Raw genomic sequence first — 115,343 nt, forward strand, 5'->3', positions numbered from 1 at the left:
GCATGTATTTGGCAGTTTGAAAACCTTCAAAATTCTTGCTGAGCGATATCGCAATCGAGGCAAAAGACTAGCATTAAGATTCAATCTAATTGCTGGAATTTATAACTTGGAGCTGAGTGAAAAATGAATTATGAAAGAAATCTATTCTTCTTCATTTTAATGGCCTACTCTCTCTAATTTGAGTAACCCTATATTGATCATACTGAACAGCATCACTTTGAAAATATGCATTATCAGGATGATGAGATAATCATTTTTTAGCAATCACATGGCTTTGTTGCATAAATATGTAAGCATCTGATTTAAATAAATTTAATTTTGGATCAAAAAACAATCAAAACTTTTAAAATCATATAGTTATGAAATCTTTGTGCAACACAGCCCAATCACATTATAATTTATTTTGACCTAAAATACTGTAGCTCAATCAAATACTACATCTATATTTAAGTATTTTTTTTATATCAGTTCGCGCCACCATACGGAATATCTTCCAGTATTCACGCATTATTCAGCCATTAAAATTCCGCCCCAAAAACTAAATTCAACCATTCAAAAAAAACCACCAGTAAAACTAGTTTAACTGGTGGAATAAATTCTAATGATTCGCTACTTGCGCATCTAAAGTTCTAAACTTTGAATTGATAAAACTATAGGTTCCATAATATAAAAAAATCGCATTTCCGATTACATCCATTTCATAGCGCTTCATAATAATATTATTGATCCGCCCCTGACTAGCATTCAGCTCATTGCGAAAAACATCTCTATCTCTGCTATTCTTAAATTTAAGCGCAATAAGCCCAACCTCTTTGTTTTTTTCCTCCAGTATATAAATACGAGATTCTAATCCACAGATTAAGTGCACAGAGGGCGCAATTTTTTTCAGAAAATTTTTCTTTAAATCCTGTTCGGCAAATTTAGCTCTAGCAACGCCTCTTGCTGCGCTGTGCATTTGCACAAATGCGTAATTATAAACATTCAATTCATGTTTTTCTTGAGCGCTGAAACTGCAGTTTGCGTAGGAAAGCGTGCTGGCAAAAAAGCATAATATAAAAATTTTTAAATTCAGATATATGTTCATAAAATTCCTCTGTTATAAAGTTCGCCCGTCCGCGTGTCATAAATGTTGTAATCTTTGATTTTTGGTCTGACCGCTTTGTGATAGGTAATTTTCGCTTTGACCTTCTTAAGCTCACTTTCACCCGACAATTCCAGCATTTTTTGGTTAAACACACTAAATCCTTTATGTCCAAAAACTTCTAAACAGCCTGCTGTACCATACATATCATCCATTGAGCAGGTATCCGGCCCATCGTGAATGAGGAAATTTCCTGTCACAATCCAAGCGCCGTTCTCGGCTTTATCTGTACTATGTAGAATATATTCTTTGTACCAGGTCAATTTATGAACCTGCTGATCCGCCAGTCCGGCGACTGACAAAATGGTATTGCCTTTTTTGTCGATTACGCAGCGTGGGCCGAATCTGCAAACTTTAAAGTAATATCCTTTTTTATCCTTGGTATACATATGCAGACGGTATAAAGGCACTTTAACCGCTGTATACGGGCTGCCGTGAGGATAGCCCCACATATACATATAGCTGTTTGGAATCGGTTTACTCGCTAGTTCCAGCAAAACCTCATTCTTTTTGCAATTGGTGATGGCATTCTGTTTATTCGCCATTTCTTTTCTTATTTGTTCAAATGGATCAGACATCAGCGGCCACCATATAACTTTCTAATTGTAATATTTTCATTAAATCGGGTTCATCAGGGTCTTTCAAAAACGGACATTCCCGGTTGAATTTATTCACATCAAATTTTATTTTCTGCGCAGCAATGACAAATCGCTCAATATAAGGGATTTCCAGTATCTCGCATTGCAGTGCATAATCAACGATTGCTGAAATTTGATAAAAATCTGCATTATTTTTTTTGCAAAAATTTATTTTAAAGTATTCTATTCTTTTTTCGAAAATCGATTCGAACTGCGCATCCTCAAGCATGATCAACGTTTTTAAACAGTCTGTACTCTGATAAAAATGCGAACGGATTTCTCCATTAAAAAGAACCGTAAACGATTCAAAACCTGAAAATACAATGTGTTTCTGCTCAACATTTAAAATGTCAAATAATGAAAATACAGTAAATGGCTCATACAGTTTGCACATTGAATTCTCAAAATTGGAAAAACTGAAGCATTTTTTAAACAGCGCATTTAAGACTTCATCCATTTCCAACCGGCTACTGATAACAATATATTCATTGAACTGGTTTAAAATGTTCTCGTTATACACAGCTAGCACAGGAGAAAATTCTAATATTTTAGGATTATTAAATTTTTCAAAAAGATATTTAAAATCAAAACCGTTTAATGCTTTTTTTGCCTGCTTATACTGCAGCAGATCAATTAAAATATATGTATTCATTGTTTAGCCTTTTATAAAAAAGGTTAAATTTTTCAGAGATGATATCAAACACTCAACACAAATATTAGGCATCACGCCTAAATCAGCGCTCTGCGTTTGCCCAGCTAAAAATTGATGCTGCCCTGCCTTCACCTCAAACTTACCAGCCGTAGTAGGCAATACACCCGCACTACTAATTTCAATCTGGCTACCACCCGCAACTAAAACAATTTTTTTGCTCGCTTTGATTTCAACTTTATCTTCTGTGGAAATAATTTGAATACCCTTTCGTGCAATCAAATCTGCCCCATCTCCTTGGGCTTGGATTTCAACTTTGCCTTTGCCTGCATAAGCACGTAATCCCTCTTGTGCTGCAAATAGACTGATCTTGCTTTGTGCATGGGCAATTAAGGATTTTTGACTGCTGAGGTTGATGCTATCCCCTGCACTTTGGCTGATCTGTCCATCTGCTGAAAGATGAACATCTTCCTGACTACTTACAGCAATTGAGTTTGGTGCAGATAAAATCATTAAGGCTTGTTTAAAGGCATCAGCTTTTTCTTTACTGCCTTTTTCGATTTGCCGAAGGAAGTTTTTTAAATTATCCAAGACTTCAAGTGGGTCAGTTTGTTGATTTTTCGCCACTTCACTTAAGGCTTTACTGCTGTTTAAGTTGGCTTCGATTTGTTCTTTCGCCGCTTGTGCGTCGAGGTGCATTGCTGCTGCTTGTTGTTGTGGGTGTGTACTAACAAGTAGCCCCTGTCCTGCACGCACTGCACCCCATTGGTCGGTTCTCAGTTCAAAGCCTTCGCCTCTTCCCTCACTTTCTGCGGTTTCTTTGGGATGACTGAGGTTCCCTAGGTTGAGCTGAGTGGCGCCATGGGTACTTTGTAATTGTGTTGATATTTGTCCAGTCGTGTCATCAAAGCGTAGTTGTCCAAAGCCTTCACCTTGGACTTCCTTACTTTTTATTCCAGCCAGTTTTTTGGTGTCTGGCAGTTTGCCTTTACTATCAAATTGGGTTGGACTGCGCTGTGCTTCATGTATGCGCCCCACCACAAATGGTCGGTCGATGTTACCGTCAAAGAAATCGATGACCACGATTTCATTAATACGTGGTAAGAAACGTGCACCATAGCCTTCACCGGCCCATGGGGTAAGCACATCGACCCATGCAGAGTCCGTATCATTGTCATTGCTGCCTGCACCGCCATCATGGCTGTGGTCATCTCCACGGGTAAATAAAAAGCGGACTTTGATACGCCCCCATTCATCGACATGTATTTCTTCACCACTTGGCCCAACGACTTTAGCCCGTTGCGGATGGGTGCTTGGACGGTGTTCGAGTGGGTTATATGCAGGAACCGTCGCAATATTGCGGCGTTGTAATGTGAGCTGATTGGCCTGACGCTCGGCCTGTTCATGGATCGGTTTAATGTTCCACTGACTTTGTTCAATCAGTTGATTGACTTGTTCAGTAAGGTCTTTGGGTAAGTTATTTTGGTTATAGAATTTCTTTTCTGTGATTAAAAATTGTTTGTCTGCACCACTGTGTTGATCAATTTCTGGGTGTTCATTCAATTCAAACCAATAACCGACTTGTGTATCACGCACAGTCGATTGTGCATTGAATTTTTTCGATTGTAGCTCGTGATAGCGCGTTAGGTTTTGATTCAGTTTTTCAATCTGACTGTTTGATGAAGCGGTAGCTTGGTCTTCGCCTTTTAAGTCTTGCATCCATGCAGGGCTGATATGCCATGCTTGTTCCAAACTTAAACTGGCATTGTCTTGGCTTTGGCTATGCTGATGTTTGCTTTGAACTGAGCCTGCGCCTTCTTCTTGGCTCAGTCCATCGGCTTGCCAGCGCTGCACATGGACCGCAGTCGGTTGAATGCTACGTTCACCGATCAAGCTGGTGATGCTGTCTTGTTTTTCTGTGGCACTAGAGCGATGAAAGCGGATACTACGACGGCTGAGTGCTTGATATTGGCTATTGTCATCAATCAGGCGGAGTTTTTGTTTTTCGATCGGGCTACTGGAATGCATCACTTTCAATTGCGCTTCATCGATGAGCCAATTGATGCCTTCACTGCGCCAAAGACGCGTTAAAAAGTCATAATCGCTTTCATTCGACTGCATGATGAAAGGTCGTACATCATAGTTCTGACTTAAACCGCTTAGATCTAGCGTTAGACTGGCAGCAAAGAGCGGACTTTTGCTTTGCCATTCTTTAAAGAGAGTTTCACTGACATCGCGCACCGATTTGTTCATAAACACACGGCTGTTCCTGCGTTTATGCCACAGCGATGTTGCATCTTCTAAAGTGAGTTTATACAGCGTGAGTGAACCGTCACTCTGGCCTTGGGTGGCTTCGGTAATAATACCCGTGGTGCGGAAGAGTTCGCCCTGATCGGTCACTTGATCAACGGCGACTTGTACGCCAATAAATTGTTTTAGTGGAATAAGTGCATTCGTAGATAGGCAAATCAAAGTCGCTTGCAGGCCTTGGTTTAAGACATGCTCCCCATCAATACGTTGAATAAAAAGCTCGTCATTCAACGCTGGGTTGGAAAATTGCAAATGAATGGCACGTTTTTTGGGCGGATAAGCCTAATTTTTCAAGTATAAGAGCAATCGAATTTAACATTTTAAAAGTCTGTTTTTTAAACTTTGTATAATTATGCTGCGAATGATATAGGCTAGCCATCAGACTTGACCAGCCTATTTTATTAATAAAAATGTAACATCTTAATAATTATTATTTTTTACAATCTCTTAAATTAACCTTTCTGAACCAAATAATGGAATTCTTTATTTCCATTTTCATCAAGACGTTCTTCTTGAAGCAAAAGCTCATGACCTAAATGCATACAAAATTTCGGAATATCCCAAGAGGTCGAATTATCTGTTGCAAAAACCTCCACAATATCACCCGATTTTGATTTACGAATGGCTTGATGCAACATCATCACAGGCTCAGGGCAACGTAAGCCACGGGTGTTTAATTGAATTGATGGGGGCACAGAAGGCTCAGACATTAGAAAACTCAGCATTAAAATCTAACGCTATTTTAGCATAATCCTGAAGACTGAATGTTAGCTTGAAAAATGCAGGTGATAGTCTCTTAAAATGACTTGATCGCTCATCCATCTAGATCAACATTAACAATAGACAACTGTATTTTCTACGGTATGATAAAATCATCATTTATTAGATATTAAGAGTCTTTAGGAAAGATCATGCAAGAGGAATCCGGCCCGTCGTGGGGCATGCGCGGCTTACGTAAATGGCTGGGCACTGCACCAGAAACCCGTGACGAACTGTTGAAATTGGTACAAGATTCACGTCGCTTCTTAGAACCCGATACAGTTGCCATGCTCGAAGGGGTACTCGACTTACCTGCAACTAAAATCCGCGAGGTCATGACCCCCCGTACTGCGATGATCAGCTTACAAGAAGATGATGAGCTATTAGATATTTTGCATGTACTTGTCGAATCTGCACACTCACGTTTCCCCGTCTTTTCCTCAGACCAACCTGACAATGTCGTCGGTATTTTATTGGCCAAAGATTTGTTGCCATTTTTGACAGAACCGACCACCAAAGTCGATATTCGTGCATTAATGCGTCAACCCTTATTTGTACCTGAGAGCGCACGCTCTGACCAAGTTTTACGTATGTTGAAAAATACTCAAACCCATATCGCTGTAGTGATTGATGAATATGGCACAACTTCAGGTTTAGTCACTTTAGAAGACATTCTTGAAGAAATTGTGGGTGAAATTGAAGATGAACACGACAAAGTTGATGAAGAAGCTCAATTTATCATTCCAGATGAAGACCCGTTAAGTGCAAATACATGGTTGGTTCAAGCACTTACACCAATTGAACACTTTAACAATCTTTTAGATGCTGATTTTTCAGATGATGAAGTAGAAACTGTGGGCGGCTTACTGCTACAAGAAATGGGCTTGGTCAGTGATTTACAAGGTCAAGTGATTGAACTTGAAAACTGGGAATTTACCATTTTGGAGGCAGATGCACGTACTATTCATCTGATCCGAGCTGTCCGTAAATGAGAACCTACTTTGATAAGCTGCTAAACCACTCAGAACAAAAAAAACAGCTACCTTTCATCTATCCTTTGCTGATTGCATTATTTTCAGGTGCCATCTTCAGCTTGTCGCTGGCACCTTATCATTATTGGTGGTTGGCAATTTTATCTCCAGCCCTGCTGTATGCTTGCTTAAGTCAGCGTGCCCCTAAACAATCGTTTTTCATTGGTCTAGCTTATGGCTTTGGCTTATGGTTTGTCGGGGCTTTTTGGCTGTATACCTCGATCCATGTCTATGGTGATACCAATTCAGCACTGAGTGTTTTGATGATTGCCATTATGGCGATTGTGATGGGGCTGTTTACCGCAGTTCAGAGTTGGCTCTACCGCCGCTTCTTTCCAGAAACACCACTGACCTTTGCGCCACTGTGGGTGTTTTTCGAGTGGAGTAAAACTTGGGTCTTTACCGGTTTTCCATGGCTGTTTGCAGGTTATGCCTTTACTGAACGATTCCTCGATGGCTATGCGCCATTATTCGGGATCTTTGGGGTATCTTTCGCGGTCATTGTATTGGCCTGCGCCTTGGTTGAAATCCTGCGTAAACGCATCTTTTGGATTGTTCCATCTGCCCTTGTTTTGCTCGGTGCATGGGGTGCAGCGCAACTGCAATTTGTTCAACCTAAAAATGAAAAACCGCTGAGTGTTTCTTTAATTCAAGGCAATATTCCACAAGATTTAAAATGGTTAACAGAATACCAAGCTCAAACCTTAATGAAATATGCGTCATTAAGTCGGACCGAATGGGGGCGTGATGTCATTGTTTGGCCAGAATCCTCCATTCCAATGTTCCAAACCGATATTGAGCCGTTTTTAGATGCAATGAAAGTCCAAGCCAATAAAACAGGCACGGCTTGGGTGACAGGTATTCCCTATTGGGACTTGACAGAATCACAGCAAAACCAACACCCTATGTATTACAACACCATCATGGCAACTGGTGATGAATCTTCAGGTCTATACAAGAAGCAACGTCTAGTCCCCTTTGGTGAATACATTCCGCTTTCAGGGATGTTAAGTTGGGTACTGCCAGCCTTACAAAATGACCCGTCGATGAGTGGTTTTTCACGTGGTGCAAACAACCAAAAACCTTTGAATGTTAAAGGTCATGATTTAGGTGCGGCGATTTGCTATGAAGTGGCTTATCCCAACTTAACGCGCCGTAATGCCAGTCAAAGTGACTACCTAGTGACTATTTCCAATGACGCTTGGTTTACTGGAACAGCGAGCCCACATCAGCACCTACAAATGGTTCAAATGCGTGCCAAAGAAAATGGCCGTTGGTTTATCCGTGCAACCAATACCGGCATTACCGCCTTTATTGATCATAATGGTCACATTGTGAAACAGGCACCGATGGATAAAGATGCGGTACTTCGTGGTGATTTACCTGCCATGCAAGGCGAAACACTTTACACTCGCTTAAGTGATTGGCCTGTGTTGATTTTCTCATTCTTGCTATTGGTTCTCGGTTGGATTTATCGACCGCGTAAAGTTGATATTTCTTTTAAATCACGCCGTTGATTCCGCTACAAAAGATCAAAAAAAACCGAGCTTTGGCTCGGTTTTTTTATTGTTAAACGTTCAACGTGCCAGCTCATCCTACTTTTTCAAAGTAACTTGGTGCCTAGGGGAATCTCTGCATCAGGCACACAAAGAGCAACATGCCCCTCTGCATTATGAAAACCTGTGACCAAACACTCTGACTGGATCGGACCAATTTGTTTTTTCGGAAAATTCACGACAGCAACGACCAATTTCCCCACTAGATTTTCCGGCTGATACAGCTGTGTAATTTGCGCACTGGATTATTTAATGCCCAATTCCTCTCCAAAATCCACATGGAGAATGTACGCGGGTTTACGTGCTTGCTCAAAGACTTCAGCCTGCACAATTTTCCCCACACGTAATTCAACTTTCAAAAAATCTTGCCAATCAATCTGTTGCATTTTTCCCTCTTTTCTTCTCTTTGTTGTGCTTCATCTGACTATCTATGCATTATAAAAATTTGATTCAGGCTGACGATATGTGAAGCAGACATTCGATGCGTCAAAACGGACAAAGTAACGTCATCTTAGAACAAGTTTCACATTAATGTAGGCTAACTGTTCATTAGCACGAGACATAAAAAAACTGGAGCAAGCCCCAGTTTGGAAGGTTAATTTTGGGGTTATAACTGAGTAACTAAATAGGAAAGCATGGCAGCTAAAGACACCATTGGAATATATCGATAAAGACGAACAACCATTTGTTCGATGGCAGATGCATGTTCTTGTTTTAAATTTGCCACAGTCGCTTTTAATGCAGACCAAAAACTTAAAGCCAGTAATGAACTCATTAAGCTCATGGCAAAGAAGCCCACCATAATTTGGCTACTGCCCTCAGTGCTTTGCCATAAATACACAATGCCTTGACTGATCGGCAGAATACTTAAAATCAAAAGAACAGATTTCAGCATAGACCAATGAAATTGGTTAATTTCATCCGTTAATAATAATGCTTTCATACTATCCTCCATGGCTAAAAAAGTACCATAAAAGATATTATGCTCGGTTTTATTTAAATGAAAAGCCTATATTTATTCATATTTTACGATTATTGTAATCAATAAAATTGGGAATAATTCTTATTATAACCCGAATCGCGGATAAGAAATTGACTTGAAAAATATGAGGACTAGAGCCATCAGTTGAGTTACCACACAAAACTCACAACTCTATCCTCATGTTTAATAGTACCGAATTATTTTGCGTAATTGATGATTTCTTTCTTAAATTTGAAGCAACTTATTGGCAATTCCTTAAGCAAAGCCATCGTTTCTCAAGAATTCGAGCGGCTCACTTGAGTCTTTCAGAAATCACCTTTATTGCTATTTGGTATAAATGCTCTCATTTCACTAATTTCAAAGCATTTTTCACATGGCTAAGGCAGGATAAAAGCTCTTTATTTAAGAGCTTACCCTGTTACCAACGGCTGATTCACCTCATTAATACGCACCAGTTGGCACTACATGCTTTACATGTAGCCTTAATGAAAGGTCAACGGAGCCAATATTTATGGATTGACTCAACCACTTTACCTGTCTGTAAAAATCAACGAATTCAACGCCATAAATCTCTAGCAGAAATTGCATCTCGTGGTAAAAGCTCGATGGGTTGGTTCTACGGCTGTAAATTACATATTATGATGAATCAACTTGGAGAAGTCGTTTGTTCAGCATTATCCAATGGACATGTGGCTGACATAAGAATGGTTGAGCATTTGGTTGAAGGCTTGGAAGCAAAGCTTTACGCGGATCGTGGTTATATCAGTCAGGATTTAAAAAACAGATTAAAAGAACAAGGTATTGATTTAATTACTTATCATCGAAAGAACATGCGGTCTGTCAACTCTGTACATCAGATGCATATCACTTAAAACAACGTAATAAAATAGAAACGTTATTCAGCTTATTGAAAGGTCAATACAATTTGGTGACGAGTAGAGCTAGAAGTATCTCAGGCTTTTTAAGTGGTATTTACGCATCACTATGTGCATACCAATTAACTCAGCAGCATAAGCCCACAATTCAAATTATGCAGTCATTGGCTTAAACAGGATTCGGGTTATTATAAATATCACATATTTTATATTATGTTATTTAAAGTAAATTCAACAACTTAATATTAATTTTATAATTAAGATTTATTATCACTTCACTCAATATTGAAACATCCTATTAAGTGAAGTGATTAATTCCATTAAAACTGAATTTATAATTATTCTCAGTTAGTGTTTATAGTAAATATCAGCATCATTTTCTTCACCGCCAGACTGACCATCCGCACCAAATGAATAAAGATCATAAGGACGGCCTTCAGAACCTGGAATCACATATTGAATGTCATTGTCCCAACTGTCTTTTGGATAGCCACCTTTGATGTAGCCACCCGGCAACCAGTTTTTAGCAGACTCAGGTTTGGTGACCAAAGCATTTAATCCGCCGTCTTGCATTGAAGGGAATTTACCATTGTCCATTTTGTATTGATCTAATGAGCCAGCGACACTTTTTAAAGTAATCGCCGTAGTATCAACTTTGGCTTTTTCACCACGGCCCATCACGTTCGGTACAATCAGCGCTGCCAAAACACCTAAAATGACAATGACCACCATCACTTCAATTAAAGTAAAACCTTGTTGCTTCATATTTTTTGTCTTCACTTGCATGTTACAAATCTCTGTTCACATCATTGTTCGAATGTCTTAAATCATATTATTCATATTCACGATTGGCAGCATCACAGCAATCACGATCACCAGTACAATGCTCGCCATAAATACCAACATCAGCGGTTCAAGCAACGCCAATAAAGTTGAAATTAAAGTCGTCACTTCTCGGTCTTGCATCGTCGACGCACGTTCTAGCATCCGATCTAATTCGCCTGAACTTTCACCACTTTTGATCATTTGTACCATCATCGGTGGGAAATAACCACTTCGCTCAAGCTGTGTTGCTAAATTACCACCTTCTGTTACTTTCTCTGCCGCAAGGTTGACCGAATCTCGAATCACCCAATTATTACTGACCGCTGCGCCAATTTTTAAAGCATCGACCAAAGGCACGCCAGACTTGGTTAAAATCGACAAGGTACTGGCAAAACGAGCGGCATTAATGCCTTTAGACAGTTTGGAAAATAATGGTAATTTCAAGGTCAATCGGTCAAAGGCATAATGTCCCGCCGCTGTTCTGAGGAATCGAACCAAGAGAAAAATCGAAACTACGCTACCGACCAATAAAAATGGCCAGGCCATTCGAATAAAATCACTGGCTTTCATTAAAGCGACCGTTATCCACGGCAAGGCATCTTTGCTTTGGTCAAAGGTTTTGACAATATCTGGGACCACATAGGTCATGAGTCCCATCACAATACCGAAAGACATTAACATCAGGATGATGGGATAAATCATCGCACCCTGCACTTTTTTTTGCATGGCGAAGCGGTTTTCGGTGTAATCAGCAAGTTGGTCGAGAATGAGATCGAGATGACCTGAACGCTCACCTGCTGCAATCGTGGCAATATACAGTTCAGGAAAGCGTCCCGCTTGTTGTAGTGCGTTGGCTAAAGAATGTCCTTCCAAAACTTTAGAACGCACCGACATCAACAGGTTTTGCACATGGGCTTTTTCGTTTTGTTTTCCCACAGCACGAATCGCTTCTTCTAATGGTATTGCAGCGGCAACCAAAACTGAAAGTTGGCGAGTCAATAAAGCCAAGTCATAGGCATTCAGCCCTTTTTGAAACCAGCGCTGCTGCGCGTGTTTGTCTTTTTGCTCTATCGGATCGACAGCAACTGGAATGAGTGACTGATCTCTGAGCTGTTGACGAATTTGACGCGCAGAATCACCCTCAAGTACACCCTTCTGCTGCTTCCCTGAAGCGTCTATGGCAGTAAACTGATATGCAGGCATTGTAATGCTCTAATTTTCCAAAATTTCTATCAGCGCAGTTGCGTCTGACCATCAAAATCATTCATATTCTTAGATATAAAATATGAGCTCACTCTAACACAACTCCTTTACGATCACGACGAAATTTAATCAGGAACTTATCCACGTTTTATGGCAAATTCAGCGAGCATTGCAACACCTATTTACCGCGTTCGAGTCGCCGTTCCGGTATATTTATACGACTGCTTCGATTACAGCTTAAACCAAGAGCAATACCAACAAGCTGAAGTAGGTGCACGCGTTGCTGTATCTTTTGGTCGGCAAAATTTGACCGGTATCATCGTGGAAAAAATTGCTCCCGATGCACCACTCGATTCAAGCTTTAAACTCAAGGCCATTACCGAACTTCTTGATGATCGTGCCATTTTAGATGAGAAAGTTTTAAATTTATTGACATGGTCTGCACAGTATTACCAATTTCCGATTGGTGAAGTGATGCAAAGTGCCCTTCCGACGCTGTTACGCCAAGGAAAGCCCTATAATTTATTGGCACGGACATGGAATCTGATTGACCATAATGCTGAAGCCAAAATTAAACGTTCAGAGCGTCAACAAGAGGCGTATAAAATACTAAAATTACATCCCACAGGCACAGGTGAAAATCTTTTAAATTTGTCAGGTGTGGAAACCGCGACACTCAAAGCATTAGAGAAAAAAGGCATCTGCCAATGTGTCTTGGCGGAACAGGACTTTAGCCCGATGCCCATGAGCATGGCGCAAATGCCACTCACTGCAAATCCTGAGCAAAAGAAAGCCATTGATCGGGTGTTAAAGGCGCGTAATCAATATCAGGCATTTTTACTTGATGGTCTCACCGGCAGTGGTAAAACCGAAGTCTATTTACAAATCATGCAAGAGATTCTAAAGCAAGGCAAACAAGTCTTGGTTTTAGTGCCTGAAATTGGACTTACCCCACAGACCATCAGCCGTTTCCAATCACGCTTTCATTGCAATATTGCTCTACTACATTCGGGTTTAAACGATTCAAAACGTATGCAAGCTTGGCAAGCGGCGCAAACAGGTAAGGCATCTATTATCTTAGGCACGCGTTCTGCGATTTATACGCCACTGCCTAATTTGGGTTTGATTGTGATTGATGAAGAGCATGATCTGTCCTTTAAACAACAAGAAGGCTTTCGCTATCACGCTCGGGATGTCGCACTTTACCGTGGGCATCTGGAACAATGCCCTGTCATTTTAGGTTCTGCCACGCCTAGTATCGAGTGCTATGCACTGGCGAAACAAGGCAAAATGACCGTACTGGAATTGAACCAACGTGCGGGCACTGCGGTCATGCCGAAAATGCACATCCTTGATCTGAAAGTGGCACAGAAACAGCATGGAATCAGCCAATTATTAATTGGTGAAATCCGTAAGCGCCTTGAAAAAAAAGAACAAGTGTTAGTGTTCTTAAACCGTCGTGGATATGCCCCGGTTTTAATTTGTGAAAGCTGTGCATGGCAGGCCAAATGTCCGCACTGTGATGCCAATTTCACGGTACACCGCACACCCTATCAACACCTACATTGTCACCACTGCGGCACCATTCACCGTATGCCAGAGCATTGTCCACAGTGTAATCACCAAGAACTGAAATCCGTGGGTATGGGTACAGCGAAGGTTGAAGAAAGCCTAAATGAGCTATTTCCGCAGCATGACGTTATACGGGTCGATCGTGATTCCACCAGTCGAGTCGGCAGTTGGCAAAAAATCTATGACAAGATTCAAAAAAGCGAACCTGCCATTTTACTCGGTACACAAATGCTGGCCAAAGGACATCATTTCCCTTACGTCACCTTGGTGGCGATTTTAGATATCGATTCAGGTCTACTGAGTGTGGACTTCCGTGCCATCGAGCGTACTGCACAGCTCATTGTACAAGTCACTGGGCGTGCCGGCCGTGGTGAACGTAAAGGCGATGTGTTTTTACAAACCCTAAGACCCGACCATCCGCTTTTGAATATCTTGGTCAATGAGGACTATCGAAAATTTGCCAAAGAAACCATGAAAGAACGGGAAATGGCACAAATGCCACCGTTTCGCTATGCCGCATTGGTGCGCTGTGAGTCCAAAAACCAAGAACTCAATACTGAATTTTTACAGCAACATGCCCAATTGCTGCGTCAGGACTCTGCTGGAATTATTGACATTTGGGGGCCGATTCCTGCCCCGATGGAGCGCAAAGCGGGACGTTATCAATCCCACATGGTTTTACTGTCTACAGATCGTGCGCGCTTACATTATTATCTGCGTTATTGGTGGCAAAACATCTTGCATAACAAGCCATCAAATATGAAATTGAGCCTCGATATAGACCCACAGGAACTCAGTTAAACGCGTACAATTCAGTCTGAAAAATCAGTCATACTGAATTGCAACTTTCGACCAAAAATACCACTCTAGGACGAGTAAATGTCACTACTGTTACAGATCACAATTTTCCTTGGCGCATCCTTATTGCTTGTCCCTTTGCTCAAGCGCTTTGGTATTGCAACGGTATTGGGATATCTGTTCACCGGTATTTTGCTCGGCCCCGATGTCTTTAACATTGCCAGTGATCCCGAAGCGATCCAAGAGCTCGCTGAATTTGGCGTGATCTTACTGATGTTCCTGATCGGACTCGAACTTCGTCCACAGCGGCTATGGAGCATGCGTAGTTCTATTTTCGGCATGGGCAGTTTACAAGTCGGTCTGACCGGTCTGCTTTTAGCGCTAGGCAGTTTTTTTGCCTTACAACAAGGCATTGCAGCCAGTATCGTTATCGGTTTCGCTCTGGCACTCTCCTCTACTGCCTTTGTCTTGCAGATGCTGAGTGAAAAACAGCAATTAAACACCACCTATGGGCAACAATCCTTTTCGATTTTGCTGTTTCAAGATATGGCTGCAATTCCGCTGATTGCAGTCATCCCCCTGCTCGCAGGGACAGAATCATCACATCACGGAATCGCCTATTTCGCTGCCATCATTGCGACTTTTTCAGGCTTATTTTTATTTAGTCGATACTTAATGCGGCCTTTTTTCCGCTTCGTCGCGAAAAGTGGTGCACATGAACTGATCACCGCTGTCGGTTTATTTATAGTGCTGGGTGTCGTGGTGTTGATGGATGTACTTGGCATCAGTACCACACTCGGAGCATTTTTGACTGGCGTGCTATTGGCAGACTCGGAATTCCGCCATGAACTCGAAGCCAGTATTGCTCCGTTTAAAGGGCTTTTACTTGGTCTGTTCTTTATGACCGTGGGCATGACCACGGAACTGTCATTATTCGTTGAAATGCCATGGTTCATTATCGGTAGTGCGTTGGCACTGATGCTCATCAAAATGGCGTCACTTACCGCGATTGCGCGTTATCTTAAAAATTCATGGCGCAACAGTATTTTACTGGCAAGCTGTTTGGCTCAAGGCGGTGAATTTGCCTTTGTGGTCTTTAGTGTGGCGAAAAGTGAAAATGTCGTACAGCAAGCCATTTTGGAGCCATTAACCCTCATCGTCACCTTGTCGATGGTGTTGACCCCTATGTTGTATTGGTTAATACAATCACAAATTTTGCCACGTTTTAATCCAAAAACCATTCCCAAATATGACGACATTCCGGATGAACATAATCCTGTGATTATTGCGGGCTTTGGACGTTTCGGACAAATCATTGCTCGTGTGGCGCATTTACAGCATTTGTCTTTTACCGCCATTGATAGCAACTTAGACAAAGTCGATTTCGTACGTAATTATGGTGGTCATCTATATTATGGCGATGCCACACAACCAGATATTTTACGCGCTGCGGGCATTGAACATGCCAAAGTGTTCGTCCTTGCCATAGATGATATTGAAGACTCGATGAACGTGGCGCGTCATATTCGCCTGAATTACCCTCAGTTAAAATTATTGGTCCGTGCGCGTGACCGTCATCAGGTGCATCTGCTGCGTGATTTGGGGATTGAGCATATTTGGCGTGAAACCTATTTATCGTCTTTAGGAATGGCCTATCACATGCTGTGCGACTTAGGCATCAGCGATGAAGATGCCTATAAAAGTATCGAATTGTTCCGTGATTATGATGAAAAACTGCTGACTCAACAGCAGCAAATCTATACCGATGAACAAAAAATTTATGAAACGCATCGTAACGCTTTAGCTGAACTGGAACATTTGTTTGAAAGCGATGCGCAAGCCCGTGAAAAACCTACAGGTGTTGATTTACAACGCAGCTTACAACGTCATCGTATTGATGTCACAAGAGATGATAATGAATGACTTGTGTTTTACAATATCGTCACCATTAAAGCAGGGTTATGGAGAATTTTATGTCAGATTTACGCCAACGCTTTTTTATTGAAGATAGCCCTGTTCGTGGAGAAGTGGTTCATCTTGAAGAAGCCCTACAAACGATTCTTGCACAGCGTGACTATGCACCTGCTGTACAAATTCTCTTGGGTGAAATGCTCAGCGCGACTGCCTTGTTGGCCAGTACCTTAAAAATTAAAGGTCGTATTAGCTTACAAATTCAGGCTGCAGGCACATTTAAATGGGCAATGGCGGAATGTAATCATCTCGGTGAAGTTCGCGCACTTGCCGATTATGAAGAAGACCCGCACTTTCAAGCCGCTGAAGACAGCAGCACGGTACTGAAAGCCTTGGTAAACCCAGTACTTTTCATTAATATCGAGCCTGAATTTGGTGAGCGTTATCAAGGGATTGTACCTTTAGACAAACCGGATTTAGCGGGTTGCTTGATGCAATATTATGATTTATCTGCACAGATCCCAACACGCATCGTCTTAGCAAGCAGCAACAGTCGTTCAGGTGGTTTACTGATTCAGTTATTACCTCGGAATAGCGAAGAAGAACAACGCCGTGTCGATGAAGATCTATGGCCACGTTTAACCATGCTGACTGAGACTTTAAAAGCAGATGAGTTAACGTCTTTATCTGCAAATGAAATTTTATATCGTTTATATAACGAAGAAGAAGTTCGTTTACCTGAAACTGAAGCCTTAAAATTTGGCTGCACGTGTTCAAAAGAACGCTGTGCGACAGCACTTGAACAAATTGGTGTTGCTGCAGTTCGTGAAACCCTAGAGTTTCAAAACCCAATTGAAATGGATTGCCAATTCTGTAATACAAAATATACCTTTACTGCAGAAGAAGCTTTATCCCTTTTTGGTCAACACCTCAGCTAAATCATTGCATGATTAAAAGCCTAAATCTAAGCATCCTTCGGGGTGCTTTTTTATTATTCCGATTAAATTCAAAACAGCTACTTTCTTCCGCTTAGTCGAATGGTTTCGAACTTTAGAACCTCAACATGATCAGCTGTATTTGCGATCAATTTTTTTTCGAGTAGAATCGCGCCAGAAATAAAGTCAATAAAACCAACAAAGCTTTATTTTTAATTGAAAAATAATGTAAAAAAAACTGGATAAATTATGAAACTCAAAACACTCGCTATTGCTTTAGCCATGTTCTACTTTGGCCCAATAACAGCACATGCAGCAGACCTCGTCGGGACATGGAAAACCATAGATGACAAAACAGGCTATGCCCGTGCTGAAGTCCAAATCACCAAATTAAAAGACGGCAGCTATAGCGGTAAAATCACCAAAGTACATGCCATCCCTAACCGCCCTGTCACCACGATTTGTGAAAAATGCGAAGGTAAACTCAAAAATGCACCCTTAATTGGTTTACCGATCTTCTCTGGCTTTAAACATAATGCAAAAGAGAATGCCTATACCGATGGCAAGGTGATCGACCCACTTTCAGGCAATACCTATCAAGGTAAAGGGCAATTGAATGCGCGCGGCAATGTCCTGACACTTCGAGGGTATGTCGGGACCACGCTTCTCGGCCGGACGGTATCTTGGATCCGCGTCAACTAAAGCGGCCATTCGGCTTTCATTGGCATGATGAACTCAACTCCAGACGAGTTCATCATGCCGATAATAATCTACTTTGAGATGAATTCCGACTATTTTACTAGTGCGTAGACGTTCAGCATAAACCTCATTTAGCGCCAACTCGTTCATGTTTTGGCTCAAAATATAAATACCAATTCTTAAAAAATCACTAGAATATTCATATTATTTCAGGCTACATTAAAACCATAATATTTTTATGCCTTTAATTTTCTGGCATCTGCTTTTTATGTAATGTGGGTAACTGTATGACTGTTAAATTCCTCTTTTCTATCCTGTTCGGTATGTTCTCAATATGCAGTATATCATCTGCTTTGGCAGCGATTGACCCCTTAGTGGGGACATGGAAAACCATTGATGATCGAACAGGTTATTCCCTTGCCGATGTGGTGATTCGTAAAGATAAACATGACCTGTATTCAGCTACTATTATTCAAAGCCGAAGCATCCCCGGAACAGCAAATGTCTCGACGTGCACGCAATGTACCGGTGCTCAGAAAAATAAACCGATGGTCGGTTTAACCACCTTATCCGGCCTAAGCGCTGATCCAGAAAAGCCCAATGAATTTGTGGGTGGAGTGATGCTTGATCCCAAATCAGGCAAGCACTACAATGCACGCGCTCGTTTAATGAATAATGGCAAGCATTTGATCATTAATGGTCGTACTGAAGGCTCTGCAATTGGACGCAATGTCACTTGGGTCAAAAACTAAGCACTAGGCCTTTAAATCATTAAAGGCCTTTTTTAACTTAAAATTTAGAGTAAAAACTCCATATTAAAGCAGCGTTTTAAGAAATTCTGCCAAATACATCACAAACTATCACATTGATTTTGTAGGACTTTATAGATAAATTAGGCAACTTACTCTAAAAACACAATTCTGAATTTTCAGGGGATGAAATGAAAAAAATATATCAACAATTATTTGCCGGAATACTACTTAGCACTTTGTCAGGATTATCAATCGCTGCGGAAACCGATCCGCTAGTGGGGAAGTGGAAAACCGTCGATGACCGTACAGGATATTCGCGTGCAGACGTTGAAATTCGCAAAAAAGCCGATGGAAGCTATGAAGGCATCATTGTCACCACACGCAATGTCCCTGGCACTGAAAAAATGGGCGTCTGCTCGAACTGCCCAGGTGAATTGAAAAATAAACCTTTTATCGGCTTGCCATTTATTTGGGACTTTAAACAAGATCCAAAAAATCCACGTGAATTCCAAAATGGTAAAGTTCTGGACCCGATTGGTGGAAAAATCTATAAAGGCAAAGCAAGACTTAGTGCTTCAGGAAAACATTTAACTATACGTGGGTATGTTGGTGTATCTGTGATTGGTCGTAGTGTCACTTGGATAAAATATTAATTTTAAACGTGTTTTTAAAAGCCTCCTCGTGAGGCTTTTTTATTGTCATGTTTTGAAACAATAAGCTGCAGTTTGCCCCTATGACAGTTTGATGAACCCTTCTATATTGATTAAAACATGATTAATATTTATACAGAGAGTATGCCAGACAATCACTATCAAACTTTAGGGATCGCCCGAGATGCTTCGGCAGATCAAATTAAAAAAGCCTATCGAAAATTGGCGCGTAAATATCACCCTGACGTCAGCAAAGAAGCTGATGCCGAAACGCGTATGCAAGCGATTAATGTTGCATACGACACTTTAAGTGATGCCGAAAAGAAAAAACAATACGATTTTGAACTCGATCATCCTCAAGGATTTGCTGGGTTTAATGCTGGCAACCAAGGTGGTTTTGACCAATCTCAGTTTTATCGCCAATCGACGAGTGATGGTCAGCATGCGGACTTTAGTGGATTTGAAGACTTGTTTGGTCGTTTTGGGCAAGGCTTTGGTGGCGGTGACTATCAGTATCAACGTGCAAACCGCCAAACCAAGAGCTTCCGTGGTGAAGACCAACACGCCAGTTTAGAAGTGGATTTAGAAATCGCATTTCATGGTGCAACGCAGAATATCACCTTGCAGATTCCGAGCTTAAATGCCCATGGTGAGCCTGAAGTTCAACGTAAAACCCTACAAGTCAAAATTCCTGCAGGCATGAAATCAGGTCAACAAATTCGACTCTCGGGCCAAGGGCAAGCTGGCTATAACGGTGGAGCTGCTGGTAATTTATACATTGAAATTTTGTATAAACAAACCGAGCAAACCCGTGTAGAAGGTGCTGATATTTTCCAACAACTGAATATCAGTCCTTGGGAAGCAGCATTGGGTCAAAAAATTGCATTTACCAGTCCTGATGGCAAAACATTAGAGCTACAGATTCCTAAAAATGCGCGTACTGGACAGCAGCTACGATTAAAGGACAAAGGGATACCAAACAAAACACCCGGACAGCTTTACCTGGTTTTAAATATAGTGATACCAGCTGCACAAACAGAACAAGAGCAACAAGCTTATGCGGCTTTTGCTCAAGCTTTTCCGTCATTTAATCCACGACAGTCTTAAGGAGAGCACCATGACAACAATTCATTATCGTGAAATTGTCTGTGACGGATGTAAACAGACTGAAATCGTAGACGAAAAAAGTAGTTTTGATCTACAACACTTTGCCTCTGCCTGTGGGCAAAGTCCAGAATGGGTTCTGCAACTACTCGAATACGATATTCTGCCTAGCCGTTCAGAAGACAGGATTCATCAATTTTTTGGCGATGATATATCTCGCGCACGGCGTGCCTATCGGCTTCAACGAGATTTCGATGCCAGTTTTACTGCGGTCGCCATGATGCTCGACCTGATTGATGAAGTCCAACAACTACGTCGCCAAGTGAAACACCAACAGCTTCATTCGCACTAAATGTATTCGTGAACGCTCTGTCCTGCAGGGCGTTTTTCTTTTTTCTTGTAGAGGAAATGATCGACAACCATGAAAACACGAGATTGCAATAAAAAAGTCAAAAACATGTTTCCTGAGTACCGTGATTTGGTCACTCAGTTACGTGATGAAAATCCGCATTTTGCGCGGATCTTTGAAGAACATGATGAGTTGGATCGCGAAATCATTCAATTGGAATTAGATCCTGTTAATCACTACAACACGGATATTGAGACCATTAAGCGTAAGAAATTAAAGCTAAAAGATGAAATTTATCGCTTACTGAAAAGTAATGAAAATGATGATATATCTTGAGATATCGACTCGTATAGGGGAATTTTCATGATGCATGTCGTTCGCAGTACAACCCACGAGGCTAAGCAATTGAATTGCTAAGACCATAAGGATCGGTCAAATCGCGTTGTACTGCAGATTCTTTAAAAAACAAAATGTAAAACAATTACATCATGACAAAGGATTCATCATGCACATGCATCATGTCCTATTGGGTGGCATTACTCAGTTTCAGTAGTCTATTACATGCCAGTGATAAACGAGTATTTGAAAAACCATGGATGACCAAACAGGATATTCACGCGGTGATGTGACCATCGTCAAAAATGCCGATGGGACGTATAGTGGAACACTTACTGCAATACGCCCAATGCCGTACAAGCCCTTGGTCGAAGTGTGCTTAAAACGCAAAGGCAAACTCAAATATGCACCCTTGGTGAGTCTCGAAGTTATCAAAGGATTTAAAGCAGACCCATCCATCAGAGAAGCTAACGCGAACTATTTGAGTTTCGTCAGCTTCTCAATTTCTTTCATGGTTTTAACCGTACCTTTGACTGTGCCCTTCACCGTTTGTTTAATTGGTTCATAATCCATAAACCAAAACAAATTCATGTGTTGATCGTCATGTTGCTGTGCCAGCATATCAATCACACTTTTTTCACCGCGCCCGACCAAATGCCGTCGATAAAAATAATACAGTAGTAAAATCGTGGTCATCAGCATGATGCCGAGCATGATCCAAAAACCGGTTGGCGATTTGAGTCCCGGAATAAACTCAAAGTTCATACCGTATATACCAGTTAATAAGGTTAATGGTGCAAAAATTGCCGTAATAATCGCCAGAATCCGCATATTTTCATTGGTTTGGTTAGCAACGGCTGAAAAATGCAGATCAATGGCGGCCTGCACGGCACTGCGTAATCGTGTGGTGTGTTTTTGAATGCGTTCGATATGGCTGGTTAAATCATCTACGCGAACCAGCATGATATCCTGCTTTTCACTGCGCTTTTTGCCTTTCAAATGTGGGTAATTATCCACAACTTCATCACGCAGTTCTTGCAAGGCTTCAATTTGCTCTTCACACAAATTTTCCACTTGCTGAAAAGCCATATTTTCCTGCAGCAGCTGATGCCACTTGGTAAAACGCCGATGCCCTTGCAGCAATTCTTGCTGCCAAAACTCGACACGGCGGGTCAAAGGAACACGTAAATCCAAGTATCCATCTACCATATTATTCAGTAAACGCAATGCCAAATCTAAGGGTGTAATGGCTAATTTTCGTGGTTTATTTTGTTCATCAATCGGACGAGAAATTAAAGTTTCAATCCGTTGGATATAACTTTCAATGGCTTTGTTGCCTTTTTCGCGCACCGTGATCAGCACTTGGGGCGTGAGCAAAAAACTGATCGGGGTGGTCGCCAAACCAAAGACCCGCTCATGCTTTTCAAGGGCTTCTGCACCTGCAACAATTTGATCATCGGGTGTGACCATTTTTCTAAAAATTAATAAATCGTAATCATCAAGTGTGTCAAAAGCACAAGGATGCTCTAAATTTAAAATATCCCGCAGATGGTATTCATTTACCCGTAGATCTGATGCCTGAAAAATATCACTCTGCCATTGCTCTGGACGGTTGACGACATCTTCACGGGTACAATCCATCCAAATAAACTCAGGCTCAAGTTCAGGATGATGCTCACATTGCGCTTGGTCTTGCACATAGATATGCGCCGCTGTTGGATGCTGAAAAAAATAATAGGTTTGCATATCTCATTTATTATTGTGTTTACTTTTTGCATGATGCCATAAAAAAAGCCTTGAGCAAGTCAAAGTTCATACTCTGACTACACTCAAGGCTTTTGTGAATCCATTCACAGAGCCGAAACTCTGTGAATCAGCAAACTATTAAGCTTGTTCGATGTCTTTCATGGTTAATTTGATACGACCGCGGTTGTCGACATCAGCAACTTGTACTTTGATCTCTTGACCTTCAGACAATACGTCTGAAACGTTCGCAATGCGTTCGTTAGAAATTTGAGAGATGTGAAGTAAGCCATCAGTACCTGGAAGGATGTTTACAAACGCACCAAATTCAACGATACGAATCACTTTACCAGTGTAGATTGTACCTGGTTCGATTTCAGCAGTAAGCGCTTGGATTTTCGCAACAGCAGCAGAAGCAGCCGCTTTAGTTTCACCAAATACGCGAACTGTACCGTTATCTTCGATATCGATTGCTGCTTTAGTTTCTTCAGTGATCGCACGAATCGTTGCGCCACCTTTACCAATCACATCACGGATCTTATCAGGGTTGATGTTGATCACTTGGAATGTAGGCGCGTGCATAGAGATTTCAGGACGAGCGCGTGAAATCACTTGGTTCATTGCATTTAAGATGTGCATACGACCTGCATACGCTTGGTTCAATGCAACTTCCATGATCTCTTCAGTAATACCTTCGATCTTGATGTCCATTTGAAGTGCAGTAATACCGTTTGCAGAACCTGCTACTTTAAAGTCCATGTCGCCAAGGTGGTCTTCGTCACCCAAGATGTCAGAAAGAACTGCGAAACGCTCGCCTTCTTTGACTAGACCCATTGCGATACCCGCAACTGGCGCTTTAAGTGGAACACCTGCGTCCATAAGTGATAGAGAAGCACCACATACAGAAGCCATTGAAGATGAACCGTTAGATTCAGTGATGTCCGATACGATACGGATCACGTACGGGAAGCGGTCAGCTGCTGGAAGTACAGCTTGTACACCACGACGCGCTAAACGACCGTGACCGATTTCACGACGTTTAGGACCAGATTCACGACCAGTTTCACCTACAGAGTATGCAGGGAAGTTGTAGTGCAACATGAAGTTGTCAGTTTTCGTACCCGCTAATGTATCTACCATTAACGCATCACGTGTATTACCCAAAGTTGTTGTTACCAACGCCTGAGTTTCACCACGTGTGAATAATGCAGAACCGTGAGCACGGTCTAACACGCCAACTTGTACGTCAAGCGCACGAACTGTTTTAGTATCACGGCCATCAATACGTGGTTTACCTGACAAGATGTTGTCACGTACTGTACGGTATTTCAGGTCTTCGAATAATTCAGCCAAGTCGTCAGCGATACCGTCAACGTCTTCTTCTGGAACGAATTGAGCAACAGCTTCAGCTTGAAGCGCATCAAGTGCTGCATAACGATCGTGTTTAACAGCGATTGTGTATGCTTCAGAGATTTTCGCTTCAAACGCTTCTTTTAATTTTGCACGAAGGTCTTCGTTTTTCGCAGGTGCAGTCCAAGTAGACTCTGTTGCACCAGCAGCCGCAGCAAATTCTTTAATCGCTTGGATCGCGATTTGCATTTCGTCATGACCGAACAATACAGCGCCAAGCATTTGGTCTTCAGAAAGTTCTTTCGCTTCTGATTCAACCATCAATACTGCAGATTCTGTACCTGCAACCACAAGGTCAAGGTCAGATTCTTTAAGCTGTTCGTGGTTCGGGTTAAGGATGTATTCACCGTTGATTAAACCAACGCGCGCACCACCGATTGGACCACGGAAAGGCGTACCCGCAATTGCAAGTGCAGCAGATGTACCTAACATTGCAGCAATGTCAGCATCCATCGTTTTGTCAGAAGAAATCACAGTCGCAGTCACTTGGATTTCGTTGTAGTAACCTTCTGGGAACAACGGACGGATTGGACGGTCGATTAAGCGTGAAATAAGAGTTTCAGCTTCAGACGCGCGGCCTTCACGTTTACCGTAACCGCCCGGGATACGACCTGCAGCATATTGTTTTTCTTGGTAGTTAACAGTCAATGGGAAGAAGTCTTGACCTGCTTTAGCTGTTGGTTGAGCAACAACGGCAACAAGAACTTGTACACCACCCATAGTGATGATTACAGTGTTCGCTTGACGCGCAACACGACCTGTTTCTAGGACAACTTGATGCTGACCGTATTGGAATTCTTTACGAATAATATTAAACATCGACATGTTTTATTTTTTCCTGATTTTATTCTAGTGGAGACCCCTAAGGTTTGGCATTCACTCAACGCCCCAAACGCTGCAACATAAATGACAAAGCTTAGAAGCCGACCTCACTAGATATTAAAAACATTAATTAAAAATGCTAATTTGAGACACAAAGAAGGAGCGAATCATCGCCCCTTCCCCATTATCCAACCAAGGTTGGATAGACTTTAGTTTTCAGTAATACAGCACTAAGCATGCAATAGTCCGAAAATAAAAGTTTAAATCGAATTAACGACGTAAACCTAAAGCAGCAATCAATGCGCTGTAACGAGTAGCGTCTTTACCTTTAAGGTAGTCAAGAAGCTTACGACGTTGGTTGACCATACGGATAAGACCGCGACGGCTATGGTGGTCGTGTTTGTGCTCTTTGAAGTGACCTTGTAAATCATTGATTTGAGCAGTTAAAAGAGCTACTTGAACTTCTGGTGAACCAGTGTCGTTTTCAGCGCGAGCGAATTTTGCAACGATCTCTGCGCGATCTGCGTTTGTTAAAGCCATTCGATTTCTCCGAGATGCTTATAAAGTTAACTTTTGATACGAATCAACTGATAAATCAGCTGACTGCCGTGCATCACTACAGCAAGTGCATTATATTAAGGGAAAATCGTCCCAATTGCAAAAAGAGATGGCCGACTTCGTCAGGTTTTCATGACGATAATAGCGCCTTTTTTTTCACATCGATTCCATTATAAATTTTTTATATGTTTCGATACTTTATGCGACACAAAACCGCATATTTCTAACATGTTGAATGCGATGTCATTGAATGAATTTTAAACTGATTTTTTGATATATTTTGCCACTCGATGTTTAGCATGCAAAACTCAAAGTGGAATGATTAAAAAAAAAGCCCGAGCTAGGCTCGGGCTTTTTTGCGCTGTAGTTTCTTCTTTTTTAGTTATTGTTTTATTATTTATTGTTTTATGTGGCGCTTTTCCGCGTCCTTATGTCAAACATTCCATGTTTTAACTTGCACTTCCTTATGTGGTAGATTTTGCCACAACGGCTATTAGATAAAAGTCGTATTTTTCGTATCTATATGTAAGCTTTTTCGTACATCAGTTAAGCTCTATTTCTTTTCTGTTACAGCGTATAGGCATTTCTTATTTTCCAGACATAAAAAAGCCCTGTAGTCTCTCCCAAAACTACAAGGCTTAGCGGCTGTAAGTTTCCTATTTCCTTACTTCACTGTAAGTTCGCTGTCTTTTGACGTTATTCTTATACTTTTGCGATTTTACTCAACCATCCGTGTTGAGTTCTTTTTCTGTGAAGTCATCTTCTCAAAAAGCTCTAAAAAGCTCTATGCGCAAATCTCCTGAATCGATGTAAGCCATTTCTTACAAAATACGGTACATTTTGCCTAGGCTTTACAAAGGTAGGTGATTGTTAATTTTTTCTAACAGACCACTAACTCGCGCTGTTCTTTTTATAAGCGCTTTTGCCAATGCATCTTTTGCAACAAGCAAACTCACCACTTTTTTGGCACGAGTGATGGCGGTATAAATCAGCTCTTTACTTATCATTTCGGTAGCATGATTTTCCAAAACTACCGCCGTATGGGTAAATTCAGAACCTTGAGACTTATGTATGGTCAAGGCATAGGCGGTTTCTATACTTTTAGGTAACCGTGTTGCCACCACCCATTTATCCAAACTTGGAAAATAAACCTCAAACTGCGACTTTTCCGTCATCGGTCGTTTTAAGCAAATCCCGATATCACCATTTGATAGTCCAAGTTGATAATCGTTATAGGTCATCATGACTGGACGACCGACATACCAATCCCCTTGTTTCAACACACCCAAGGCATTTAAGACCCGAAGTTCAATCTGCTGATTGAGCTCATGTAAGCCTAATTTTCCATGTCGAATGGCCGATAGAATTCGATAATCATCAAAATAGCGAATCAATTGGGCTAACCAATCTGCATATTCAGCGGGTTGCTCTGGCCATTGTTTTAACCATGCCACATAGGGCTGAAAACCATACATCAGTTGATCATAATATTTTGCCCAATGTGCCGCACTGTTCGTAGCGTCGGGGAGATATTGCAACTGAATCACATCGCTCATATTCGGTGTCAGTTGAATCGGCTGAAGTTCGGATGCAGATACCACCTGATGTTCGAATTTCGCCAGAACTTCAGTGGTTGTTTGCTGTTGTTCTTGTTGTTGAATAAAACGAGCAAACTCACCAATGGCTGCACCCTGTACAAAACGGCGGCTGGTCTGTAAATGGGTACGGTTGGCTTGTAAGGCATCGACATCCTGAAGGTTGGCCAAAACAGCGCCAACATCGACCGAAGCCAACTGTTCTGCATCCCCTAAGAGAATCAGCTTACTGTTCTGAGGGATTGCCGCGAATAGCATCTGCGCCAAACTTAAATCCAACATGGAGGCTTCATCGACCACAATGACGTCATAGGGTAAGCGTTGGCGCTCATTAAACCGCGGGATAGCGCGCGTCCCTAAACCCAATAGACGATGCAAAGTTACGGGTTTCAAATGTTTGTGAATAATCGAATAATGCTGCAATGCAGGATCTTTAAACGCTGCTTGTAAGGCTTCTTCCATGCGCTGCGCCGCTTTTCCTGTCGGCGCTGCCATCGCAATTCTTAAATTTGGATTTTGCTCATTCAACACGGCAATAATCCGAGCCAAGGTATAGGTTTTACCTGTCCCAGGCCCACCGGTAATGATATTAAAATTGTGCTGACACACCATGTGCAGTGCTTGGATCTGATGGGGATCGGTCAGTAAATCCTTTTCGATATTAAGCATCTGCGTTTGATTGAGATTTTGCTCTGTTTGCTGTTTTAAACGTGCAACTTGCTTGGCTAAAGCATTTTCTAATGCCCAATAGCGATAAAGATAAAGTCGCTGTGAATCAAAAATAAAAGGCGCAACAGGTGTTTTTTCAGCTTGCTCATGCTGAACCATCTGAGCCAAACATTGAATCTGTACATTTTCGGCCAAAATACAACTGTCGCCTTTTTCCACGGCTTGCATCAATTGTTGAATTAACTGATTTGCAGCAGGATGACTGGCCTGATTGGGTAAATAATGTTGGATTAAATAGTCAATCCAATCCGGCAAAACCGCATCTAAATCAGCTTTTTCTTGGGTATTTTGGGGAACTAAAACCTGTTTTTCTACAGTATTTTCTTGTCTCGCGTGCAAAGGCTGTGCTGATAAGGCTTTTTGATCATTTTCCACACAGTTATCCTCAAACTTATCCACAATGCAACTTATTGTTTCAGCGTGAATATTTTTATCTTTTTCGTGCTTTTTCACGTTTTAGCCACAACCTTTTCGCTCAATATTGCATCGAGGTTTTGAATGAATGTATCCGCCGGCTTCCAGTGATATACCCCACGATCGGACTGTCCATCCATACCACGAAGATACAGATAACTCGCCCCACCCAAATGCTGCGTCATATCATAGTCTTTCATCACGGCTTTCAAATAACGATGCAGGGCCACCAAATATAAAGCCGCCTGCAACCAGTAACTGGAATGACTCATACTTTCTCGAATATAGGCATGATCATAATGTGCGGTCTGATCGCCTAAGAAATTACTTTTATAATCGGCAATGTGATAGCGCTGACCATCAAAATACACCAAGTCAATCGACCCCGTCAGATAGCGTGCTGTAAACACATCATTCAAATCTTGTATTTGTAAATCTGGCTCTTTTAGGCTTTCAAATAGCATGCGTATTTTACGTATCGCCAATGCACGATCTGCCATACTCAAATGAAAGTCCATTTCTGAACGATATTCGCCATCGTTTAACTGATGCAGGCTAAAACCATCATGCAACGGTGTATGAATGATTTGACTGTACCATTCCTGCATTTCTTCAATCAGTTCAGCTTCATCTTGTTCAGGGTTCGCCGTTTGACCAAACTGTTTCATCAAGTTTTGCAATATTTGCGGCGAATCAAACTCAACATCACTATGAAAACGTGATGCGATGGCTTTGGCCAACTTCTCTTCTGGGGTGCTAAATCGAACTTTTTCCATCAACTTGTGCAAGAAACTTCCGGGCTTGGTTCCCTTTGGAAAATGCCGTTTAATCCAGCTTATTTTCTCTGCCGTTTCTGCTTCAATGATTTCAACTTGTTCAACTTCATCGGCAGCACTGTCTTCCTGTTCGTTCATTGCAGCTGCCAGTTGGTCACGTTGTATATGTGTCTTATGTGCCGTACGCGTGAGCGCGGTAAAACTGGTGGTTTCCCGTGGATAAAAATGGCTGTTGGGAATTTCTTCCGCGTCTAATACAACAGTTTCAACCTGAGTCTGAGTCAACATCGGTGGTGCTGCACGCAAAACATCAGCATCCACACTTTCTGCATGTTGGAACAGATCTGGTTCGCTTCCACGCCAAAAAGTCAGTCCTGAGCGTGCTTCTGCCATTTGTTTCTTTTCGACCTCATGATGACGTAGCACGGCATAGACACGATAACTGGCACGGGTCAACGCCACGTACCACAAGCGATGATGCTCTGCTTCATTGCGCGCATCATTTTGTTGAATATCATCTTCAGGTAAGTCCGAAGACTTCACGGCAATCACACGTTCTAACCCAAGGCTTTTTTGCTGATTGTCTTTAAGGGAAAAATTCAAATTGCCTTTTTCACTTAAGCCTGCATTTGCTCCCAATAAAAATACACAACCAAATTCTAAGCCTTTGGATGCATGAATCGTCATCAATTGCACCCCCAATTGCCCAGTCAATTTTCGCTCTTGGGTACTTTCATTATTGATGCCTAAATTGATTTGGCGAATAAACCATTGATAGAGCTTATGCGCACCGGTGTAGTGTTCACTTTGCTGACTTAATAATTCTGCGATATGGCGTAAATTCACCACTGTGCGTTCATTATCTCGACTTTGCCCAGCCACCAAACGCGTCCACACCTGAAAGACCGTCATGCAGCTATTCCACGCGCTGCGGAATCCTTGCTCATTCCAAATTTGTCGAATCTGTTCGAGTTTTTCGATGATGTCGCTCAGTCCATCTGCCTGCTGTTCGAGTGCGACCAGTTGTTTCAGATCAAAACCCAATAAACGGCTCAGCAGCGCACGTTTCACCTTGGCTTCTTGATAGGGATTCAAAATCGCGGTCAGCAAAGCGGCAACGTCTTGTGCGACGGAACTTTTATAGACACTGTCCCGAGAGGCTTTATAACAAGGGACGCCCAGCTGCAATAAACATTGTTGTACTTGCTCTAAGTCGAAATGGTTTTGCCCCAAGACCGCAATATCGTTTGCTGTCAGTGCTCGCTGGGTATTGTTGTCTTGAAAATATAAATGTCCTTGCTGAGCTTGGTTGAGCAAGGACTGAATCTGCCAAGCCACTTGCTCTGCTTCATTCAACGTTTCATCCAAAGCCAACCAACGCAGCGGTTGTGGATTGACTTGATCATGATCAATCAGTGGAGGATGCTCACGCTCACCTGCTTGAATCGGGGTGTATTCAACTTGCTCACCAAAGTCCATTTGCCGATGAAACAAGGCATCCACCACTTCAACCAAGTTTTTGACTGAACGATGGTTTTTGTTCAAGGTATAACAACGCCCACCCTTGGCTTGAATATCATGACGCGCTTTACGATAGGTCAGCATGTCACCGCCACGGAACCCATAAATCGCCTGTTTCGGGTCGCCGACCATAATCATACAGCCCTGATGTAAGCGCTCCTTGACCCGCCAAATGCTAGACAGCATGTCATCTTGATCTTGGTTGGTGTCTTGAAATTCATCGACTAAAATCAGCGGATATCGTGCTAAAACATGAGCAGCAAAACTGTCTTTCCCTGCGGCTGAGCTTTGCTGTAAGGCTTCCGATAAGGTCCGAATTTGTTGTGAAAAGGTGGTTTCCCCAGCGTGGGACAACACTTGAGGCAAACGCTTTTTGACTTCCTGCGCCAAATAAAAATTCAGGTATTGTTCTGCTTGATTGATATGTTCATAAGCGCTGAGCACCGCTCGGAGTTGTTGAACAAAAGCATGTTGATAAAACGCTTTTGAGACATTAGGCTGCTCTTCAACGACTTTGTCTTTAAAGACACGTGGCTTAAATTCAGTTTTATTCGGATCATAAAACAATGAGCGAATGGCTTTCATTGTCTGTTGTAACACATCGGACTGAGTCAAAACCCCTTGGCTACCCGCTGCTTCAAAGTGCTGTAAAAACTCGGGAATGCGTGTGTTAAAGGTGACAAAAAATGCACCTTTATTAAAACGTCGAGCGTCCACCAAGTTTTTATAATGACTTCCTGCATCAAAACACGCTGCAAGCTCTACACGAGCGGCAGGCAGCATTTGCGCAAGCTGATGACACATCGCTTCAAAATGCGCCAAAGCATTTTCGGGTAATTCAGGGACACGTAAATCCACCGATGGGAAATTTAGACTTTCCTTTACTACACTAAGATAGTATTCAGGACCTTTCAACTGATGATTCAACATCAAATATTCAATCAAATGCGCAGGCTGCTGCTGGATCCAATCTCTTAATAAATCATGAATGATCCGTTCAATATGCAGGTCTTCATCATCACTGATTTGCACCTGTTCAATACGACCACTTTCAAAGGCAAATTCACGTAATAACTTTTGACTAAAGCTGTCTAAAGTTCCGACAAAGAGTTCTTCATATTGTTGTAAGACCACGTTCAGACGATTGTACGCATATTCTAAGTGATGCCCATGATCTTTCAGCACTTGCTGATACAAAGGGTCGCTCAAACTTTGCTGAAGTTCGGCCAACTCATCTTGAGATGCCGCGAGCAGGCCATTAACAAAGCCACGGGTTTCTTCAATCCGCAGTCGTACCCGCGCTTTGAGTTCCGCTGTGGCTTTACGGGTGAAAGTGGTGGCAATGACCTGATTCGGCATATAGCGATCGAGAAAAATCCGCACCATCAGACTGGAAAGCGTATAGGTTTTTCCTGTACCCGCCGAGGCTTCAATCCAGTGCAGTCCGGTAAAGCTCATGTCTGCAATCGGGTTGGTGGATATTTTCATCGTTTGCTGTGGCATATTCATTTTTTCACCTCAGGCTTGATGACATTGAGTTTTTTTAGGCCGTCATCCGCCTCGGTATCCATCACATGATATAAACGTTCTGCATAATAACGACAGGACAATGCCAGAAGCTCATCTGCCGCTTGTTGCTGTAAAATAAAGCTCCAATCACGATGGTGGCTATTGGCTTCATTCGACTCCAACTCCACTCCACCAAAACTATGATTTTTCAGCCATTCCTCTTGAAGCTTTGCAAAATTATCTGGCATGAGCTGGCCTGTTTCATTCTCCACCCAAGTGCATTTTTCTTGGCGAATTAAGGCAGCAGGCAGCACCACAGGACGTTTTTGTGCATGTTTCCACATCGCCACCCATTCACTGAGCTGCAGCTTGGCTTGTGCAGAGCTTAATCCACAACAGACTATGCTTTTATCATTACAAATCACTTCACGACGATACGTCGCGCCCTCATCGCCTAAGTCTAAATAGCTCAACCAAAGTAGATATTCGAGCCAGGTTTGCGTCTGACGCTTAGGCTTTGCCCCAGACGCCATACAGCTTAACCAATGCATACTCTGAGAGTCTTCAGGCACGGTGATACTCAGTATCAAATGCGGTTCAAGCTGTAAGTTTTGTAAGGTGGTCGCGGTTACACGGCGTCCATCCAAACGCTCTAATAACTGTGCCTGCTCTTGCAAACTGAGCTTCCAAGTCGCTATTTGACTATGTCCCACAGGCAGTACATCTTGGAACAAGGCCATATCCGGTTCAGTTGGAGTCGTAGAGTTCTGATCCTCAGCTTGATGGACACGAGAGGCAGGTTGCACATAATGCTTTTGCAATAAGTCACGGACATGATATTGCTGTAAACGGTCGAGCAATAAAGGCTCTTGCTGTGGTAATTGGTCACCGGTATAGACACTGGCCACGCCAAGCGTTTTCAAATATGCACGAGCTGGAAACACCACATCTTTAATCCATTCCTGACCATCCAAAACCCGTACTTCTTGTTCATCATGCACAGGATAATCACGGTTAATCCACGATTGGCGTTGACCAGACTGATCTAAAATATGTTCCGCCACAGCAAACCATTGATCTTTATATCGTAGGTTTTTCGACTGCTGAAAACCCATCGGGTCAAATGGCTGCAAAGGATAAATATGGTATAGCGGTTCGAGTTGTTGTGGGATGCGTAAGCCATCCAAATCCAACATGGCATCATGGGGTTGGTTCAATTGCTGCGGCTGAATCATCCGTGCGAGGAATTGGCTAAATTCATAAATCACGGAGGATGGTTCACGACTTTCACCATCATTGACATCAAAGCCATTATAGAAAATCCACAAGGACTGTCGGGCAAATAACAAGGCATCTAGAAATGCACCTTTATCATCTTCCAAACGAGAGCGATCACCCAAAACCGGTTTAAACACATCCATCAAATCAAAAGGCACTTGCTGATCACGACGCGGAAATTTGCCGCTATCCATGTTCATTAACACCACCAATGAAAATGGGACTTGGCGGATTTTCCCCATGTCTGCAAAGGTCACTGAACCAGTTGGTTCGATCTGATCGACAGAGCTATCGATGCCTTGTTGTATTTCTTTGAGCAGCAAAGATAATGGCAAATTAAAGCTGTTTGGGAGCGACTCAACTTTATCACTTTGGGCATTGTGCAGACGTTGCGTCATCGCACGCATCACACTGCGAATGGTTTCAAATGCTCGACCACTGGCTTCCACAAAAGGCTTTAAATCTGCATCTAATTGTTGCAACCACACTTTGACCGTCTGTGTGCTGAGATTCGGATTGAGCCAATCTCGACGCGCACTGATATCTCGGTAGATCTGAATTAAAGTTTGCACCAACTCAAAATCACTACTCAACACCCCTGCAAAACTTAACGTGTCCTCAAATACGGCATGCTGTGGTATCGCAACCCCTAACGCCAAACGGTCTAATGCAAATTTAAAGGTATAACGATAATCTCGGTCTTGCTCAGACAAATAAGCCAACATGTGCTGTTCATCTAAACCACGACGGAAACCGGCTTGAATCAGCAGCTCCATCATACGTTCCATTTGCACATGGTCGAGCTGATACAGTTCTTGCACCGCATTCAAATTCAGCCAATCATGAAAATCTTCTGCGGTAAAACGACCTTGACTAATTTCAATGCGTCCAACAAAGGCTTGCCATGCATTTTGAATATCTTGGCTAACCACCCCTGCAATTTTGACTGGGATATAAGGTAAATCCACAGCACTGCGTCCCATGCCTCGAGTCGTCGAAAAGACCGTCCGAATATGTGGTTCCAGTTCTTTTAAATTCGGCGCCAAGACCAAGATATCACTCGGATGGCGTGGCTCCTGTTCCGTACCTTCTGCCAACCAATGTACCAACTGCTCACGTAAAACCTCTAATTGACGCAGGCTAGAATGACAGACATGAAATTGAATCGATTCATCTGAACCCGCAAGTGCATATTGATGCTGCTTGGGTTCTTCTAAGGTCATGATGTCATATTGAATTTGAGCGAGCAGCGTTGTCGGCTCGGTGTCTGGAAAAATATCTTCCCAACCTTCGCCACCAGACATATTCACCAATAATGCAAAATTATCCCGCGCACGCTTGCCTAAACGAGTCAATAAGGAATGCTGTGATTCACGAAATTCCGCATTGGTCGTACTCAGATAGGCTTGAATTTGCGCCGTGCTGACATTGGGATTTCGCTCAATATAACGCTGTTGTAATTTCAGGTTATAACGATCTTTCCAAACGGGATCGACCATGTCTACCCAATACTCACGCGATGGGTTGAAATACAACAGATGTACTTCGGTATACGCCGCCAAACGATATAAAAATTTCAGTTGTGCAGGGGGTAATTCTAAAGTGGTGAAGACGAAAATCTGTTCAGGCAAACCGTTATAGGTTTGATGACGCTCATCATCATCGCGTTCATCCTCCTCAGCATCCAAATCAAACTGCTGCTGCCGATTTTGCTCAGCATGCGCCAAGGCAAACCAAAATTTATTGTCTATTTCCTGTCGGTCATTAAAGTCTTTTTGGAATACTTGATGCCACAACCAACGCTGCCAATGCTCCAGTTGTCGAGCCTGCGTCGGTAGATATTCATCGGCTTGTTCAGGTTTCAGACCTGTGAGTTGCATAATATTTAATGGCTGGTTGTGACTCCACGCTTTTAGCCAGTCAGTATCGCAATGTGGACAAACCCAGTGCTCAACACCTTCATCTGGGGTATGAATACAACTACCACGAAAGGCCATGTAGTTGGTAAAAAGCCGAGTGACTTGAGCAGCGATCCAGTACAACATTTCTTGCCGCTTTTGCTCACGTTTTTTTCGATCGGAGAGCTGTACTGTACTGTCAAAAATACGCTGGACTAAGGGCTGCACATCTGTCGGAATCTGTGCTGCATCGAACTGATCAGCCGCAATAAAAACCGCTAAAGCATTATAAATACGCCATTGCATGATCAACGGCGGCATGTTGATACCTTTAATCCGCTCACGGTCTTGTTTATTCGGCAAGGCCCAATCGTAGGCTTTCCACTGCAACCCTAAAATTTTACGATGATGCTTAATATTGGCACTAATACTGATTTTTTCAGCAATTTGCTTTTCTAACCATGCAGCAATGGCTTGATCGGGCACCACGATATGTCGTTCTTGCAAGACGGACAAGGCATTGGTCGATTGATTCGATTTCAATTTTTCGATCAGACAATCCACCAAAACTTCGATTCGTTGACTTTGAATTACATGTATTGCCATGGATTACCTATACAGCCTGCGTGACCAACTACTACAAAACAACAATGATTATTTACTATACATCTTGGGCTGTCTATGCGACTTTGACAAGAGAATAGATTGCAAAAAATGCTTTTAAACAAGTATCTTAATGATACTTTATGAGAAAAAAACCAATCCAGTATCAAGGGTATCTGCTTATGAAAATTGATAACATTCCTGATTCCATCGACCCTAACTTAAATCTGGACATTATTCGCGCTGAATGCTTAGAGCTTGTGAAAAAACGTGCTTACTTTTCAGCAGGTGCAGCCATTATTCCTGTGCCATTTTTGGATGTGGTGATTGACGTCGGAATTTTGTCACAGCTCATTCCAGAAATTAATGCGCGTTTTGGTTTAGCACCAGATCAAATTAGTGTGTATGACCCGAAAACCAAACAGATTCATTGGACAGAACTGCGTAAACGTGGTGTCGAATTTTCTGGCTTAGTAGTTGCACGAACCGCAATGAAAAAATCGCTGAATAACATTGCAGCAAAATATATTACCAAACAAGTGACCAAATTTATTCCACTAGGTGGACAATTGGTGGCAGCCAGTTTGGGTTACATCGTGATGAAAAAAGTCGCTGAAACCCATGTGGAAGAAAGCTACCAATTGGCGAAGCGTATTCAACAGAAATTTCCAAACCAACCTGTTCCAACGCCGAACAATGTTTAACGGCGATATCTAGCGCATCAACATAGTTTACAAATCAAAGTGATCTAAACCATAGATCTAAAGATGAAGTAAATCTGAAAATGAGCGAGTTTTGAAAATGAAGAAAAAAGCCACGAATTGCGTGGCTTTTTTCATAAAGTCAATCTGCTTTCAACTGCGCTAAAATCGTTTTTAGCACTTGTAAACGAGCACTATGCTTATCATTGGTCGCAATCACATGCCACGGCGCATATTCTGTATTCGTGCGTTGCAACATATCTGCAGCAGCTTTGAGATAGTCATCCCAACGGTCACGATTCCGCCAGTCATCTGGAGTAATTTTAAACCGCTTATGGGCGGTTTCTTCGCGGGCTTTAAACCGCGCAGCTTGCTCATCCTTATCTATGGCTAACCAGAACTTGATGACAACCGTTTGAGTGTTATATAGGTCCTTTTCAAAGCGATTAATTTCATCGTATGCCCTCTGCCATTCAACGGTATTAGCAAAGCCTTCAATCCGCTCAACCAAAACACGACCATACCAACTGCGATCAAAAATCGTGATTTTCTCTTCAGGGACAATTTTATTCCAAAAGCGCCATAAGTAAGGACGGCGTAGTTCATATTTTTCAGGTGCTGCTATGGTATGAATTTCATATTCGCGTGGGTCTAACTTTTTAACAATACGTTTAATTGCTCCGCCTTTCCCTGCGGCATCCATCCCTTCAAAGACGATCACCACGTTGCGTGAATCAAAACGTAAAGCTTCAGCCACCTTACGGCTTAATTTTTTTAATTCTTTTTTATAATCGGCTTCATCAGCGACGGCAGTGCTGGGTTCCAATAACGCCTGTGGGGTTTTGGCTTGTTTCCAGCGCCCCACCGCCGTGGTTTCATGTGTTGGACAATGTTTTAAGGTCCGTAAAATATGCTGTGCAAATTGTTGATCACGGACTTGCTCATCTTCACAGTCGATGATGACCCAGTCATGGCTAAAACGCTGACGTAAACGTTGTAGGTTGTCATATTGCTTTTTATTGCGCCAATCTAAACCATGCAATTTATGCCAACGCGCTTCACTCGGGTCCATTTCATCCAAACGTTTTTGTAAGGATTTCCAAGACAAATCGAACCAGACTTTAATCACATCGACATGATTATTTTTTAGGTCTTGTTCATAGGCTCGCATGTTCTCAACATATTCATCAAATAAGGTTTCATCCAAAGGCTTTGACACATGCATGGCGGTACTGAGCAAATCACTGTACCAGTTTCCAAACATCACCATGATTTGCCCTTCGGCAGGAATAAACCGTGCATAAGACTGCCAAAAGGTTTGTTTTTGATTAAACATGATCGGGGCATCCGCTTTCACCCTTAAATAGCGTGGATCGACCCATTCTCGGAGCTGTTTGACAGCCTCGCCCTTACCCGCAAGCTCGATTCCACTCACTAAAATCAACACGCTTTTGGCATTGGGCTGACGGCTGGTATTTTTTAGTTGATACTGCGCTTCAATCAGCTCAACCGAGAGTTGTTCTTCATCCATCAATTGAAATTCTGTTTCTTTTAAGCTCATGGCGGACCCTTGGTTTTATTCTGTTTTGAGTATAACCATGCCCTTCACCCCACAACAATGCTTTCATGTATATGCTGAAATGCAAAATATGACCGTTTCTGCAACAAACTGACTCAGATTGACCTATAATTTCGTCACTTTGTCATAGCCCTAAGCTCCAACACCCACTAAGATTCAAACATCTAAAAAATAATTGAGACACTCAATGTCCAAACTTGCGGTATTAGATGATTTACTTGAACTGTATTACCAGTTGAATTACCACAAAAAGCCAGAAATTTTACAGCGTTTACAAGATGTCCAGCAGTGGCAAAAGCAGCGCATGCAACGTACGCATGCTGTGCAATTTGCTGAAAAACACAATGTACTGATGTCTGAATATTTTATTAACCGTTTATATGGCGGTCCTGATTTTGATGCATTAGCTGCACAAATTGCACGTCTCACCCGCTATGCGCACAAAGCTGAAAAATTGATTCCAGACAATGCTATAAAGACTGGTACTTCGGGCGTACAACTTGCCATTTTAGCCGTACAGCTTGATGAACAAGTGGCCATGCAATTATTAGAAGATTATCCATCCAATCTGCCCCTAACCGATGAAATGATGCGCCAGACTTATCTTAAGCTCGATCAGGGCAAGGACCGTATGTTACAGCTGCAACTATTGGACGATTTAGGTCGTAATTTAGATAAATATATGCGCTCATTTATGGTCTATACCGCCTTTAAGATGTGCAAAGGTGCAGCAATAAAATATAACTTCGAAGTGATGTACGACTTTATGCAAGATGGCTTCTTGGCGATGAAACCGCTCAAGTCAGCAGAAAAATTTGTCCGCGAATTTACCGCTGTAGAACGCCAAATCGTTGACCGTGTACATGCCGGTGACCCGAACCCGTTTCAGCCTGCGGCTTAACAAAACTCACATCCCACAAAGCCCATGTTTGATATAAAACAAACTGGGCTTGCAAGACTGAATTCAGATTTTTTATAGGGGTTTTGCAAAGCAATTACAGCAGCCCCTTATTTTTTCTGTATATTATTCACCACAAACGCAAATGACTGCTGTATAACAACAGAGAATCTGTCATCATGCTTACAAAGTAACATTAACCCTATTTATAAGTTAGGAGTGACTCTAATGTCTAACGAGAATCAAACGCCTGTCCCTACACCTGAGTCGGCACAAAATACAGACAAAGCGAGTCCATTCTTAACTGAACCTTTACCACAAGGGACAGCGCAAGGTCAGCAACAATCTTTAGAACAACGTCTGACCGACACACCTGTGACAGGTTCAGTACCCAAATATAATCTGCCACGTGGCGCGAATACTGGTAACGTTGGGGCAACCACGCACTTTGGTTATCAAACCGTGAGCAGCGAAGATAAAGCACAAAAAGTAGCGGAAGTCTTCCACTCAGTGGCTGCAAAATACGACATCATGAATGATTTAATGTCATTTGGTATTCACCGTCTATGGAAACGCTTTGCCATTAACATGTCAGGTGTACGTCGCGGTCAGCACGTCCTGGATATTGCAGGCGGTACAGGCGACCTTGCCAAAGTATTTAGCCGTGAAGTTGGCCCGACAGGTCATGTGGTGCTTTCAGACATTAATGAATCGATGCTCAATGTCGGTCGTGACCGCCTCATTGATGCTGGTTGTACCAATGTCGATTTCGTTTTGGCCAATGCTGAAACTTTAGAACCTTTTGCAGACAACAGTTTTGACCTATTGACCATTTCATTTGGTCTACGCAATGTGACTGACAAAGATGCTGCACTAGCTGCAATGTACCGCGTTCTTAAGCCAGGTGGTCGTTTACTGATTTTAGAATTCTCTAAACCGGTATTTGAACCATTCTCAAAACTGTATGACTTGTACTCATTCACTGCATTACCGATCATGGGTAAAATCGTAGCGAATGACTCTGAAAGTTATAAATACCTTGCAGAATCAATTCGTATGCACCCAGACCAACGTACTCTTAAAGGTATGATGGAAAATGCGGGCTTCCAAAACTGTGATTACCACAACTTAACGGGTGGTATCGTGGCTGTACACCGTGGTTTCAAACTTTAATACTGCAGGCTGAACTATGTGGTCGATTCTCGCACTTGGTGCAGTTGAACGCTTAATTCATCATGTCATTGATTTGGATGCTATTACTCGCATCCAACTGAATGAATTGCAAGGCAAAATGCTGCGTGTGGTGATCGACTCACCACAGCTGTCGGTGGATGTGTTTTTTGACGATCAGAAAGTTCGCTTAGAACCGACGCCAACAGGACATACTGAAACTGCATCCATCTTTGAGCAACGCCCTTTCGAACAGCAGTCAAGCATAACTGAAGCAACCGCGACCTTACATGTCAAAACAGTAGTCGAGCTCCTCAAACTGCTGTTGGCTGAAGATGTCGGCAATATTCCATTGCAAGGTGATTATCACTTATTGCAGGATATCCAGCGCATTATGCAGCAAGCTGAGCCTGATTTAGCTTCGCATCTAAGCCCTTGGATTGGTCCAAGCCTTGCGCATGAAATTGGTAAGTTACAACTTGCACCCAAACATCTCAAACGTACTTTACAAAGCCATTTGTTCTTTGCTGAAGACGCGTTAAAAGAAGATTCAGGCTTGCTTGCCCCACGCTGGCAAATGGATGACCTGAATCAAGACACCCGAATTTTGAATCAAAATCTGGACCGTGCAGAAGCAAAAATTCAGCAGCTGCACAGCCAAATTGACTCATTACAAGACAACACTTAAGACTAGGTAATTGCATATATGATTCCGCACGTTTCACGTTTACTCGACCTTTGGCGCATTGCTGCGCACTATAGACTCGACACGTTGTTTCCTGCGGAAGAATTACCGGAAAAAGCCCGTCATATTCTTTCCCTCATTCGTATACATCCTGCAGCACGTTTAAGCAAAGAACGTAAAAATCCACTGAAGCTAAAACAAGCTTTAGAAGATATGGGACCTTTGGCCATTAAACTCGGTCAATTACTGTCTACCCGTCGTGACTTGATTCCACCTGAAGTTTTACAGCAATTGGTGCTTTTACAAGACCGTGTAAAACCTTTTTCAAATGACGTTGCCAAAATGCGCATTCAGGAATCACTCAAAGCCGATGTTAATACCTTATTTGCACGCTTTGACGAGCAGCCTTTAGCCGCAGCATCTATCGCACAAGTGCATACTGCTGCACTGCATGATGGTCGCGAAGTCGTAGTGAAAGTGACTCGCCCGAATATTCGCAATCAAATTCTGCATGATTTTGAAATATTAGAGTGGCTTGGTCAGTTCCTTGAAAAACGCCTAGAAGCCGCTCGTGCCCTGCATCTGTCTGAAATTATTCAAGACTACCGTCAAATTATTCTCAATGAATTGGATTTGACTTTAGAAGCGGATAACACGCGTCGTATGCGTCATTACTTCACCGGTTCAAGCATGATGTACGTGCCTGAAGTCTATATGGACAGCCGTGATGTCATGGTCGAAGAGCGTATTACGGGTGTACCAATTTCAGATATTGCGACCTTTGATCGCTTGCGCATGGATCGTAAAGATTTAGCCGAAAAAGGGCTCACCATTTTCTTTACCCAAGTGTTCCGCGACAACTTCTTCCATGCAGACATGCATCCGGGGAATGTCTTCGTCGAAACCATTAATCCAAGCAATCCACGCTTTATTGCCTTGGACTGCGCGATTATGGGTGAGCTTTCAAAGCACGACCAAATGACCGTAGCACGCATGCTGCTTGCGGTTATGAACAGCGACTTTATGCAACTGATTCAAATCGTGCATCAAGCGGGTTGGATTCCACCGGGTACAGATCAAGATGCATTAGCACGTGAAATGCGTCGTACGGTTGGCCCGATGGTCTCTAAACCAATGCATGAATTGGACTTCGCCGGCATCCTGATTCAAGTGATGGATATTGCGCGTCGTTTCCATTTAGAGATTCCGCCACAACTGATGTTGCTGCTCAAAACCTTGGTCCATGTCGAAGGTTTAGGAACTGATCTCTATCCTGAATTGGATATTTGGAGTTTGGCAAAACCAATCCTGACCGATTGGATTAAAGCGCAAATGAATCCTCAGAAAAACTTAAAAGAACTCGGACAAAAAATTCCAGACTTACTTTTAGGTGCGCAAGATTTACCAACGCTGATGATCGACAGTCTGAATGGTTTAAAAAATCAGTCAGCTTGGCATGCCAAACAACTCAATGAACTGCAAAGCATGCGCTTGCAAATGGAACATCAGCAAAAGCGTAGTTGGGTCTTTGGCAGTGTTATGGCCATCTTTCTCTCCATTGCGATAATTGCGCCATGGTATGTTTCCATCGTATTAATTGCACTTTCAAGCTTACTTGCCATTTGGCGTGTGTTTAAATAATCTGTATTTAAATGATCTTGATGTATCCATAAATCCTTTAAGCCTTTTGACAATAAAGGGCTTAAAGCTATAAAAAAAAATTTAAATAAGGCTGAACGCCATGTCATACAGTTATTTAGGGGTACTGTATGGTCGAACCCCTCTCCGAGCATGTGCAACGGCCTTGCTGTATAGTTTTTCGACCCTGCTTGATGTGTTGGTTAAACTAAATATACACATGCCGTTTCTAAACTGGCAACCGTCAGCCAACACCACCCTGTATAGGATGCAGCGTAGCTGCTGCATTTTGGTGGATCATTATCTTTAATGCACTTCCCTGTTTATTCCTGCTTTGTTTGCCACAGCAAAAACTGATGGCCGGGTTAAATTATTGGTTATTAGCTGGGGCCGTGGTTTTTATCATTAATCTATTTGCTTGGGCGGTCTTCCCAATGGCGACATGGGCAATCGTCTGCCTCAGTTTGTTTCAATTGCATCGGCATAATGAACAATTATTACAGCATTCGTGAGTGGTGCCCTGATATGACTGAGAAGTCATTTGTCGTAAGTTTCAGCCATTGGGTCTGTGCAAAAACGCACTAGAATAATTCTACGACTGTATTTTAAGCGACTACCATGACTCAAATTTTGCAAAAAAAACCGCCTGCGCTCAATATCCGTGCTGGCCATTTAGCACGCCAACTGATTGAACAAGAAGGTTTAAACGCTGCTCAAGTGGATATCCTGCCCGGTGCTGCTGGTGGCCCGAAAGGCATTGGTATTCAAGGTTTAGATCAGGCGATTTTTGCTGACTTTTTGCCACGTGCGCAACAAAAGCGTACTTTAATTGGTTCATCGATTGGCAGTTGGCGCTTTGCCAGTATTGCTGCTTGGGGAGCTATCGAAGGCACGAAACGCCTCTCTGAGCTGTATACCAATCTGAGCTTTCATAAAAAGATGAGTCGTCAAGAAGTCAGCGATGTGTGTCGTGGCATGCTGATCGATTTGATTCAAGGTCAAGAAGCGGCACTGGTTAATCACCCAGATTATCACCTCACTGTGCTTTCAGTCAAAGCTCAGCATATTTTCCAAAGTGATAAAGCCCTGCCGCTGTTAGCCTCTGTCGCAGGGATCGTGGGAACGACAGCGCTCGCACGTAAACACAGTCGTTATTTCATGCAGCGTGTAATTAGTCAGCCTGTGTCAGGTCATCAATTTACCGTGGCGGATGATGGCTTTACCACGCATTACCATGCATTGACTCAAGACAGTGTCATGCCGTGGCTCATGGCTTCTGCATCTATTCCCGGTGTCATGGCCGCGATACGTGATATCCCTGATGCACCACAAGGCAGTTACCGCGATGGCGGCCTGATCGACTATCACATTGACCTGCCCTTCCAAAGTCAGGGCATCGTGCTGTATCCACATTTCACGGATAGCATCACCCCCGGTTGGTTTGATAAATTATTTAAACGCCAAGCCAATCCTGAAAATCAGGCGCGTACCCTGTTACTGTCGCCTTCACAAGACTACCTTGCAAGCTTGCCGCTTGGCCGACTGCCTGACCGTAAAGACTTTACCCTCAAAGGCTTAGACAACCAACAACGGATTAAAATGTGGAACCAATGCGTGGCTGAAAGTCAGCGTATGGGCGATGAGTTTTTGGAAATGGTTGAGAAGCAACATTTCCCAGCAGTCATGCAAGCACTCTAAGCGTTACAGTAATCTCTTGCGAGGGACGCTATAATCCTGTTTCAGAATTTTGAGCTTATTTAGTATAGATTTATGCGGATATTTTTAACTGTTTTGCAGTATGCCTGCATCGCTTTTGCACTTTTCCTTGTTTATCAAGTGTCAACCGCCTTGATCAGCGGCCAATACGATTTAATGGAAGTAGTGGCAGATGTCGGTACCATTTTAATTTGTATCGATTTGGCGGTATTTTTATTTACTAGTAATGCAAAACAAGGCATTAGTATCGAAGACTATGCGAAACAATTGGAACAAAAACCGTCTAAATTGGTATATGTCACCCGTAAATTGGGACACTTCGGTATTTTGCTGATCATTACCAGTTGGATCGTACCGATGATTCGCTAATGTATTTTAGTTCAATAAAAAGGATCATCATGTGTTCATGATGATCCTTTTTTATGTCATCGGATTTTATTTATCCGAAGAAATTAACCCGTCCAGTTTTTACATCATACACTGCACCAACAATCGCCACTTTACCTTCTTGCACCAACTGCTGTAGCACTTCACTATTTTGCAAAATATAGCGGATGTTGTAATGCACATTCATTTGCGTCACTTGCTCTAAAAATGCCGGACTCAGCGTTTGTGGTTGCATCAATTCGGCAACACGCGATACAGACTCATTGAGTGGCCCCAGCACATATTGAATATGTGGCATACGCGTCAGGCTCTGAATCGATTGACCAGCTAAATGCAACTGACAAGCACTGCTAACCGCACCACAGTCCGTATGACCAAGCACCACGATCACTTTGGCACCTTTGGCTTCGCAGGCAAATTCCAATGATCCCAAAACTTTTTGTCCCGCGACATTCCCCGCAATGCGTAAACTAAATAAATCGCCAATTCCAACATCAAAGATCATTTCAGTCGGCGCACGAGAATCCATACAACCTAACACTGCCGCAATCGGATGCTGCCCTTCTTCAGCGGTCACCCGCAGTTGCCGATAGATATCTCGTTGCAAACGCTCATTTTGTACAAAACGTTTATTGCCTGCTTTAAGCAAAGCGAGCACGTCCTCTGGGTTCAAACGTTGCTGTAAAGCTGCTGTACTAATATCTATATCTAATGCCGCCTCCTGCGCATCGGCATAATGTGCCTTGAAACCAATCAACTGTACTTGCACTTTACGTTGCGCCGCCTTTTCCTGTTGGTACTCTTGAATGAGTTGGAAAATATCAGCATCCATATCACTCACATGTGTGGCATCAATCACCACTTGTTCGCCGCGATGGATATGTTCCAATGCCGAGATTAATGCCGAACGGTTGAGAAAACTGACTTGTGAAGGCAATTCAATCCGTGTAATCACCCCATGTAAATGATGCTCTTTATACACCTTCAGTCCCTTATTAAAATTGGCGTATAAAATAAAGGCCGCACTACTGGCTAAACCAATCAAGATCCCGACCAATAAGTCTGTGAATAAAATCGCCAGTAAGGTAATGATAAAAGGAATAAATTGTTTCCAACCTTTTAAATACAGCTGTTTAAACAATTTGGGATGTGTCAGTTTAAAACCTGTGAGGATTAAAATTGCAGCTAATGCTGAAAGCGGAATCATATTCATCAAGGGCACTAAACACAGCACGGCAAACAGGAGCAACACGCCATGAAAGATCGCAGAACATTTACTTTTAGCTCCAGCACTGGCATTGACCGAACTACGAACAATCACTGACGTCAGCGGCATCCCGCCTATAGCGCCCGAAACAACATTACCGATACCTTGCGCCCATAACTCTCGGTTGGGGGTGACGAACGCTTATGCGGATCTAATTTATCTGCTGCTTCCAAATTCAATAAAGTTTCTAATGACGCCACAACCGCCAAAGTAATTGCACCCGTATAAATCAGAGGATTATTTAAAGCGGTCCAATCCGGAAAGATCATCACATTTTGTGGCTGATCCCAAAGGTTAGGAAGTTGGATGAGATTTGATGGATGAACTGCAAAAGACGAGCCACTAAGCACCAACATGGCATTACATAGTGTAGCGAGGACTACAGCAACCAAGGCTGAAGGCAGAACCCAGTTTTTGCATGGGCTCTGCTCCCAAAGCAACATCAGTACAAGGCTACCGATACCGATCACAATGGCACCCACATCCCATTGCAAATTGAGCGGCTGTGACTGCCACAGCACAGACCATGAAAATTGGTTCAAGCCAAACAAATAAGGTATTTGACTCCCAATCAAGATCAGCCCGATAGCTGCCAACAAACCCAATATGACATTGTTCGGAATAAAGTTGGCAAAGAAACCGAGCCGAAATATGCCAAATCCAATCTGTAAAATACCGGCAAAAACAATACACAATAAAAAGGCGGCATAGTTGCCGCCCAGTAATTCAAGCTGTACCAAAATGACTGCTGTTAAACCTGCTGCTGGGCCTGCAACACTGATATGTGAGCCACTCAGTACCCCAACTAAAATACCACCGACAATGCCAGCAATAATGCCAGAGAGAATCGGTGCGCCAGAAGCCAATGCAATGCCTAGACATAGTGGTAAAGCCACGAGAAATACCACTGTTCCAGATAAAAAGTCGTGAATATGAAATCGATGTCGTTCAATTTTAGATATCATCATTTTACCGTTTATAATAAATATCAAATAATTAGATGTAAGTATGTAAAGCCTAAAGTTTGTGACCACTTTATGGCGTGACTTATATTGTCTGACAATCGAACGATTCTATAGTGTGTTTTGATACGTGATTTGTGTGATTTTTACACTTTATTGCGAAGTTTAAGATTCAGCTCATTTATCTTTGATAGGCCTTAAAAGAAATAAAAAAACCTCCCAAATGGGAGGTTTTTTATAGCGTATTGAAACCACATTGCTTCAAAAAATTATACGTCGAATCATAATATTTCTTGGGACGAGTCCAGTCACTGTCATCTACAGATGGTATATACAACACCATACCTTGTCGCGCCCGAGTCAGTAGCACTCGATATGCATTTAACAGGTATTTCTGCTTTTCAGTTTGCCTTATATTTTGCCATCGACTACCTTTAAAGGCTTGAAATTGCCAATCTTGATCAAAATAAAAATTAATATCCCATGCCACGCAACTGTAATCTATTTCCAAGCCTTGCACATCAAACTCAGTTGCAATATCTTCCAAATAATACGCAGAACGTACATCTGTATTTGAATTCAAAAACCAATCTGCAGGTGTTATTTTATTCTTTACATCAATACCTTCGGCTTTTAAACGTCTGGCACCCGAACTAGCAATAACCCCAAAGCGCTCTGAACCCTTAGCCTTTCTTTTTAACCACTGTTTAGCAACATTAAAATCACGACAAAGCAGAATAGGATAATCTTGGGACATCATATGGTAAGTTTCTTTCGCGGACTTTGCATCACCATCTAATACATGTTGAATCAAATGTGAAACTTGTTCGCTGCGAAATGACCGGACAGAAACAGCAAGATGTAAATCTTCCTCATTTTTTCCATTTTTTTGAACCCAGAATTGTTGTTTAGGATCAGTTAAATAGACTTTATCCTGCAAAATTTTGTTAGAAAAGTAGATCTTCCATTTCGGGTATTTATGTTCTAATGCTGATAGCCATTCAGAAACACCTGCTTCTCCAGTGTTAATCTCCTGCCCACCACCAATCAGGCAAACAACGACACACCAATCAGCGTGGCGATCCATAACACTAATGAGAAACTCTGGTTCAGACATCGAAAAATTATCAATACCTTTTTTCTGTTTCATAAAGTTTGAAACCTGATCCTTTTGCCAGGCCCTTTGAGCTTCATCAAAAATAACGACTTTTTCGATTGGCACCTCATTTGATTTCAAATAATGATCTCTAAAATGATGAATATTTTGTATAAAGGCTTTGGCTTCACGTTCTGCCTCAGATCGCGTCTTTTTTTCTGTTTGTTGCTTAGCAAGTTCCACGGTATTTCGGACCAATGCTTCACGTAAAACATCTACTAAAGGACCGTTCCCAGATAAAAATACAGAATGTTCTTGTTCATTTGTTTTTAAACGCTGGTTCGCAATATTAAGACCGGCCAATGTCTTTCCTGCACCAGGTACACCCGTTAAAAAACAAATCGTTTTTTTATTTGTTAATTTTGCATCTTCAATAATTTGTTCGATTTTTTTCGAAGTGATCGCTAAATTTTTTGCACCGGCATCACTTCTAGAAATTTCATCCACTGTATGACCTTGATATAACGCCTGAGCTGCTTCAATAATTGTGGGTGTTGGTTTATATCGAGACTCAACCCACTGTTTGATATTAAGTTGCGTAAGACCTGCAAATTGATAAAGCGCTTGTTCGATTACAATCCGTAAATTATGGGTGTTACAGCATAAAGTATCTTGATAAGTGGATACCGCTGACCATGACTGTTCACAACTTTGAGCTTGGGTTGAAATTAAAAGTGGTATGACCTTTTGCTGATGACTACCTTCATGAAAATTCAACAAATCCAAACAATAATCTATGACCTGAGTCTTAGCATATTGTGGGTAACTCTTTTCACCTACTTTAAATTCAATAACAAAAATTAAATTACGTATCAAAAGAATGTTATCTACGCGCTTACCCATCCGTGGAATAGAGAATTCAAAAAAGATTTCTCCCTCATCTAAAAAATCCAAATGTTGTTTTAAAATCTCAATTTGTTTTAACCAAGCGTTCTTTTGTAAATCTTCCAATGCAAATTCATGCTGTAGTGCCAAAGCCCCCATAATTTCTTGTTCATTTGTATGTATGAATTGTTGCACTGAACCCTGATAATAACTACGTAACATTATGGTCTTCTAAGTTTATTTAAGCTTTGATTGTTTTAATCTTATATAAAAAAACCTCCCATATGGGAGGTTTTTTTAACAGTTAAAGATTACTTCGAACCTTTAATCCCTGCTTGTAATAACAACGCACCTAAACCACCGATTTTATTTTCTTGTGGTTTCGCTGCTTGAGGTTTTTTATGACCTTGTGGGCGGTCGCCTTGCGGACGGGCATGCTGTGGACGTTTCGCATGTGGCTTACGCTCACCTCGTTGTTCTTGCTGCGTATTGTCACGACGTGGTTGACGTTGTGGTTTCGCTGCAGCAGCACCTTCTGCACGCATAGACAAGTTGACACGGTTACGTTCAACATCGACATTCAAGACGCGAACTTGAACAATTTGACCAGGCTTCACAACTTTGTGCGGATCTGCAACAAATTCATTTGCAAGTTCAGAAATATGCACTAAGCCGTCTTGGTGTACACCCACATCCACGAATGCACCGAAGTTAGTCACATTCGTAACCACACCTTCAAGTTGTAAACCTTCAGTCAACTGAGCCACTTCAGTGATGTCTTCACGGAATTTTGCCGTACGGAACTCTGGACGCGGGTCACGACCTGGTTTTTCAAGTTCAGATAAAACGTCCTGAATCGTTGGCAAACCAAATTGGTCATTTACAAATGCTGCTGCATCGACCTGACGGATAATTTCAGTATTACCAATAATATCTTTTACAGTCGTTGCTTTAGCTTCCACAATTTTTGCCACCAAGTCATATGACTCTGGGTGAACTGCAGATGCATCCAATGGTTCAGAACCATCTTGAATACGTAAGAAACCTGCTGCTTGTTCAAAGGTACGTTCGCCTAAACGAGGTACTTTCTTCAAACTTTGACGGTTATCAAAACGACCATTTTCTTTGCGGAATTCAACGATTTGCTGTGCAATCGATTTGTTTAGACCCGCGATATAACCCAAAATAGCAGATGATGCTGTGTTGACATCAACACCTACTGAGTTCACACAGTCTTCCACAACCGCTTCTAGTGTTTTTGCTAAACCTGTTTGGTTCACATCATGTTGATATTGACCCACACCAATCGATTTAGGATCAATTTTCACAAGCTCCGCCAATGGATCTTGTAAACGACGAGCAATCGACACTGCACCGCGGATCGATACATCTAAATCTGGCAATTCATTTGACGCCAATTCAGATGCTGAATAAACAGATGCACCCGCTTCAGAGACAGACACACGAATCAAATGCAGATCCGTATTCGCAGCCATCATTTCAGCCACAACCGCTTCAGTTTCACGGCTTGCAGTACCATTACCAATCGCAATTAATTCAACATTGAATTCGCGGCAAAGGCGCGCAAGTTCAGCAACTGAACCAGCTTTATCTTCTTTCGGGGCAAACGGGTAAATAGTACTGTGTGCAAGTACATCACCTGATGCATTGACAACAGCCAATTTCACACCCGTACGGATACCAGGGTCTACACCCAGAGTGGTACGCGCGCCTGCTGGTGCAGAAAGTAATAAATGACGTAGGTTTTCAGCAAATACATCCATCGCTTCAGCTTCGGCAGCCAAACGTTTTTCAGTCAATAATGAATGCTCAATAGCAGGACGTACTTTGCCCAACCAGAACAGTTTTGCTGTTTGTTTTAAGAAATCTGCGCGTGCTTGAGGCTGTGCAGTTTCAACATTATATTCAGTTTCAATACGTGCCAATGGTGCATCATCTTCACCATCGACTTTTAAGCCTAAGACATTTTCTTGACGGCCACGGAGCATCGCCAATAAACGGTGTGAAGGGACTTTATTTAAGCTTTCAGAGAAATCAAAGTAATCACGGAATTTTTTACCGACTTCTTTTTTCTCATCGCTTGCAACTAAACTTTTCAACACTGCAGTTTTCGCAAATGTCGCTTTTAGCTCAGTGGTTAATGCAATATTTTGTGCCCATTCATCAATTAAAATGTGTTGAATCGCATCAAGTTGACTTTCAACATCTGCATAATCTTCATGGCTAAAGCCTGCCAAAGCTTCCGTAGGATCGATCGCTTCATTAAAGATTTTTTCAGCGATTGGGCCTAAACCCGCTTCTTTGGCTTTAAATGATTTACTGGTACGTTTTGGACGGTACGGTGCGTAAATCTCTTCTAAAGCATTTTTCGTTTCTGCTGCATTCACGCGAGCAAGTAAGTCATCAGATAACTTGTTTTGTTCTTTTAGAGATTCGATTACCTTTTCACGGCGCTCAAATAAATCACGCAGGTAAGTCAGACGTGTATCGAGCTGACGTAATTGAGTATCGTCCAGACCTTGCGTCACTTCTTTACGGTAACGTGCGATAAATGGAACACTGGCACCTTCATCAATGAGCTTGATGGCAGCTTCAATTTGATTTGGACGTACGGCAATTTCTTTTGCCAACTGCTGAACTAAGTCAGTCATCGTATTAGATCCCTGCAAGGATAAGTTCTAAAAGCCATGATTATAAAGACCAAGACCATAAAATCCACAATTGTTTTTATAAATTTATTCGTGGTTTTTAATGCCAGTTCATCTCAAATACACATTTTTTTACGAAACTGACTATGAAACAGCAAATTAGCGAGACTTAGATAAGCAAACTGATTCGAACAACATGTATACATTTGGTATCTATGTCTTGATTTTAACTGCAATATTTGTTGCTTTAGAGCATAGTAAATTTATATAAATGAATCGTATACTCAAGTGAAATCGACTTTTTGTTTACGATGACAATAAAGAATAAGGAGCACGTCATGAGTTTAGTTGTACCTGCTGAAAAAACAGATGCCGTACAAGCCGAAACCGACCGAGTCGAACGCATTCTGGTTGTCGATGATGATGTGCGTCTACGCACCCTCTTACAACGCTTCCTAGAAGATAAAGGTTTTGTGGTCAAAACCGCACATGATGCGACTCAGATGGATCGTCTGTTGCAGCGGGAACTCTTTTCCCTGATTGTGCTCGACTTTATGTTACCTGTTGAAGATGGCTTGAGTATTTGTCGCCGTCTGCGCCAATCTAGCATCGATACCCCAATCATTATGCTGACCGCTCGTGGTAGTGATTCAGACCGTATTGCTGGACTTGAAGCCGGTGCAGATGACTATTTACCAAAACCATTCAACCCGAATGAGCTTTTGGCACGTATTCGTGCCGTATTACGTCGTCAAGTGCGTGAAGTTCCGGGCGCACCAAGCCAACAAATGGAAGTGGTGTCTTTTGGTCCTTGGTCACTCGACCTGTCTACTCGTACATTAACCCGTGAAGGTCAAGTCGTCACATTAACAACGGGTGAATTTGCCGTACTCAAAGCATTAGTTCAACACCCACGTGAACCACTGACACGCGACAAGTTAATGAATCTTGCTCGTGGTCGTGAATGGGGTGCTATGGAACGTTCAATTGACGTTCAAGTTTCTCGCCTGCGTCGTTTGGTTGAAGAAAACCCAGCACGTGCACGCTATATCCAAACCGTTTGGGGCGTGGGTTATGTCTTTGTTCCAGATGGTGCTGAATAATCCAAATAAATAGTAATAAAAAATTCCGCCGTTCATTAGGCGGAGTCTTTTCATTGAACATTAAATTTATCCAATAACCTGCGGTTCGCCTTACTTTTGTTTCGGCAAAAGTAAGCAAAACCATTGTCATACGCAAAACTCGTCTCATTTCTGCTTCATATCAGAATCATCGCAGAAACATAATCTATTCCATGCTTCCTGCCTCGAACAGTTGCGTATGACCTGAACGCGTATCCAACAGGGTTAATTGATCTCACACTCTAAAATTTACTCTAGGGATATAGCGTGAAACTCGAACCCATCGACCCACAGGAATTTACCGACTACGTTACCTACTCCGAAAAAAAACGGACACCTTGGGAACGCTTCCTCGATAAAATCAAACCCCGCTCTGCAGCCATGCGGACCACCGTATTGGTCTTATTTGTGGTGTTTTTTAGCCTGTTTATGTCCTTATGGTTCTTTTGGCGCACACTCTATTTACCCGAAATTCAACAACATGCTCGTTACCTCGCGGTCGAACTTGAAATCATTAACAATCCTGATTTACGGATTTTTCATAACAATGCCGAAGTGGATGTCGACGACTGGATGCGCAACCGTGTCGGGATCGAATATGTGACCGATCCGAAAGAATTCCCCAACGTCAAAGACAAAGTCATTGCAGAGTTCTTTACCAATCAAATTGAAAAGAAACTGGCCAAAGAAATGCGCATTGATAATGCGACCGTGTATTTCCAATTTAAACCTGACCCACGCATCTGGATTCAAACTCCAGAAATGAATGGCAACTGGGTTCGCGAGCCTTTAAAAACCTATGCCAACTATAGCGCAGAGCTGATTTTAGGCTGGTTATTGGGTATTCCGCTGATTGCTGGCATCATTATCTTAACCTTGGTTCGTCAGCTCAACCGTCCACTAAAACGTTTACAAGATGCGGCAAACAACTACAGTAAACACGGCACTGCACCTTATTTAGAAACCAACCATGGGCCACAAGAAATCCGTGAAGTAAACCAAGCCTTTAACCACATGGTCTACACGCTGGAACAAACTGAACGTGATCGTCGCATCATGTTGGCCGGTATTTCCCACGATTTACGTACTCCGCTGACCCGTATTCGACTCAGCGCAGAAATGATGCCTGATGATGACTTCCTAAAAGAAGGTCTGATTTACGATGTTGAAGATATGGATGCGATTCTGAATCAGTTCATTTCGTATATGCGAGATGGCTCTGATGAAGTTCCGCAAGATACTGATTTAAATGCGCTATTGCAGGAATTAGTGATTCAATTTAAACCTTTAGATATTCGCTTTGAACCTCAAGACTTGCCCGTTATTCAAGCACGTAGCCTGTCCTTAAAACGACTAATAGGCAACTTAATCAATAACTCAAAACGCTATGGTGCCGAGCCGATTGAACTGTCTACCGAATATGAAGGTGACCATATTCAAATTCGCGTTGCCGATAATGGCGAAGGGATTCCTGAAGACCAAATTGAAGACCTGATGCAACCTTTTGTACGTGGTAATGATGCACGTACCATTCAAGGCAGTGGACTCGGTTTAGCCATTGTAAAACGTATTGTGGATATTCACGAAGGTCAACTTTCAATTCACAATCGAGCAGAAGGTGGACTCGAAGCGATCATTTCTTTACCACTGCAAAAACTCGAAAATGATGAAATATTAAACAACAGCCCATTGGAAAAAATTAAGCAAAGTTTAACTGAACGCTTTTAACAAGCGTTCAAAAAAGCAACGAACAGTTTTGTTTAAGCTTTAACCATTGATATTTTTAACTTTATTATTCAGTAGTTTAAAAAACATAATAAAATCTTATACCCACATTTTTTCAAAAAATTAGACCTTAGCCTAACAGGTATGCAAAATGGCTTTTTTGATCGGTACAATCCGTATCAGTTTTGAGAATTTCACGAGAGTATATGATGTCTTTAGATCGCATCCGTTTAGCTGCCCTTCACGACAAAGTTATCAGCGCAGAAAAAGCTGCTGAATTCATTCAGGATGGTATGACGGTAGGTATGAGTGGTTTCACACGCGCAGGTGAAGCGAAAGCTGTACCTTTAGCGTTGGTTCAACAGGCTCATGCTAATCCTCTTAAAATTACCCTAATTACTGGCGCGAGCTTGGGTAACGATTTGGACAAAAAATTGACTGAAGCAGGTGTTCTTGCTCGTCGTTTACCGTTCCAAGTAGACAATACATTACGTAAAGCCATCAATAAAGGCGAAGTGATGTTCATCGATCAGCATTTGTCTGAAACAGTTGAACAAATGCGTAACCTTCAGCTTAAAAAGCCTGATGTGGCAATTATTGAAGCTGTTGCGATCACTGAAGATGGTGGCATCATCCCTACAACTTCTGTAGGTAACTCTGCAAGCTTCGCAATTTTTGCTGAAAAAGTGATTGTTGAAATCAACACCAACTTAAGCCCAGCATTCGAAGGCTTACACGATATTTATATCCCAACGTATCGTCCAACACGTCAAGCGATTCCATTGACTCAAGTTGACGAACGTATTGGTACACATGCAATCAACATCGATCCTTCAAAAATCGTAGGTATCGTATTTAACAACGAATTGCATGACTCTCCATCTACAGTGACTGCACCTGATGATGAAACTCAAGGTATTGCAAACCACCTGATCGCTTTCTTTGAAAAAGAAGTAGAAGAAGGTCGTTTACCGAAAAACCTTGGTCCATTACAAGCAGGTATCGGTTCAATTGCAAACGCAGTATTGACTGGTCTTAAAGATTCAAACTTTGAAGACTTGATCATGTACTCTGAAGTACTTCAAGACTGTACATTTGAATTGATCGACGCAGGCAAAATGAAATTTGCTTCAGGTTCTTCTATTACGCTTTCTGCTAAATATGGCGAAAAAGTATTTAATAACCTTGAACAATACAAAGACAAACTTGTATTACGTCCACAAGAAATTTCGAACCATCCAGAACTTGTACGTCGTTTAGGTATCATCGGTATCAACACTGCGCTTGAGTTTGATATCTACGGTAACGTGAACTCAACTCACGTTTGCGGTACAAAAATGATGAACGGTATCGGTGGTTCAGGTGACTTCGCACGTAATGCACACTTGGCGATCTTCGTGACTAAATCAATTGCAAAAGGCGGCGACATTTCTTCTGTTGTTCCATTTGCTTCTCACATTGACCATGCTGAACACGACGTTGACATCTTAGTTACTGAACAAGGTCTTGCTGACTTACGTGGTCTTGCTCCACGTGAACGTGCTCGTGCAGTAATCGACAACTGTGCTCACCCTATGTACCGTGATGCGCTAAATGATTACTTCGACCGTGCATGTGCGAAAGGTGGTCAAACACCTCACCTTCTACGTGAAGCATTGTCTTGGCACATCAACTTCGAAGAGAACGGCCACATGTTAGCTGCTCAACCAGAAGTTAAAACTGCTTAATTGACAGTGAAATAAGAAAACGCTCTTCGGAGCGTTTTTTTTATGGCTTTTATTTTTCAATATGACTTATCAAGTCTGCAAAACTCGACTAATCTAAATTGGTCAAAATACATGCTAAAACAAAAATTATGTTTATTATCCGCCCCTATCTCGAATCTGATTTAGATGAAGTGATTGCACTTTGGGAACTGTGTGATCTGACCCGTCCATGGAATAACCCTGAAATTGATATTTTTCGAAAACTAGCGCAACGTGATCAATTATTTTTATTGGCTGTCAAAGATGATCAATTGATCGCAACTGTGATGGGTGGCTATGATGGACATCGAGGCTGGGTCAATTATCTCGCCGTACATCCACATTTTCAGCGAAATGGTGTCGCTACTGCCCTCATTCAGCAATTAGAAAAACGCTTAATTGCTTTAGGCTGTCCAAAACTTCAATTACTGATTCGCCAAGACAACATTGACGTACAAAATTTTTATGAACAATTGGGCTATGAAGAGGTTGAAGTGATTTGTTTGGGTAAACGTTTAATCACGGATTAATAGTCCGACAAATCTTCGGTCAAGCCTTGTATCAACATCAAAAAAATTCGACATTGCGCCATCGAAACAAAAATGGATTGCATTGCTTGGCTTTAAATTTTAGGATTTGCCCCCATCATTTTCCCAGAATATAGAAAAGAGATTTCCCATGCGTGTAGATATCTGGTCAGACGTGGTTTGCCCATTTTGTTATATTGCGAAAAAACGCCTTGAAGCTGCTGCCGAAGAATCGGGTGTAGAACTTGAAGTGTTTTGGCATAGCTATCAACTTGATGCAGATGCGCCCGCTCGCCTAGAAATTTCCAATACTGAACGTCTGGCTCAAAAATATGGCCGTAGTATTGAAGAAGTAGAGGAAATGCAGCGCAATATTGCCGAAATGGCAAAAGCTGAAGGTATTGAATTTAACTGGCAAAAAGCCAATTCAGGCAATACTTTCAACGCGCACCGCTTGATTCATCTTGCACAAAGCAAAGGTCTCGGTAGTGAAGCCAAAGAAGCTTTCTTCTATAGCTATATGACGCAAGGCTTGGCCATTGGTGAACGTGAAACCTTAGAAGACGTTGCATCTCGTATTGGTCTAAACCCTGTTGAAGTCGATGACTTATTAGACTCAGATGAATTTGCTGATTTCGTCAAATACGACGAAGAAGTAGCACGCGATCAACTTAAAGTTACGGGTGTACCGTTCTTTGTATTTGAGCAACGCATTGCTTTAGCTGGCGCTCAACCGAAAGACGTGTTTAAACAAGTGATGGACAAAGCTGCGGAACTTCCTGAACTTGCTCCTACACCTGTATGTAATGATGAAAGCTGTGAAACGCCTGAAAAATAATTCAGCGTGTTCAAACAAAAATCCCCGAACTTCGGGGATTTTTTATGATCAGTTTTTAACATCAATAAAATGAAACTTATTCCACCAAGAAGCTGATTTTTAAGTTCACTCGATATTCTGCAATTTTATTGTCTTTCACCACGACTTTTTGTTCATTAATCCATGCACCCTGAACGTTTTTCACAGTTTCAGTGACTTTATTAATTCCCGTTTGAATTGCATCTTCAAAACTTTTTGTGCTACTTGCATTTACTTCAACGACTTTAGCAACAGACATTGTATTTATCCTCATTGTTATGATTTTGAATCTTCATCATATGATTAAGTCGCTTATTTTGGTTATTTTTTAAACATCAAAACAGCAAAATATTACATGTCTTACACAGGAGTGAATTCCACTTCGAGGGATTACAAACTGACCATCATTTATTACATGCTTTCTGTTTAAGCTGCGGTCGCTTCCGATTAGGCTAAAAGCTTCATTCTTCTAATGATCATGCTCGGGAGTAATGTCATGACAATTGAACCTCAAGTAACTTCTGCTGAAACCGATCTATCTACCAATACAACCCCTCAAGCAACCGCCAACGAGTCGCAAACAGGGAAGAATAGCTTTCTCTCGCGTTTTTCTCCGACCGTCAAAGGTGCTGCGATCGGTGCTGTTGCAGGCAGTATTTTGCCCGTTTTTGGCACGATCAGCGGTGCCATTATTGGTGGTATCGCAGGCAAAGTCTATGAAAAGAAATGTGCCAAACATTCATAGATTTTTCATCTTTATCTGAGTGATACAACGCTGTCACTCAGCCACCAAAAGCTCTAGAGCAATAACTCTAATGGATTGTTTTATATAAATATTAATTCATACCGTTTATCTTGCGTTGCCGAATCGATCATTTTTAATTGATTATTTTTTGATATTATTTTCACATAAATTCAAGTGATTAATTTTCTCCCTGACTCATTTTTTGAGTCACTAATGATTGATAGGAATACACAAATGAACGCAATCAAATATGCTATGGCTGTTGCTGTGATGGCGCTTTCTGCAACTGTTTCTGCACAAATCGTTTATGTACCAGATTTTCCAGTAAAAAAAGCTGTGACTGCTGAAACTGCCAATGCAGATAACAAAGCACCTGCTGCAGATACAACTAAAGTTGTAACAAACACAGAAAAAAAAGCATAATTTTTAGCTGATTTTTCCATAAAAAACCGATGGCTCCCACCATCGGTTTTTTATTTTATGTGCCTTTACTTTGGGCTTTATTCTTTACTTAACATTAAAAATGAACATCTAAAAGCGCTCGATCGCTGATGATGACTTCAAAAAAATTGATCAAACCATACCGCTATATCTTTTGCAAAACCTATCTTTAAGCTAATGGTTTGGTATTATTTTTAAACAAAATGCGCATTAATTGTCATATTTAACGCTTAATTTGTAGAAGCTGACATTTATTTCCATGTTTTTTTTAATGAAATCTCTATAATCAAATGAACTAATCGACTTCTTTATTTTTAAATTTACATTGTCCTATGCAAGAACTTCAGGCACTGATACAAGGAAAAATTTCACCGCAGGTCATAGATATTGAGCACCTGATTGAATTGGCCAATACATATCGAAACCCGAATTCGGCTGAATATAAATTAGTAGAACTTGCAACCAATATTGTATTGGCTAAATATTTAGAAAAAGCACAAAAAGTCCTTTAGGAAGTGGACAAATGAATTTACAAGACAAAGTACAATTAATAAAAGAAATCCATGTACTGACCCATCAACTTGAACATCGTGCTTTGAGTTTTTATGAAACTGCGCTTTCTAAACGTCGGATTCATGAAATTTTTGCCTTATGCGATGAACCGATTTTTCAAAAGCAAATATTAAGTTATCGTGCATTAACTAAGCCACAAATGGCTGCCACTGAATTTTCCAAACAAACGCCATATTCATTGTTATTTCGTGGCTATTTTAACCATGATGCTGCACTTGAAAATGCTTTATATCAATATCCAGAGATGGGTTGGGCCTTGCTGCATGACCATGAATTAGGTTGGCAAGTGTGGATGATTCCAGCCAAACAGCGCACGGCTTTACTCAGTGAATGGGGCAATTTTAACGAATGCTATGATTGGTTAATTGAACAACAACAGCTATATAAATGTTTAATCAGTGATACCGATCTAAGTCTACATACCTTACGCCTAAAGGATGAAATCATCACAGCGCCAAGCTGTGTTGCCGCAAGTGTGGACGACCTACTGCCAATTGAAGCGATAAATAAAGACGGTTCTGTCGATCTAGATCATTGCGATAAGCAAATCAATGAAGCGGATACGTTGCTTGATAACTCAAATACAAATAAACCGGAGCTTTCTGCACCTGATACCGTTCCTCTTGTTCTAATTGAGCAGCCAACACATGCGCCATCGGAGGAACATCTCAACTCGACAATGGCAGGCGTTGAACTTCCTGAACAGATTCAAATCGCTCAATACACCGCTCGCGTTCAAACGCTGCAAAATATCGATGCGCAATTGGCCTTGTATGAATTGCAGTTTATAGATCAGCCTGAACTCACAACGCAACTTGATGTTCTATTGCATACGACAGATGGTACAGATTGGAAAAACCAGCCACTGTATTTAGCAGAGCAAATCAATACCGAAGGTCGCTTCATCAAATATCTCTTGTTGTTTGGTGCTCAAACGCAAATGGAAGCCATTCGACTCTCTCAGCTGTTTTGCCAACAACATCAACATGAACTTGCTGCGATTAAAGTCATGACATGGGACAATCTAGAGCAACTCTGTGCTGCACCTGATCAGCTCTATCAACAGTCTCAGCATGCTGAAATGATTTGGTCGCAAAACGACTATTATCCATTTATCCCGGCACAGTTAATTCATACGCAAAAATTCATTCATTTTGATGAACCTGAACCGACGCTACATACCCCGCTGTTATTATTACAAGAACGTCAAAAAATACGTTTAATCCACGGTCAAAAACGCCTGACTCTATCGCGTACTGAACAAGCCCTTCCCTATTTGATCCTCCATCGACAGCAAGGTTTAAATTGGCAAAGCATCCAAAATGTGATCCAACAATTGCCTCAACCCATTGATGTGATTTCGCTTTATCAAGCACTTAAGCAAATGACCGAAGATTAATTGCATTTATTTTGTAGTTTGGCTTGCATTTATCCGATAAAAATAACAAAACTACAGATGCAGGATACTCAGATGATAATTAAATAGAGCCAAAACATATGCATAAAAAACAACAGTACTTTATTCGGACTTTGCTTTTTTCCGCATCAATGAGCTTGATGTATCAAGTTGCTTGGGCCAATGAAACTGATGCTGTCGTCAATGAAACTGAGGGTGAACATTCGCAGGATGTGCCTGCAACCGAGCAAAGTTCACCGTATATCATGCCAAAGACCTATGATTTTTTAGATCAAATTCCACGTTGGATTGATACAACACCGACCTTCTTACCTGAACAATCAGATCACCCCATTGTTCCGACAACAGAACAAACGGAAAATAATAGCTGGACCGATCGACAACAGAAGAAAGTCCGAAATTGGGCAGATCGAACTGCCGTTCGCATGGATAACTGGTTTGGGCAAAGTGAGCCAGAAAAGCCTGCCAATGCAACCCTACGGGTGATTTTAGACAACAGTTGGAATAAGCACGATGAATACGAAATTAAGCCACGTATTCGCGGTAAAATTAAGCTTCCCACTTTAGAAAAAAAATTGAGTGTGGTCTTTGGTGATGACTCACTTGATAATGAATTAGAAAATAATGCTGCAATTACCAATGAAAACCCTGCGGGGCGTAGTGATAAAAATTATGACAATAAGCAAACCCGTGAAGATAACAGTTCACTGGCTTTACGTTGGTCAGAAATTTCAGATCGACTGCCCTTCGAAACTGACGTTGATCTAGGTTTACGTTCTGGTGATGACCTATATGTCCGCTTAAAAGCAGCTAAAAAATGGCAACTCGACAATGATTACAGTTTTTTAGCCGAACAAATTTATCGTTATGGTATCGATAGTGAAAATTATCTAAGAACCAATTTAGAATTAACCCATGCTCGTCCAGGCCAACCCTTTATCTCAAACCAATTCAACCTGACCTATGCAGATGCACAGGATGATGATCTGAAATGGGATAACTTCAGTTACCGCCAACACCAATTTTTTAAAGGTAACCGATTCAACTACGGCCTATATACAGGTGGTTTTTACAATAACGATCAACTGCGTTTAAACAGTTGGGGACCCTATGTATCATGGCGACAGCCCTTTCTACGTGAATGGTTTTATATCCAAGGTGATCTCAACTACCTCAACAACCATCGTGACGATAAAAGCCACTTTGTGGGCGCTTTAGTGCGCCTTGAAGCCTTGTTCTAGAACCCGCTATTCACAGCGAATAAAAAGCCCATCTCAACAGGATGGGCTTTTTTTAAATAACTCAGCTTCAATTTTTCTTAATCACACGTACACGATCATTACGTACAATACTTGGCTGTTTTTCAGCGACTTTTTTCACTTTAGGAAAACTATACTGAACACGATCATTTCGCATCACACGGCGACTATCAACAAAAGGGTTGATATCGTATTGTGCGATCTGCTTTGAAACCTGCACACGGTCATTACGCACCATTTTTTGCTTAGCGCTGTCTGCCTGAGCAGATTGCATAAGGCCCATAGAGAGCAGCGAACCTATTACAGCGATCACTAAAGTTTTCATCTTACAATTCCCAATATTTAATGATCGATATTATAGATTAATTATTTATTTTTATTTATTTTTAAGATTAAAACATGGACGTTTTTATTTATGCCCTCTATCGAAAAACCAAATAAAAAACCTCCCGAAGGAGGTTCATTTCATATCTACCGTTACTTCAGCAATAAGCTGTTAATCCGTTTAATGTATTGGGCAGGATCTTCGGGTAAACCGCCTTCAGCAATCAACGCCTGATCAAAAATAACATTTGCTAAGTCATCAAACTGCACCGAACTTTCTAATTTTTGTACCAACGGATGGGATGGATTGATTTCCAAGACTGGTTTTGACTCGGGAACCGCTTGTCCTGCTTGTTTTAGCATACGGACCAGTTGCGGTGATAACTCACCCTCAGCCACCACCAAACACGCAGGAGAGTCCACTAAACGTGTTGTTACACGCACTTCAGAGGTCTTATCTTTTAACGCATCCGACAGTTTTTCAACAACAGGTTTAAACTGCTCAGCAGCTTCCTCAAGTGCTTTCTTCTCTTCAGCATCTTGTAGATCACCCAAATCAACTGCACCTTTCGATACATTCTGTAATGGTGTTCCATCAAACTCAAAAACAAATTCCATCGCCCACTCATCCACTCGTTCAGTCATGAGCAGCACTTCGATACCTTTTTTCTTGAACAATTCAAGTTGTGGTGAGTTTTTCGCAGCATTTAAACTATCAGCAGTCACATAGTAAATTGCCTTTTGGCCTTCTTTCATATTGGCTTTATAGTCTGCAAATGATGTTTTCACTTCATCATTATTTGACGAAGCAAAGCGTAATAATTTTAGAATACGCTCACGATTCGCTATGTCTTCGCCTAAGCCTTCTTTTAAGACTGAACCAAACTCAGCGTAGAATTTTGCAAACTTCTCTTGATCAGCAACATCTTCAGATTTCGCCAAACCATCTAGCACCGTTAAAATACGGCGGGCGTTACCTTCACGAATCGTTTTAACGTCGCGACTTTCTTGTAATAATTCACGGCTTACATTAAGTGGTAAGTCTGCGCTATCCACCACACCTTGAACAAAACGTAAATAATTAGGAATCAAATTATCCGCATCATCCATGATAAATACACGTTTCACATACAGCTTAATTCCTGCTTTAGCTTCACGTGTGAAAATATTGCTTGGTGCGCGAGATGGAATATAAAGTAACTGTGTATATTCCGTACTTCCCTCTACACGGTTGTGTGTCCACGCAAGCGGAGCTTCAAAATCATGGCTCAGGTTTTTATAAAACTCAGTATATTGTTCTTCACTGATCTCATTTTTATTACGCGTCCATAATGCACTTGCTGAGTTAATCGCTTCCCATTCATCCGTCAGTACATATTGACCAGGTTTTGCTTCTTCGCCTTCGGCAGCTTCCTCTTGTTGCCAAACTTCTTTCTGCATCTCAATTGGCAAACTAATATGATCAGAGTATTTATTAATAATCTGCTTAACTTTGTAACGATCTAAATAATCTAAAGCATCCTCGCGTAAATGCAAAATGATGTCGGTTCCACGTGAAGCCTTATCAATTGGCTCTACATCAAACTCACCTGTACCATTACTAACCCAACGTACCCCTTCAGCGGCATTTACCCCAGCACGACGTGATTCCACTGTAATTTTTTCAGCAACAATAAAACCTGAATAGAAGCCCACACCAAATTGACCAATCAATTGTGCATCTGACTTTTGATCACCCGTAAGCTTCGACATAAAATCTTTAGTGCCAGACTTAGCAATCGTACCCAAATGATCAATCGCTTCTTGTTGTGTCATACCAATACCATTATCCGAAATGGTAATTGTCTTCTGCTCTTTATTTAAATGAATACGCACATGTAAATCTGGATCATTTTCATAATATTCAGGATGGTTAATCCCTTCAAAACGTAATTTATCGCAGGCATCAGATGCGTTTGATACCAACTCACGAAGGAAAATTTCAGGATTTGAATATAAAGAATGTGTTACTAAATGCAGTAACTGAGCCACTTCCGCTTGGAAGCTGTGTTTTTGAGATTGTTGTTCGCTCATCAGTCTCTCCGTTCATACTAAGTAAAATTATCAATTGCCTATATGAATGGAGGGACTTCACTATTTTTCAATAGTGTGAATGGAAAATTTTTATTCTATCGCACTAAATTTTAAGGTTTAAAAAGGTCCTTGTTTATAAACGCGGTCCATGTAGAGATCCAGTTTTTGCTGCCGCATTTTATATACATCACTTAAACAACTGACATTGTCACGGCACTGATCGCGTAGTTGTAGCCATTTAATTTGTTGATCTTGAATTGCACCACGTGTCCCCATGGGAACCAAATGACGAATAATCGTATAGGTCGTGGCCATTTTGACATCGGCATCATTAATACTACGGTTATCACAAACCGCATGTTCGGTAATGGTTTTCGCCTTTTTACAATCAAAACTTGCGGCATAACTTGTCGAAATAAAATAAGCACTGCCCAAGACCAGCATACCCTGAATAATTTTTTTCATCGTCTTTTCTCTTCATCCAACTTGCTGATTTATCTCGACTCTAACAGTTCCACCTTAATTTTCTATTGCCTATTTGTTCAATTCGATCAACTGATGAATGGAATATGCTGCATAAAAAACCCTGCCTAATGGCAGGGTTTTAAGATCAGTTACAGCTTAGAATTTGTAGCTATAACCAATTGTATACACCATAGGATCGATATCTAAATCAAATTTAGGTACACCTGTAATTTCCACTTCTGGGCTAATCTGAGCATAGCGTGCATCAAAGAAAACACCCCAGTTTTTTGCATCAGCTGGCTGGTAGTTAAAACCGACTTGACCTGCAAAACCAAAGTCTTCTTTTACTTTTACTTTAGCACCAGCTAAATCACCACTCGCTTTTTCATCCCACGCAACAAATGCAGTACCACCTACACCAATATACGGTGTGAAACGTGTTGAATTTTTGAAGTTATATTTTGCAGTAATTGTAGGTGGCAAATGTTTGACCTTCACACCAGCATCTACAGCACCTGTAACATTTACATCATGACTTATTGGCGTTGCCAAAAGTAATTCAGCTGAAATGTTGTCATTAAAGAAATATTCAATTGATGGTGTAAATGCATATTCATGATCTGCTTCAACATTTACTGCGCCGTTTAAAATACTTGTGTCAGAAGTAGGGGCTACCACAGAACCACCAACTTTAACCTGCCATTGACCAGCCATCGCTGAAGCAGACATACCCAATAATGCAATAAGAGCAGCTTGTTTTAACATTTTAAAGCAACCTTCTAGAATGAATAATTAATATTAAACATTAGTATTAAAATTATGCAACATTATTATTTTATAAATTTTTACATTATTATATAAGTCATTATTAATTATATATATTTATTTTAATCATAGTGCAATGCTTGGTTTTATATTTTCACCGTTATAATTAATTTACTATTCATAATATACCAACCTTTTTAATCAGAATTAATAAAATTAATTATTTTAATCCGACCAAAATCCTCAGGATTAAATAACAAAAAAGGCGATTATATAATCGCCTTTTTATTTATCTTTGAAAATTTTTTAGAGTACCATTGCGGCAATCCAACCAAAGATCATTAATGGAATATTGTAGTGAATGAAGGTCGGGACCACACTGTCTTTCATGTGGTCATGCTGACCATCCATATTAAGGCCTGATGTTGGGCCTAAAGTTGAGTCTGATGCCGGAGAACCTGCATCTCCTAAAGCTGCTGCTGTACCAATAATGGCAATCGTTGCCGCTGGGCTAAAACCAAATTGAATACAAAGTGGTACATAAATAATGGCCAAAATTGGGATTGTTGAGAATGAAGAACCAATACCTAAGGTAATTAATAGCCCTATCAATAGCATCCAAAATGCAGCTAAACCTTGGCTGTTTCCAATCCATTCAACCGAAGCTTGTACCAGTATTGGTACTTGATTCGTAGCCTCAATCACAGATGCAAAGCCCTGCGCAGAAATCATAATGAAACCCACCAGTGCCATCATGCGCATCCCACTGATAATGACATCATCGGCTTCTTTCCACTTAAAAATACCTGCACAGCTTAAGATCGCAACACCAACGAGACCCGCCAAAATCATCGACTCAGATATGACTTGAACAGAAAGCGTAGCAACTACTGCTACCGCAGCCATGATCAAAGTAAATTTAGCGACTTGTGGTTTACCATTTTCATCTGCTTTTACATCAGATGAGATGGTGTGCTGTGATTCCTTAACCTGAACGTCAGCATACTCTCGTGGTTTACGGTAGCTATAAAAAACAGCAATTAATAAGCCAACAAACATCCCAAATACTGGAATTGCCATAGCAGTTGGAATTTGATCATAGCTGATGTTGAAACCGTATGGCTTACCAAAGGTATTGATGTTTTGACCTAAAATATCATTAAGGAAAATAGCACCAAAACCAAAAGGTACCAGCATATAAGTCGCCACAAGACCAAAAGTCAGAACACAAGCAATCAAACGACGGTCAAGTTTTAAATGATTAAATACACTGAGTAATGGTGGAATTAATACTGGAATAAACGCAATGTGCACTGGAATCACGTTTTGTGAACATACGGCGGCTAAAGCGATAGTAGCGAAAATTACGTATTTCACGCGATTCTGGGCTTTCACATTACTGTTACCTTTGAGTTTGGTAATGAGTTGATAAGCCAGTAAATCAGGCAAACCTGAACGCGCAAGTGCCAAAGCAAATGCCCCCAACACGCCATAAGCAAGTGCGATTTGAGCACCGTTGCCTAAGCCACTATTAAACGCTTCGATGGTGCCATGAATACCAAGGCCAGCTAACAAGCCACCTATTACTGCACCAATGATCAGTGCAAATACAACAGGCACGCGTGCCAGCGACAGTCCAAACATGACTGTAATTGCGGCAAGAATAGCAAACATAAGAAAAAAGGGAGTCTGACAAAAAACCATATTTTATCAGAATTTGCTCGCTATTTAGCCCCCTATCGATGAAACTGACACTATTGAAAGATTTACTTAAAGCTGCTGTGATTGCGCAAATTGAGCGATGTAACCTGCAATTTTTTCGGGTTGGCTCAGCACAGCCCAATGATTGGCATTGACTTCAACCACCGATAAATCCTCAACCCATTTAGGTAATTCTTTAATGTAGTCTGGACTGACAAAATTATCATGTTTCAACACAATCGCTTGTACAGGACAGACCGCATGACGTTGTCTAGGCTGAGTTAAGCGGGGAATAAAATTAGCACGGTAAAGCGCAATACCGTGTTTACCATCATGCTGAATATTATGATTCAAAGGCAATTCTTGAGTACGTTCTAAATCATTCACAATTTTTCCCCAACGTTCAGCATTCAAAAAATGCCACGCGGTCGGTGCCAAAAATGGTAATTGGAATACCCCGATGTACCATGACTTACTTAATAATTTGAGTAATTTTTTCTGCTGATGCTTAAAGCTATTTCTGAGCAAAAATGCCGCATGATCCAAACATGGCCCAGAAATAGTTGAATAAGACAAAATACGTGAGCGAAATTTTGGCTCAGTCACCGATTCCCAAGATTGGATAGAGCCCCAATCATGCGCGGCCAAATGAAAACTACGCTCGCCTAATACCGCTTGCGTCACACTATCTAAATCAAGTGAAAGTTGTTCTAAACGGTAATCTCGTACTTTACGGGGCACAGATGACTGCCCTGCACCTCGCACGTCATAGCTCACAATATAAAATTCAGAACCAAGATGTTCAATAACCGGTTCCCATACTTCCTGATTATCAGGATAACCATGAACCAAAACCAAAGCGGGCTTGGTTTCATCACCCCATGTCTTTACATAGAGCCGTTGTTGATCTGTGGTATTCACCCATTGCGTATTTAGTGGTTGCATTCTTCTAGTCCTTTTATCGATTCCATCGAATTGACGTTTTATTTGTGAACATGGGTAATGTGATCAATGCCACAGTTTTGAAACTCATTTAGTATGCAAAGTTCAGCATAAAAAAAAATTGACCCAGTATGAGCATAATCCAGAAAATAATGACAATGCCTATTGTCTCTAAATTCTTACTCAATCATTATGCCCCTTATAAAGGTGCTGGCATTTCGATTGATAAAATTGATCTCGCCAATTATCACATTTGCGTCAAAATGCCATTAACTCGTAAAAATCAAAATATCGTCGGTGTACATTTTGGCGGTAGTCTTTATTCAATGGTTGACCCATTTTATATGTTGATTTTGATGCATCACCTTGGCTCACGTTATATCGTGTGGGATAAAGCCGCAAATATCCAATTTTTATCCCCCGGGCGTGGAACGGTATACGCTGATATCCAGCTCGACCCAAATGAAATCAACCATATTAAAAACTTAGCAGATAACCACGTACCTGTGCTACGGAACTATAGTTTAAATATTTTTGATGAAGCAGGCTTACGTATCGCTGAAGTTCAAAAAACCCTATACATTCGTCGCAAGCAACCCCGTCCCCGCAAATAAAAAAAGGCGCTTATCTTTAAGCGCCTTTTCATTCAATTTTATCGGATTGGATTAGCGATTTTGCTCAATTGCAGCACCTGCACCACCACCGATTGCACCACCAATCGCAGCACCGGTGTTACCACCAAAGATACTTTTACCGACTGCAGAACCAATCGCACCACCTACACCACTATATGTAGCATTTCGGTTTGAACCATTTTGAGTTTTACTACCGACAGCTGCACCAGCGCCACCACCAACGGCTGCACCTACACCACCACCGACATTATTACCCACACCACCACCAATGGCACCACCTAAAGCTGCAGCACCAATACGCTGTTCATTGGGCGACATGCTTTCACAACCAGCAAGCATTAGGGTCGACATCATCGCGACTGCGCATACGCTCATTACTTTTTTCATTGTGATGTTCCTTGTCTTCTTCAATACCTATGATTCTAAAACCATTGTATGAAACAATTAAACATAGCTTGTTACGGCTTGGAGCATAAATGCTGCATTTTGTAAAAACCACGCCTAATCGCTTACGAATCACTCAGGGTTTTCATCCAAAATCATCAAATCTTTTGTTGTTTCACCATTTTCAGTCAGCACAGCATGAGAGAGTTTGGCTTTGCTTTCTGGATCTGTTACCTGATCTAGTTTTAGCGTGCGTTTAATCGGTTCCTGCCCTTTCTTAAACTCTACACCTTCTGCATCAATATTGGTGTTTTGACGAATAATCTGACCGTCCTGCTTCACCGTAGTCTTGGTTTCAATTTTAGAAGTCGGGATGATGACACCACCACGTTGTACTACTGGAATCGATAATTTCTTTTCAGAAAAATCACTTTGGTGATCTGAAAGTTCAATTTCACGTGCCACGATATCCTGACCTTTATTGGTCATTTCTAACACTGTTGCAGTTACTTGGCGTACAGGTTCTTGACCTGCAACACGGCGAATCACTTCTGTTTTTAGTACTGGAACTACAGCTTTATCTTCTACCACAATCGAATTGGGCATAGGTGCAGCAATCGCTGTCAATGAGCTGAATAATGCAGAAACTGCGAATAATTGCTGTGTGAATTTCATCAAAAGACCCCGTTATGTTTAAGTTTAAAAATCAAGAGATTTGTTATGTTCTATTTTTACTATAGGAAATATTTCAATATTAGGAAAGCTTTAATTTTCAATTCATCCACATAAAAAAAGCCACCCGAAGGTGGCTTTTTTGGAATGATTTAAGGGCTAATTAAAGACCGTTAAATTCATCGCTAAATGCTTGGCTTAACGCTTGATCTACATCAGAGAAGTCATTGTGAAGCTCAAGCTCTGCAGCTTCAGACTCTTGACGACGACGTTCTAAGTGGTATGCCAAACCTGTACCCGCTGGGATCAGACGGCCTACAACCACGTTTTCTTTCAGACCACGTAATTCATCTTCTTTACCTGTTACAGCAGCTTCAGTTAACACACGAGTTGTTTCCTGGAACGATGCAGCAGAAATGAACGAGTCAGTAGAAAGCGACGCTTTGGTAATACCCATCAATTGACGTTCAAACTTCGCTGGGAACTTGTTCTGAGCTGCCACAGCTTGGTTTTCTTGAACAACGCGGATGTATTCCACTTGCTCGCCTTTGATGAAGCTTGTATCACCACCGTCAGTGATTTCAACTTTACGAAGCATTTGACGTACGATCACTTCAATGTGCTTGTCGTTGATTTTTACACCTTGCAGACGGTATACGTCCTGAACTTCGTTCACGATGTAATTTGTCAGTGCAACTTCGCCTTTCAAACGTAAGATATCGTGTGGATTTTGCGGACCATCAGAAATGGTTTCACCACGGTTTACATGTTCGCCTTCGAACACGTTAATCGTACGCCATTTCGGAATTAGCTCTTCGTAAATTTCAGAGCCATCATCCGGAGTAATCACAAGACGGTTCTTACCTTTGGTCTCTTTACCGAAGCTTACGATACCTGAAATTTCAGCAAGGATCGCGTGTTCTTTCGGTTTACGTGCTTCGAACAAGTCAGCTACGCGTGGAAGACCACCGGTAATATCACGAGTACGTGAAGATTCTTGTGGCACACGACCAATAACATCACCGACACCAATTGTTTCGCCATCGCGCACAGTCAGAATCGTGTTTTGTGGTAGGAAGTAGAACTGTTCGCCGCCATCTGTTGTATCCAATACAACAGCTGGACGCATATCTTTACCAGATGCTGGACGTGAAGTTACTGGAAGTACCTCAATAGTCGTCATACCTGTTGCATCATCAGTTTTCGATGTCACAGTTACGCCATCAGCGATTTGGCTGAAACGCACTTTACCTGCAACTTCGGTAACAAGTGGATGTGTATGCGGATCCCAAGTCGCTACGATACCGCCAGCTTCCACAGCTTCGCCATCTTTAATGATGATTGAAGCACCGTATGGAATTTTGTAACGTTCGCGTTCACGACCGATGTCATCTGCGATACCGATTTCACCTGAACGTGAAGTTGATACCAAGTGACCTTTAGCGTGTTGTACTGTTTTCACATTGTGGAAACGTACTGTACCTTTGTTACGAACTTGTACGCTGTTAGCAGCAGAAGTTCGGCTCGCAGCACCACCTACGTGGAACGTACGCATTGTTAACTGTGTACCTGGCTCGCCAATTGATTGAGCAGCCATTACACCCACAGATTCACCTGGATTCACCAAGTGACCGCGAGCAAGGTCACGACCGTAACATTTCGCACATACACCGAAAGTAGATTCACAGTTTACAACTGAACGTACTTTCACTTCATCGACACCTTGCTCTTCTAAGTAGTTTGCAAGTTTTTCGTCGATTAAAGTATTACGTGGAAGAATCACATCATCCGAACCTGGTTTCTTCGCATCTTCAGCAAGTACACGACCCAATACTCGAGTACCTAAGTTCTCGATGACATCGCCACCTTGAATGAACGGAGTCATTACAAGACCGTCGAAAGTACCACAATCTGGCTCAGTAATTACCAAGTCTTGTGCAACGTCAACCAAACGACGAGTCAAGTAACCTGAGTTCGCAGTTTTCAATGCAGTATCGGCCAAACCTTTACGTGCACCGTGTGTTGAAATGAAGTACTGAAGTACGGTCAAACCTTCACGGAAGTTCGCTTTAATTGGTGTTTCAATGATCGAACCATCTGGTTTCGCCATCAAACCACGCATACCCGCTAACTGACGAATCTGAGCTGCCGAACCACGGGCACCTGAGTCAGACATCATATAGATCGAGTTGAATGATTTTTGTTTCTCGTCTTCACCCTGTTTGTTTTTAACAGTAGTGAAAGATAAGTTGTCCATCATCGCTTTCGCTACTTGGTCGTTTGTACGCGCCCAAATATCGACAACTTTGTTATAACGTTCGCCGGCAGTTACGAAACCTTGTTCAAATTGTTGTTCAATTTCGCGAACTTCAACTTCAGCTTTTTCGATAATTGCTTGTTTTTGTGGCGGAATCAACATGTCTTCCATACCAACAGACACACCTGAGTGAGTCGCTTGACGGAAGCCCAAGTACATCAATTGGTCAGCGAAGATAACAGTATCTTTTAGACCTAATTTACGGTAGCAAGAGTTGATCAATTTAGAGATGTTCTTTTTAGTCATCTCAACGTTGATTTGTTGGAAATCCATACCTTCAGGTACAACTTCCCAAAGTAAACAACGACCTGGAGTTGTGTCTACAACAATGGTTTGTTGTTCACGGTTACCATTTTCGTCAATGACAGTTTGGTGTACACGTGCTTTTACGCGAGCGTGTAAATCAACTTGACCTGTTGCAAGTGCACGGTTTACTTCGTCAGTATCCGCAAACACCATGCCTTCACCTTTGGCATTGATCGCATCACGAGTGATGTAGTACAAGCCTAAGACAACGTCCTGAGAAGGTACGATGATTGGCTCACCGTTCGCAGGAGAAAGAATGTTGTTTGTTGACATCATTAACGCACGAGCTTCTAACTGAGCTTCAAGTGTTAATGGTACGTGTACCGCCATTTGGTCACCGTCGAAGTCGGCGTTAAATGCCGCACAAACTAACGGATGAAGACGGATTGCTTTACCTTCAATCAGGGTTGGTTCAAATGCTTGAAGACCCAAACGGTGAAGTGTAGGCGCACGGTTCAACATCACTGGATGTTGACGAATTACGTGAGCAAGTACGTCCCAAACTTCTGGAGTTTCACGCTCAACCATTTTCTTCGCAGCTTTAATGGTTGTCGCTTGGCCAGACGCTTGTAGTTTCGCGAAAATGAATGGTTTGAATAATTCAAGCGCCATTTTTTTCGGAAGACCACATTGGTGCAGACGTAAAGTTGGACCTACAGTAATTACCGAACGACCAGAGTAATCGACACGTTTACCCAATAAGTTTTGACGGAAACGACCTTGTTTACCTTTGATCATGTCTGCCAAAGATTTAAGAGGACGTTTGTTCGAACCGGTAATTGCGCGACCACGACGACCGTTATCAAGCAATGCATCTACAGACTCTTGTAACATACGTTTTTCGTTACGTACGATAATGTCTGGTGCTGCAAGGTCTAAAAGACGTTTTAAACGGTTGTTACGGTTGATTACACGACGGTAAAGATCGTTCAAGTCAGAAGTCGCAAAACGACCACCTTCTAGAGGAACCAACGGACGAAGATCAGGTGGAAGTACTGGAAGTACATTCATCACCATCCATTCTGGTTTGTTGTTCGACTCTTTGAACGCTTCCATCAATTTCAGACGTTTAGAAGCTTTTTTAAGCTTCGTTTCTGAAGTTGTATTTGGAATCTCTTCACGAAGACGTGAAATTTCAGCTTCAAGATCGATGTCTTTCAACAAATCTTGAACTGCTTCTGCACCCATTTTCGCAGTGAATTCATCACCGTGTTCTTCTAAAGCAGTGAAGTATTCTTCATCGTTTAGAAGTTGGTATTTCTCAAGTGGAGTCATACCTGGGTCAGTTACAACGTATGATTCGAAATACAATACACGTTCGATATCACGTAAAGTCATGTCTAAAAGCAGACCAATACGGCTAGGAAGTGATTTTAAGAACCAAATATGCGCAACTGGAGAAGCAAGGTCAATATGACCCATACGCTCACGACGTACTTTTGCAGTTGTTACTTCAACGCCACATTTTTCACAAATGACGCCCTTGTATTTCATACGCTTGTATTTACCACACAAGCATTCGTAATCTTTTACTGGACCAAAGATTTTGGCACAGAATAAACCATCACGTTCAGGTTTGAACGTACGGTAGTTAATGGTTTCAGGCTTTTTAACTTCACCATGAGACCACGACTTAATCATTTCTGGTGACGCAAGACCAATACGGATGCGATCAAACTCTACAGGAGCATGACCGTCTGAATCCGTCTTTTTGCGCATGATATCGAGCAAGTCTTTCAATTTTTTTCTCCGTGTGTTGTGGAGATTTTCACTTCACAACTGGGTCACAAATATTGTTTTTTACTGAACAATCCTCCCTCAGTCCCTCCTTTTTCTAAGGAGGGAAGCTCCTGCCCTTTCGAGTGGGAACTCCCCCTTTCGCAAAGGGGGCCGGGGGGATTAATGGTTACTTAGTCACCATTTTTCAGTTCAATGTTGATACCTAAAGAACGGATCTCTTTGGTCAATACGTTGAACGATTCAGGCATACCTGGGTCCATGTAATGGTTACCATCTACAATGTTCTTATAGATACGGGTACGACCTTCAACGTCATCCGACTTCACAGTAAGCATTTCTTGAAGTGTGTATGCTGCACCGTAAGCTTCGAGTGCCCATACTTCCATCTCACCGAAACGCTGACCACCGAATTGTGCTTTACCACCCAGCGGCTGTTGAGTTACTAGAGAGTAAGAACCAGTAGAACGCGCATGCATCTTGTCGTCTACCAAGTGGTTCAGTTTCAACATGTACATGTAACCTACAGTTACAGGACGGTCAAAACGTTCACCTGTACGACCATCATACAATACTGTTTGACCAGTACGTGAAATGCCACCAAGTTCTAACAATTCTTTGATTTGTGATTCTTCAGCACCATCAAATACTGGTGTTGCTAAAGGAACACCTTTACGCAAGTTACCTGAAAGCACCAAGATTTCTTCATCAGTCAAGCTATCAAGATCTTCTTGTTCGCCACCAACTTTGTTATAAATCTTGTCTAAGAAATCACGAAGCTCAAGTACAGTACGCTGCTCTTTCATCATCTTGTCGATTTGATCGCCAAGACCTTTAGCCGCCATACCCAAGTGAGTTTCAAGAATCTGACCCACGTTCATACGTGATGGCACACCCAGTGGGTTAAGTACAACATCAACTGGAACACCGTTTGCATCGTGTGGCATGTCTTCTACAGGTAAGATGTTAGATACAACACCTTTGTTACCGTGACGACCCGCCATTTTATCACCCGGTTGGATGCGACGTTTTACAGCCAAGTAAACTTTAACAACTTTCAATACGCCAGTTGTCAGTTCATCGCCTGTAGAAAGTTTGCGTTTTTTCTCTGCAAATTTCTCGTCAATTTCAAGGCTCTTCTCTTTCAAGAACACTTGAATTTGAGTTAAACGTTCAGCAATCGCTTCGTCGACTGGTTGGATTTCAATAAGATCAACCAACTCAAGACCAGACAATAACTCTTCAGTTAATTTGTCACCGCGTTTAGTTGTACCGCCACCGTTAGATTCTTGACCTTTCAATAGACGAACAATACGTTCACGAGCCGCTTCTTCGAAGATTTTGTATTCTTCTTTCAAGTCTTTACGGTAAGCATCAAGTTGTGCTTTCTCAATTGCTTGAGCACGTTCGTCTTTTTCAAGACCGTCACGTGTAAATACTTGAACGTCAATTACAGTACCTTTCACAGATGAAGATACACGTAATGAAGAGTCTTTTACGTCAGCCGCTTTTTCACCGAAGATTGCGCGAAGCAATTTTTCTTCCGGAGTTAACTGAGTTTCACCTTTAGGCGTTACTTTACCTACAAGAATGTCACCAGCAGTTACTTCAGCACCGATATAAACGATACCTGATTCATCCAATTTAGAAAGTGCAGCTTCACCCACGTTCGGGATATCCGCTGTAATTTCTTCAGCACCCAATTTGGTATCACGTGCAACACATGAAAGCTCTTGAATGTGGATAGACGTTAAACGATCTTCTTGAAGTACACGCTCTGATAGTAAGATCGAGTCTTCGTAGTTGTAACCGTTCCAAGTCATGAACGCTACACGCATGTTTTGACCCAATGCCAATTCACCGCCATCTGTTGATGGACCATCAGCAAGAACGTCACCACGTGCAACTTTATCACCTAAACGTACAACAACGTTTTGGTTGATACATGTATTTTGGTTCGAACGTGTGTATTTGATCAGGTTGTAGATATCTACACCTGCTTCGCCTGCCACCATCTCTTCTTCGTTTACACGAATAACGACACGAGAAGCATCAACGAATTCAATACGACCACCACGTTTCGCAAGTACACACACACCCGAGTCATGCGCTACGTTTGCTTCCATACCTGTACCAACAAGCGGTTTGTCAGCACGTAATGTAGGAACAGCCTGACGCTGCATGTTTGAACCCATCAATGCACGGTTGGCATCATCGTGTTCAAGGAACGGAATAAGTGATGCCGCTACAGATACAACCTGCTGAGCAGATACATCCATATGCGTTACTTTTTCTGGTGGAATACGTACGAATTCACCTTGGTGACGTACAGATACGAATTCTTCAGTTAAGTTACCGTCTTTATCGATACCAGAATCGGCCTGTGCAATCACAGTACCTACTTCTTCAATCGCAGAAAGGTATTCAACGTCATCCGTTACACGACCATCAACAACTTTACGGTATGGAGTTTCCAAGAAACCGAAGTTATTACATTTCGCATAAACAGAAAGTGAGTTGATCAAACCAATGTTTGGACCTTCAGGAGTCTCGATTGGACATACACGACCGTAGTGAGTTTGATGTACGTCACGTACTTCGAAGCCCGCACGTTCACGAGTCAAACCACCTGGGCCCAATGCTGATACACGACGTTTGTGTGTAATTTCAGACAACGGGTTGTTTTGGTCCATGAACTGAGACAACTGGCTTGAACCAAAGAATTCTTTGATTGCAGCAGCAACTGGTTTCGCATTGATTAAATCTTGCGGAGACAAGTTATCAGTTTCAGCTTGAGATAAACGTTCTTTAACAGCACGTTCAACACGAACTAGACCAACACGGAATTGGTTTTCTGTCATTTCACCAACAGAACGAACACGACGGTTACCCAAGTGATCGATATCGTCGACTTCACCTTTACCGTTACGGATTTCAACTAATGTTTTCAATACATCAGTGATGTCTTCGTTCGAAAGAATGCCTTCAACTTCACGAGACTTCTGATCCGTACCCACTTCGTAAGGACGACCCAAACGACGGTTGAACTTCATACGACCTACTGGTGATAAATCATAACGTTCAGAAGAGAAGAACAAGTTGTTGAATAAGTTTTCAGCAGCTTCTTTTGTTGGTGGCTCACCTGGACGCATCACTTTGTAGATTTCTACAAGTGCTTCTTCACGACCAGTTGTAGTATCTGCACGTAAAGAATCCGCAATGAATGGACCACGGTCGATATCATTGGTATAAAGTACGTTGAATTGTTTAACGCCGCCTTCAGCCAATTTCACCATAATTTCATGGCTAAGCACGGTATTTGCCGCAACAACTTCGCCATCACGTAACGTTACATCTTCAGCAACAATACGTTCATATAGGTATTCATCAGGAACAGAAAGTTTTTCAAGACCTGCTGCTTCCATTTGACGAACATGGCGCGCGTTAATACGTTTACCTTGTTCAACAATTGTTTTACCGTCTGTACCCACGATATCAAACTGTGCCATTTCGCCACGTAGACGTTCTGGAACCAAGTCAATTTGATAGCTACCCATATCAAGATATACAGGTACTTTTTCGTAGAACATGTCTAGGATTTGTTCGTTGTTATAACCCAAGGCACGAAGCACAACAGTCGCAAGTAATTTACGACGACGGTCAATACGAACATATACAAGATCTTTTGCATCGAATTCAAAGTCTAGCCATGAACCACGGTAAGGAATGATACGAGCAGAATAAAGAACTTTACCGCTAGAGTGAGTTTTGCCTTTATCGTGGTCAAAGAATACACCTGGTGAACGGTGTAATTGAGATACGATTACACGCTCAGTACCATTGATTACAAAGGTACCATTGTCTGTCATAAGTGGCATTTCACCCATGTAGACTTCTTGCTCACGCACATCTTTGATTGTTTTAGTTTCGCGATCTTTAATGATCAGACGAATTTTTACACGCATTGGCGCCGCATAAGTTGAGCCACGAAGAATACATTCGCGCACATCAAATTCAGGCTTACCAAGACTATACTCAACAAATTCTAAAGCAGCATTGCCAGAATAACTTTCAATAGGAAAAACTGAACGAAATGCGGCTTGGAGACCGATATCTTCGCGGTTTTTTGGAGTTTTGCCGTCTTGAAGGAAAGTTCGGTACGAGTCGACTTGAATCGCGAGCAAGTACGGAACATCCATTACCTTGGGCAATTTACCAAAATTCTTACGGATCCGTTTCTTTTCGGTATATGAGTATGCCATCTGGAGTCCTCGGAAAGTAAACTAAGTCCGCCTGCAGAACGAACTTAGAAGGAATTACGCAGGCCGATATGGCCACCACTTTCACAAATGCTGCAATTTTTAGTGGTATTAAAACGCTTAACAATATTTTTTTACTGAAAAATATTGGTAAGCGTTTGGTTTTATAAATTATTTTTAATTTGTATGATTTTTATATCATGCAAACAAAAATCGAGCCGATTATTGTAACGCAAAAAGGCTGATGACCCAAGGGCCATCAGCCATTTTTTGGAGCCGATTATAAAAAAATCGACCCCCCTTAAGATTACTTAAGTGTAACTGTAGCACCAGCTTCTTCAAGTTTTTTCTTAAGTTCTTCGCCTTCTTCTTTAGAAACGCCTTCTTTAAGAACTGAAGGAGCGCTTTCAACAAGATCTTTAGCTTCTTTAAGACCAAGGCCAGTAGCTTCACGAACTGCTTTAATTACAGCAACTTTGTTAGCACCGAAAGAAGTCAACTCAACGTTGAATTCTGATTGTTCTTCAGCAGCAGCACCAGCAGCGCCAGGAGCAGCAGCAACTGCTACAGCAGCAGCAGATACGTTGAATTTTTCTTCGAAAGCAGAAATAAGTTCAACAAGTTCAAGAACAGTTTTTTCAGCAACTGCGTTTAAGATTTCTTCGTTTGTTAAAGCCATGAGAGTAACTCCAAATGGGTATTGAATGGTGTGTAAATTGATTTAAGCTTAAGCAGCTTCTGACTCGTTTTTCTCTTTGAGCGCAGTAATAAGGCGACCCAATTTCGAAATAGGAGCTTGAAGAACGTTTGCAAGCATAGTAAGCGCTTTTTCTTGGTTTGGAAGGTTCGCGATAACGCTAACTTCAGCACCTTGATAAACTTTACCGTCAAATGCAGCAGCTTTAAGTTCAAATGCTTTATTAGTTTTAGCAAATTCTTCGAACAAACGAGCAGCTGCGCCCATGTCGTCTTCAGAAGTTGAGAAAGCTAAGATTGTTGGGCCAACAAGGTTGTCGCTCAAGATATTGAATTGAGTATCTTGAAGAGCACGTTTAGCCAAAGTGTTACGAACTACACGAGTAGCAACACCTAGTTTACGAGCTTCAACACGTAGAGCAGTTAATTGCTCAACAGTTAAACCTTGGTAGTCAGCAACAACAGCAGCATACGCAGTAGAAGCAACTTCAGTTACTTCAGCTACGATCTGTTTTTTGCCTTCGATAAGAAGAGCCATTGTAAAACCTCCTAACGGTGATTTATGCACCTATACAGATGCACTCCCAATTCGTTAGCTCATCACTGAACCAACACGCGGAGGAGGAACAAATCACACCACCGCGTCTACTCAGGCTGGGCTATTAAGAAGAAAGCATAAAACTCCCCTCGCCTGAGGTCTTTGACGCTGATAAATCTAAATTTATCAATTCAAAGTTTGCCTGAGGGGCGATCAGCAAAGTACCGCTTTGCCGACCCGCAAGACGAGAAACTATGCTTCGAGTGAAGCAAATATCTTTTCTTGCGTAAAAATCAAAGCAGCGCTTTGATTTTTACTCAGGGCTTTAAAATTCTGTAATAAGTCGAAACTTATTTAGAAACGTTTGCTACATCAACAACAAGACCAGGACCCATAGTTGAGCTTAAAGTGATCTTTTGGATGTAAACACCTTTAGAAGTAGCAGGTTTTGCTTTCTTAAGGTCAGCTACAAGAGCTTCAACGTTTGAACGAACAGCTTCAGCAGTGAAACCTACTTGACCGATCGCAGCGTGGATAATACCCGCTTTGTCTACACGGTAACGTGCTTGACCAGCTTTCGCGTTTTTAACAGCAGAAGCTACGTCAGGAGTTACAGTACCCACTTTAGGGTTTGGCATTAAGCCACGTGGACCAAGAATCGTACCTAACTTACCAACAACGCGCATTGCATCCGGAGCTGCAATTACTACATCAAAGTCAAGGTTACCCGCTTGGATGCTTTCAGCAAGATCATCAAAACCAACAACGTCCGCGCCTTCAGCTTTAGCAGCTTCAGCAGCAGCGCCTTGAGCAAACACAGCTACACGTACAGTTTTACCAGTACCTGCAGGAAGTGTAGTCGCGCCACGAACAACTTGGTCAGATTTACGAGGATCAACACCTAGGTTTACAGCAACATCCAAAGATTCTTTGAATTTTACTGCTGGAAGGCCGTTAAGAACTGCAACTGCTTCTTCCAAAGTGTAAACTTTGTTAGCTTCAACAGCAGCAACAATGGCTTTTTGACGTTTAGTTAATTTAGCCATGTCTTATAGCTCCACTTCCAAGCCCATAGAACGCGCAGAACCAGCAATGGTACGTACACGTGCGTCTAAATCAGCACCAGTAAGATCTGGTTCTTTAGTAGTCGCAATTTCTTCTAATTGAGCGCGAGTCAACTTACCAACTTTAGTTTTGTTAGGTACAGCTGAACCCTTTTGGATGCCCGCAGCTTTCTTAAGAAGAATCGCAGCAGGAGGAGTTTTCATGATGAATGTGAACGACTTGTCGTTGTACACAGTGATCACTACTGGAATTGGAAGACCAGCTTCAACTTTTTGTGTCGCAGCATTGAATTCTTTACAGAATGCCATGATGTTAACACCACGTTGACCTAGTGCAGGACCAATCGGTGGAGATGGATTTGCTTTACCAGCTGGAACTTGCAGCTTGATATAGCCGTCAATCTTCTTAGCCATTTCAATTACCTCTGGGTACTAACGCCGCTAGGCTCCCCATACATATAAGTAACGATACCGTTACAACAACAATGCCCGACTCATAACAAATCGGGCGTTTATCAACCAAGTTAAATTAAACCGATTTTTCGACTTGGCGAAATTCCAGCTCAACCTGAGTTGGTCGATTAAATACATTAATCGTCAACGTTAAACGTGACTTATCGTATAGAACTTCTTCCACCACGCCTTTAAAATCGGTGAATGGACCGTCAATTACGAGTAATTCTTCACCTGGTTCAAACATCGTCTTAGGACGAGGTGCTTCGCCAGTATTGCGTACACGTGCAAGAATCGCATCAGCTTCTTTTTGCGTAATTGGTGCAGGTTTTTCTGCAGTACCACCAATGAAACCTAATACTTTTGGACATTCTTTAACAATGTGCCAAGTTTCATCATTCATTTCCATCTCGACTAATACATAGCCTGGAAAGAATTTACGCTCAGATTTACGTTTCTTACCATCCTTCATTTCCACTACTTCTTCAGTAGGGACAAGGACTTCACCAAAGCTATCGGCTACAGCGCTACGCTGGATTCGATCATTAAGTGAGCGTAACACTTGTTTTTCATAGCCTGAATAGGCATGAATAATGTACCAACGTTTCATAGCTCTCTTACCCGATAATAAACTTCATTAACCAGCTCAAAGCATAGTCAAAGCACCATAATAAAATAGATGCCACTAAGACTACCGCAAGTACCTGCCAAGATGTGGTCATGGTCTCTTGCTTGGTTGGCCAAGTCACTCGACGTAACTCAATTCGAGCATCTTTCAACAATCGAACAAAGCCTTTGCCTTGATGGGTGGCGTATAATAAACCTAAAGCCACGATGATACAAGCCAAAATTACCCCAACACGGACCCAGACATCATTCGCTGGTGCCCAGTATGCTGGCAAATGTTGATTCACCATCATAGAACTACCGAGTAAAATCAACGCGATAACCCACAGAACATAGTCTAAAGGGGAACCAGAATTAACAACTTCAGCAGGATTATTTCTTTGAGGAATTGGCGCGTCGCTTAATGCGTCACGCGATTTATCATTCGACATTTTTGTACTCGTCGTAGGATTCGCGACTTATTATATGACCAGTTGAGCCAGCATCAAGCTTCTTTTTAAAAAAATTTGGCAGGCCAGGAGGGACTCGAACCCCCAACATTCGGTTTTGGAGACCGACGCTCTACCAATTGAACTACTGACCTGCAGAGCAAATCGAGAGTCGAAACTCTCGATCTGTACAAAGATAACTGTATTATATTATGCAGTTACTTTAGAAACAACACCCGCACCAACTGTACGACCACCTTCACGGATCGCGAAGCGTAAGCCAGCGTCCATTGCGATTGGGTGGATTAATTCTACTGACATTTCTACATTGTCACCAGGCATAACCATTTCTACGCCTTCTTTAAGCGCGATCGCACCAGTTACGTCAGTTGTACGGAAGTAGAACTGTGGACGGTAACCGTTAAGGAATGGAGTATGACGACCACCTTCGTCTTTAGAAAGTACGTATACTTCTGCGTCGAATTTAGTATGCGGTTTGATTGTACCTGGTTTAGCAAGTACTTGACCACGTTGAACGTCTTCACGTTTAGTACCACGTAGAAGAACACCACAGTTCTCGCCCGCACGACCTTCGTCAAGAAGTTTACGGAACATTTCTACGCCAGTTACAGTTGTTTTAACTGTATCTTTAATACCAACGATTTCAACTTCTTCGCCTACTTTCACGATACCAGTTTCAACACGGCCAGTTACTACTGTACCACGACCTGAAATTGAGAATACGTCTTCGATTGGCATAAGGAATGCAAGGTCGATAGCACGTTCTGGCTCTGGGATGTAAGAGTCAAGAGCTTCAACAAGAGCAACTACAGCGTCTTCGCCGTATTGACCAGCTTCACCATTAAGCGCTGCAAGAGCAGAACCACGGATTACTGGAGTGTCGTCGCCTGGGAAGTCATAAGTAGAAAGAAGTTCACGAACTTCCATTTCTACTAATTCAAGAAGCTCTTCATCGTCAACAAGGTCGCATTTGTTTAAGAATACAACGATGTAAGGTACACCTACCTGACGAGAAAGAAGGATGTGTTCACGAGTTTGTGGCATTGGACCGTCAGTCGCAGCACATACAAGGATCGCACCATCCATTTGCGCAGCACCAGTAATCATGTTTTTAACATAATCGGCGTGACCTGGGCAGTCTACGTGAGCGTAGTGACGGATTGGAGAATCGTATTCTACGTGTGAAGTATTAATTGTAATACCACGTGCTTTTTCTTCTGGTGCAGAGTCGATTGCAGCGTAATCTTTCGCTTCACCGCCGAATTTTTTTGCACATACAGTTGCAATTGCAGCTGTTAAAGTCGTTTTACCATGGTCAACGTGACCGATTGTGCCCACGTTAACGTGTGGCTTATTACGTTCAAACTTAGCCTTAGCCATGCTTTTCTTCCTCGTTTACGTCGAACACAATTCTGAGTAAAACCCAGCTCCGACATATCGCCTAAAAAAATAAACACCCAATACTTGAAAAGCAGACTAAAAAGCCTGCTTCTGGAATCTTGTGCAACATTTAAAGTTGCTAAACTGTAAAATCTGGAGCTCTTATCGAGATTTGAACTCGAGACCTCTCCCTTACCAAGGGAGTGCTCTACCACTGAGCTATAAGAGCAAATATAAGCACTTCAATAGATATGGAGCGGGAGACGAGGGTCGAACTCGCGACATGTAGCTTGGAAGGCTACCGCTCTACCAACTGAGCTACTCCCGCACGATGTTGGTACAAACCACTTATTGAAGTCTTAAAATTGGTGGTGAGGGAAGGATTCGAACCTTCGAAACTTTCGTAGCGGAGTTACAGTCCGCCCCCTTTGACCGCTCGGGAACCTCACCATTTTACACTTACTTCAGTGTCGTTCTTTCTACTCACTCTCAAACTTTCTAAGATGGTGCCGGCACACGGATTCGAACTGTGGACCTACTGATTACAAGTCAGTTGCTCTACCAACTGAGCTATGCCGGCGTTTCTTAGTGTTTCGTACGTTTCGTATCGGAACGGTGTGCAGTTTAGCAAATCTTGAAATCCTTGCAAGTGTTTTTTCTAAAAAAAACGTGAAAAACTCATAAAATCAATCCATTTGATGATAATTCAACCGCTTTGATCACTGCGCGAGCTTTTATTTGGGTTTCATTCCACTCTGATTCAGGATTTGAGTCATAAACTACCCCTGCTCCAGCTTGAACATAGACCTTATTTTCTCGAATTATACAGGTACGAATCGCAATCGACATGTCCATTTCCCCATGCCAGCCTAAATAACCAACAGCACCACCAAAAATTCCACGTTTTACTGGTTCAACTTCGTCAATAATTTCCATAGCGCGGATTTTTGGTGCGCCTGAAAGCGTACCCGCAGGGAATGTTGCCTTAAAAACATCCAAAGCATCGACATCATCACGTACTTCACCTTGTACATTTGACACAATGTGCATGACATGCGAATAACGTTCGATCACCATTTGATCAGTCACGTGAACTTTACCGATTTTAGAAACACGTCCAACATCATTTCGACCCAAATCGATCAACATCAAATGCTCTGCAATTTCTTTTTCATCAGATAGCAAATCTTTTTCAAGTGCTAAATCTTCTTCTTTGGTTTTACCCCGTGGTCGCGTGCCCGCCAAAGGACGAACTGTTGCTACACCATTTTCTAGGCGGGACAAAATTTCAGGTGATGAACCGACGATATGAAAGGGAATGTCATTCTCAAGTGTTTGCCCTTGCACCAAGAACAAATATGGAGATGGATTGAGGTGACGTAGTGCACGATAGACCTGCAAAGGCTCACCATCAAAATCGGATACCATACGATGGCCCGGCACAACCTGCATCACATCACCGGCTTTAATGTACTCTTTTACTTTTGCAATAGAGTCAATAAAGTTGTCATGTCCAGTGATGGATTCAAACTGTGGTGCAGTATGCTTATTTGCTTTGAGTGCAATTGGGGTTGCCAAAAGTTCTTCTAGCTCATCCAATTGTTGCTGCGCTTGGGTATAGGCCTCAGCATCATTTACATCGGCATGTACAATTAAGAATAAAGTATCTTTGAGGTTATCAAAGACAATGACGGTTTTAGATAGCATCATCCAAATATCTGGAATCCCGACTGGGTCAGCTTCTGGCACATTATTGAGCTTCGGTTCGATATAACGCACAGCGTCATAACCAAAGTATCCAACCAATCCACCGGTAAAGCTCGGTAACGTAGGCAAATCTTGCTGTGTAGGGACTTTATATTGTGCTTGGAAGTCACGGATGTATTGAAATGGGTCTGCACATTGTTGTTTTTCAATCGAACCATCAACATGTTGAACGGTCAACTGCCCTTCATTACACGAAAATACGGTGGACTCACCCAAACCAATAATGGAGTAACGTGCCCAGTTTTCGCCACCCTCTACAGATTCAAATAAATAGGCTTGTTTATGTTGTTTTAATCGCGCAAAGACAGACAGCGGAGTTTCTGTATCTGCCAAGCGCTGACGATAGACTGGAATCAAGTTATATCCAGCAGATTTCAGTTGTTCAAATTGAGTTTGTGTAGTCATCTCGGTTTCTCTATATTTCGCGTGGTCAATTTCAGTTAATTTCTTCTCATGCTGATTGAGTGACGCCATCGAAAACCTACACACTTGCTCATTTTCACTTCCTTAACCCTAATTATTTCAACCCAATAATTCTTTTAAGTTATCGACCACATGCTGCGGCTGACAATCTCGAATATTTTCACCATGATTATAGCCATAGCTGACCACAATACAATCAATACCAGCACGACGTGCTGCCTCTACATCATTGACAGAATCACCCACCATCAAAATTTGCTGTTTTGGCAAGGCATAATGTTCCGCACAATACTCTAGCTGCTTGGGATGTGGTTTCCGCTCTTCAAAACGATCTCCGCCTATCACATCATCAAAGTAATCATGCATACCCAGTGCCTGTACAATACTGCGTGCCGGTTGCTCTGGTTTATTGGTTACACAAATCAGAATTTTCTGCTCTGCTTTTGCCCAATCCAAGAACGATAGAATGCCGTCAAAGGGCTGCGTCAAGACACAAGGATCGGCATTGTAAATCTTTAGAAAAGTTTCCAGTAAAAGATGGTGCTGTGCGGCATCCACCTTTCCGGTCAAGTATTCAAGTACGCTATGACAAAATAATGAAGTCCCTTTCCCAATCCAGTTTCGCACCTGCTCTTCTGTGACCAAAGGTAATTGCAACGCATTTAGACTCATATTCATCGCACGATGTAAGTCAGATGCTGAATCGACTAGCGTTCCATCCAGATCAAATAAAATCATTTGGCGTTCTGCTAAACGAACTTCAAACATAATATCCCTCTATTTTTTTGTAAATTTTCCCCATAAAAAAGGCATGCCCATGCATGCCTTTTGAGGAATGTCTCGGTTTATTTAAACAACACCCATGCAATAATTGCAAGAATGATTAAAACAATGACTGAGATTAAGCCTACAGAGGCATTTTTTTGCGCTTCACGCTCTTGCTCTACACATGTCGCTGGAATTTCTACATCACATGCTTCATTTTTCGGAGCAGCAGTAATGTCAATTCCCTCAGGGATTGGCGCAGGTTTAGGCACACCCACATTGGTCGGCATACCATCACGAGTCAATTGAACTGAACCATCACGCTCTTTCAACTCTGGCATCCCTTGATCATTCATTTGTTGTGCTGCAGTTTTAACGATAGGCTCTTGTGTTTCAGTTTCAGACGTTTTAACAACAGGTTCTTGTGCCGCAGTTTCAGAAACCGCAACAGCTTCAGACGGCTGCTGAACAGGTGTAATTTCTTCTGTTTGCAACGATTCAACGCTTTGTTCAATATCCGCTGGGATCTGAACAGCTTTAGCTGGAGCCAATAAACTAAACTTCACACTGGCAAACTGTACAATATCACCTTCTTTTAAAAGTGATTCACCAGTCAAACGGACATCATTAATAAACGTCCCATTGGATGAATTGAGATCTTGCAACCAGAGTGCCTGATCTTTCAGTACAAAGGCAGCATGTTTACGCGATACATCAGATTCTTGTAAAACAATATCTGCTTGTTGATGACGACCCACCAACATATCTCGCTCAATACTAATTTCTTGTCCTGTTAAATCACCAGAAATTGCTTGAATTTTCCAAGTCATGAAGTTAATTCTCTATTGCTCGTTTTTTTCATCATAGCATGCAGTGGTTTCAAAGCTAAACCACCCTACTGTCTAACCTAAGGAGTTTCCGCCACTTTGCCATTCGGTACGGTTATGGTTTGGCGCTTCACTGCAGGTTCAATGGCGACTGGCGTGGAGACCACTGCCGCTGGCTGTGTGGTTTGTGGTGCTGTAGGTACCGTCTTATACACAGGGGCTGGTGCTGTACCTTTTGAAACAGGTATGCGCTGCTGATACACATCGTCCACATTTTCAGGTAATTTCGCAAAATTACCGTCATTATCCAGTGCCAGTTGCAGACTATAGAGCTGACTGTAACGTTGCTGAGACATTTTCTTCACATCAGCAGAATTTCCAACAATGGTCGGATGAATAAAGATCAGCAAATTGCGTTTACTGTTGGATTTTCCTTCCGAGCTAAAAAGTTTGCCCAGTACAGGAATAGCCCCGAGCCCCGGAACGGATTGACGCCCATGCAATGTATTGTCCGAGATCAAACCACCCAACACAATCGTTTGACCATGCTCTGCCAAGATCGAGGTTTTAATCGCACGTTTAGTCGTAACTAAGTCCGACGCTTGACCTTTATTGTCTTTTACATCAGAAACTTCTTGCTCGACCTCTAAACGCACCGAGCCGCCATCACCAATATGCGGCACAACTTTCAAAGTAACACCGACATCTTTACGCTCAATCGATGTATACGGATTGGCTGTACCACCATTGGTGGTGACCGAACCTGTCACAAATGGAACGTTTTCACCCACCACAATATAGGCTTCTTCGTTGTCCATCGTCACTATCGACGGTGTAGATAATAAATTGGATTTGGTCTTTTCTTTTAAGGCCTGAATCATCGCACCATAGAGTTTGCGCGAACCATCACTGCCTTCACGATAATCACCAAGAACTACAGAAGTACCCGCACTCACCGCGCTACCCGCACCCGCAGCACCACCAGTTAAATAACCTGCGGCAATATTTTTTAAACTAGAACCAAAGTTATCAAAGTTAATTAAGCCGATACCACTACTGATATCACCCAACGCCCATTGCACACCGAGCTGATCGGTATCCGTGCCTTCAACTTCAATAATCGCCGCTTCGATCAGCACTTGCTGACGACGAATATCGAGCTGCTGAATCGCAGATTCAATTTCACGCATGAGCTGCGGATCTGCTTTTACAATCAGTGCATTTTGTGTGGCATCGGCAATAATACTCACGCCATTGGCATTAAAACTTGAAATACCGTTTTGCGTATTATTGGAAGAGTTATTGCTGTTGAGGTTAATACCTGAACTGGTGTTATTTTGTGAACTGAATGACTGTGAATTCGAACTGTTACTATCATTCATTAAACTGTTCATCGTGCTGCTATTTGAGCTATTCGATGAATTTGTACTCGAAACGGCCTGCCCTGTGACCAAGCCTTGTAAGATTTCTGACAAGTTTTTGGCACTTGCATACTTTAGACGAAAAACTTTCAATCCACCCAATCGATCTGCAGCAGGCACATCTAAGGTCTCAATAATCTTACGAATACGCTTACGTGTCGCTGTATCACCTTTAATGATAATACGATTGGTTCGATTGTCCGCAATAATACGAATTCGTGAACCTTTCGGGTCTTTTGATGCGCCGGTCGAACTCATCGACTCTAACAGCCCAATCATTTCTTCGGCCTGACTCGATTGCAGCGTCACGGCTTCGATATCATTTTGACCCGTTCCATCTAAATTACGAATAATCGTTTCGAGCTGGTAAATATTACTAGCACGGTCTGAGACGATCAGCGCATTGGTCCCCGCCACTGCTGACAAATGTGCAAATTGCGGCATCAGTGGACGTAGGGCTGGAATTAAGTCGTTGGCATTGGTGTTATCAAGCCAAATTACTCGGGTGACAATTTGGTCTCCAGACGCACGGTGGCGCGCATCATAAGGAATGCCCGAGCTTTTTACATTACTGTCTGGAACCAGTTTAATGGTGTTGCCCGATGGAATCGCCACCACGCCATTGACATTCAATACACCGAGAAACAGGTCATAGACTTCATTTTTATTTAAAGGCTTATTGGAAATAACCGTTACATTTCCTCGTACCCGTGGATCAACTGCAAAATTTTTCCCCGTGATATCTGCGACTTCATTAATGAATGCCGTAAGATCTGCATCACGTAAATTGATTTTCCATGTTTGTGCATAACTTGCTGTGCTGACCATAGCAACCAAGGGCACCATGGCATAGGCAGCTAAAATTGAACGGTTATTATTAAATAAAGCCATATACGCCTGTGTTTCCTAACCCTATAAAGTGATGAAACATCACTAAAAATCCTGTTGTATGGTCATCACTTGATCACCACGTTTGACTTCAAGTTTCACCTGCCCTTCACGGCGGGCTTGTTCTAATAATTGCGCCTCAGATTGTCCTGCACCGACTGCCTGCCCATTTAAAGACATGATGCGGTCACCCGGTTGCAAACCCAATTTATTTCTCAAGGCAGCAGGTGTTCGATTTGAAATCTCAAACCCACCATTACCTGATGGATTCACCCCCATTTCCTGCAGATATTGCTCACGATTTTCTGTCATGCGTTGTACGGCCTGACCAATCGCGGACTGCGTCGTGCCTTGCCCTGAATTTGCAGGATTAGCTGCATTTTGCATGCTGTTATTTTGCAAAGATCCGCCTGATGTTGCATTGGCTGTAGGGACAATCGGTTGATCTAATCCGTTTTCAATACCTTGGAACGCTAATTCACGCCGTGCACCATTACCCTGCGTTAAAATCACCTTATCCCAATAAACTTCAGCCAGTTGATATGATGAACCTTGAATGGTTTCTCCAACCAAGTAGCGATCTGAACTCTCATTGACCTTAATCACTGCCGACGAGTAGCGACTTGGCTGTCCAACCACCACACCTTGTAACACCATATTTAACTGCGCGTCAGCTGCTGAACTGCGGTTTTCCTGAAACAAGGCAAAAGAGCTAATATTAGGAACTTGCGTTTGCTGTGAACCCAATTCAACTCGGTCTAACTGCATGGCTTGTGGCGGTGCAATCAATAACCAAAATAAAGCGGCTAACTTCCAGCACAAGTACAAAATTATTAAAACCAAGACCACAGGTGCAAGTCGATCTGTTTGCTTCCAATTGATCTCGCGGATTTTTTCGAAATAGTCAGCCATCAGTTCACCCCACTCAATAGGGGTTGACGCGAACTAATCACATACGTATCTAATCCTGCCTTACCTTCATAGGAAGCAACATTCATCAAAAAGCGCTGGGTTAATTGCACATCCAACATGAGGTCTGGCTCAAGTGACATATTCATCATTTTTTGTTCACGTTGATCTCGAACATCAATCGACAATTTGCCATTATCGTCTTTTAATTGAGCCAACATGGCAGGCACATTCATTGACTCTTGACGCTGTGCAAAGCTAAATGATAAATCCCCACCTGCCCACTGTATCTCGCCTGATGAACGACTAAATCCCTGTTGTGGCTTATATTTAAACTGCACATCTTTTAATTGAATGGCATTCATTGGCCATTGCCAATCGGCAAAACTTTTTAAGGTTTCAGGAGCAATTTGACCCTCTAAGTTTTTAATACTAATACTTTTACCAAAACCATACCCCATCACACCTTGTAGTTTGGTATTGCCACTATGAATTTCAACATTTGCACCCAAGCGTAATAAAATCAAATCCCACGGGCGTGTGTTCCAGTTTAACGAGCCTTTCAAATTTCCTCGTGTCCAATCTGCTTGCCCATGCCAAATATTGCCACTGACGTTATGTAGCATTTGGTTATTTTTATAAAACTTTGTAATGAGCCACGCTGCTGGCACTTGCAGCATAACGAAAATTAAAAAACTGATCGCAGCAAAAATGAGCCACCGAATATTATTAGTTTTATTGATCATCCCACCACAACCGATCCATCAATTTTTTTCCATCATTTAAACATTTTTCTTTATAGACACATTATGCATACTTTTTCTGCATAGCCAATTCAAAGAGATAAAAAAACCAGGCATTTGCCTGGTTTAATTATCCTGAACTCAGGATATGACGATTTCATGAATTATTCTTAAATTAAGAAATCTTCTAGTTTCGCGCCTTTTTCCAACTCAGCCACTAACCAACGTGGTTGCTTACCACGACCAGTCCAAGTGTCATCTGCATTGGTTTTGCTACGGTAACGTGGCTCAACCGCTTTACGAGTTGATTTTTTACGTTTGCTTGAACCAAATTCAAGGATTTGTTCAACGCTTAAATCTAAATTTTCTGCAATTTCAACAATACGGTTGTACGCATCTTCAATCGCTTGATCTTTTTTAGATGCAATCAATGCTTCAGCTTCTACTTGAAGCTTCTTTAACTCTTCAACTGATAAATTACTAATATCAGGCATAATCTTTAACTCCGAAATTTCATTTTAATAATGCTTATGAAAACTCGCTCATAATATTATAATAAAATTTTTATTCAATAAATAATTTTCATTTTACTACAATATTTTAACACGACTCCTTAAAATATATAAAGTTAAATTGTATTTAAATATTATTTCCCACTGAAATCTCTAAAGCTTTTATTTTTGTCTTTATACTTTCTGGAATTGAAGTTTTTTGTAGGGTAGTTTTATCCACGCACACAATAACTGCATCGCCTGTTGCAACGATTTTTTGTTGCTTTTCACTCCATAATATATAACTCATACGAAATGCACTATTCCTTAATTCTTCAACGCGCGTTGCCACTTTTAAAATATCAGGATAAATCACGGGGCTTAAATATTTACACTGGCTTGAAGCCACAACCGTAACCACAGACTGATCAAATATATCCAACTGGTCTAAATAACCAATCCGCGCACTTTCCATATAACGATAATAATGCACGTTATTTACATGCCCAAAAGCATCCATATCCCCCCAAGCGACGTGTTGAGTATGAATCAATGAATATTGAGCTAAATCTTCTTGCATATAATGTCCTTATATTCGAATTTCCATAAAATTGGCATTATTTTCAAATATTAAATTTAATTGTTTGATCAAGTCATCCTGCTGATTTAAGGCTGACTTGATACGTAAATAACTCATTAATACATCATCTGGATATAATTCTAATAATGCATCCGCCTCAGCTTGGCGTTCTGTCGCTTGGTAAATATTCCATTTTGCAAAACTAAAAACAGGTAGTGCAGGATACTTTTCTTCCCAACGTTGAATCTGCTGTTCTACAGCCACATAGTCAGGGTTTTGCTTCAACATTTTTTGCTGGAACCACAAAAAGAACACTTCTTTGTTAAATTGCTGTTCAAGTAAATGAATAGCCAATTGCTCATGTTCCTGACTCATCTCTGGCATACGAGACAAGACTTTTAACCACAACACTTTGACCGCATATTTACGCTCTGTTATTTGATCTTGCAAATCCAAATAACGCTGCTTTAAATGCTGTAAGTCATCGACATCAGCTTGATCAAATGCAGATAATAATTGCTCCAACCAAGCTTGTTTTGTCAGCTCATCTAAATGTCCATAACGTGTCGAACGCAAATACAACCAAGGAAACTGCAACGCAAACATGCCCCATAGCGTGGTTAAACGCTGCTCATAGGCAGTGCTGACTTTTTGCAACCATGGCGATAATTCATGTTGATTCAAAAATTCGAGATGCGTTAAAGCCTTTTCACCCTCTTGTTGGGATAAATAAATTTCAATCCGTTGCAATTCTGCGAGTTCAAAAGCCATTGGATTGGTCTGAGTTAATGCATTTAATGCTGTTTCATATTGTTGCTGAATCCAATATAAACGCGCATCAATCACCCCTTTTAATAATCCAGACTCAGTAAAAGCTTGCTGAATAAAGTTTTTTTGATCTTGCGCAGCATTTAAAAGCCAAATGACAGCCAATTGTTCATAGGGATGCAGTTTATTAAAACTAAAGACTGTTTCAGATTTACGCTGCTCTCGACTTAAATAGCGTTTAACCGCATACCAAAGCATTTGCACGAACAAACTCAGTAGTGCCAGCAATAATGCTAAAAACCAAATATTGGATTGAACTTGCCATTCACGCCAGTATAAATAGACATAGCCTGCACCATGTCCAAAACTCAGCAAACTAATAATGGCAACAACCAATAAGCTAATAAATAAATAGGCCAATAAAATATGTTTCATAGTCGATTATCCTATGAGTGCCCGAGTATTTAATAGCGGTACAGAAATAACCGGAATGTCCTTTAATTGTTCTAGACGTTGGCGTATCGGTTTTAATGAAGCATCTGGCAATTGCTGCATAATTTGCATAATTTCAGTGATTTCTTGTTGAAATTGAGGATATTGTCCTTGATTTAAAACTTGCTGAGCCAAAATTAAACGTAACTGCATTTCTTTTAATACCAAGCTACGCTGCATTAATACGGGACTCGGTTGTTCGACTGATTCGACTTGAATCCATTTTTGCCAAAAAGAAAGACCTTTTTGCTGCTCTTTTGAACTATAGGGCTTTAATATTTCTTTTTCTAACAATTGATCGATGGATTGCAGGGTATTTTTCACTTTATCAGATTGCAACTGACGCTCTGTCACATATTGCTTTAAGGTCTCACGGTCTTTTTGAATCACCTGATGCAAACTCATACGCAGTGCAGGTGCCAAGCTCAACTGATCTAATTGTTGGTCTAATTGGTTTAATTTTTCTAAAGCGACAGCAAATTGTTGTTGCTGCATGGCAAATTCAACCAAATCAAGTTGCTGGCCCACAACCATCATTGGCTCAATACTATGGGTCGCCTCAGCAGCAATCGAAGCATTCGATGTCGTTGCAGCCGCCATCTCGGTCGCTGTGCCGCTCAACCGGCGTTTCAAAGCCACGACCTGATCATTCAAACCTGCATTGCGCTGTTGCAATAAAGTTTGTTGTTGCATCAGTTCGGTTTGTTGAGCATTGACTTGAAATAGGTCAAAACTGAGTTTAGCCAACCAAAGTACTGCGGCAATGACCACGACGACAAACAACTTCTTCATGTATTTCCCTGCACGACCTGCACATGCTGCAATATGTGTGTCGCGTTTAAATCTTCGAGTTGAATAATTTTAAAATCTTTGTTCAGTGTTATACGACTTTGCTCAAGTAGCTCGAACAACCTTACACCTAAAACTAAAAAATGTGCATGACTCAGCACTGATAAATGCGACTGAATCAAGTCAAGCCAATTGAGCCAACTGGCCTCACTGGTGATCAACATACAATACGGAGATGACAACTGATGTTCAGAAATGAGTGTTTTTACTTTTTGAGTGGTCTCTTCCGGTAGATGGCGTTCGTATAGCACAAAATTAAGAATCTGAATGCCACGTGCTAGCAACTGCTGCATCATAAATTGACGACCACCTTCACCGCGCCAAAATGCAACGCAAGCCCCGGCCTCCAATTGTTCTAAATGGCTTAAAGTGAGCATTCCCTCCGAGGTTTCCACCTGCGGTACGACACTGTGAATGCCATAATCAGCCAGCTTTGCTGCGGTTGCGTCACCGACTGCAATCCATTGAGTATGTTCGAGCTGTTCAAGTGAAATGCCTGCCTTACGCAGACCTTGTATACCAAAGGTGACCGCAGAGGGGCTCACCACAACCAATACATCCGCAGCACTCAACTGGGCATAGCACACTGCCAATGCTTCTGACCATGCCCGCGGCTTAAGCTCAAGTAATGGAAGCTCAGCCACAGCAACACCCGCAGAGCGCAGCGTCAAGCTAAGCTGCGCTGCACGATCTGTCGGACGTGTATTGATAAAAAGCATGTATTAATACAGTGCCTTTAAAATTTCACCGGCACCTTGGGCTAACAAGTCTTGGGCCAATTTGACACCGAGCTGTTCAGCCTGTTCGGGAAGACCTACTTGCTGTGCTTTCAACAAGGTTTGACCGTCAACACTACCGACTCGACCTTCCAAATGAATCTGACCATTTTCTAAGGTTGCATAACCTGCAATCGGTACTTGGCAGCCACCTTCTAGATATGCATTAAAAGCACGTTCTGCACGTACACAAGAATTGGTCTCTGCATGCATTAAGGGCAAAATTAAATCCAATACAGCTTGATCTTGGCTACGACATTCTAGGCCCAATGCACCTTGTCCAACTGCAGGTAAACTCACAACAGGCTCAAGAGTATGACGAATACGCTCTGCTAAGCCCAAACGCTTCAGCCCTGCACTCGCCAAAATAATCGCATCATAGTTACCCGCATCGAGTTTAGATAAACGCGTACCCACATTGCCACGCAGATCAATAATTTCAAGGTCTGGACGTTGTTTTAAAATTTGGCATTTGCGGCGCAAGCTCGACGTCCCCACCTTCGCACCCTGGGGTAAATCATCAAAACTGTTATAAGTATTTGAAACGAAAGCATCTAATGGGTCTTCACGCTCACAAATCACGGCCAAGCTTAAACCTTCAGGCAAAGCCATTGGCACATCTTTCATCGAATGAACTGCCAAGTCTGCACGACCATCCAACAACGCCGCTTCTAATTCTTTTACAAATAATCCTTTTCCCCCAATTTTGGCTAAAGGGGTATCTAGAATCTTGTCACCTTGGGTCACAAAGGTCACCAACTCAACTTTCAAATTTGCATGAAGTGCTTCTAAGCGTGCACGAATATGTTCCGCCTGCCAAAGTGCAAGCGGGCTTTGTCGAGTTGCGATCTTAAGGATATTCATAAATTTTAAAATACAGTCTATAGGGCTATTATTCTAAACTTAACTTGCTCAGTTGAAAATGCAAGCTTAATTCGCAATGTGCTTTGACCCTTGCCCTATAATTTTTGTATTCGCTCACGTAAATTTGGTAAATGTCGACGGCTGACCGCCAAACGCTCTTCTAAATCTCGACAACGCACCTGATATTGCCCTGAGCTTACGACTTCCAAACCATCTAAAAAGCTCACAGACACCAAGGCATTGCGATGAATGCGTATAAAGCGATCACCAAATTCATGCTCTAAATCCTTCAGCGTTTCATCAATAAGTACATTGCCATTTTTATGCCGAACAGTGACATATTTCTGATCTGCAAGAAAATAATAAATATTTTCCACAGGGACCAGTTCTACACCACGATAAGTCTTTGCCGCGATTTGATGGCGGCTGATTTTAATTTCGTCCATATTTTCTTTTTGTTTTATCGTGCTCAATTGAGCTTGGGTTAATTTAGTTAAATGATCTAAAACCTGCTGCAATTCCTGTTGCATAACTGGTTTTAGTAAATATCCCTCTGCATTCGATTTAAATGCATCAAGTGCATGATGATCATATGCAGTGCAAAAAATAATAGCGGGCATGGGGTCTAATTCACGCAACAATTTCGCGCAAGTCAACCCATCCATTTCAGGCATTTGTATATCTAGTAAGATGACATCAGGCTCGAGGCTTTGAGCCAAGTCAATCGCTTGTTGACCATGTGAAGCTTTCGCAACCACTTGATGTCCAAGTTGAGTGACTAAACGTGACAATCGCTCTACTGCTAGAGGCTCATCATCACAGATTAGGATGTCCATTTCTCCTCCTTATCTCGTTAACGTCATTTATTTTTATTGGTCAACTGAGATTTCTATTTATATTGATATTGCACCACAGTCGTATACATCCCCTCGCCTGCGTAGGTTTGAAAAGTGACATGCTGACCATAATATGCCTCAAGTCTCTGTTTCACGTTTTCGATGGCAATACCATTCCCCTGACGTAATTTAATTGTATCCTGTGTATAGGGATTTGTAATAACGATATTAATTTGATTTTGTAATATTTCAATCAATATATTTATCGTACTCTTTGTCAAAATCTTTTCAACTCCATGAAAAATACTATTTTCTAATAAAGGTTGTAAAGTTAATAGTGGAATTTGTACTTGAGCGTATTGTTCAGTACCTTCTAGTTTCCACTCCACCTTAAGCCGATCACCTAAACGCATTTGTTCAATGGCCAAATAACGCTGACACAGATCGATCTCATCTTTGAGACTTACCAACTTCAATTCTTGAAAACTTGCACGGAATAATCGAGATAAATTCAGTAGCATTTGCTCCGCTTTATCTGGGTCAATCGCAATCAAGCTAATCACATTGTTTAAGCTATTAAATAAAAAATGTGGATGAATCCGAGCTTGCATAGCCTGAATGCGTGAGTTTAATTCACTATGATGTTGTCGACCCCACTGTTCTCTTAAATATAAATATCGAAAACAAAATGCCCCAAGTAATACCCCATAGCTCAGATTTAAAACCACACCAGCAGTTAAAACGTCTGCACTCAAACCAGCTAAACTGAAATTTTCACCAAAATAGATCAAAACATTTAAAGTTATGGTGGTGAATAACACCAAAGCTTGCAATAAAACAAACCCGCTAAACATGAGCATTTTCATGCTTAAACCACGCGTCTTGCTCTGCAAAAGCTCTGAAAATGCTGCAAATGCCAATAATATCCAGTTAATAAACAACACATGCTGCATGACACTGGAAACACTTAAGGCTTGCCACGATTGAGCTTGGGCCAAGACCAAAACCAAAGCCACAATATTGCCCGCAAGAAACAGCTCCCACAGATAGTGCCAACGGCCCATTTTTCCTGAAAATACAGAAATTGTCATAGACCTAAACCCTGTCTAAAAGTTTGATCAACTTGCCCTTCGGCAACTGGGTTCGAATTTGCTATACTCTTGCTCAGTTCTATGCTTTTTATCTTATTGAGCCGACATGACCACATCTTCTAATTCCTCAAATCCGTCACAAGCCCAAACTTCAGGCATGTGGGGCGGTCGTTTTTCCGAAGCTACTGACACTTTTGTTGCTGAATTTACAGCATCTGTACAGTTTGACCAACGCTTTTATAAACAAGATATTGCAGGTTCAATTGCACATGCAACCATGCTTGCAAAAGTCGGCGTTCTGACTGAACAAGAGCGTGACGATATTATTAATGGCTTAAACACCATTAAAGCAGAAATTGAAGCGGGTAACTTCGAATGGCGCATTGACCTAGAAGATGTGCACATGAATATTGAGTCACGCTTGACTCAACGTATCGGTATTACAGGTAAAAAACTACACACCGGTCGTAGTCGTAATGACCAAGTTGCAACCGATATCCGTCTGTATGTTCGCGACGAAATCGATGCGATTTTAGAATTATTGAAAAAATTACAAAAAGGCATCCTAGGCTTAGCGGCGAAAAATACCAATACCATCATGCCGGGCTTCACGCATTTACAAACTGCACAGCCAGTGACTTTTGGCCACCATTTAATGGCGTGGTTTGAAATGTTGGTACGTGACTCAGAGCGTTTAATCGACTGCCGTAAACGTACCAACCGTATGCCTTTAGGTTCTGCTGCACTTGCAGGAACAACCTACCCAATTGACCGTGCATTCACTGCCGAATTACTAGGTTTTGAAGCTGTCGCTGAAAACTCTTTAGACGCCGTATCTGACCGTGATTTTGGTATTGAATTCAATGCTGCAGCATCACTCATCATGATGCATTTATCACGTATGTCAGAAGAAATGATTCTTTGGACATCGGCACAATTCAAATTTGTGAACATTCCTGACCGTTTTTGCACCGGCTCTTCAATCATGCCGCAAAAGAAAAACCCAGACGTTCCTGAGTTGATTCGTGGTAAAACTGGCCGTGTATATGGTGACTTGATGAGCCTATTGACCCTAATGAAAGGTCAACCTTTGGCATACAACAAAGACAACCAAGAAGATAAAGAACCACTATTCGATGCAATTGATACTGTTCGTGGCTCACTCATGGCATTTGCCGACATGATCCCTGCACTAGTGCCAAACATTGACATCATGCGTGAAGCAGCGCTGCGTGGCTTCTCAACTGCAACTGACCTTGCCGACTACCTCGTTAAAAATGGCGTGGCATTCCGTGATGCACATGAGATTGTGGGTAAAGCAGTTGCTCTCGGTGTTCAAGAAGGCAAAGATCTTTCAGAATTAACCCTTGAGCAACTTCAACAGTTCTCTGACTTGATTCAGGCCGATGTCTTCGAAAAAGCATTAACACTTGAAGCATCTGTCAATGCACGTAACCACATTGGTGGTACTGCACCTGCTCAAGTTGAAGCAGCAATTGAACGCGCACACGCACGTTTAGAAAAACTTTACGCATAACTTTTTCAAGTTAAATGGAGTATTGATATGTCTCGACAAGTGTTTTGCCGTAAATATCAGGCTGAAATGGAAGGTTTAGACTTTGCACCATTCCCGGGTGCGAAGGGACAAGAATTGTTTGATACGGTATCTAAACAAGCTTGGCAAGAATGGCTAAAACACCAAACTACGTTGATCAATGAAAAACGTTTAAACGTGTTTGAAGCTGACGCGAAAAAGTTCCTTGAAGAGCAACGTGAAAAATTCTTCAGCAATGATGAATCTTTAGAAAAAGCCGAAGGCCTAAAGCCTGAGGCGTGATAAAGCGGAGCACTGCTCCGCCACGCCGCAAGACAAGCAGCTATGCTGTGCGTAGGCTTTAATTGAAAAGAATCTCCAATCTTGGGGATTCTTTTTTATTGCTCTAAAAATTACGCAAGAAAAGCGAAGCGCGTAGCTTCAAATGTCATGAAGGAGTCCAAAGGGGCTCCTTTTTTTGTGCTTAGGAGTACTGCCACGCCGCAAGACAAGCAGCTATGCTGCGCGTAGGCTTGAATTGAAAAGAATCTCCAAATTAGGGGATTCTTTTTTGCTATTCTACAAATGATGCAAGACAAGCGAAGCGTGTAGCTTCAAATGTCATGAAGGAGCCTAAAAAGGCTCTTTTTTTGTGCTTCGGAGCACTGATATTTTCGCAAAACAAAGATGACGTCTGTGTAAGCTTTCATTGGGAAATGATCTTCATCATTGCTGAAATATCTTTTATCCATTGATCAATTTTATTTAAACTTAAATAAATGTATTTATTATTTAAATAATGTTAAATGTATTTTTATCATCACATATATCGATTTTCAATGTTTAAATCCAAACAAAACCTACCAAAGTTATCGGCCAATTTGTATCAAAAATTCTTAATGTAAATTTGTGATACATTTCTCAATAAAACACAACATTACACTACAATAAACTCCATGTATTTCTAAATCTGCTTTCCTATAATAGCAATCAAGAAGATGGAAACATCTTCCATAATAGCGATAAGTAACCCCGATTTTCCTTCCCAGATTTCCCCCAAAATCTGGGAATTTTTTTATCCAAAATTTGCGCTAACATCTCACATTTAACTTCAAGCTCTAATCAAATGAAGCGCTATTCAAACTAGTCAACCCCCTCAATTTTTTCTAAAAACTCGGCAATAAAAAAGCCCCGATCACGGAGCTTTTAATAACTACCTTTAAATCAAGGTTGCTTTAAATACGGCCATGCGGCTTTTAAATAAATAAACATCGACCATAACGTTAAAACTACGGCTGTATAGAGCAATCCATACGCCAACATTTCTAGGGGCTGCCAATTCAGCAAGAACACTGAAATCGCAATCATCTGAAATGCTGTTTTATATTTACCAACGGTTGAAACCGCAACACTGGTACGTGCGCCTAATTCAGCCATCCACTCACGTAGCGCAGACACCGTGATTTCACGTGAAATAATCACAATCGCTGCAAAGGCCATCGAAATGGTTGGTTGCCATTGCACCAAGACGATCAAGGCTGTTGCGACCATCAGTTTATCTGCAACAGGATCGAGAAAACGTCCAAATGCTGAAGTCTGATTTAAACTTCTCGCAAGATAGCCATCAAACCAGTCAGTGACAGCTGCGATCACAAAAATAGCGGTCAGCAATATATGACGTGACATGCTTGCAGCATGCTCACCCACGCCCATTGCAGGTGGCCAATACGCCACCAACAAAAACACAGGAATTAAAGCAATTCGTGCCAATGTTAAAATATTAGGAATATTCAGGATTCGACCTGTTGTCATAGACACCCCAGTTTTCCCCTCATGCACGATGAAAATGCAGAATAATTTGAGGATTTATCCATCGTTAGTTGCACTCACTTTATACGAAATGCCCCGCAGTGTCACTAGGCAAACACCGTAACAGTCTGTCGCGCAATCGCTATCAACTGGTTATTTTCATCCCATAAATGAGCATATTCTGTAGCGTAGCCATCCGCGGCATAGTCGGTAAATACTTTATATTTAAACCAATTATGTAAGTTTGATTGCAAGAGATGTACATAGGTCAATGTCCATGTTAAAGAACTCGCAGGCGCCATAGTTTTGTACATAGGCAGTACGCCGGGCGGCCACATATCCATCGAGACCATTAGGTCAGCAACAGTCATCTTACGGTTATCATGACGTTCTGGGTTAAAACGCATCCAACCACTAAAGTCAGGTTTTTTGCTTGCAGTACACGGATACTGCCCATCTACCCAGGCCAAATCCATTTGCTGAAAGCACTGGGGTGCAAGTGGATGATGTTCGGCGATCTTTAAACTGCTCACTTCAGGGAAATCGGGTGCTTGACGTTCCTGATTGACGGCAATAGTTGATTCACGTGGAACACCAAAACTCGCCAATAAAATGCTTTGTACTGCATCATCTTGCCAAAGTCGAACTTCGATGGTGGTGACGGATTTGCCCTGTCTTAAAATTTCAGCACTTAAACGCACGGGCGCCAATTGTACTGGGCCTACAAATGTCACACTACAGCTGAGTAAACGTCGCTGCGGATCGGCAATGGTGGCAACGGCTTTGTGCATCATCATGCCAGCCACTAAGCCGCCATAGATCGTACGTCCTTGCAACCATCCTTCTGGAATCTCAACCCATTCATTGTGTTCAATATGTTGATACAACTGTGCGAGTGACATCATCATCCCTGATCATATTTTTGATTTTTATATCATTGTATAAAAATCAAATGATGTGAATGATCAGTGACTCATGCGTCAATGAGCATTTTGGCAAATTCAGACTTGATGCGTCATCGATTGAACTTAGTCTCTATTCATGTAGGATTTTATAAATGGTGCGCGCCATCACATCGCCTAAGCCCGGCACTAGTTTTAAATCATTTTCAGAAGCCTTCAACACCCCTTGAATGCCACCAAAATGGGTCAAAAGATCCCGACGACGTTTTGGCCCTAAGCCCGGAATCACCTCAAGTACCGATGAGCCGCGCTTTTTATCTCTTTTCGCTCGGTGTTTGGTAATGGCAAAGCGGTGGGCTTCATCACGAACCTGTTGAATCAAATGCAGGGCTTTATGGTCTTCGGGCAATTGAATTTTTTCACCATCGGTAAAGTGCAAGGTTTCCAGACCCGGTTTACGCCCCTCACCTTTGGACACCCCGACCATAAACGCATCGAGCTCGAGCTCCTGCATGACTTCCATCGCCATGTGTAATTGACCTTTACCCCCGTCGATTAACAACAAATCGGGCAACATGTGCTTTTTATAGCGACGGGTCAGCGCTTGACGCATGGCAGCATAGTCATCGCCTTCGGTAATGTCATTGATGGAAAATTGGCGATAGTCGCGCTTTCTTGCGCCGCCCGCATCAAAGACCACACAAGACGCGATGGTTGCTTCACCCATGGTATGAGAAATATCAAAACACTCAATACTGTCAATCGGCCGCCCAACGACTTGCTCTAACTGATGAAAGCGCTCATTCAATTCAAAATGGTCAGCCAATTTACCTTTAATCGCATGTTGTACATTCATCTGTGCCAATTCTTGCCACTCTGCACGGGTTTCACGCACTTTATGTTTGATTTGAATCCGCTTTTCAAAGTGCTGGTACAACGCATCTTCCATGTCTTTGCGATCTGGAATATCGACATTAATGATGAGTTCCGCAGGGATTTCGTCTGCCACCTGAAAGTAAAAATTGGCAATAAAATCTGAGAGCATTTGCCCCAAATCATCGCCCAACATATCAGGAAAATAACTCTTTCCGCCGAGCATTTTGCCATTGCGCACATGCATGATTTGCACACAGGTCACACCGGCTTGATAAGCAATGGCAATAATATCTGCCTCGCCTTTGACTTTATAAATCGCTTGCTGAGTTTGCACATCACGCAGCAGTGCCATACGATCACGATAAAACACCGCCTTTTCAAACTCGAGTGCTTCGGCCGCAGCTTCCATTTTCCCAATCAGCTCTTGATTAAGCTCTTTAGTGTCGCCTTGTAAAAACCGAATCGAGTTATTGACATCCTCTTTGTAATCTTCGGGTGAGATCAAACCCACACAAGGCGCGGAACAGCGTTTAATTTGGTATTGCAAGCATGGTCGTTTGCGCTGCGAAAAATAGCTATTTTCACACTGACGCACATTAAACAGTTTTTGCAGCACCACCAAAGTATCACGCGCGTTATAAGCACTCGGATAAGGCCCAAAAAACTTACCAGCTTGATGCTTACCTTTCCCACGTCCTGCGGCAATTCGTGGATAGGGTTTATCGGCTGAAATAAAAATATAGACATAAGATTTGTCGTCTCGCAGCATGATGTTATACGGCGGACGATGGAGCTTAATCAGGTTTTGTTCGAGCAATAAGGCTTCTGTTTCAGAACGCACCACCAAGCTTTCAATGTCATAAATACGGGCGACCAAGGCTTGCGTCTTGGGATGCTCAATGGTTTTGACAAAATAACTCGACACACGATTTTTTAAATTCTTTGCTTTACCCACATACAGCAACTCACCGTCTTTACCCAACATGCGGTAAACACCGGGTAGAGTCGTCATATTGGCAAGAATTTTTTCAATATGTTCGCGTGCGTTTTCGTTCACTTTTGCCTTGTTCCATCATCGATATTGCTCTTTGACATGATGTGATGCTTTTACCTGCATTTTCAAGCAATCCCGCAAATTTATTGTTGCTCATAGCAATGATCTGATTGCTAAAAGCTATTAATGCAAAATTCTAAATTTGCTATGCTCAAAACATCCCGCTTTAGGAACATGATGCATGACGAACGCCAATCCCGCCATCCATGTCGTACACCCGACAACTTCGACGCAGAGCACTGCTGAAAAAAACCGTTTGATGGGTAAGCCGCGTTTTCATTTTGAACCGCGTGACGTTATGCAACGCTTAAAGCAACGGATTATTGGACAAGAAGCAGTATTAGACGAAATTGAAAAAATGCTGCATGTGGTCAAGGCTGATTTTTCCAGTCCTGAACGACCACTCTGTGTAACCTTAATGCTTGGACCGACAGGTGTTGGTAAAACCGAAACCGTACGTTTAATCAGTGAAGTGATTTATGGCCGACCTGATGCCTTTTGCCGTATTGATATGAACACGCTCGCACAGGAACATTATGCGGCTGCCATTACTGGTGCGCCTCCGGGCTATGTCGGTTCTAAAGAAGGCCATAGTTTATTTGATGAAGTTGCCATTGCAGGTAGTCATACCCGTCCGGGCATCGTGCTTTTTGATGAACTGGAAAAAGCGTCAACCGAAGTGCTTCGCGGCTTAATGAATGTGCTGGATAGCGGAAAATTAACCCTAACCTCAGGTACAAAAACAATCGACTTTCGTAATTGTATGATCTTTATGACCAGCAATGTAGGTGCGCAAGCGGCACAGCAATATCTAGATAAGTTAAATTTTTTACCCGAAAAAATACAGAAGGTTTGTCTCAAACGCGTGCCGGTCAGCAGCATTATTGAAAAAGTCATGCAACGTAAATTCGACCCTGAATTTATTAACCGTATTGACCGTGTACTGCAATATCAACCCGTTCAAGATGATGCTTTACCTTGCTTGGTCGAAATTGAGCTGGAAAAACTTAATCAACGCCTACAGCATCAAAAACGCAGTATCAAACTCACAGATGCAGCCAAAGCACATTTTTATCAGAACCATGATATTCGTTATGGCGCACGACATTTAGCACGAAAAATGCGGGTCGAGCTTGAGCCTATTTTGGCGGTGTATTTTTTGAATCATCCCGAACAAACTAAAATACACCTAGATGCACAACTTGGACAATTGGTTATTATTAAATAATTCACTGGTCTTTAAAAGGCATGCTCACATACCTTTATTCAGCATTCTTATATTTATTGGATTGGAACACCAATCGCTTTAGCAAAAGCTTGCGGATCTTTCGGTGAAACCATGACAAATTTGGTTTTGCCATCTCGAAGATATTCAATTTTTAAACGTTTAATGGAAAGCGCAGGTGCCGCAGACAAATCCTGACTTGCACTGATGCGTTGGATATCCTGCAAAGGAATTTGCCAACGTAGAAACATGCTACGGATATTTAATTCTGTTGCGGAAATTTGATAACGTGTATTGAGTATTGGCCACCACAGCAGTAATACCGTCAAAATATACACCGCGGTATGAAGAGGGTATTGTTGCATCGTGCCTTTGGCTTGCATGGTCAATAATAATTGAATGAGTAAACCGCTCATACAAACAATAAACGCCACCACCCACCAATCTTTTTTTGAATGAAAAACTTGCATCTTATCCCCCATCAACTGCTTTTATTCTATACAAGATTTTGCAGGATGCATCTGCTATTTCAGCTTTATTTTTGCAGGAAATAAGCGTATTTATCACATTATTTCCAGGAAGATTAAGACCCATTTAGCTCAAGTTTTGCAATTCATCCATTGTCATTTTTGACATTCTCTAGGCTCAGATCACGCTTCTTTCGACATGGGTTGTTCCTGCAAACGTTTATAATTCTTTTTCTCTTGATACATTTTAGCATCGGCTTGTTGTACTAAGCTCATCGCATCTACATAGCCTTGCTGATGGTCTGTTTGACACAACCCAATACTTAAACTTAAGCCTGCTTCCATTTCAGCCACTGCTTCTAATAAACGCGGGATAAAACTCCCTTCCACATGCTTTTCACTACATCCGGGCAAGACCAAACAAAATTCGTCTCCGCCATAACGGAAGCAATGATCATCCGAACGTGCAACCGACTTTATGGCCGCAGCAACCATTTGTAGTACCTGATCTCCACGTGGATGACCTTGTTCATCATTGATCTTTTTAAAATCATTGATATCAATAAACACTACTGTCACAGGTTCATGATTACGCTGTGCGGTATATAAAATACTGGTCAATAAGGTCGATAAATGCCGGACATTTAACAGTCCTGTTAATGGATCGCGCTGTGAAAGCTCTTCCATTTCTTGTGCACGAAACTCTAGCGCATGCGCATACTGTTCCATTTTTTCACGGGAGATCTTCACCTCATTAATCAAACTCCACACATAGGTTTCCACCACCAATGTAGTATCGAACATAAAGAGCTTTTCCAAGGTGTTAATAATCCGCTGATATTGTTCCGTATCATTAAAGGTACGCTGAATTAAGCGAAATAACATGGTCTTTAGGGTATGCACCGCAGAGAGATACAACTTCGGCTCTACACCTATGCGCTTATGAACCAAACCAATCCGTAAACGGTTATTCACATACGCGCTGTCATAGCGCCCGGAAAATAAATCCAATAAATATTGGTGCTGCGCGCGTTGCAAACGCTTCAAGGTATCAAGATCACCAATCAATGTTGCAATTTCTGGAATTGAGGTCTGATTTTCATAAAATTCATCGACCATACTGTCGAGTATAGGCGCCACAATCCCACCAATCGAAGCCAATTCCGCCAGCTCTAAATCAGTCAAGCCAAGCAACTGTTTACGTCGTTCTATATCTTGCATCGAAATATGCATTTGATGCATCAATGTTTGGTTGGTTGCTTTCATGAATCGGATCCCCTTCCCGCCAAATCAATCCCTTCAAGCGTTTACACTGAGTTTCTATGCAGTAGGTCTTCATGCCTGCATGCAAAGCTTCCACCGTTCACTTTTGGGTTTTGGCTATCATTGATGATGACGCGTTTCTTTCAGCTCAACGGTTTTGCATGGGCTTAAGTTCGGACGTCAACATCATATTCCTCGTCTATTGGCTCACTTTTTCTGGCTTATTCTGGTTCTAGCTTATTCTGGCTAACACTATTTCTGCTTTTGGCTGATTTGCTCTGCATAATTATTTTTATTCTGCTTGCACGATAACTGATATTTTGCTGACTGTCAGCATAAAAAAACGCCCCTAAGGGCGCATTTTTTCAATATTTATTCTACTTTTAAAATAAATATGGGCGTACAAAAATCAGGAAGAACAGCCCCAACATTAGGAACCACTTTAAAAAGTAATACAGTGAACGATTGGTTTTTTTCAAGGCTTTGGCTTTTATACGAATTTGATAGACATAGCCAAATACTTTATTTAAACCACCCGTTTTATCACCGCTTTCATTGGGTGAACTCGCAGCAGTCATGACATTTTTACCAAACCAATGGTTAAAAGCTTCCATCCACTTTGACTTTAATGGCCGTTCAACGTCTGCAAAGAAAATAATCCGGTTCTGATCCGTTTTATTTTCAGCATAGTGAATATAGGTTTCATCAAACACCACACTCTCGCCGTCACGCCATGAGTACCGCTGACCATCGACATCAATAAAACAACGGTCATCATTGGGCGTCAGTAAGCCCAAGTGATAACGCAATGAACCGGCATAGGGATCTCGATGACGGACTAAACGACTGTCGGGCGCCAACTCAGTAAACATCGCGGCTTTAATAGTGGGTAGATTTTTTAACAAGGCCGTAGTTTTTGGGCAAAGTTCAGCAGCCGAAGGATGGGCTGAGTCATACCATTTTAAATAAAAGCGTTTCCAACCTGTTTTAAAGAACGAGTTAAATCCAAGGTCATCATAAGTACTCGATGCTTTGATGCCCCCTTTTTCATATAAGGCCTTGGCTTCATCACGAATCATTTCCCAGTTTTCATCTAAGACTTTTAAATCTTTAAAATGCTGCGTGTCAATATAGGGTTGGCTCGGCACTTTTGAAAACATGTACATGAGAAAATTGATCGGTGCGAGCAATGTCGAATGATCAAAAAACTGACGATAAAATGAATGACGGACTTTACCGCGTTGCTGGATATAAAACGCAGAAATGACAAAGACCGCCAGGATAATCCACTTAATCATATGAGGACCTGGTGCTAATAAGCATTGTGCTTAATAAAAAATTAACTTTTGAGAACGCGGCGAGTATAGCATAGTGCTCAGTGACGCTTAAATAAGCAGCATAGAACACTGTGTCTCAGCAAAGATGGATGACAATAGTAAAAGTGAATTGACCATTCTGCCGAAAAATACACTTGCTTTTTTCTTGATTTTTTCTTTCGCATCTCAATCTATAGCTTACATTTATAAAAAATGTGAACTGAAACATAAGCTTCAACATATTTAATCAGAACGATAGCGTTTAAAGGCAGATCCGAAGGCTATTTCCAAAAGAAATTTTGATGACCCTAGCGTCACGGCTTGATACAACTTGTTATGTTCTTTTTAGATATAGTTATCGTAAGATTAGCGAGGCATAAAGTGTACGCAGGAACCGCGTACTCGCTTCACAACATCAACTTAGAAGTCCTCCAAAATAAAGGAGATCAGGCATGATCCACGCTGGCAATGCCATTACCGTCCAAATGCTTTCGGACGGAATTGCAGAATTCCGCTTTGACTTACAAGGTGAGTCGGTCAACAAATTTAACCGCGCAACAATTGAAGATTTTAAAGCTGCAATTGACGCTGTTAAAGCAAACGGTGACATCAAAGGTTTAATCGTTACTTCAGGTAAATCTACATTTATCGTGGGTGCAGATATCACTGAATTCGGTGACAACTTCGCTCAAGGCGAACAAGCGATTGTGGATTGGGCATTGCCTGTTCACGACATCTTTAATGCATTTGAAGATCTAAACGTTCCTAAAGTTGCTGCAATCAATGGTATGGCATTGGGCGGCGGTTTTGAAATGTGCTTAGTGTGTGACTATCGTGTGATGTCAGAAGCCGCACAAGTTGGCCTTCCAGAAATCAAACTAGGTATCTACCCTGGTTTTGGTGGTACGGTTCGTTTAAGCCGTGTGATTGGTATCGACAATGCGGTTGAATGGATGGCAATGGCTGCACCGAAAAAGCCAGCTGCTGCGCTCAAAGACGGTGCTGTTGATGCGGTTGTTGCTGCAGACAAACTACAAGACGCTGCAATTGACCTTGTAAAACAAGCAATTGCTGGCCGTGTAGACTGGAAAGCAAAGCGCCAAGAAAAATTAGATCCTGTTAAATTGAACATGCTTGAACAAATGATGGCATTCAATACAGCAAAAGGTGCAGTGCTTGCAAAAGCAAATCCTGCTCAATACCCAGCGCCAAAACTTCTTCTAGACTCATTACAAGCAGGTGCAAGCCTTCCACGTGATGAAGCATTGAAAATCGAAGCGCAAGGTTTTGCTAAAGCGGCTGTAACTCCACAAGCAGGTGCGTTAATTGGTTTATTCCTTAACGACCAAATTGTGAAGAAAACTTCGAAGAAATATGAAAAAGGTGCGCACCCTGTCAACCAAGCCGCTGTATTAGGCGCGGGTATCATGGGTGGTGGTATTGCTTACCAAGCGGCAAGCAAAGGCACACCGATCATCATGAAAGACATTGGTAACCCACAACTTGCTTTAGGTATGAAAGAAGCAAATGGCTTACTGACCAAACAAGTTGAACGTAAGAAGATGAAACCTGCTCAAATGGGTGAAACTCTTGCTCGCATCCGTCCTACATTAAGCTATGACGAATTCAAAGAAGTGGACATCGTGATTGAGGCAGTAACAGAGAACCCGAAAGTTAAGGGTATCGTACTTGCTGAAACTGAGAAAAATGTTCGTGACAATACGATCATTGCTTCAAATACTTCAACAATTTCAATCACACGTTTGGCTGAAAACCTACAACGTCCTGAAAACTTCGTAGGTATGCACTTCTTTAACCCTGTTCACATGATGCCATTGGTAGAAGTGATCCGCGGTGAGAAAACATCTGCTGAAGCAATCGCGACAACTGTGGTTCTTGCTCAGAAAATGGGTAAAACACCAATCGTAGTTAACGACTGCCCAGGCTTCTTGGTAAACCGCGTACTATTCCCTTACTTCGGTGCATTTGACCTTCTACTGAAAGACGGTGCTGACTTCCAGCAAGTTGATAAAGTGATGGAAAAATTCGGCTGGCCAATGGGTCCTGCTTACCTCATCGACGTTGTGGGTATCGACACAGGCGTACACGGTGCGGAAGTAATGGCGGAAGGTTTCCCTGACCGCATGAAGCCAGACTACAAAGGCGCAACTTTAACCATGTACGAAAACAAACGTCTTGGTCAAAAGAACGACGTTGGTTTCTACAAATACGAACTTGACCGTAAAGGTAAGAAAGCCAAAGTGGTTGATCCAGTGGCTTACGAACTTGTGGCTTCTGTTGCAACTGCGGAAAAACGTGAATTTGATGCTCAAGAAATCATTGACCGTATGATGCTGACGTTCTGTAACGAAACTGTTCGTTGCCTAGAAGACAACATCGTAGCGACTGCTGCTGAAGCAGATATGGCGATGATCATGGGTGTAGGTTTCCCTCCATTCCGTGGTGGTCCATGCCGTTACATCGACCAAACAGGTGTCGCTGAATACGTAGCGCTTTGCGACAAATATGCGTATTTAGGTAAGGCTTATGAAGCGCCACAAATGTTGCGTGACATGGCTGCTAACAACAAAAAATTCTACGGTTAAGGAGCAACGTGAATGGCTACTTTAAATCCACGTGACGTTGTCATCGTTGATGGCGTACGTTCAGCAATGGGTAAAACCAAAAATGGTATGTTCCGTAACGTCCGTGCTGACAGCTTATCTGCTGAATTAGTACGCGCGCTTGTTGCTCGTAACCAGTTTGATACCAATGAAGTTGAAGACGTAATCTGGGGCTGTGTAAACCAAACCCTAGAGCAAGGTATGAACATTGGTCGTAATATTGCATTGTTAGCAGACCTACCACGTACTGTTGCAGGTCAAACAGTGAACCGTCTTTGTGGTTCTTCTATGCAAGCAATCCACACAGCGGCTGCGCAAATTGCAACCAACCAAGGTGATATCTTCATCATTGGTGGTGTAGAGCACATGGGTCACGTTGGCATGATGCACGGCATCGACATCAACCCAGAAGCGTCTAAGCACTATGCAAAAGCGTCTAACATGATGGGCTTAACGGCTGAAATGTTAGGTCGTATGAACGGTATTTCTCGTGAAGAACAAGATGCGTTTGGTGTTGAATCACACCGCCGTGCTTGGGCTGCAACACAAGAAGGTCGTTTCAAAAATGAAATCGTGGGCGTTGAAGGTCACGATGCAAATGGCTTCAAAATTCTGTGCGATATCGATGAAGTGATTCGTCCTGATGCAAACCTTGAAGCATTCCAATCGTTACGTCCAGTATTCGATCCGAAAGGCGGTACGGTAACTGCTGCAACATCTTCAGCTTTGTCTGACGGTGCTTCTGCAATGTTGCTGATGTCTGCTGAACGTGCTCAAGCTTTAGGTCTTAAGCCACGTGCTGTGATTCGCTCTATGGCAGTTGCAGGCTGTGATGCTGCGATCATGGGTTATGGTCCTGTACCAGCAACGCAAAAAGCACTTAAACGTGCTGGCTTGTCTATCGCAGACATCCAAACGTTTGAATTGAACGAAGCGTTCGCTGCGCAAGGTTTGTCTGTTCTTAAAGGCTTAGGCATTTATGACCAACAAGACCGTGTGAACTTGAACGGTGGTGCGATTGCATTGGGTCACCCATTGGGTTGTTCTGGTGCGCGTATCACAACGACTTTGCTGAACGTTATGGAACAGCAAGATACACAAATCGGTCTTGCGACTATGTGTATCGGTCTTGGTCAAGGTATCGCGACCATTATCGAACGTGTTTAATATTTAGTTAAATACTGAGATAAAAGAAACCCCGCTTAGTGCGGGGTTTTTTATTTGTTAACTAAACTCTCATGAATACATACTGGAAGCCCCTTCTCCCTCTGGGATGAGCAGCATGCGCCACAAGAGGATGAGGGAAATTTTTCATATAAATCCTCTCCCTGAGCGGTATTCTGCGCAAGTCTCCTTAAAAGGAGAGGGAATGTCCATTGTGAAGTAAATTTTGTTCAAAAATCTTCAGCAATAAACCGTGCTAAACAACCCTTAAAAAACGTCTTAGCATATTTAAAATTTAAAACGTTAATTCTCGATTTTCAGCGATTTTTGAATTATGGTAAGGCCTGAACCAAAACTTAAATATGCATAACAATGATAAATAAACGACTTCACTACCTCATAAAGATGAGCTGCCTAAGCACTTTTATTTTTCTTACAGCTTGCGTTACAAATAATCAAATCGATGAACTCTCCCGTGATCTGTTTCAAAAATACGAAACAAAATATGCATGGAGAACAATCCTTGAAGATGATGTGATCGCATTTGGCAAACCTGCTAAAGCAATACCCAATGAACCAATCGATAGCATCGTAGTCGCAGGCAATAAATACAGCTATTTGATCAATAAAGGCGGTGCTGATTTTATTCAACTGATAAGCCAACTCAATCCACAATATATTCGTCTCCATCGAGAACTTGACTTTAATTCTCCGAGCCCGAACAGCACTAAATTTAGCGGAAGCTTTAAATTTTATTATGCGCCTCCCAATGGAACACTAAGTCCTACGGAAAGGGCATTATTCAACCAATATGGCGTAGCACCATGTGATTGTTCAAAGGCAGAACAGCAAGATCATCTCTTTAACTTAGAAATTGCAGGTACGGTTTACCCAAAAGTTGCGAATGCCGCAGATTTAAAGCCCTTAAGCCATCCCTATAAGATCCGTATCCAGCATTACGAAGACCAAAGTGGCTATGTTAAAAAGTCAGGGCAGGAAAAATTGGCAGAATTACCACTATTGCCTTTAACACTCACAATCGACATCATTCAATTGCCTTTAAAAGCTTTAGGCTTTATTTATCAGCCTTAAATCAGAGTATGATCATATTCAATTGGTTGAATTTTCTAAGTACACATACACCCTGACTAGCTCAAAAATGGTTCCCTTTTTCCAATTTAAGTAAAGTAAGTGTTGAGTTGATCACCAATCCTTCAACTCAACATCCTACAATTCTTGGCTTAAATTTTCTGCGCCAACAAAGTCGCAAAATGCTGTTGAATCCGCTGCCCTTCAGCATCCACCCGATGCAGCTCACCGACATTTTCATTGTATTTCACAATATTCCAGCCTTCATACAACGCACTTAACTCTCCTGCTTTAAAGCTAAATGGAAAGTCAGGCTGCGCAGGTAAATCAGGTGTATCCATAGCGCAAACTATCAGGTTATAGCCATTTACACTTGTCGCTTGCTGCATCTGCTGAATCAGTGGCTTCACTGTCTTGGCCTCTAAAAACATCATCACCACGGTACAGCAAATAAAATCATATTTCCCCGTAATGCTTTGGTCTGCATTTAAATCACGCTGCTGTACATGAATATTTTCAATACCTTCCGCAGCGATCACCTCTTGCAGCTTGTGCAAACTGTGTGGATTGACATCCCATGCATCCACCTCAAAGCGCTGCTCAGACAGCTGACTTAAGTACAGCGAATTACGCCCCTGCCCACAGCCGACATCCAAAGCACGACCACCTTGCAAATATGGTGTTGCTGCCAAAATTTCTGAATGTGTTGGACTGAGCTGATACTTCTTATAAAAATAGTCCTGTGCTAAGCAATAAAAACTCAACTGACATTGCACATCGTCACTCGCAGACACAATCTTGTGCCACGCCTGCGGTTCGATAAACGGCGGTGGCTGATCTGGGCTAAATACATGCGTGGAAAGGATATTTCCAGACGCATCTAACATGGCAAAGTTCACTTCACCTTGCAGTACGGTGAGTTTTGCCCAAGTGCCTGCTTTGGTATTGTGCTGTTGTTTAAAACCTTGTGGAATCGACTGCTGCGTCCACACAGGGAGCTGTTTATAACAAATAAGCTGCTGCATCTGATGTTATCCCTCATGCGACTTTATTTTTATGCCATACCAATGGCGGAAATGTATATTCACCATAACGGCTTTAATAGTGATTTTAAATCAGCTTTAAATTGAAAATTTCGAATGCTGTGCAATGCACGCTGTTTTTGTTTGTTTTTCTGCGTAACACCATGTTATCCGTTTGTAACATTAGTGGAATATTCACACAATCAAATCCCTCACTCTGTGCCGTGTAACCTAAGCGCTGTTGATAAGGCATAAAATTTACAATGCCTTATTTTAACTAAGTTTTATAGAGTGATGACTATGAACGCGATCAAAACTACTTTAGCTGTTGCTTTAGTTGCTGCTACAACTTCTGCTATGGCAACTACTGCTGTAGAACAAAAACCTGCGACTGCTGTTGAAGCTGTAAAAGCTCAAGCTGCACAAGCGAAAACTGCAACTGTAGCTGCTGCTCAAGCAACTAAAGATGCTACTAAAACTCAAGTGGCTGTTGCAGAAAAAGCGACTCAAACTAAAACTTTAACAGTGAAAGAAACCACTAAAGCAAAAACTGCTGACATGAAAAAAGCAGTTGTAGAAAAAGCAGCAGCAACTAAAGAAACTGCAGTTGCAGCAAAAGATGCAACTGTAGCAAAAACTGTAGCGGCTAAAGACGCTGTTGTTGCGAACACTGTTGCAGCAAAAGACGCGACTGTAGCAAAAACTGTAGCAACTAAAGATGCTGTCGT

Annotated in this window: 93 protein-coding genes, 5 tRNA genes and 5 pseudogenes (1 of these 103 running past the window's edge); 40 read left to right on the top strand and 63 right to left on the bottom strand. The window is 41.9% G+C overall.

Annotated features, from left to right (window positions below; all coding sequences use genetic code 11):
* Nucleotides 1-127 (top strand): annotated as a pseudogene (locus FTT94_RS04480) (IS5/IS1182 family transposase); the annotation flags it as partial.
* Nucleotides 128-598: 471 nt separating this feature from the next.
* On the opposite strand, the gene FTT94_RS04485 reads toward FTT94_RS04480, so the two are convergent.
* The 5 genes from FTT94_RS04485 to tusA all read right to left on the bottom strand — a co-directional run bounded on the left by FTT94_RS04485 (nt 599) and on the right by tusA (nt 5,448).
* Nucleotides 599-1,084, bottom strand: coding sequence for a hypothetical protein (locus FTT94_RS04485; RefSeq protein ID WP_180041839.1), 486 nt, complete (start codon nt 1,082-1,084; stop codon nt 599-601).
* Nucleotides 1,081-1,719, bottom strand: coding sequence for a hypothetical protein (locus FTT94_RS04490; protein WP_180041841.1), 639 nt, complete (start codon nt 1,717-1,719; stop codon nt 1,081-1,083). The genes FTT94_RS04485 and FTT94_RS04490 overlap by 4 nt, the downstream gene beginning before the upstream one ends.
* Nucleotides 1,712-2,431, bottom strand: coding sequence for a hypothetical protein (locus tag FTT94_RS04495; RefSeq protein ID WP_180041843.1), 720 nt, complete (start codon nt 2,429-2,431; stop codon nt 1,712-1,714). The genes FTT94_RS04490 and FTT94_RS04495 overlap by 8 nt, the downstream gene beginning before the upstream one ends.
* Nucleotides 2,432-2,434: 3 nt before the next feature.
* On the bottom strand, nt 2,435-4,990 hold the full coding sequence (locus FTT94_RS04500; RefSeq protein ID WP_373686013.1) for a type VI secretion system Vgr family protein: 2,556 nt from the start codon (nt 4,988-4,990) through the stop codon (nt 2,435-2,437).
* Between the two features lie 200 nt (nt 4,991-5,190).
* On the bottom strand, nt 5,191-5,448 hold the full coding sequence (gene tusA / locus FTT94_RS04505) for a sulfurtransferase TusA (protein WP_078189780.1): 258 nt from the start codon (nt 5,446-5,448) through the stop codon (nt 5,191-5,193).
* Nucleotides 5,449-5,649: 201 nt separating this feature from the next.
* On the opposite strand from tusA, the gene FTT94_RS04510 reads away from it, so the two are divergent.
* Nucleotides 5,650-6,489 (top strand): HlyC/CorC family transporter, encoded by an 840-nt coding sequence (locus FTT94_RS04510; protein ID WP_078189781.1) that lies wholly within the window; start codon nt 5,650-5,652, stop codon nt 6,487-6,489.
* Nucleotides 6,486-8,045: an apolipoprotein N-acyltransferase gene (lnt, locus tag FTT94_RS04515; RefSeq protein ID WP_180170306.1), complete on the top strand. Its 1,560-nt coding sequence runs from the start codon at nt 6,486-6,488 to the stop codon at nt 8,043-8,045. The genes FTT94_RS04510 and lnt overlap by 4 nt, the downstream gene beginning before the upstream one ends.
* A gap of 86 nt (nt 8,046-8,131) precedes the next feature.
* Here the strand turns inward: lnt and FTT94_RS04520 are convergent.
* A pseudogene (locus FTT94_RS04520) lies at nt 8,132-8,470 on the bottom strand (tRNA-binding protein).
* A gap of 221 nt (nt 8,471-8,691) precedes the next feature.
* Nucleotides 8,692-9,027 (bottom strand): hypothetical protein, encoded by a 336-nt coding sequence (locus FTT94_RS04525; protein ID WP_078189783.1) that lies wholly within the window; start codon nt 9,025-9,027, stop codon nt 8,692-8,694.
* 218 nt (nt 9,028-9,245) lie between these two features.
* On the opposite strand from FTT94_RS04525, the pseudogene FTT94_RS04530 reads away from it, so the two are divergent.
* A pseudogene (locus FTT94_RS04530) lies at nt 9,246-10,114 on the top strand (IS982 family transposase).
* 175 nt (nt 10,115-10,289) lie between these two features.
* On the opposite strand, the gene gspG reads toward FTT94_RS04530, so the two are convergent.
* A complete protein-coding gene (gspG, locus tag FTT94_RS04535; protein WP_078189784.1) occupies nt 10,290-10,727 on the bottom strand; it encodes a type II secretion system major pseudopilin GspG in 438 nt (145 codons plus the stop codon).
* Between the two features lie 36 nt (nt 10,728-10,763).
* Nucleotides 10,764-11,969: a type II secretion system inner membrane protein GspF gene (gspF, locus tag FTT94_RS04540; protein WP_078189785.1), complete on the bottom strand. Its 1,206-nt coding sequence runs from the start codon at nt 11,967-11,969 to the stop codon at nt 10,764-10,766.
* A gap of 150 nt (nt 11,970-12,119) precedes the next feature.
* Between gspF and FTT94_RS04545 the strand changes: the two genes are divergently transcribed.
* The 9 genes from FTT94_RS04545 (at nt 12,120) to FTT94_RS04585 (ending at nt 21,075) form a co-directional block, all read left to right on the top strand.
* Nucleotides 12,120-14,342: a primosomal protein N' gene (locus tag FTT94_RS04545; protein WP_180134469.1), complete on the top strand. Its 2,223-nt coding sequence runs from the start codon at nt 12,120-12,122 to the stop codon at nt 14,340-14,342.
* Between the two features lie 78 nt (nt 14,343-14,420).
* A complete protein-coding gene (locus FTT94_RS04550) occupies nt 14,421-16,262 on the top strand; it encodes a monovalent cation:proton antiporter-2 (CPA2) family protein (RefSeq protein ID WP_180170307.1) in 1,842 nt (613 codons plus the stop codon).
* 50 nt (nt 16,263-16,312) lie between these two features.
* Nucleotides 16,313-17,188: an Hsp33 family molecular chaperone HslO gene (gene hslO / locus FTT94_RS04555; protein ID WP_180066207.1), complete on the top strand. Its 876-nt coding sequence runs from the start codon at nt 16,313-16,315 to the stop codon at nt 17,186-17,188.
* 246 nt (nt 17,189-17,434) lie between these two features.
* Complete coding sequence (locus FTT94_RS04560) at nt 17,435-17,887, top strand: DUF2147 domain-containing protein (RefSeq protein ID WP_180010246.1); 453 nt, start codon at nt 17,435-17,437, stop codon at nt 17,885-17,887.
* Nucleotides 17,888-18,171: 284 nt separating this feature from the next.
* Complete coding sequence (locus FTT94_RS04565) at nt 18,172-18,636, top strand: DUF2147 domain-containing protein (protein ID WP_180063769.1); 465 nt, start codon at nt 18,172-18,174, stop codon at nt 18,634-18,636.
* A gap of 188 nt (nt 18,637-18,824) precedes the next feature.
* The gene (locus FTT94_RS04570) at nt 18,825-19,289 is read left to right on the top strand and encodes a DUF2147 domain-containing protein (RefSeq protein ID WP_078192815.1); all 465 of its coding nucleotides are present in this window, start codon (nt 18,825-18,827) and stop codon (nt 19,287-19,289) included.
* Between the two features lie 141 nt (nt 19,290-19,430).
* Nucleotides 19,431-20,393 (top strand): DnaJ C-terminal domain-containing protein, encoded by a 963-nt coding sequence (locus FTT94_RS04575; RefSeq protein ID WP_180041045.1) that lies wholly within the window; start codon nt 19,431-19,433, stop codon nt 20,391-20,393.
* 10 nt (nt 20,394-20,403) lie between these two features.
* The gene (locus tag FTT94_RS04580; RefSeq protein ID WP_078189792.1) at nt 20,404-20,742 is read left to right on the top strand and encodes a chaperone modulator CbpM; all 339 of its coding nucleotides are present in this window, start codon (nt 20,404-20,406) and stop codon (nt 20,740-20,742) included.
* Nucleotides 20,743-20,811: 69 nt separating this feature from the next.
* The gene (locus FTT94_RS04585; RefSeq protein WP_180002890.1) at nt 20,812-21,075 is read left to right on the top strand and encodes a YdcH family protein; all 264 of its coding nucleotides are present in this window, start codon (nt 20,812-20,814) and stop codon (nt 21,073-21,075) included.
* A gap of 477 nt (nt 21,076-21,552) precedes the next feature.
* Here FTT94_RS04585 and FTT94_RS04590 read toward each other — a convergent pair whose 3' ends face one another.
* From FTT94_RS04590 to FTT94_RS04615, 6 genes are all read right to left on the bottom strand, one after another.
* On the bottom strand, nt 21,553-22,821 hold the full coding sequence (locus tag FTT94_RS04590; protein ID WP_180170308.1) for a magnesium transporter CorA family protein: 1,269 nt from the start codon (nt 22,819-22,821) through the stop codon (nt 21,553-21,555).
* A gap of 138 nt (nt 22,822-22,959) precedes the next feature.
* Nucleotides 22,960-25,047, bottom strand: a complete 2,088-nt coding sequence (gene pnp / locus FTT94_RS04595; RefSeq protein ID WP_171262611.1) for a polyribonucleotide nucleotidyltransferase — start codon at nt 25,045-25,047, stop codon at nt 22,960-22,962.
* 273 nt (nt 25,048-25,320) lie between these two features.
* Entirely contained in the window at nt 25,321-25,590 is a 270-nt protein-coding gene (rpsO, locus tag FTT94_RS04600; protein WP_005007057.1) for a 30S ribosomal protein S15, read from the bottom strand.
* A gap of 869 nt (nt 25,591-26,459) precedes the next feature.
* A complete protein-coding gene (gene recD / locus FTT94_RS04605; protein ID WP_257231175.1) occupies nt 26,460-28,187 on the bottom strand; it encodes an exodeoxyribonuclease V subunit alpha in 1,728 nt (575 codons plus the stop codon).
* A gap of 194 nt (nt 28,188-28,381) precedes the next feature.
* On the bottom strand, nt 28,382-32,152 hold the full coding sequence (locus FTT94_RS04610) for a UvrD-helicase domain-containing protein (protein ID WP_180170309.1): 3,771 nt from the start codon (nt 32,150-32,152) through the stop codon (nt 28,382-28,384).
* Complete coding sequence (locus tag FTT94_RS04615; protein WP_180170310.1) at nt 32,149-35,934, bottom strand: exodeoxyribonuclease V subunit gamma; 3,786 nt, start codon at nt 35,932-35,934, stop codon at nt 32,149-32,151. Before FTT94_RS04615 ends, FTT94_RS04610 begins: the two co-directional genes overlap by 4 nt.
* Before the next feature lie 179 nt (nt 35,935-36,113).
* On the opposite strand from FTT94_RS04615, the gene FTT94_RS04620 reads away from it, so the two are divergent.
* Entirely contained in the window at nt 36,114-36,635 is a 522-nt protein-coding gene (locus tag FTT94_RS04620; protein WP_168377972.1) for a hypothetical protein, read from the top strand.
* Between the two features lie 139 nt (nt 36,636-36,774).
* Here FTT94_RS04620 and FTT94_RS04625 read toward each other — a convergent pair whose 3' ends face one another.
* The gene (locus FTT94_RS04625) at nt 36,775-38,193 is read right to left on the bottom strand and encodes a phosphate--AMP phosphotransferase (RefSeq protein WP_180066188.1); all 1,419 of its coding nucleotides are present in this window, start codon (nt 38,191-38,193) and stop codon (nt 36,775-36,777) included.
* A gap of 205 nt (nt 38,194-38,398) precedes the next feature.
* Between FTT94_RS04625 and FTT94_RS04630 the strand changes: the two genes are divergently transcribed.
* The 7 genes from FTT94_RS04630 to FTT94_RS04660 all read left to right on the top strand — a co-directional run bounded on the left by FTT94_RS04630 (nt 38,399) and on the right by FTT94_RS04660 (nt 44,687).
* A complete protein-coding gene (locus FTT94_RS04630) occupies nt 38,399-39,112 on the top strand; it encodes a hypothetical protein (protein ID WP_180066185.1) in 714 nt (237 codons plus the stop codon).
* Nucleotides 39,113-39,337: 225 nt separating this feature from the next.
* Nucleotides 39,338-40,282: a bifunctional demethylmenaquinone methyltransferase/2-methoxy-6-polyprenyl-1,4-benzoquinol methylase UbiE gene (gene ubiE / locus FTT94_RS04635; RefSeq protein WP_180066183.1), complete on the top strand. Its 945-nt coding sequence runs from the start codon at nt 39,338-39,340 to the stop codon at nt 40,280-40,282.
* A gap of 16 nt (nt 40,283-40,298) precedes the next feature.
* Nucleotides 40,299-40,967, top strand: a complete 669-nt coding sequence (locus tag FTT94_RS04640; protein WP_180066180.1) for an SCP2 domain-containing protein — start codon at nt 40,299-40,301, stop codon at nt 40,965-40,967.
* 18 nt (nt 40,968-40,985) lie between these two features.
* Nucleotides 40,986-42,605: an AarF/ABC1/UbiB kinase family protein gene (locus FTT94_RS04645; RefSeq protein ID WP_180066177.1), complete on the top strand. Its 1,620-nt coding sequence runs from the start codon at nt 40,986-40,988 to the stop codon at nt 42,603-42,605.
* A gap of 353 nt (nt 42,606-42,958) precedes the next feature.
* On the top strand, nt 42,959-43,114 hold the full coding sequence (locus tag FTT94_RS04650) for a hypothetical protein (protein ID WP_171263744.1): 156 nt from the start codon (nt 42,959-42,961) through the stop codon (nt 43,112-43,114).
* A 106-nt stretch (nt 43,115-43,220) separates the two neighbouring features.
* Entirely contained in the window at nt 43,221-44,300 is a 1,080-nt protein-coding gene (locus tag FTT94_RS04655; protein WP_180170311.1) for a patatin-like phospholipase family protein, read from the top strand.
* 72 nt (nt 44,301-44,372) lie between these two features.
* Nucleotides 44,373-44,687: a hypothetical protein gene (locus FTT94_RS04660; RefSeq protein WP_078189807.1), complete on the top strand. Its 315-nt coding sequence runs from the start codon at nt 44,373-44,375 to the stop codon at nt 44,685-44,687.
* 70 nt (nt 44,688-44,757) lie between these two features.
* On the opposite strand, the pseudogene FTT94_RS04665 reads toward FTT94_RS04660, so the two are convergent.
* The 3 genes and pseudogenes from FTT94_RS04665 to FTT94_RS04675 all read right to left on the bottom strand — a co-directional run bounded on the left by FTT94_RS04665 (nt 44,758) and on the right by FTT94_RS04675 (nt 51,587).
* Nucleotides 44,758-46,937 (bottom strand): annotated as a pseudogene (locus FTT94_RS04665) (SulP family inorganic anion transporter).
* Between the two features lie 232 nt (nt 46,938-47,169).
* Entirely contained in the window at nt 47,170-49,137 is a 1,968-nt protein-coding gene (locus FTT94_RS04670; RefSeq protein WP_180170312.1) for a DUF2075 domain-containing protein, read from the bottom strand.
* An 89-nt stretch (nt 49,138-49,226) separates the two neighbouring features.
* Nucleotides 49,227-51,587, bottom strand: coding sequence for a Tex family protein (locus FTT94_RS04675; protein ID WP_180170313.1), 2,361 nt, complete (start codon nt 51,585-51,587; stop codon nt 49,227-49,229).
* 335 nt (nt 51,588-51,922) lie between these two features.
* Here FTT94_RS04675 and ompR point away from each other — a divergent pair, with 335 nt between their 5' ends.
* The 5 genes from ompR to FTT94_RS04700 all read left to right on the top strand — a co-directional run bounded on the left by ompR (nt 51,923) and on the right by FTT94_RS04700 (nt 57,540).
* Nucleotides 51,923-52,687, top strand: a complete 765-nt coding sequence (gene ompR / locus FTT94_RS04680; protein WP_078189809.1) for a two-component system response regulator OmpR — start codon at nt 51,923-51,925, stop codon at nt 52,685-52,687.
* Between the two features lie 285 nt (nt 52,688-52,972).
* Nucleotides 52,973-54,433 carry an ATP-binding protein gene (locus FTT94_RS04685; protein ID WP_168377982.1) on the top strand — a complete coding sequence of 487 codons (1,461 nt, stop codon included), beginning with the start codon at nt 52,973-52,975 and terminating at the stop codon, nt 54,431-54,433.
* Between the two features lie 206 nt (nt 54,434-54,639).
* Nucleotides 54,640-56,157, top strand: a complete 1,518-nt coding sequence (locus FTT94_RS04690) for an acetyl-CoA hydrolase/transferase family protein (protein ID WP_180007250.1) — start codon at nt 54,640-54,642, stop codon at nt 56,155-56,157.
* 128 nt (nt 56,158-56,285) lie between these two features.
* Nucleotides 56,286-56,705 carry a GNAT family acetyltransferase gene (locus FTT94_RS04695; RefSeq protein ID WP_168377983.1) on the top strand — a complete coding sequence of 140 codons (420 nt, stop codon included), beginning with the start codon at nt 56,286-56,288 and terminating at the stop codon, nt 56,703-56,705.
* A gap of 148 nt (nt 56,706-56,853) precedes the next feature.
* Entirely contained in the window at nt 56,854-57,540 is a 687-nt protein-coding gene (locus tag FTT94_RS04700; protein WP_180022688.1) for a DsbA family protein, read from the top strand.
* 76 nt (nt 57,541-57,616) lie between these two features.
* Here FTT94_RS04700 and FTT94_RS04705 read toward each other — a convergent pair whose 3' ends face one another.
* Nucleotides 57,617-57,817 (bottom strand): dodecin family protein, encoded by a 201-nt coding sequence (locus tag FTT94_RS04705; protein ID WP_067761311.1) that lies wholly within the window; start codon nt 57,815-57,817, stop codon nt 57,617-57,619.
* 237 nt (nt 57,818-58,054) lie between these two features.
* Between FTT94_RS04705 and FTT94_RS04710 the strand changes: the two genes are divergently transcribed.
* The 5 genes from FTT94_RS04710 (at nt 58,055) to FTT94_RS04730 (ending at nt 61,975) form a co-directional block, all read left to right on the top strand.
* On the top strand, nt 58,055-58,303 hold the full coding sequence (locus FTT94_RS04710; protein WP_218950844.1) for a glycine zipper domain-containing protein: 249 nt from the start codon (nt 58,055-58,057) through the stop codon (nt 58,301-58,303).
* 234 nt (nt 58,304-58,537) lie between these two features.
* Nucleotides 58,538-58,726: a hypothetical protein gene (locus tag FTT94_RS04715; protein WP_180010237.1), complete on the top strand. Its 189-nt coding sequence runs from the start codon at nt 58,538-58,540 to the stop codon at nt 58,724-58,726.
* A gap of 350 nt (nt 58,727-59,076) precedes the next feature.
* Nucleotides 59,077-59,256: a hypothetical protein gene (locus FTT94_RS04720; protein ID WP_180007056.1), complete on the top strand. Its 180-nt coding sequence runs from the start codon at nt 59,077-59,079 to the stop codon at nt 59,254-59,256.
* Nucleotides 59,257-59,267: 11 nt separating this feature from the next.
* Nucleotides 59,268-60,716 (top strand): hypothetical protein, encoded by a 1,449-nt coding sequence (locus tag FTT94_RS04725; protein ID WP_180170314.1) that lies wholly within the window; start codon nt 59,268-59,270, stop codon nt 60,714-60,716.
* A gap of 98 nt (nt 60,717-60,814) precedes the next feature.
* Entirely contained in the window at nt 60,815-61,975 is a 1,161-nt protein-coding gene (locus FTT94_RS04730; protein WP_180170315.1) for a hypothetical protein, read from the top strand.
* A 67-nt stretch (nt 61,976-62,042) separates the two neighbouring features.
* Here the strand turns inward: FTT94_RS04730 and FTT94_RS04735 are convergent, their stop codons facing one another.
* From FTT94_RS04735 to FTT94_RS04760, 6 genes are all read right to left on the bottom strand, one after another.
* Nucleotides 62,043-62,318, bottom strand: coding sequence for a hypothetical protein (locus tag FTT94_RS04735; RefSeq protein ID WP_180170316.1), 276 nt, complete (start codon nt 62,316-62,318; stop codon nt 62,043-62,045).
* A 152-nt stretch (nt 62,319-62,470) separates the two neighbouring features.
* Nucleotides 62,471-64,390 (bottom strand): molecular chaperone HtpG, encoded by a 1,920-nt coding sequence (gene htpG, locus FTT94_RS04740; protein ID WP_180010233.1) that lies wholly within the window; start codon nt 64,388-64,390, stop codon nt 62,471-62,473.
* 117 nt (nt 64,391-64,507) lie between these two features.
* On the bottom strand, nt 64,508-64,855 hold the full coding sequence (locus tag FTT94_RS04745) for a lysozyme inhibitor LprI family protein (RefSeq protein ID WP_078189819.1): 348 nt from the start codon (nt 64,853-64,855) through the stop codon (nt 64,508-64,510).
* Between the two features lie 156 nt (nt 64,856-65,011).
* Nucleotides 65,012-65,620: an OmpW family protein gene (locus tag FTT94_RS04750; RefSeq protein ID WP_180113614.1), complete on the bottom strand. Its 609-nt coding sequence runs from the start codon at nt 65,618-65,620 to the stop codon at nt 65,012-65,014.
* Between the two features lie 306 nt (nt 65,621-65,926).
* Entirely contained in the window at nt 65,927-67,294 is a 1,368-nt protein-coding gene (locus FTT94_RS04755) for a Na+/H+ antiporter family protein (protein ID WP_117007831.1), read from the bottom strand.
* 96 nt (nt 67,295-67,390) lie between these two features.
* Nucleotides 67,391-68,266 (bottom strand): alpha/beta fold hydrolase, encoded by an 876-nt coding sequence (locus FTT94_RS04760; RefSeq protein WP_180134460.1) that lies wholly within the window; start codon nt 68,264-68,266, stop codon nt 67,391-67,393.
* A gap of 128 nt (nt 68,267-68,394) precedes the next feature.
* On the opposite strand from FTT94_RS04760, the gene FTT94_RS04765 reads away from it, so the two are divergent.
* Nucleotides 68,395-68,877, top strand: coding sequence for a DUF4442 domain-containing protein (locus FTT94_RS04765; protein ID WP_180110483.1), 483 nt, complete (start codon nt 68,395-68,397; stop codon nt 68,875-68,877).
* A gap of 51 nt (nt 68,878-68,928) precedes the next feature.
* On the opposite strand, the gene FTT94_RS04770 is transcribed toward FTT94_RS04765, so the two are convergent.
* The 30 genes and pseudogenes from FTT94_RS04770 to FTT94_RS04915 form a co-directional block, all read right to left on the bottom strand.
* Nucleotides 68,929-69,285, bottom strand: coding sequence for a DNA transfer protein p32 (locus FTT94_RS04770; protein ID WP_078192840.1), 357 nt, complete (start codon nt 69,283-69,285; stop codon nt 68,929-68,931).
* A gap of 129 nt (nt 69,286-69,414) precedes the next feature.
* Entirely contained in the window at nt 69,415-69,957 is a 543-nt protein-coding gene (locus FTT94_RS04775) for a hypothetical protein (RefSeq protein WP_180002852.1), read from the bottom strand.
* A gap of 160 nt (nt 69,958-70,117) precedes the next feature.
* Nucleotides 70,118-74,317: a DNA-directed RNA polymerase subunit beta' gene (gene rpoC, locus FTT94_RS04780; protein WP_078192842.1), complete on the bottom strand. Its 4,200-nt coding sequence runs from the start codon at nt 74,315-74,317 to the stop codon at nt 70,118-70,120.
* Between the two features lie 170 nt (nt 74,318-74,487).
* Nucleotides 74,488-78,576, bottom strand: coding sequence for a DNA-directed RNA polymerase subunit beta (gene rpoB, locus FTT94_RS04785; protein WP_180002850.1), 4,089 nt, complete (start codon nt 78,574-78,576; stop codon nt 74,488-74,490).
* Between the two features lie 304 nt (nt 78,577-78,880).
* Entirely contained in the window at nt 78,881-79,252 is a 372-nt protein-coding gene (gene rplL, locus FTT94_RS04790) for a 50S ribosomal protein L7/L12 (protein ID WP_078189828.1), read from the bottom strand.
* Nucleotides 79,253-79,300: 48 nt separating this feature from the next.
* Nucleotides 79,301-79,807, bottom strand: a complete 507-nt coding sequence (gene rplJ / locus FTT94_RS04795; protein ID WP_111885844.1) for a 50S ribosomal protein L10 — start codon at nt 79,805-79,807, stop codon at nt 79,301-79,303.
* A gap of 350 nt (nt 79,808-80,157) precedes the next feature.
* Nucleotides 80,158-80,853 (bottom strand): 50S ribosomal protein L1, encoded by a 696-nt coding sequence (gene rplA / locus FTT94_RS04800; protein ID WP_078189830.1) that lies wholly within the window; start codon nt 80,851-80,853, stop codon nt 80,158-80,160.
* A gap of 3 nt (nt 80,854-80,856) precedes the next feature.
* Entirely contained in the window at nt 80,857-81,285 is a 429-nt protein-coding gene (gene rplK / locus FTT94_RS04805) for a 50S ribosomal protein L11 (protein WP_004868049.1), read from the bottom strand.
* Between the two features lie 115 nt (nt 81,286-81,400).
* Entirely contained in the window at nt 81,401-81,934 is a 534-nt protein-coding gene (gene nusG / locus FTT94_RS04810; RefSeq protein WP_078189831.1) for a transcription termination/antitermination protein NusG, read from the bottom strand.
* Between the two features lie 7 nt (nt 81,935-81,941).
* Complete coding sequence (gene secE / locus FTT94_RS04815) at nt 81,942-82,382, bottom strand: preprotein translocase subunit SecE (protein WP_078189832.1); 441 nt, start codon at nt 82,380-82,382, stop codon at nt 81,942-81,944.
* A gap of 76 nt (nt 82,383-82,458) precedes the next feature.
* Nucleotides 82,459-82,534, bottom strand: a tRNA-Trp gene (locus tag FTT94_RS04820).
* A gap of 55 nt (nt 82,535-82,589) precedes the next feature.
* Entirely contained in the window at nt 82,590-83,780 is a 1,191-nt protein-coding gene (gene tuf / locus FTT94_RS04825) for an elongation factor Tu (protein ID WP_078190047.1), read from the bottom strand.
* Nucleotides 83,781-83,934: 154 nt separating this feature from the next.
* Nucleotides 83,935-84,009: transfer RNA gene (locus FTT94_RS04830), tRNA-Thr, on the bottom strand.
* 23 nt (nt 84,010-84,032) lie between these two features.
* Nucleotides 84,033-84,108, bottom strand: a tRNA-Gly gene (locus FTT94_RS04835).
* 38 nt (nt 84,109-84,146) lie between these two features.
* Nucleotides 84,147-84,230: transfer RNA gene (locus FTT94_RS04840), tRNA-Tyr, on the bottom strand.
* Between the two features lie 54 nt (nt 84,231-84,284).
* Nucleotides 84,285-84,360: transfer RNA gene (locus FTT94_RS04845), tRNA-Thr, on the bottom strand.
* Between the two features lie 98 nt (nt 84,361-84,458).
* Complete coding sequence (trpE, locus tag FTT94_RS04850; protein ID WP_180050762.1) at nt 84,459-85,952, bottom strand: anthranilate synthase component I; 1,494 nt, start codon at nt 85,950-85,952, stop codon at nt 84,459-84,461.
* Between the two features lie 117 nt (nt 85,953-86,069).
* On the bottom strand, nt 86,070-86,738 hold the full coding sequence (locus tag FTT94_RS04855; RefSeq protein ID WP_180002846.1) for a phosphoglycolate phosphatase: 669 nt from the start codon (nt 86,736-86,738) through the stop codon (nt 86,070-86,072).
* Nucleotides 86,739-86,815: 77 nt separating this feature from the next.
* Complete coding sequence (locus tag FTT94_RS04860; protein WP_180170317.1) at nt 86,816-87,565, bottom strand: FHA domain-containing protein; 750 nt, start codon at nt 87,563-87,565, stop codon at nt 86,816-86,818.
* Nucleotides 87,566-87,642: 77 nt separating this feature from the next.
* Nucleotides 87,643-89,874: a type II secretion system secretin GspD gene (gene gspD / locus FTT94_RS04865; RefSeq protein WP_180170318.1), complete on the bottom strand. Its 2,232-nt coding sequence runs from the start codon at nt 89,872-89,874 to the stop codon at nt 87,643-87,645.
* A gap of 42 nt (nt 89,875-89,916) precedes the next feature.
* Complete coding sequence (locus tag FTT94_RS04870) at nt 89,917-90,783, bottom strand: type II secretion system protein N (RefSeq protein ID WP_180007029.1); 867 nt, start codon at nt 90,781-90,783, stop codon at nt 89,917-89,919.
* Nucleotides 90,783-91,526 carry a type II secretion system protein N gene (gene gspN, locus FTT94_RS04875; protein WP_168379021.1) on the bottom strand — a complete coding sequence of 248 codons (744 nt, stop codon included), beginning with the start codon at nt 91,524-91,526 and terminating at the stop codon, nt 90,783-90,785. Before gspN ends, FTT94_RS04870 begins: the two co-directional genes overlap by 1 nt.
* A 167-nt stretch (nt 91,527-91,693) precedes the next feature.
* Complete coding sequence (locus tag FTT94_RS04880; RefSeq protein ID WP_078190459.1) at nt 91,694-92,020, bottom strand: H-NS family nucleoid-associated regulatory protein; 327 nt, start codon at nt 92,018-92,020, stop codon at nt 91,694-91,696.
* A gap of 142 nt (nt 92,021-92,162) precedes the next feature.
* Entirely contained in the window at nt 92,163-92,594 is a 432-nt protein-coding gene (locus tag FTT94_RS04885) for a thioesterase family protein (RefSeq protein WP_180170319.1), read from the bottom strand.
* 9 nt (nt 92,595-92,603) lie between these two features.
* Nucleotides 92,604-93,797 carry a heme biosynthesis protein HemY gene (locus FTT94_RS04890; protein ID WP_180170320.1) on the bottom strand — a complete coding sequence of 398 codons (1,194 nt, stop codon included), beginning with the start codon at nt 93,795-93,797 and terminating at the stop codon, nt 92,604-92,606.
* Between the two features lie 6 nt (nt 93,798-93,803).
* Nucleotides 93,804-94,646 carry a hypothetical protein gene (locus FTT94_RS04895; RefSeq protein ID WP_180170321.1) on the bottom strand — a complete coding sequence of 281 codons (843 nt, stop codon included), beginning with the start codon at nt 94,644-94,646 and terminating at the stop codon, nt 93,804-93,806.
* Nucleotides 94,643-95,422 carry a uroporphyrinogen-III synthase gene (locus tag FTT94_RS04900; protein ID WP_180170322.1) on the bottom strand — a complete coding sequence of 260 codons (780 nt, stop codon included), beginning with the start codon at nt 95,420-95,422 and terminating at the stop codon, nt 94,643-94,645. The genes FTT94_RS04895 and FTT94_RS04900 overlap by 4 nt, the downstream gene beginning before the upstream one ends.
* 3 nt (nt 95,423-95,425) lie before the next feature.
* Nucleotides 95,426-96,343, bottom strand: coding sequence for a hydroxymethylbilane synthase (hemC, locus tag FTT94_RS04905; RefSeq protein ID WP_218950642.1), 918 nt, complete (start codon nt 96,341-96,343; stop codon nt 95,426-95,428).
* 95 nt (nt 96,344-96,438) lie between these two features.
* A complete protein-coding gene (locus FTT94_RS04910; protein ID WP_180012128.1) occupies nt 96,439-97,179 on the bottom strand; it encodes a LytTR family DNA-binding domain-containing protein in 741 nt (246 codons plus the stop codon).
* Between the two features lie 53 nt (nt 97,180-97,232).
* Nucleotides 97,233-98,386 (bottom strand): annotated as a pseudogene (locus FTT94_RS04915) (sensor histidine kinase).
* Here FTT94_RS04915 and argH point away from each other — a divergent pair.
* Nucleotides 98,377-99,807 carry an argininosuccinate lyase gene (argH, locus tag FTT94_RS04920; protein WP_180002826.1) on the top strand — a complete coding sequence of 477 codons (1,431 nt, stop codon included), beginning with the start codon at nt 98,377-98,379 and terminating at the stop codon, nt 99,805-99,807. The pseudogene FTT94_RS04915 and the gene argH overlap by 10 nt on opposite strands.
* 27 nt (nt 99,808-99,834) lie before the next feature.
* On the top strand, nt 99,835-100,107 hold the full coding sequence (locus tag FTT94_RS04925) for an oxidative damage protection protein (RefSeq protein ID WP_078193129.1): 273 nt from the start codon (nt 99,835-99,837) through the stop codon (nt 100,105-100,107).
* Nucleotides 100,108-101,028: 921 nt separating this feature from the next.
* On the opposite strand, the gene pgsA is transcribed toward FTT94_RS04925, so the two are convergent.
* From pgsA to uvrC, 3 genes are all read right to left on the bottom strand, one after another.
* Entirely contained in the window at nt 101,029-101,616 is a 588-nt protein-coding gene (gene pgsA / locus FTT94_RS04930; RefSeq protein ID WP_078190467.1) for a CDP-diacylglycerol--glycerol-3-phosphate 3-phosphatidyltransferase, read from the bottom strand.
* 104 nt (nt 101,617-101,720) lie between these two features.
* Complete coding sequence (locus FTT94_RS04935; protein ID WP_180170327.1) at nt 101,721-102,515, bottom strand: thioesterase family protein; 795 nt, start codon at nt 102,513-102,515, stop codon at nt 101,721-101,723.
* A gap of 133 nt (nt 102,516-102,648) precedes the next feature.
* Nucleotides 102,649-104,448 carry an excinuclease ABC subunit UvrC gene (uvrC, locus tag FTT94_RS04940; RefSeq protein ID WP_180170323.1) on the bottom strand — a complete coding sequence of 600 codons (1,800 nt, stop codon included), beginning with the start codon at nt 104,446-104,448 and terminating at the stop codon, nt 102,649-102,651.
* Between the two features lie 178 nt (nt 104,449-104,626).
* Between uvrC and FTT94_RS04945 the strand changes: the two genes are divergently transcribed.
* On the top strand, nt 104,627-105,673 hold the full coding sequence (locus FTT94_RS04945; RefSeq protein ID WP_180002822.1) for an AAA family ATPase: 1,047 nt from the start codon (nt 104,627-104,629) through the stop codon (nt 105,671-105,673).
* Between the two features lie 53 nt (nt 105,674-105,726).
* Here FTT94_RS04945 and FTT94_RS04950 read toward each other — a convergent pair whose 3' ends face one another.
* The gene (locus tag FTT94_RS04950; protein WP_180170324.1) at nt 105,727-106,140 is read right to left on the bottom strand and encodes a PH domain-containing protein; all 414 of its coding nucleotides are present in this window, start codon (nt 106,138-106,140) and stop codon (nt 105,727-105,729) included.
* Between the two features lie 180 nt (nt 106,141-106,320).
* Complete coding sequence (locus tag FTT94_RS04955) at nt 106,321-107,403, bottom strand: diguanylate cyclase domain-containing protein (RefSeq protein WP_180025934.1); 1,083 nt, start codon at nt 107,401-107,403, stop codon at nt 106,321-106,323.
* Here FTT94_RS04955 and FTT94_RS16610 point away from each other — a divergent pair.
* Nucleotides 107,402-107,527, top strand: a complete 126-nt coding sequence (locus FTT94_RS16610) for a hypothetical protein (protein ID WP_257231172.1) — start codon at nt 107,402-107,404, stop codon at nt 107,525-107,527. The genes FTT94_RS04955 and FTT94_RS16610 overlap by 2 nt on opposite strands.
* A gap of 256 nt (nt 107,528-107,783) precedes the next feature.
* Here FTT94_RS16610 and lpxO read toward each other — a convergent pair whose 3' ends face one another.
* A complete protein-coding gene (lpxO, locus tag FTT94_RS04960) occupies nt 107,784-108,698 on the bottom strand; it encodes a lipid A hydroxylase LpxO (RefSeq protein ID WP_078190472.1) in 915 nt (304 codons plus the stop codon).
* 470 nt (nt 108,699-109,168) lie between these two features.
* Here lpxO and fadB point away from each other — a divergent pair, with 470 nt between their 5' ends.
* The 3 genes from fadB (at nt 109,169) to FTT94_RS04975 (ending at nt 113,596) form a co-directional block, all read left to right on the top strand.
* Nucleotides 109,169-111,322 carry a fatty acid oxidation complex subunit alpha FadB gene (gene fadB, locus FTT94_RS04965; RefSeq protein ID WP_180113630.1) on the top strand — a complete coding sequence of 718 codons (2,154 nt, stop codon included), beginning with the start codon at nt 109,169-109,171 and terminating at the stop codon, nt 111,320-111,322.
* A 12-nt stretch (nt 111,323-111,334) separates the two neighbouring features.
* Entirely contained in the window at nt 111,335-112,507 is a 1,173-nt protein-coding gene (fadA, locus tag FTT94_RS04970; protein ID WP_168379008.1) for an acetyl-CoA C-acyltransferase FadA, read from the top strand.
* 369 nt (nt 112,508-112,876) lie between these two features.
* Complete coding sequence (locus tag FTT94_RS04975) at nt 112,877-113,596, top strand: hypothetical protein (protein WP_180170325.1); 720 nt, start codon at nt 112,877-112,879, stop codon at nt 113,594-113,596.
* A 149-nt stretch (nt 113,597-113,745) separates the two neighbouring features.
* On the opposite strand, the gene tehB is transcribed toward FTT94_RS04975, so the two are convergent.
* On the bottom strand, nt 113,746-114,618 hold the full coding sequence (gene tehB, locus FTT94_RS04980; RefSeq protein ID WP_180062998.1) for an SAM-dependent methyltransferase TehB: 873 nt from the start codon (nt 114,616-114,618) through the stop codon (nt 113,746-113,748).
* A 297-nt stretch (nt 114,619-114,915) separates the two neighbouring features.
* Here tehB and FTT94_RS04985 point away from each other — a divergent pair, with 297 nt between their 5' ends.
* On the top strand, nt 114,916-115,343 hold the 5' portion of the coding sequence (locus tag FTT94_RS04985) for a hypothetical protein (RefSeq protein ID WP_180113633.1). It continues 193 nt past the right edge of the window; 428 of the gene's 621 nt are visible here — the first part of the coding sequence; its start codon is at nt 114,916-114,918; the stop codon falls past the right edge of the window.

Origin of the sequence: Acinetobacter sp. YH12027 (assembly GCF_013420085.1) — a bacterium.
Classification (GTDB): Bacteria; Pseudomonadota; Gammaproteobacteria; order Pseudomonadales; family Moraxellaceae; genus Acinetobacter; species Acinetobacter amyesii.

Coding starts and splice junctions, on each gene's coding strand:
- FTT94_RS04485 (WP_180041839.1), bottom strand. CDS start 1,084: ATGAACATATATCTGAATTTAAAAATTTTTATATTATGCTTTTTTGCC.
- FTT94_RS04490 (WP_180041841.1), bottom strand. CDS start 1,719: ATGTCTGATCCATTTGAACAAATAAGAAAAGAAATGGCGAATAAACAG.
- FTT94_RS04495 (WP_180041843.1), bottom strand. CDS start 2,431: ATGAATACATATATTTTAATTGATCTGCTGCAGTATAAGCAGGCAAAA.
- tusA (WP_078189780.1), bottom strand. CDS start 5,448: ATGTCTGAGCCTTCTGTGCCCCCATCAATTCAATTAAACACCCGTGGC.
- FTT94_RS04510 (WP_078189781.1), top strand. CDS start 5,650: ATGCAAGAGGAATCCGGCCCGTCGTGGGGCATGCGCGGCTTACGTAAA.
- lnt (WP_180170306.1), top strand. CDS start 6,486: ATGAGAACCTACTTTGATAAGCTGCTAAACCACTCAGAACAAAAAAAA.
- FTT94_RS04525 (WP_078189783.1), bottom strand. CDS start 9,027: ATGAAAGCATTATTATTAACGGATGAAATTAACCAATTTCATTGGTCT.
- gspG (WP_078189784.1), bottom strand. CDS start 10,727: ATGCAAGTGAAGACAAAAAATATGAAGCAACAAGGTTTTACTTTAATT.
- gspF (WP_078189785.1), bottom strand. CDS start 11,969: ATGCCTGCATATCAGTTTACTGCCATAGACGCTTCAGGGAAGCAGCAG.
- FTT94_RS04545 (WP_180134469.1), top strand. CDS start 12,120: ATGGCAAATTCAGCGAGCATTGCAACACCTATTTACCGCGTTCGAGTC.
- FTT94_RS04550 (WP_180170307.1), top strand. CDS start 14,421: ATGTCACTACTGTTACAGATCACAATTTTCCTTGGCGCATCCTTATTG.
- hslO (WP_180066207.1), top strand. CDS start 16,313: ATGTCAGATTTACGCCAACGCTTTTTTATTGAAGATAGCCCTGTTCGT.
- FTT94_RS04560 (WP_180010246.1), top strand. CDS start 17,435: ATGAAACTCAAAACACTCGCTATTGCTTTAGCCATGTTCTACTTTGGC.
- FTT94_RS04565 (WP_180063769.1), top strand. CDS start 18,172: ATGACTGTTAAATTCCTCTTTTCTATCCTGTTCGGTATGTTCTCAATA.
- FTT94_RS04570 (WP_078192815.1), top strand. CDS start 18,825: ATGAAAAAAATATATCAACAATTATTTGCCGGAATACTACTTAGCACT.
- FTT94_RS04575 (WP_180041045.1), top strand. CDS start 19,431: ATGCCAGACAATCACTATCAAACTTTAGGGATCGCCCGAGATGCTTCG.
- FTT94_RS04580 (WP_078189792.1), top strand. CDS start 20,404: ATGACAACAATTCATTATCGTGAAATTGTCTGTGACGGATGTAAACAG.
- FTT94_RS04585 (WP_180002890.1), top strand. CDS start 20,812: ATGAAAACACGAGATTGCAATAAAAAAGTCAAAAACATGTTTCCTGAG.
- FTT94_RS04590 (WP_180170308.1), bottom strand. CDS start 22,821: ATGCAAACCTATTATTTTTTTCAGCATCCAACAGCGGCGCATATCTAT.
- pnp (WP_171262611.1), bottom strand. CDS start 25,047: ATGTTTAATATTATTCGTAAAGAATTCCAATACGGTCAGCATCAAGTT.
- rpsO (WP_005007057.1), bottom strand. CDS start 25,590: ATGGCTTTAACAAACGCAGATCGCGCAGAGATCGTTGCAAAATTCGCT.
- FTT94_RS04610 (WP_180170309.1), bottom strand. CDS start 32,152: ATGAATATGCCACAGCAAACGATGAAAATATCCACCAACCCGATTGCA.
- FTT94_RS04615 (WP_180170310.1), bottom strand. CDS start 35,934: ATGGCAATACATGTAATTCAAAGTCAACGAATCGAAGTTTTGGTGGAT.
- FTT94_RS04620 (WP_168377972.1), top strand. CDS start 36,114: ATGAAAATTGATAACATTCCTGATTCCATCGACCCTAACTTAAATCTG.
- FTT94_RS04625 (WP_180066188.1), bottom strand. CDS start 38,193: ATGAGCTTAAAAGAAACAGAATTTCAATTGATGGATGAAGAACAACTC.
- FTT94_RS04630 (WP_180066185.1), top strand. CDS start 38,399: ATGTCCAAACTTGCGGTATTAGATGATTTACTTGAACTGTATTACCAG.
- ubiE (WP_180066183.1), top strand. CDS start 39,338: ATGTCTAACGAGAATCAAACGCCTGTCCCTACACCTGAGTCGGCACAA.
- FTT94_RS04640 (WP_180066180.1), top strand. CDS start 40,299: ATGTGGTCGATTCTCGCACTTGGTGCAGTTGAACGCTTAATTCATCAT.
- FTT94_RS04645 (WP_180066177.1), top strand. CDS start 40,986: ATGATTCCGCACGTTTCACGTTTACTCGACCTTTGGCGCATTGCTGCG.
- FTT94_RS04650 (WP_171263744.1), top strand. CDS start 42,959: ATGGCCGGGTTAAATTATTGGTTATTAGCTGGGGCCGTGGTTTTTATC.
- FTT94_RS04655 (WP_180170311.1), top strand. CDS start 43,221: ATGACTCAAATTTTGCAAAAAAAACCGCCTGCGCTCAATATCCGTGCT.
- FTT94_RS04660 (WP_078189807.1), top strand. CDS start 44,373: ATGCGGATATTTTTAACTGTTTTGCAGTATGCCTGCATCGCTTTTGCA.
- FTT94_RS04670 (WP_180170312.1), bottom strand. CDS start 49,137: ATGTTACGTAGTTATTATCAGGGTTCAGTGCAACAATTCATACATACA.
- FTT94_RS04675 (WP_180170313.1), bottom strand. CDS start 51,587: ATGACTGACTTAGTTCAGCAGTTGGCAAAAGAAATTGCCGTACGTCCA.
- ompR (WP_078189809.1), top strand. CDS start 51,923: ATGAGTTTAGTTGTACCTGCTGAAAAAACAGATGCCGTACAAGCCGAA.
- FTT94_RS04690 (WP_180007250.1), top strand. CDS start 54,640: ATGTCTTTAGATCGCATCCGTTTAGCTGCCCTTCACGACAAAGTTATC.
- FTT94_RS04695 (WP_168377983.1), top strand. CDS start 56,286: ATGTTTATTATCCGCCCCTATCTCGAATCTGATTTAGATGAAGTGATT.
- FTT94_RS04700 (WP_180022688.1), top strand. CDS start 56,854: ATGCGTGTAGATATCTGGTCAGACGTGGTTTGCCCATTTTGTTATATT.
- FTT94_RS04705 (WP_067761311.1), bottom strand. CDS start 57,817: ATGTCTGTTGCTAAAGTCGTTGAAGTAAATGCAAGTAGCACAAAAAGT.
- FTT94_RS04710 (WP_218950844.1), top strand. CDS start 58,055: ATGACAATTGAACCTCAAGTAACTTCTGCTGAAACCGATCTATCTACC.
- FTT94_RS04715 (WP_180010237.1), top strand. CDS start 58,538: ATGAACGCAATCAAATATGCTATGGCTGTTGCTGTGATGGCGCTTTCT.
- FTT94_RS04720 (WP_180007056.1), top strand. CDS start 59,077: ATGCAAGAACTTCAGGCACTGATACAAGGAAAAATTTCACCGCAGGTC.
- FTT94_RS04725 (WP_180170314.1), top strand. CDS start 59,268: ATGAATTTACAAGACAAAGTACAATTAATAAAAGAAATCCATGTACTG.
- FTT94_RS04730 (WP_180170315.1), top strand. CDS start 60,815: ATGCATAAAAAACAACAGTACTTTATTCGGACTTTGCTTTTTTCCGCA.
- FTT94_RS04735 (WP_180170316.1), bottom strand. CDS start 62,318: ATGAAAACTTTAGTGATCGCTGTAATAGGTTCGCTGCTCTCTATGGGC.
- htpG (WP_180010233.1), bottom strand. CDS start 64,390: ATGAGCGAACAACAATCTCAAAAACACAGCTTCCAAGCGGAAGTGGCT.
- FTT94_RS04745 (WP_078189819.1), bottom strand. CDS start 64,855: ATGAAAAAAATTATTCAGGGTATGCTGGTCTTGGGCAGTGCTTATTTT.
- FTT94_RS04750 (WP_180113614.1), bottom strand. CDS start 65,620: ATGTTAAAACAAGCTGCTCTTATTGCATTATTGGGTATGTCTGCTTCA.
- FTT94_RS04755 (WP_117007831.1), bottom strand. CDS start 67,294: ATGTTTGCTATTCTTGCCGCAATTACAGTCATGTTTGGACTGTCGCTG.
- FTT94_RS04760 (WP_180134460.1), bottom strand. CDS start 68,266: ATGCAACCACTAAATACGCAATGGGTGAATACCACAGATCAACAACGG.
- FTT94_RS04765 (WP_180110483.1), top strand. CDS start 68,395: ATGAGCATAATCCAGAAAATAATGACAATGCCTATTGTCTCTAAATTC.
- FTT94_RS04770 (WP_078192840.1), bottom strand. CDS start 69,285: ATGAAAAAAGTAATGAGCGTATGCGCAGTCGCGATGATGTCGACCCTA.
- FTT94_RS04775 (WP_180002852.1), bottom strand. CDS start 69,957: ATGAAATTCACACAGCAATTATTCGCAGTTTCTGCATTATTCAGCTCA.
- rpoB (WP_180002850.1), bottom strand. CDS start 78,576: ATGGCATACTCATATACCGAAAAGAAACGGATCCGTAAGAATTTTGGT.
- rplL (WP_078189828.1), bottom strand. CDS start 79,252: ATGGCTTTAACAAACGAAGAAATCTTAAACGCAGTTGCTGAAAAAACT.
- rplJ (WP_111885844.1), bottom strand. CDS start 79,807: ATGGCTCTTCTTATCGAAGGCAAAAAACAGATCGTAGCTGAAGTAACT.
- rplA (WP_078189830.1), bottom strand. CDS start 80,853: ATGGCTAAATTAACTAAACGTCAAAAAGCCATTGTTGCTGCTGTTGAA.
- rplK (WP_004868049.1), bottom strand. CDS start 81,285: ATGGCTAAGAAGATTGACGGCTATATCAAGCTGCAAGTTCCAGCTGGT.
- nusG (WP_078189831.1), bottom strand. CDS start 81,934: ATGAAACGTTGGTACATTATTCATGCCTATTCAGGCTATGAAAAACAA.
- secE (WP_078189832.1), bottom strand. CDS start 82,382: ATGTCGAATGATAAATCGCGTGACGCATTAAGCGACGCGCCAATTCCT.
- tuf (WP_078190047.1), bottom strand. CDS start 83,780: ATGGCTAAGGCTAAGTTTGAACGTAATAAGCCACACGTTAACGTGGGC.
- trpE (WP_180050762.1), bottom strand. CDS start 85,952: ATGACTACACAAACTCAATTTGAACAACTGAAATCTGCTGGATATAAC.
- FTT94_RS04855 (WP_180002846.1), bottom strand. CDS start 86,738: ATGTTTGAAGTTCGTTTAGCAGAACGCCAAATGATTTTATTTGATCTG.
- FTT94_RS04860 (WP_180170317.1), bottom strand. CDS start 87,565: ATGACTTGGAAAATTCAAGCAATTTCTGGTGATTTAACAGGACAAGAA.
- gspD (WP_180170318.1), bottom strand. CDS start 89,874: ATGGCTTTATTTAATAATAACCGTTCAATTTTAGCTGCCTATGCCATG.
- FTT94_RS04870 (WP_180007029.1), bottom strand. CDS start 90,783: ATGGCTGACTATTTCGAAAAAATCCGCGAGATCAATTGGAAGCAAACA.
- gspN (WP_168379021.1), bottom strand. CDS start 91,526: ATGATCAATAAAACTAATAATATTCGGTGGCTCATTTTTGCTGCGATC.
- FTT94_RS04885 (WP_180170319.1), bottom strand. CDS start 92,594: ATGCAAGAAGATTTAGCTCAATATTCATTGATTCATACTCAACACGTC.
- FTT94_RS04890 (WP_180170320.1), bottom strand. CDS start 93,797: ATGAAACATATTTTATTGGCCTATTTATTTATTAGCTTATTGGTTGTT.
- FTT94_RS04895 (WP_180170321.1), bottom strand. CDS start 94,646: ATGAAGAAGTTGTTTGTCGTCGTGGTCATTGCCGCAGTACTTTGGTTG.
- FTT94_RS04900 (WP_180170322.1), bottom strand. CDS start 95,422: ATGCTTTTTATCAATACACGTCCGACAGATCGTGCAGCGCAGCTTAGC.
- hemC (WP_218950642.1), bottom strand. CDS start 96,343: ATGAATATCCTTAAGATCGCAACTCGACAAAGCCCGCTTGCACTTTGG.
- FTT94_RS04910 (WP_180012128.1), bottom strand. CDS start 97,179: ATGGACATCCTAATCTGTGATGATGAGCCTCTAGCAGTAGAGCGATTG.
- argH (WP_180002826.1), top strand. CDS start 98,377: ATGACCACATCTTCTAATTCCTCAAATCCGTCACAAGCCCAAACTTCA.
- FTT94_RS04925 (WP_078193129.1), top strand. CDS start 99,835: ATGTCTCGACAAGTGTTTTGCCGTAAATATCAGGCTGAAATGGAAGGT.
- pgsA (WP_078190467.1), bottom strand. CDS start 101,616: ATGACAACAGGTCGAATCCTGAATATTCCTAATATTTTAACATTGGCA.
- FTT94_RS04935 (WP_180170327.1), bottom strand. CDS start 102,515: ATGTCACTCGCACAGTTGTATCAACATATTGAACACAATGAATGGGTT.
- FTT94_RS04945 (WP_180002822.1), top strand. CDS start 104,627: ATGACGAACGCCAATCCCGCCATCCATGTCGTACACCCGACAACTTCG.
- FTT94_RS04950 (WP_180170324.1), bottom strand. CDS start 106,140: ATGCAAGTTTTTCATTCAAAAAAAGATTGGTGGGTGGTGGCGTTTATT.
- FTT94_RS16610 (WP_257231172.1), top strand. CDS start 107,402: ATGAATCGGATCCCCTTCCCGCCAAATCAATCCCTTCAAGCGTTTACA.
- FTT94_RS04955 (WP_180025934.1), bottom strand. CDS start 107,403: ATGAAAGCAACCAACCAAACATTGATGCATCAAATGCATATTTCGATG.
- lpxO (WP_078190472.1), bottom strand. CDS start 108,698: ATGATTAAGTGGATTATCCTGGCGGTCTTTGTCATTTCTGCGTTTTAT.
- fadB (WP_180113630.1), top strand. CDS start 109,169: ATGATCCACGCTGGCAATGCCATTACCGTCCAAATGCTTTCGGACGGA.
- fadA (WP_168379008.1), top strand. CDS start 111,335: ATGGCTACTTTAAATCCACGTGACGTTGTCATCGTTGATGGCGTACGT.
- FTT94_RS04975 (WP_180170325.1), top strand. CDS start 112,877: ATGATAAATAAACGACTTCACTACCTCATAAAGATGAGCTGCCTAAGC.
- tehB (WP_180062998.1), bottom strand. CDS start 114,618: ATGCAGCAGCTTATTTGTTATAAACAGCTCCCTGTGTGGACGCAGCAG.